The following is a 115343-nucleotide window of genomic DNA, read 5'->3' as shown; positions in this document are numbered from 1 at the left end:
AGTATATATAAGGGAGCTATCGCATTAAGAATAAATCATACAATATATCATACAATATATTGTGTTAACTTTAGACTTGTAAAACGATATAGTGTGCTTAAGTTCTTTAATGGGATAGTCCCTATGGAAGCAAACGTGTTCTATCTCTTGTAATTAGTGTTGCTTCTCTAACATTTTCTAATCCTAAAAGCCTTGATGTTATTCTTTCTAATCCAATGGCAAGACCACCATGTTTTGGCATGCCATATTTGAAAACAGATATATAACTCTCATAATCCTTAGGATTAAAACCTTTAAGTTTTATATTATTTATTAACATATTGTAGTCATGAATTCGTTGTCCGCCGGTTGTAATCTCTATACCTCTAAATAATAGATCAAAACTATGAGTATAGTTTTCACCTAGCGGCATAGTATACATTGGTCTTTTACTTCTTGGATAGTTAGTTAAAAATATAAAATCACTATTTAAATTTTCTTTTGCATACTTACAAATAAGTTTTTCTCCCTCAGGATCTAAATCAGAGTTTAGGTCAGTTTTATTATAATTTTTACTTAATATATTTAATGCCTCATCAAATGTAATTTTAGGTATTCCATTTTCTATTTTAGGTAATTCTGATCCCAATAGATTAAAATATTCTATACATTCATTATTAAGTTTTTCTAATATGAATTTTAATAACCTTTCTTCAAATTTCATAATATCTTTTTCATCGTCTATAAATCCAATTTCTAAGTCCATACTAATATATTCATTTAAATGTCTATTGGTGTTGTGCTCTTCAGCTCTATATGCATGGCCTATTTCAAAAACTCTTTCAAAACCAGCACCAATCATCATTTGCTTGTAAAATTGTGGACTTTGAGCTAGATAAGCAGTATTTTCGAAGTACTTTACTTTAAAAACCTCTGTACCACCTTCAGCTCCTTCTAATACAATTTTTGGAGTATGAATTTCTGTAAAGTCTTCTTTGTTTAGAAACTCTCTAAACCCATTTATTATTGAATTTTGTACTTTAAATATTGAATTTATATTAGGATGTCTTAGGCTTAAAATTCTATTATTAAGCATAGTATCTAAGTTAATATCTAGGCTTTCTTTATTTATTAATATGGGAAGTTCATCTAAAGCAGCATTTATAATTTCTATATTTTCTACCTGAATCTCAAAACTATTTAAATCATTAGTGTTTTCTTTGACTTCTCCTAATATGGAAACTATTGATTCTAATTTTAATTTTGATAAATCTAATTTATTATTAGCTATAATGCATTGAACTAATCCTGATCTATCTCTTATGATTACAAATGTTATATTTTTCAATTTTCTAACTTTATGAATCCAGCCTTGAATAGTTACCTTTTTGTTTATATAATATTTCAATTCACTGATTAATATTCGCTTCATTTTTATTACCTCCAAAATAAAATAAGCCCCTTGAGTGTTTACTCAAGGGGCAAAATAATTTGCGGTACCACCCTTTTTAACAATGTCTATACAAAATTAGAATAGGTATCATATATAGAATGAGCTCAAATTTCTATACAAAAAAGCTTCCGCTCCATGTAGGAGTGAAAGCATATATTCACGGTACCATCCTAATTTAACAATGTATTAATACTTGTTATCTCTAGTCCCTATAACGGGGGAAATCCGGCTTATCCTACTTAATGTGTTCAAATAAGCGTCTCCGGGATGTCTTTCAATATTATTTTTCTCATAGGCTTACACCAACCCTACTCGCTGTAGATACTTAATAAATATTTACTCTTCCCATCAAAGATTTTAATTTTTATATTATATTACTCTTTAATAAAAATTTTGTCAATAGAAATTTTTTATAGGCTTAATTAAATTAAGTAAATGAATTTGCTATAATTTAAATATGCATAAATGAACTATTAGCATAAAACTATTGTTTAGTGGTAAATAATCTGTTTATACAATTCTTCTATATTTATAAAGGAGACGAGAAGTTGTATTATTTGTGAAGTGATAGAATAATTTGAAATCAGGAGATGAATTTAGTGAAAGATTTATTTACAATTGGAGAAATAGCAAAATTGTTTAATCTTAATATAAGAACATTAAGATATTATGATGATATTGACTTATTTAATCCAATATTCATAGATAAGACTAATAATTACAGATATTATTCAACGGAGCAATTTGAACAATTAAACACAATAAAATATTTAAAATCCCTAGGAATGTCTTTAAAGACAATAGATTATCACTTAAAAAAGAGAAGTATTGATAACATTATTGATTTATTTGAAAAACAGAAAAAAATTACAGAGGATAAAATAAAGCAGTTAGAATTTACAAAACAAAAGATTGAAAATAGAATAAATCAAATCAAATATGCAAGGCAATATGATAATTTAAATGTAATACAAGAAAGGAATTTTAATGAGAGAAGAATTGTTTTACTAAAACAAAAAATAAAATCAGATAATGATTTAGAGTTATCCATTAGATATTTAGAAAATAAGGCTAATAAAAATGCTTCTATTTTTAATGGTAAAGTGGGAGTGTCTATTTCTATAGATAAATTAACAGATAGAATATTTCATGAATATGATTCTATTTTTTCCTTTGCAGAGGGAGAAAAATATAATGAAAATCTTATAAAAGTTTTACCAAAAGGAACTTATGTTACTATTAAATTTAATGGTACTCACAAAGATTCATCAGAATATTACAATGAAATTTTAAATTATATTAAAAGAAATGATTATGTAATAGTTGATGATTCAATAGAAATAACACTAATTGATTTTGAACTAACTACAAAGAAATCAGAATTTATAACTGAGATTCAAATATTAATAAATAAATATTGACACTCTAGTTACTGGAGACTTTATAATTTTAAAAATATAAAAATTAGCTTTATTTATTGTTCTTCTCTTCTTCTAAAGTAGTATTATTTGGTTTTGTAAATCTATGGTATTTCATTACAGTGAGGAGAGAGGTTCTTACATAACTTAACATAATTTAAAAAAAATTAAGGAGGATAAATATGAAATTTGTTGTATCAAAAGAAGTTTTTCAAAAACTAGAAAATGTATGCTTCGGTGTTGTGGTAGCCAAGGGAATTAATAATAAGGATAATATTGAAGCAAAAGAACTTTTAAAAAATAGCATAGAATTAACTGAAAAAAGGTTTGAAGGTAAAAATGTAAAAGAAGTAGAGGAAATAATGTACTATAGAGATTCATTTATTAAATTAGGTATTAACCCTAATAAATTTAAAAGTTCTATTGAAGCTATAACTACAAGAGTTTCTAAAAACAAGGGCTTGCCAAATATAAATCCAATTGTAGATATAGGAAATGCAGTTTCATTAAAATATTTACTTCCACTAGGTGCCCATGATATAGATGCTGCTAAAGAAGATATTTCTGTCAGATTTTCAAATGTAGGAGATAAGTTCATTCCATTTGGTGAGGATGAAGTAGAATCATTAGAAAATGGTGAGCTTATTTATTCTGTGGGCAATAAGGTAAAAACAAGAAGATGGATATGGAGACAAAGTGAAGAAGGAAAAATTACTGAAGAAAGCAAAAATATATTTTTCCCTATAGATGGATTTAAAGATAAAAATTATGATAATGTAATTAAAGCAAGAGATGAGTTGGCACAAGTTTTAAAACAGACTTTCCATTGTGAAATAAAAGTAGGATTTGTAGATATAGATAATAGAGAATTCGAATTATAGATATTAAAAATATATTTATAACTAATTTTAAAATATTATTAAACATAAAGTTATTATAATAACATAGTAATTTAATCTCTTGTGCTAGTTAAAGTAACTATAGGAATCATATTTTGGTAAGTTAAACTTTGAGCCAATCTTGCTGTCAGCTGATTTAGCGTTGATTTAACGTGCAAAATATGATTCTGTAAGCTCCATTTAACTAGCACAACAAGTTAATTTAAAAATAAGAGAATTTTGAACTAATGGCTTATTTCAATAATATTACAAATAAGTATTAAAAATGAATTAATTTAAATGATTACATAGAGCTAAATGGCTTTATATAAAATTTATAACATTAAAAGTTAAGTGTTATAATAAAACATGTAGTCACCAAGAGCTCCATTTTATAGATTATAAATATAATTAATAATTATTAATTATATTTATAATTTATAAAACTTAAAATAAGTTTTATTTAGTCTTACAATATATGAGTAATATAAATTAAAAAGCCTAGCTAAAATATAAGTTAAAGCAGCATTTTAAATAACTTATTACTTTTTATATTAGCTTATTTAAAAGATAAATAGCATATCTTGGAGTTCAACAAATAAATATTTTAAAACATTACAAATATATATTGATGTTTTAATTAATAATGGGTTTTCTATTTAGTATATAAAATATGAATTTTATATTCAATTTTCTACAAAAAATTTCTATGGAGATAAATATTGCTACCTCCAACTGTAAAAATTCCAATAAATATTATATTAATTTCTCGAGGGATTAAAGTATATGGATTATATTTTAAATATTGAGTAAGAGTATATTTAAATCTAAAAATAGAAAAGAAAATTTAGATGTTAAATGCAAAAAAGCAAAAGTTAATAAAATAACTTAATTTACTAATTTTTAAAGAAAAAATTAAAAACTGAAAAATTTAAAATTTAACAATGTGTATTAAAAACGTTTTCCCCCAATGATAATGTCGTATTTTGGCATATATTGGCTGGAGTTAAGAAAATAACTATTATAGAAATTGTCTAAAAACTGCAGTAAAATAAGAACAGAAAACAATTACAGGTCGTACCATATTACCTTGGGGGGAGATATATATGAATATGTATGTAGCATGTCTTATTGCATTAGTGCCTATAGTATGGCTGATGATTTCGCTAGGAGTTCTAAAAATGCCAGGTTATAAGACTTGTCCTGTAACGTTGGTAATAACAGTAGTTTTGGCAGTTATGGTCTGGAAAATGCCAATTTTAGATGCATTTTCTGCGGCGTTAGAAGGGACAGCATTAGCATTAGTACCTATAATACTTGTAATCGTTGCCGCAGTGTTTACTTATAATTTATCAATTTATACAAAGAGTATGGATACCATAAAAAAAATGATGACTTCAATAACAACAGACAAGAGAATATTAGTTTTAATACTTGCTTGGGGATTTGGTGGATTTTTAGAAGCTATAGCAGGGTTTGGTACTGCAGTAGCTATTCCAGCAGGTATAATGGCAGCACTTGGATTTGATCCGATTTTTGCAGCAATAATATGTCTTATAGCAAATACCACACCTACAGCTTTTGGAGCTATAGGAATTCCAGTAACTACTCTTGCTAAAGTAACTAACATAGATCCTATGCAACTTAGTTATGCAGTAGGATTGCAACTATTAATTTTAATAGTAATAATTCCAATAGTTCTAGTAATGTTAACAGGTAAAAGTGTAAAGGCTGTTAAAGGCGTTTGGGGAATATCCTTAGCATCAGGTCTTTCATTTGCAATACCTGAACTATTAGTAGCTAAGTATATGGGTGCAGAGCTACCAGCTATAATAGGATCAATAACATGTATGATAGTTACTATAGCTATGGCAAAGATATTTTATAGGGATACTGCATCTAAAGATGTAGAAAAAATATCTTTTAAAAGGGGAGTTTTAGCATGGTTACCATTTATATTAGTTTTTCTCTTTATAATTTTAACTAGCTCATTGTTCCCACCAATAAATAAAGCTTTAGCTCAAATACAAACTACTCTTTATATTTATACAGGGGCACATGCTAAACCATTTACATTTTTATGGATTGCAACCCCAGGAACGCTAATTATAATAGCTACTTTTATAGGAGGATTGGTACAAGGAGCTAAGTTTTCAGAAATAGTTTCTGTATTAGTAAAGACTATAAAGCAAATGACAAAATCTGCAATAACTATAATAGCCATAGTAGCTATGGCAAAAATTATGGGATACAGCGGAATGATAAAATCCATAGCAGCTGTATTGGTAGCAATTACAGGAAGTTATTATCCTCTAATAGCACCAATAATAGGAGCTTTAGGAACTTTTGTAACAGGTAGCGATACTTCAGCCAATGTATTGTTTGGAGGCCTTCAAGTTGAAGTGGCGAAGACTTTAGGTTTAAATCCATACTGGCTTGCAGCGGCCAATACAGGTGGCGCTACAGCTGGTAAGATGATATCACCACAAAGTATAGCGGTGGCTACAGCAGCTACTGGACTTGTAGGAACAGAAGGGAAGATATTAAATGCAACATTAAAGTTTTGTATAGTATATGTAATAGTTCTGGGAATTATGGCATATTTTATGGCTCCTCTATTTGGATTTTAATTAGTACAACAAATAAAAGGTGCTAAATTAAGTATGCAAAATTTATATAATGCAAAAATATGTACAATGTTAATTAAAATAATATAATTCGGTATTAGTAATAGATAGAAAAATCATTATAAATTAATAAAGTAATGACCTGTAAATTGAAAATAAAATAGAATTTTCTATGGGAAATATAAAAACACATAATATGGGAAGTTTAATAGTAAGTTAAAAATTTTATTTAAGTATAAATATATTTTGGAGGTAATTTATATGGATATTTTAGTATGTATAAAACAAGTACCAGGAACATCAAAAGTAGAGGTTGATCCAGTAACAGGTGTATTAAAAAGAGATGGTGTAGATTCAAAGATGAATCCATATGATTTATATGCCCTAGAAACAGCATTAAGACTTAAAGAACAATTTGGAGGAGTTGTAAAGGTAATAACTATGGGGCCTCCTCAAGCGCAAGAAGTTATAAAAGAAGCTTATATGATGGGTGCGGACGAAGGAGTTCTTTTATCAGATAGAAAATTTGCAGGAGCGGATGTTTTAGCTACAGCTTATACCATATCCCAAGGGGTAAAAAAAATGGGCAATTTTGATTTAATATTCTGCGGAAAACAAACTACAGATGGAGATACAGCTCAAGTTGGACCAGAGATGGCAGAATATTTAGATATAGCTCATATAGCAAATGTAATAAAAATAGAAGAAGTTAAAGAAAATTCTATAGTAGTGGAAATGGACATGCCAAACACAGTAGAAGTTGCAGAAATAAAATTCCCATGTCTTTTAACAGTAGAAAAAGATATATTTGAACCAAGACTTCCATCCTATAGAAGAAAATTGGAGACTAATGATAGAGAAATTAAAATGTTAAGTCTAAAAGATTTTGAGGATAAAGATGAAAATATGTATGGATTAAATGGATCACCAACACAGGTAGAGAGAATATTTCCACCAGCAGTAAATACAGATAAAGAAATTTGGACTGGCTTGGGAGAAGAATTAGGAGATAGATTAGCAGAAAAACTTAAAGAAATGAAATTTGTATAAAATAAAGTATATTAATGGGAGGATTTCAATATGGGAAAATTATTAGTAAATCAAGATAAATTAACACCTTCAAATATAGAGGAACTAGTTAAGATATGTCCTTTTGGAGCATTAGAGGAGAAAAATGGTAAAATAGAAATTTCAGCTGCATGTAAAATGTGCAGGCTATGCGTTAAAAAAGGTCCAGAAGGTGTTATGGAGTTTCATGAAGAAGAAAAAGCTCATATAGATAAAAGCCTTTGGACAGGAGTAGCTGTATATGTAGATCATGTGGAGGGAGATATTCATCCAGTAACTTATGAACTTATAGGCAAAGCAAAAGAATTAGCAGCTAAAATAAATCATCCAGTATATGCGGTATTCGTTGGACATAATATAAAGAAAAAAGCAGAAGAATTACTTCATTATGGAGTAGATGAAGTATTTGTATATGATGATGAAAAATTAAAAGATTTTAGAATAGAACCATACACTAAAGCTTTAGAAGATTTTATAAACAATAAAAAACCATGTACATTATTAGTAGGGGCAACAACAATAGGCAGATCTCTTGCACCAAGAGTAGCAGCTAGATTTAGAACAGGACTTACAGCCGATTGTACAATATTAGATATGAAAGAAAATACAGATTTAGTTCAAATAAGACCGGCTTTTGGTGGAAACATAATGGCACAAATAATAAATCCTAATAATAGACCTCAACTTGCAACAGTAAGATATAAAGTTATGGATGCACCACAAAGAAGTAAAGAAAAAAGTGGAAAGATAACTATTTGTAATATAGATAAAAGTCAGCTAAATTCACAAATAGAAGTTTTAAAAGTAACAAAAAAGAAAGTAGAAAAAAGTATATCAGATGCAGACGTAATAATAGCGGTGGGAAGAGGAATTAAAAAAGAACAAGATTTAGAAATGATAAATGAATTAGCAGAGTTAATGGGTGCTCAAGTAGCGGTAACGAGACCATTAATAGAAGCAGGCTGGGCAGATGCAAAACGTCAAATAGGCTTAAGCGGAAGAACAGTAAAACCTAAGCTTATAATAACTTGTGGTATATCAGGAGCTGTACAATTTTCAGCAGGAATGAACAATGCAGAATGTATTATATCTATAAATAAAGATCCTAAGGCACCTATATTCAATGTAGCTCATTATGGAATAGTAGGGGATATATATGATGTAATACCAACACTTATAGATAATATAAAAGAAAGTGGAGCTTTAAGTGCATAACATATAAAACTAGTGTATTTAACAACTAATTAACTAACTGATAATTAATTTTTGGAGGTAATTGCTATGGAATATAAAAAGTTAGATAGTAAAGATATAGAATTTTTAAAAAGTGTTGTAGATGAAGATAGAGTATATACTGATGAAGATATAAATGAAGACTATAGCCATGATGAACTTGGTGGAATAAGTAGAATGCCTGATGTTATGGTAGAAGTTTTAAGCACAGAAGAAGTATCACAAATAATGGCCTATGCTTATGAAAATAATATTCCAGTAGTTGCTAGAGGATCAGGAACTGGTCTTGTTGGGGCAGGTGTACCAATTCATGGTGGAATAATGATAAACATGACAAAGATGAATAGAATATTAGAAATAGATGAAGAAAACTTAACTCTTACTGTAGAACCAGGAGTTCTTCTTATGGAGATTGGAAAATTTGTAGAGGAGCATGATCTTTTTTACCCACCAGATCCAGGTGAAAAATCAGCAACTATAGGTGGAAATATAAGTACAAATGCCGGTGGAATGAGAGCGGTAAAATATGGAGTTACAAGAGATTATATAAGAGGACTTGAAGTAGTGCTTCCAAATGGTAAAGTACTTGAAGTTGGTGGTAAAGTAGTTAAAAACAGTTCAGGATATAGTATAAAAGATTTAGTTTGTGGTGCAGAAGGAACTTTAGCTATAGTTACAAAAGCTATATTAAAGTTATTACCACTACCAAAAAAAGCTGTAAGTTTACTTATACCATTTCCAAACTTAGAAATGGCAATAAATACAGTTCCTAAAATAATAAAATCAAAATCTATACCAACTGCTATAGAATTTATGCAAAGAGAAGTTATACTAGCTGCAGAAGAATTCTTAGGAAAAAAATTCCCGGACAATTCTTCAGATGCATATTTAGTATTAACATTTGACGGAAATTCTAAGGAAGATATAGAAAAAGATTATGAAAAGGTAGCAGCAATTTGTTTAGAAGAGGGAGCTCTAGACGTATATATATCAGATACAGATGAAAGAAAGGAAGCTGTTTGGTCAGCAAGAGGTGCTTTCCTTGAAGCTGTTAAGGCATCTACTACAGAAATGGACGAATGTGATGTTGTAGTGCCAAGAAATAATGTAGCAACATTTGTTAAATATACACATGAGCTTGAAAAGCAATTCGATATAAGAATAAGAAGTTTTGGGCATGCAGGAGATGGAAATTTACATGTATATGTATTAAGAGATGATTTAACTCAAGAACAATGGGATAAAAAATTAAAAGATGTATTTGAATGCATGTATAAAAAGTCTATAGAACTAAATGGATTGGTTTCTGGGGAACATGGTATAGGATTTGCTAAAAAACCATATTTATTTGATCAATATGGTGAAGAATATATGGAACTTATGAAGAATATTAAATTAGCATTCGATCCTAAAAATATATTGAACCCAGGTAAGGTTTGTCAATAAAAATAATATTAAATATAATTTAGACTTATAGATAAAACAAATCTATAAGTCTTTTTTACATTATAACCAATGGTGGTTAAGAGAATATATAAGTTGTTTTTATTTATTTTATATTTGTGCATTTATATATTTAAGAATATAATATAGCCAAATAGTATATTTACTTGGGGGTATTAACATGAGAAGAATTATTATTGATACTGACTGTGGCAGTGATGATGCAGTTGCAATTATTATGGCCTTAAAATCTAGTGACATTAATGTGGAAGCAATAACAACAGTGGCAGGAAATGTTCCAGTTCATCTTGCTACATTAAATGCATTAATGACAATAGAAGTGGCTAATGCACAGAAGCCACCATTATATGTGGGTGCAAGCAAACCATTAATGCGTGATCTAGTTACAGCAGAAAGTGTACATGGAAAAGATGGAATGGGAGACTGTGATCTTATTCATCCTTCATTACAGCCAGAAAAAGAACATGCTGTTGATGCAATATTAAGGATTGTAGATATGTACCCATATGAAATTGAAATTGTAACTATTGGGCCTACTACAAATATTGCTTTGGCCATTATGAAAGATCCTACCACCATGAAGAAAGTTAAACACATTTATTCCATGGGGACAGCTGGATTTAGACGTGGCAATGTAACACCGGTGGCAGAATTTAATGTATATGTTGATGCAGAAGCTTATAGTGTTATGCTAAATTCTAATATTCCTACAACAATAATTGGATTTGATGTGTGTCTTGGTGAAGCAGCTTTAAATAAAAAAGACATAGAATTGTTAACATCTAGTGGAAAAAAAGAAGCTGAGTTTATTAGTAAATGTACAAGATTATATCTTAATTACAATTTAAATAAATATAATGAGCATAGTGTTGAATTACCCGATGCTGCTGCTATGGCAGTGGCACTTTGGAAAGATATTGTTTTAGAAGGTCCTAAGTGTTATTGTTATGTGTGTACCAAAGAACCAGCTACATATGGACAAGTAATTATAGATGATGGAAGTTTTGATGATGCAACCAACATATTTATACATAATGAACCAAATGCGGTTGTGTGTAAAAGTCTAAATAAAAATATATTTAAAAGAAGAATGCTTGAGTTATTGATAAAATAATAATGGAAATGGTTTATGGTATTAATCATGCTATCATAGATAAAATATACGTGAAATATTAGAGTAGCTCCTAATTATGTTTAGGAGCTACTTTATATATATAATTTATTATTAATAAATTATTAAACTGTTAAGTAATAGATTGATCATTTATATAAAAATAAAATATTAATTAATTTTATTAACATAAATAGAATAATAATGGAATTATTATTGAAATTAATAAATTGTATATTGTGGAAATCTTGGAAAAGATAAAGTAGAATAAAAACTATAGCAATATAAAGGTCATACCACAATACCAAAATACCAATATATGAAAATACCAAAACAGGGGGGATTATGTGAATATCTACACAATTTGTTTCATTGCGTTGATACCTATAATATGGTTAATGGTTTCATTGGGAGTTTTTAAAATGCCAGGACATAAGACTTGTCCTGCAACATTGTTGTTAACTGCAATTTTAGCAGTGATAGTTTGGAAGATGCCAGTCTTAGATGTGGCTTCGGCTGCCATAGAAGGAGTAGCCTTAGCTATTTGGCCCATAATACTTGTAATTGTTGCAGCAGTATTTACTTATAATGTATCTCTTCATACTAAAAGTATGGATACTATAAAAAAGATGATGACTTCTATAACTACAGATAAGAGAATATTGGTTTTAATACTTGCTTGGGGATTTGGTGGATTTTTAGAGGCTATAGCAGGTTTTGGCACTGCAGTAGCTATTCCTGCAGGTATAATGGCTGCACTTGGATTTGATCCTATTTTTGCAGCTATAATATGTCTTATAGCCAATACTACACCTACAGCATTTGGAGCTATAGGAATTCCAGTAACTACTCTAGCTGAAATAACTAATATAGATGTAATGCAACTTAGTTATGCAGTAGGTTTGCAGTTATTAATTCTAATAGCAGTAATTCCAATAGTTTTAGTAATGTTAACAGGAAAAAGCATAAAATCTATTAAAGGAGTTTTTATAATAGCTTTGGCTTCAGGGCTTTCCTTTGCCATACCTCAAGTATTGGTAACTAAGTATATGGGACCAGAATTACCAGCTATAATAGGATCAATAACATGCATGATAGTTACTATAACTATGGCAAAAATATTTTATAAGGACACTGCCTCTAAAGATGTAGAAAAAATTTCTTTTAAAAATGGAGCTTTAGCATGGTTACCTTTCATATTAGTTTTCATTTTTATAATTTTAACTAGTTCATTATTTCCAACAATAAATACAGCATTATCTAATATAAAATCTACATTTTATATTTATACAGGTAAGAATGCTGATCCATTCACATTTTTCTGGATTGCAACCCCAGGAACATTAATTATAATAGCTACTTTTATAGGTGGATTAATACAAGGAGCTAAGTTTTCTGATTTAGTTTCTGTATTAGTTAAAACTATAAAACAAATGAGTAAATCTGCAATAACAATAGTAGCAATAGTAGCCATGGCAAAAATTATGGGATACAGTGGAATGATAAAATCTATAGCTACTGTATTAGTAGCAGTTACAGGTTCATATTATCCTCTAATATCCCCAATAATAGGAGCGTTAGGCACATTTGTAACAGGTAGTGATACCTCTGCAAACGTATTGTTTGGAGGACTTCAGGTCGAAGTGGCTAATACTCTAGGGTTAAATCCATATTGGCTTGCAGCGGCCAATACAGGAGGTGCTACTGCAGGTAAAATGATATCACCACAAAGTATAGCGGTGGCTACAGCAGCTACTGGACTTGCTGGTGCAGAGGGGAAAATATTAAATGCAACTTTAAAGTTTTGCATAGTATTTGTGATTGTTTTAGGTGCAATGGCTTATTTTATGGCCCCCATATTTGGATTTTAATTAGTTAATTTATAAAAGGAATTAACTTTAAATTATAATACTAGAAATAGATAAATTTCTTGATTATGCCTAATAGTGAATAATTAATTTTAAATAGAAATAGAATCTTAAAAAATATACATTCTATTTCTATTTTTGCATTATGAAACTGTACATAATCTTATAAATAAAACTATAAGAAAATTTATAACAGAAGACAAGATTGAAGCAATTAAGATAGATGTATTTACCTTTGTAGATATTAATCATATGAAGTATATAATACTCTAATAGATATGATAGATTGTAAAGATTCTGAGATGGAAAAATCAACTATGAAGAATTTCATTTAAAGAAATGAATGGATTAGGATTATATTGATAAAGATTTTCAATACCTATTGAAATCATTCGTCAATGATGATATAATAGCATTGCATCAAAGTTAATATTGCTAACTTATTTATTTTGTACTGGCATTAGCTTAAGTTAACATAGAAGAAAACTTGAAATTATAACACTTTAGATGATAATTTAATACATTAACTTTTAAAGAGATGATGTTTTATAAAATATACATACCAAAAAGATTAGTCATGAGTAACTATCTTAATAGGAGGTGATTGTTATGACATTAGCTATGGCAAGAGAAGGTGAAGTAAATAAAATAAAGAAAATAACGGGTCGAGATAACGTTCGGCAGTTTCTTGCAAAGCTGGGTTTTGTAGAAGGAGAAAGGGTTATTGTAGTATCAGAAATGTCAGGAAATATGATAATAAATGTAAAAGATTCAAGAATAGCTATTGGTAAAAGTATGGCTAATAGGATTATTGTTTAGAAGGGAGAAATTATTTATGATGACATTAAAAGACGTTGAGTGTGGTAAAAAAGCAACTGTAGTAAAGCTCCATGGAAAAGGAGTTGTAAAAAGAAGAATGATGGACATGGGAATAACTAAAGGGGTTGAAATTTTTGTTCGTAAATTAGCACCCTTAGGAGATCCAATAGAAGTAAATATTAGGGATTACGAATTAACACTTCGTAAAGCGGATGCGGAAATGATAGAAGTAAAATAAAAATATATACATTTCAGGAGGGATTAAATGGAAAATATAAGAATTGCTCTTGTAGGAAACCCCAATTGTGGTAAAACTACAATGTTTAACTATTTAACAGGTAGTTCACAGTATGTAGGTAACTGGCCTGGAGTAACTGTAGAAAAAAAAGAAGGAAAACTAAAACAGCACAAAGATGTGAGAGTAATAGATTTGCCAGGAATATATTCACTTTCACCATATACTTTAGAAGAAGTTATAACAAGAAATTATCTTATTACAGAAAAACCAGAGGTTATTATAAATATAGTAGATGGTACAAACATTGAAAGAAATCTATATTTATCAACTCAAGTAATGGAGCTTGGAATTCCTGTTATAATAGCTCTAAATATGATGGACATTGTTAGAAAAAATGGAGATATCATAGATAAGGACAAGTTAGGTAAATCTATGGGGTGTACTGTAGTTGAAACATCTGCTTTAAAAGGTGATGGATGTAAAGAATTAATTAATAAAGCAATAGAATTAGCTAAATCAAATAAAGAAAATGTAATTGAACATACTTTTTCAAATGATGTGGAAAAAGTATTATCTGATATTGAGAATGAAATTTATAATCAGGTTTCAAAAGAACATTTACGATGGTTTGCTATAAAATTATTTGAAAATGATGAAAAAGCAATTGAACAAGGAAATATTTCAAAATCTTCAAAAGATAAAATTGGAGCAATTGTAACTAGTTTTGAAGATAAATTAGACGATGATGGCGAAAGTATTATAACTAATGAACGTTATAATTACATAAGTAAAATAATTACTAAATGTGTAGTTAAGAAAAATAAATCTAAGTTAACCACTTCTGATAAAATAGATAAAATAGTTACTAATAGAATTTTAGGACTACCTATATTTGCAGCTGTTATGTTCCTTGTTTATTATTTATCTATTTCAACAATAGGTACAGGAGCTACAGATTGGGTAAATGATGTTTTATTTGGTGATGTTATACCTCCAGCAGTAGAAGGATTCCTTACATCTATAGGAACTGCTCATTGGTTAGTTTCTTTAATAAATGATGGTATTATTGCTGGTGTAGGAGCTGTACTTGGATTCTTACCTCAAATGATGGTATTATTTTTATGTCTTGCAATTTTAGAAGATTGTGGTTATATGTCTCGTATAGCTTTTATAATGGATAGAATATTCCGTAAATTTGGCCTTTCAGGTAAGTCATTTATTCCTATGCTTATAGGAACAGGTTGTGGAGTCCCAGGAATCATGGCATCAAGAACTATTGAAAATGAATCAGATAGAAAAATGACTATTATTACTACTACATTTATGCCTTGTTCTGCTAAATTGCCAATAATAGCTTTAATTGCAGGAGCATTATTCCCAGGGTCAGTTTGGGTAGCACCTTCAGCATATTTTATTGGAATTGCAGCTATTATATGTTCTGGAATAATATTAAAGAAAACAAAAGCTTTTTCAGGTGAACCTGCTCCCTTTGTTATGGAATTGCCAAAATATCATGTACCTGGTTTAAAAGGTGTACTTATTCATATGTGGGATAGAGCAAAATCTTTTGTTAAAAAAGCAGGTACTGTAATATTCCTTGCTTGTGGATTAATATGGTTCTTAAGTACGTTTAACTGGTCATTAGCAATGGTAGAAACTCCAGATTCAATGTTAGCATCAATTGGTAAAGTAATAGCTCCTATATTTAACCCATTAGGATGGGGAGATTGGAAAGCTGCAGTGGCAACTATTTCAGGATTAATTGCAAAAGAAAATGTAGTTGGTACATTTGGTATTTTATATGGAGCTGGAGAAGTAGCTGAAGATGGTGTAGAAATTTGGAAAACTCTACATGCATCATTTACACAACTATCCGCATATTCATTCTTAATATTTAACTTATTGTGTGCTCCATGTTTTGCTGCTATTGGTGCAATTAAGCGTGAAATGGGTAATGCTAAATGGACTTGGATAGCTGTTGGATATCAAACTGCATTAGCCTATGGAGTAGCACTTACATTTTACCAATTAGGATTACTTTTCACAGGAAAAGGATTTGGAATTGGAACATTAATTGCTTTAGTATTATTAGCATGGTTCTTATATATGTTATTTAGACCACAAAAAGATTTCTCTAATTCAACTAATATAAAAAGTGATAGGACAGAAAATATTAGCGCATAGCGCGTAAGGAGATAATAATTATGGCTACATTTATAATTGGTACATTAGTAATAGGAGCATTTGCCTTTGTTGGACACAAAGTTTATAAAGACAAGAAAAATGGAAATTGTTGTAGCGGAAATTGTTGTAATTGTCACAGTTCATGTAAACCTACTAAATCAAAATAAAAAATAAAAAAGAATTTATTTTCAAGTAGTCTCCTTTGATAAACACTTGAAAAATAGATTCTTTTTTATTTTCTCATTCTGTTAATTTAACTAATGGTGATTATATCATATTTAACTGTACATAATCTTACAAATAAATAATGAAGAATTAAATGTTGATTTTACTAGAGATGGAGAAAATCTGAATCCAATAAATAATAAGATAAATGTATCTACTGTGGTAGATATTAGTGATGTGGATATGGATGATTATAGTAGAATATCTAATACTCTAATAGCTATTATGAATTGTAAAGATTCCGAGTTAGAAAAATCAACAATGAATATGAAATATAATGACAAAGAAGAAAGGTTGAGAGTAATATTGTGGGGAAGTATAAATTTTATTAAAGATATGGTAGATTCAATTGAAATCATTGTGAAACAAAATGATTTATAGGGAGCTGAATAAAATGGATTATAAAGTAGTTAAAAACAATAACAAAAAAAATACAATGTATTTCTAATAATAAAGAACTTTGTTCAGAACAAAACATATCAGATATGATTTCTATTTGCTTCCAACATGATATAAATAAATTAATACTTCATTCTAAAATCTTGTCTGAAGATTTTTTAATCTTAAAACAGGACTAGCAGGTATAATGTTGCAGAAATTTATAAACTATCATATAAAAGTTGCGCTCATTTTAAATGATGAAATAATTTTAAATGAGAGATTCAAAGAAATGATTATGGAATCCAATAAAGGAAATAGTTTTAGAACATTCAATAATATTAAGGACGGAGAAAAATGGATTTTAAGCTTATAATATAACATAAAACTATAAAAGTTAATTTGGCCTTTATAGTTTTTTTGCTTATGAAAGATAAATTTAAAGAACAATTTCAAGAACATTTAATAGGCAATTCATTTATGTTATTGCAGTTTAAAATACATTAATATCATAGTATATCACAATATATTTTTAACCATAATAAAAAAGAAGGTGATCATGTTTTTAGCTATATTTCTATAAATTATTTTGAAAAGGCATAGGTATTTGTATAGGAATAAAGTGTAAAATCTATTGGTTCACTATAATATAAAAATAATAGTTTTATAAAGTTTAAAAATAGGTATAGCAAAGGAGATAGATATTATGAAAAATAAACCAGATGATAGAAGAGATAATGTAGATAGAATTCAATATAATATTGATAAAACTATTCAAAATTGTGAGCTTGCAGATGAAATGATAGCAGAAACAGATGATAAAAAAATGAAAAAGACTTTAATAGAAAAAAATAAAAGAAGAGAAGAAGCACTTCATGGCATGAGGGAAGAAATTAAAGATGAAGCTATAGATAAGAAAAATGGATATATGTAATTTATAAAAGATTATATAAATTTAATATTTTATAACTTTTAACTCTTAAAATATTACAATTTCAAATGGAATTTATTTAAGAGAGTCTGTCTCAAAATAATTTAAAAAAGTATTTTAAGACAGACTCTTATTTTATATTTACTTTTAGTTTTTTCAAATTGTTATATGTAAATATTTAAATTAATCTTTTGTACTAGTTAAAGTAGTTGTAGAAATCATATTTTGCCAAGTTAAACTTTGATTCAAGATTACTGTAGGTTGATCTAATGTGCACAATAGGATTCTATAAGATAAATTTAACTATGATTTACGTTTCATATTTTTAATAATAGTCTTTGTTTGTTTATCTATTTTTAAAGATTCAGTTATTTTTTGTAGTGATTTATTATAGGTGAAATGGTCTAAATTATTATTTTTTAAATAATTCATAGTTTTCGATGGAAATTTAACATAACATATAGAAATAGCCCAGGCAACTGCCATTTTTGCATAATATCCAGATTGATTTATATTGTCTAGTAATTTCAGCATCTTATCTATATATTCCTCTGTAATATAAAAATTTAATAGCATTACTACCCCAAAGCGAACTTCAAATTCTTTATTAGATGATAAAAAAGGTTGTATAAAAGCCCACACAGTTTTCATATTCTTTTTGGTAAATTTTAAACCGTTACAAAAGCTGTCACACAAGGACCAATTATCAATTTTAGGTATAAAGTCATTAATATATTTAAGGAGTTCTTCAATATTTGTTTTAACATAACCTAGTACCATTCCTTGGAGCATAACTTCCTCAAAGTATTCATTATCAGCATTACATATAAAATTACGCCAATCTTCTTTTGCAATTGATTTTGCTATTTTACGAAGATCTGGTAATCTAACACCTAAAATATTATCTGTATTAGGTAGAAGTGATGATGAAAATTTTTGATATTTTTTATCTGATAATTGAAAAAGCTGTTCTCTAATTGTTTTATTCAAAATTTTGCTCCTTTTTACATTTCAATTTGCCTTTTTTATTGTTTTGATATTATCACTTATATAAACTGAAATGCAGATTATTAACTGAATTATATATTATAACACTTTTGTAAGTTAAACAAACTTAGTAATTTGTAAATGATATATTTTTTATTGAACTATAAGGTTCTTATTTAATAATGTTAGCTTCTTTAAGAATTTCTGGCAGGCCTAATTTGACTTTCCCCAGTGGGTACTAGCTGAACATTCTATTAAACTTATTCAAATTTTAAAACATTAATGTAACCTTAAATAAATTTGGCTCAAAGTTTAAATTGGAAAAATATTATTCTTAGCGGTATTTCAACTAGAATTATAGATTAAATTATTACCTAGTTATTTATAGATGTTTAGTAATTTATAGCTAAGTTTAGATTAATACTTAATTATAAATTGCATGTATTTAAAAAAATTATTTATAAAATGAAAGTATAATTAAGCAATAAGTATATTTATAGACTTTTATTTTTTTATAATAAATCTTCATACTATCTTCAAATTAAATTGATATAATTTAATTTGAAATAATTGTATTAATAAATTATATGAAATTGTTATATAATAATCTTTTAATAGAGGTGGGATATATGAACAAAATTTTAATAATTGAAGATGAAAAGAGAGTTTCAGAAGTTATAAAGGCCTATTTGGAGAGAGAAGGGTATAAGGTATATTGTACTACAGAAGGATTAAAAGGTATAGAGAAATTCAAATCGGAAGATATACAATTAATAATATTAGATTTAATGCTTCCAGATATCAGTGGAGAAGAAGTATGTAAAATAATACGACAAATTTCAGATGTGCATATTTTTATGTTAACAGCAAAAGGAGCTTTAGATGATAGAATAGAGGGTTTAAATATTGGTGCAGATGAATATTTGATTAAGCCATTTAGTCCTAGAGAGCTTACAGCAAGAGTGAATGCTCTTTTTAGAAGATTAAGTACCAATAATAATGGTTCAGGGTTAATTTTTGATGATGGAATATTGAGCATTAATTATGATAAAAGGGTTGTAAAAGTTAATGAAAAGGAAGTTTCAATTACCCCAAATGAATTTGATATATTATACATGCTTGCTTTAAATAAGGGTAAAGTTTTGTCAAGAGAACAACTCATAGATAAAATATTTGGAATGGATTTTCAGGGATATGATAGAACTATTGATGTTCATATAAAGAATATTCGTAAGAAGATAGAAGAAGATACTAAAAATCCTAAATATATTGTTACAGTTATGAAAGCAGGTTATAAATTTGGTGGTGAGAGTTAAGTGCATACAATTAAAAGAAGATTAAGTATTTTATTTTTTATTTGTTCCATTACAGGAATATTACTAGTTACAATGCTTGTAAATGTAACTATAAATAAAAAATTTGATGAATATATATCACATATACAAGACAAAAGACATGAAAATATAGTATCTTATTTTGAAGATATATATAATAAACAGGGAAAATGGACCGCAAATTCTGGTGTTGATTTAATGCATGAAGCTTATATGGGTAATTATTGTATTACACTATTAGACTCTAATAAAAAGCATATATGGGGAATGAATCCCAATGATATAAGATTAAAAACAATGCCTGTAAAAGATAGAGGAGTTTATAATACTAAGACTTTTCAAATAAAATCAGAAAATAAAGTAGTTGGATATGTGGAAATTGGCCAATATTCATCTGTATTATTATCTGAAGAAGATATGAATTTTAAAACATCTATAAATAAGAGTATTATGATAAGTGGAATTTTAACTCTTATAATTATAGTTATAATAAGTCTTTACTTTTCCAGACAATTTTCCATTCCAATTAAGGAGGTAGCCAATTTGTCTGTAGATTTATCTAAAGGAAATTTTGATGCAAAATCAAGTTGTAAAAGCCATATTGAAGAGCTAGAAAATTTAAGAGAAAGTGTTAATATATTGGCTGAAAAATTAAAGCATCAAGATTCTCTAAGAAAAAGATTAGTTTCAGATATATCTCATGAGATTAGAGCGCCATTGAATGTACTACAAAATAATTTAGAGGCTATGATAGATGGGGTTTTTCCTGTTACCAAAGAAAGATTAAATTATTTAAATGAAGAAGTAATTAGATTTGGTAAATTGTTAAATAACTTAAATATATTAAAAGAGTTTGAATCTGAAAGTATTAAGATTAATTTTCAAACAGTATTTTTAGATGAGTTAATTAAAGATATATATAATGACTTTTATGTGGCAACAGAAAATAAAAATATTAATTTTAAATATAATATAGATAAAAATGATAATTATGGAATAACTGGAGATAGGGATAAATTAAAGCAAGTGTTTATAAACTTACTTTCTAATTCTATTAAATTTACTAAAGATGGTGGAAAAATACTAATTAAACTGTATACAAAGGATAAAAATATAGTTGTAGAAGTTTATGATAATGGTATAGGAATAAATAGAGAAGATCTTCCTTTTATTTTTGAAAGATTTTATAGAGGAGATAAAAGTAGGAATCAATTTAAAGGTAATGGTATAGGATTAACTATTGTAAAAAATATATTGAACCTTCACTATGCAAGTATAGATATAGAAAGTAAAGAAGGTAAAGGAACTATATGTAAAGTTTATTTTAATAAAAATAATAGTTGAAAAATACATTTGTAATTATATAAATAATAAATCCAAATTATTTGTTCTTAAGTTAACTTTCATAATACTTAGAATTTATAAAGATTATTTTATATAGCAGGCACCTAAAATTTTGTTAGAAGGAAGGAATAGTGTATGATTAAATTATTAAAAAACTTTTTAAAAAAATTAGAGCAGGAAAATAGCAAATCTTTAGGAAGTGGTAAACTGGACTGTTGTGATCTAAACAAATCAAATAATAATACTAAAAATGTTAATAAGAATAAGTGAATTATATATGTGTATAAAAAGATTGTATATAAACTTAAATAATAAATTATTTTTATGAATAATATATAGTATAAAAATATATAGATAATATGTGATTTATTTATATAAATATAAATAGATAGTAAGAAAGAGGAGATTGATATTAATTTTATCATAAACTCCTCTTTTATAATTTTAACAAAACTATGACATAAGCAGATATATCTGTGCAAAAACAAGTTTGTCTATATTCTCAGAGTATCTTTATTTATTGAATAAATTTTTGACGTATTTTCTTCAAATCAGCAGAATTTAAATTATCAACAACTTCAATACCGCCTAGAATGATATTATCTTTTAATATTTCATAACTACCAAGTTTTTTAGGGTTAAATTCTACTTCATTTATACCTTTTTTCCCAGTAAAAGAATAGACTACATTACGAGTTTCTGAATCTATTATTAAATATTTTCCTTCAGCATTATCAAAATCTTTTAAGTCAAAGGTTAACTTGGTTTTTGAGCTATTTCCTGTAACAACTATTAGAGGTTGTAATTCATAGCCAATACCTTTAAATTTCACACTGTTATATTCACCAGATGGAGTGGCTTTATTAATTATTTTTTGTGTTGGTACTGCATTTAGATTGTTGCCATAAATGCTAGGTTTTTTAGAATCACTAGATTCATCTACTGGGGTAGCACAACAACTAGGGCCTGTACTTGCAGGAGGTAGTGAGGAATCAGCTTTAGATGTATCTACAGTATCAAGTTTATCTACCACCTTAATTACACCTCTTATCATACCCATCCAGCAGCTGAAATTAATATCTTTATCTCCTGGGGTAAACTCTATTACATTCTCCCCTTTTTTTATTTTAAATTCTTTTTCCATTATAGATTGTGCTATAAGAGAATTATTACATGAATTAAGTTCTTCACCATTAATTATCCATTTAACAGGAATTCCTTTTTGTACATAAAAGGAATTAGGGGTATAACCATTATTATTAACAGTCATTTTTATTATTTGCACACCATTCTTTATAGTTGCCTTGGCCACATTGGCATTAGAAGGATTATCTGTATTTTTAGAATCTTTAGCGAAAGCAGTCATAGGGTTAAGGTTTATACCAACAATTGCCAACCCTCTATTTCCCATTATGAGTCCAAGAACTACAATAAGAATACCGCTAAATTTAAGCAATCTTTTAGTATAGCCTTTACTCAAAAGGCCTGACAGAACACCAAAAGTCAGCATAAGTGGTACTGTTCCTAAAGAAAATATAAACATAGATAATGCGCCTTTTACAGCACTTCCTGTACCTAGAGCAAAAAGCTGCATAGTCTGGAGAGGCCCACAGGGCATAAAGCCGTTTAAAAGTCCAATTATAAATGGTGAGCCAGATTTATTTTTTGCTTTGCAGGCAAAGTGAGGCAATTTTAGATTGAATTTTCTAAATATACTAAAGCCAGCCATATTAAGACCCATTATAATCATAAATAATCCAGCAAATATTTGTAATCCTGCTTTAGTAGTAATAGAAAGTGAAAATACTGACCCAAGTGCACCAATTATTCCACCAAGTAGGGTATAAGATACAACTCTACCCATATTGTACAAAATTGCTGGTTTCATTGCTTCAAATTTATTTTTACTTTCTTTAGATAAACTTTGTGAAAGCATAATTCCACCGCACATACCAACACAGTGAATTGATGTTAGTATACCTACTACAAAGAGAACTGCATAGGAAGCATTAGTAAGTTTTTGTTCCATATCAAAACCACTAGTTTTTAAGCCTAAGAATAGAATAGCTATAACAATTATAAGAATACCCATAAATTTATAGTCATTAGAAGGTTCAGTGCTATATCCAGCATTTTTTATTGCAGTTTTAATTTTGCTGTTATGGCACAAGGTATTATCATATGTAACTTTAACTAACTGGTGACTATAATCAGCCTTGACTTCTAATATTCCATCCAATTTTTTTATAGCCTTTTCAACTCGATTTTCACAAGAAGCACAGGTCATCTCATAAACTTTAATTTTTTCTGTTTTAATACTCATAAAATTCCTCCCAATATCTAATTAGATAAAGTTAAACTACACTTTATCTATAATAATTTAGGTGCTTTTAATTTTAAAAATTATCTTAATAAATTTTAATTTCTAACAGTGAAACTTTTATCATGGAAAAGTATATAAAAAAGATGTGTTGATCATATGAAGAAATCGCTAAAAAAAGTAAACAAGTTGTTAATACATAATAAAACTAAAGATTTATTCTTCTACATATGTTCTTCATATAAATCAGATATAATTACACTATGTTATAAATATTTTAAAATATATGGGAGGAAAATGTATGAATTGTCATGGAGATAATAAAGGAAAACAGGGATCTCATAATCATAGTTCATTAAAGCATATGCTTCACATGATTATTTGTTGTGGATTACCCATAGTTATTGTGGCTTTTTTGCCACTTATATCAAGACTTAATCCTAGTGCAGGGATTTGGATTGGCAAAATAGTACCATTTCTATGTCTAATAATGATGATTGGAATGTTACCTATGATGTTTAGGAAAAATGAGAAATCAAGTTGTTGTGATAGTAAGCATAATGAAACTAATGGGAAAGATGTGCCTAAACTAAATAAACCTGTAGAATAATAAAATCAGTTTAATATATTCAATGGATAAAGTAAAATTATATAAAATATTACATCTATAATTATAGGAGGATGATATAAAATGTTTGGATGTGGATTTGGCGGATCAGGAGCCGCATTTACAGGAGGATGGTCAGCTTGGATGATTATACCTATGATATTTAGATTAGCAGTAATTTCAGGTATAATATATGTGGCTTGGAAACTAGTTAGAGGAAATATGTTAAGTAGTAATAATGCTTTTAAAATATTAAATGAAAAGTATGCTATGGGAGAAATTAGTGAAGAAGAGTATTTAAAAAGAAAAAGTACAATGGGTAAATAAAAAGCATATACTTAAATAGCTAGGGAGTAATCTCTAGCTATTTAAGTATAATAAAGTTAGGAGCTAAACAACATTTTTTATATTTTAATACATTTCCATTGTAATCACAAATTATAAATTATAAACGTATTATAGTTTATAGCGGATAATTTTACATGAAATTTACAAGGTGTTAATTACAATAAAGGAGTGTATTTTATGGCATTTCCATTAGAATTAAGAAAAATTCCTCAAGCTGACGTGTATATTTCAAAGCTTTATCCTAATATTAATTTTAACGGTGGATCTTTACTAAGGTGCGGTAGATACTATACACAACAGAATATATTGACATAAGACCAATACTATTAGCCATATAAAATCACTTCCTCTATAAAAAATGAAGCTTTTAACAGCTTCAATACATAATATGCACTTTTTATAGCAAATGCTACAATAAAAAATAGAACTTAAACTATTAAATGAAGATTTAAAGTTTAAGTTCTATTTTTATAACTAAGAAAAATAATATAGTATACTTTCTTTAGGATTTTGTTCAGGTAATTTTAACTTTTTCAAATAGTATTTAAGTTTATAATTAGAAGGGAAATATTTAACAATAGTGTTTTTTTTATCAATTTATATTTGAAATTATATTTAGAATTAATAGTATATAGTAAATCTATTAATTTAATCTTTTTTAAGGATGTTAAATTAATAACTTCTTTTTTAGGAAAGATATGAATATTTTCAGCTGATTTTAACATGACTTTAGATATAAATTCAGCAGATAATAGATTTAAATAATTATTGGATCCATTGACTTTTAGTATATTATTATTTTTAATGCAGTCTTTAATTAAGGACATTAATCTATTATTTCTAATGGGTGGAGTAAAAATTAACACAAATGCTCAAGTAATAAATGAATCTGAAAAAGTAATAGATGGATTATATGCTGCTGGAGAAGTTATAGGGGGAGTTCACGGAGCAAATAGACTTGGTGGAAATGCTGTAGCTGATATTACAACATTTGGTAGAATCGCTGGCGAAAATGCAACAAGAACATTACAAAAATAAATATAAGATATCTATTAATTATATAGTAGAGTACATTTATAGCTAATATATGAGTATACTTTCTATTATAGCTAATATATGAGTATACTTTCTATAAATTAATTTTAAAGTAGTATTAAATATTAAAAAGATGATTTCTATATTAAGTAGAAGTCATCTTTTTCATGTTTAATAGTAAAGTCAATACAATCACTACTACAATTTCTTCATACTTTAAATAACGAAAGTAACTTTTAATAAACAGATTTTCCGGAGTTATATAACAGTTTTATACATGATTATAATGACGATTTATTGGAAATACTGTACTAACTGTTTTTATCTGAATCTATCATTATTGTTCTTTTGTTTTTAAGGAATTTAAAGTAATTTTACTGGGTATAATAAATTTAATAACAGATTTTAAGGAGGTGTTTTTATGAACATAACAAGTACAACCAATAAATTAATAAATGAAAAATCTCCATATCTATTACAGCATGCACATAATCCAGTGGATTGGTACCCTTGGGGAGAAGAAGCATTTAAAAAGGCTAAGAGAGAAGATAAACCTGTATTTTTAAGTATAGGATATTCTACCTGTCATTGGTGCCACGTTATGGAGAGAGAATCTTTTGAGGATAAAGAGGTAGCAGAAATATTAAATGATAATTTTATTTCTATAAAGGTAGATAGAGAAGAAAGACCAGATATAGATAATATATATATGAGTTTTTGTCAGGCATATACAGGTAGTGGTGGATGGCCTTTAACTATAATTATGACTCCAGATAAAAATCCTTTTTTTGCAGGAACATACTTCCCTAAATGGTCAAAATATAATATGCCTGGTATTATAGATGTTTTAAAATCTATAAGTAATCTTTGGAAGAAAGATAAAAATAAGATATTAGAATCTAGCAATATGATCTTAGAACAAATGGAGGGATTTAAAAATAATTATAGAGAAGATGATCTTGAAGAACATGTTATTGACAAGGCCAAAGATAGGCTTTTAGATAATTTTGAATATGAATATGGTGGGTTTGGCAATAGTCCTAAATTCCCAACAGCCCACTACATACTGTTCTTATTAAGATATTATCATATAAAAAAGGATGAAAAGGTACTAGATGTTATAAATAAAACTTTGATAAGTATGTATAAGGGTGGGATTTTTGATCATGTAGGTTTTGGATTTTCAAGGTATTCTACAGATATTAAATGGCTTGTGCCTCATTTTGAAAAGATGCTGTATGATAATGCTATCTTAGCTATGGCTTATACAGAAGCTTATGAACTTACAAAAAATACATTATATAAGAATATTACAGAAAACATATTAACATATATAGAAACAGTTATGACTTCTAAAGAAGGTGGCTTTTATTCTGCAGAGGATGCGGATTCTGAGGGAGTAGAAGGTAAGTTTTATTTGTGGGATAAAAAAGAGATAATAGATATCCTAGGAAAAGAAGATGGAGAAATGTATTGTAGCACATATGGTATAACTTCTAAAGGAAATTTTGAAAATAAAAATATAGCTAATCTTATAGAAACAAATTTAAAATGTGTTCATAGTAACAAAGATATATTAGAAAAAATGAGAGAAAAATTATTTGAATATAGAGAAAAAAGAATACATCCTTATAAAGATGATAAGATACTAACTTCATGGAATGCGTTGATGATAATAGCCTTTGCTAAGGCAGGTAGAAGTTTTAGAAATAACAATTATATTAATATTGCAAAGAAATCAGCAAAATATATAATTGATAATTTAATGGATAGAAATGGTACAATATATGCTAGAATAAGAGAAGGAGAAAGAGGTAATGAGGGTTTCATAGATGATTACGCTTTCTTCTTATGGGCACTTATAGAGTTGTATGAGACAAGTTTTGATGTATATTATTTAGAAAAATCTATAGAAGTTGCTGACAAGATGATAAATCTATTTTGGGATAAAGAAAATGGAGGATTCTATTTATATAGTAAAAATAGTGAGGAACTTATAGTAAGACCAAAGGAAATTTATGATGGAGCTATGCCATCAGGGAATGCTGTTGCCTCATTAGCTTTAAGTTTACTTTATTATATTACAGGAAATTATAAATATAAAGATTTAGTAGATAAGCAATTTAAGGTTTTTGGAGCGAATATAAAAAATGAGCCAATGTATCATTTGTTTTCTGTAATGGCTTATATGTATAACATTATCCCTGTAAAAGAAATAACAATAGCATATAAAGAGAAGGATGAAGAGTTTTATAAATTTGTAGATGAAATAAAGAATAAATATATGCCTTTTTCAACATTAACTTTAAATGGTAAAAGTGATAAAATAGAAAAGATAAATAAAAACATTAAGGAAAAAACTCCTATAGAAGATAAAATAACAGCATATGTATGTGAAAATTATGCATGTATAGAGCCCATAACAGATTTAGAAAAATTTAAATCAATATTATCTGATTAAATATTAAATGATTATTCTAAGCCTTCACTATATTTAAGAGTGAGGGCTTAGAAATTTTTATTGTATAGTATTAAAATTTTTGTTTTTAAATCTATATATTTGTAATATAATAGGATAAATGATATTTGTTATCAAACGAATAATAAGCAATTAAACAAAAGGAGAAAATATGAAATTTATAGGGTATAGAACATTAAAAACAGCAGTTGGTGCTACATTTGCTATGATCATTGCAGACGTTTTGGGACTAAAGTATTCAGTAGCTGCAGGAATAATAACTATTTTAAGTATTCAAAATACCAAAAGGAAATCATTTCAGATAGCTGTTCAAAGAGTTATAGCTTGTTTATTGGCCTTAGTTATATCTTCTATTTTATTTGCTATACTGGGACATAATGCAGTAGTTTTTGGAGTATTTTTACTAATATTTATACCATTAGCAGTTAAATTTAATTTGCAAGAAGGAATTGTGGTAAATTCTGTATTGGTAACACATATATTGGTAGAAAAATATGTAGGTGTAGATTTAATTTTAAATGAGATTTCATTAATAGTTGTAGGAGCAGGAGTGGCATTGTTATTTAATTTATATATGCCAAGCATAGAAAGAGAAATAGGAGAAGATCAAATTTATATAGAAGAAAAAATGAAAGAAATACTTATCCATATGTCAATAGCATTAAGGGAACTGTCTGTTTCACTTAAAGAAGACAAATTATTTAATAGTTTAGGAGATAGGCTTTTAAAGGCAAAAAAGAGAGCATATATTAATTTGAATAACTATTTTCTTTTAGATGTAAGCTATTATGTAGCTTATATGGAAATGAGAATACAACAGTTTGAAACTTTAAAAAGAATGAGGGAACACTTTAATAAATTTTTTATGACTTATGAACAGACAGAAATGATATCTGACTTCACAAGAAAAGTAGGAGAATCATTACATGAAAAAAATACTGGATACGAGTTACTTTTAGATTTAGAGGTTCTAAAAGAAAACTTTAGAAAGATGGATTTACCACGAACAAGAGAAGAGTTTGAAAATAGAGCATTACTCTTTCAATTCCTAAATGATATAGAACAATTTATAACTATTAAAAATGATTTTAAAAGGGAACTAGATAAATAGAACCTTAATAGTGTTTTATCACTATTTTACTTTCTACTCATATAATAGCTATAAAGAGATTAATATATAAGAGGGAGCTATGGATAAACAAGAGTATTATATAGATCTGAGTGATAAAGCAGAGAAATTGATTAGGAAAGGTCAATTTCTAGGACGGGGGCATAATGGCATAGTATATTTATTGCCAGATAAAAAAGCAATAAAAATCTTTAAAGAAAAAAAGGTATGTAAAAAAGAAAGAGAAATATTAGAAAAAACTAATAGTAGCAAGTATTTTCCAAGAATATATGATTACGGGGATTACTTCATATTAAGGGAGTACATAAGGGGAGAAAGATTGGATCACTATATAAAACGTAATGGTCTTAATAAAAAATTAACTCATAATATAGTTAAACTTATAAAAGAATTTGAAAGATTAAAGTTTAAGAAATTGGATATAAGGTGTAAAGATATATATGTGGATAAAAAATGTAAGTTAAGAATAATAGATCCTAAGAATAATTATTCTAAAACCGTTGTATACCCAAGACATCTGATGAAAGGTTTAAATAAGATAAAAGTATTAGATGAGTTTTTACATCAGGTTAAAAAAGAAGATTCTAAATATTATAATTTATGGATTACTAGAATGAGAACATATTTAGAAGAAGGCATAAAATAAGAAAATTGCGACATAAACTAAGATTACAACCATTATATTAAAAAAGGGATATGTGGCTTAAAAGGCAGGTCAATTCACTAAGAAGTTCTAATTTAAATTTTTAAGATATATGCTACAAAATACAAACTCGCTAAGGCTCAAACATATATTTTGGACACATATCCTTTAAAAAAATAAATAAGAAATTCTAAAGCTTTTTCCAATGCCTTTTGCACCACATATCCCAATTTTTTAACCTAAAGGAAGATATTAAACTATTTAAACGTAATTTTCTATGTAAGAGGAAGTACTAAAAGATGATTTTTACGTAAAATCTGTAATCATTTTTTCATTAAAAGAAAGGGCTTTAAAAAAATTTTAGTTAGAAAATTCATGCGTAGCATGGGGAGTAAGTATATCATTCATAAAATTTACATATGTTAATTTCTATACTAAATATTTATGCGTTAGCAATAAAAATTCGTATGATCAATTTCCTGACTACGCCAATTGTTTTATATTTAAATTTAAAATATTTATATAACAGTCTTTAAATGGATTAAAACAAGGAATACTTTTAGGAAAAATAGATATCTAGAAAAATAATTATAATACTTTATTTGTAAACTAAGATTTAAGAGTAAAGTAAACAGGACGTTTACTTAGGACTAGTTGCCACAGGACGTGGCATTAGGCCGTTAGCTTAAATCTTAAGATACAAATATTAGTATTCTTTATTTTTATAGCCATCTATTGACTAAAAGTATTCCCTGTTTTAATTTTTATGCTTTAAAAGGTGTTAAGTCGTAATTTCCTTATAGTTTTTATCAAAATATTTAAAGTAAATTAACTACTTAATAGTTTTAATAAACATACATTACCAATTTAGTTCTAAGCCTACTCCAACTTCCTTTACAGGTAAAGTTTTGTGCATTTCTGCTCTGACGGAGAATGAAGTGCAATGACAAGGATATAGTTCTTTTATGCTATTTTTATTAAAATAATCTATAGTTTTAATAACTTGGTTGTTTACATTAAACAAATGAAATCCTCCTATAACTCCTAATACTCTATTGTCATTGCATACTTTTTTGGAATATTCTATTATATTGCATATTCCTCTATGAGAACATCCAGTAATAACATAAATACCATTATCATTTTTATATGCAAGTGCTGTATCATCTTTTATATGATCATCTACCAGAATTTCATCAATTATCTGCTTTCCCATAGGTTTTATGTCTTCAAAATTATTTGATGTTGGTATTTCTCCTAAAAAAGTTATATTTTCACTAACTTTTATTGGATCTTTAGAAAGAATTAGGTTGCTTTTTTCTTTTAACTCATGTTTTAAAATAGGAGAGCAAATTTTTAAATTTCCGATGATCTTTTCATTAAATGCATCTGGATGAGCAATAATATAAATATCATTTCCCCAATTCTTTTCAAAATAATATTTTAATCCTCTTGTATGATCATCATGTCCGTGAGAAATAACAATGGTACCTATAGTTTCTATATCAATACCCAGTGCAGCAGAATTCTTAATAAATAGATCAGAATATCCTACATCAAATAATAATTTAGTATCACCATCTTCTATATAGTATGAAACAGCTGGTTCGCCTAAGTAGTATTGGTCAATATAAGTATTGTTATCTACTAAAACTTTTAGTTTCATATTCTTTCCCTCTTTTCATAATAAATATATAATTATAGATAATATGACATTAAGGTTCTAGTGTGTACATTATAAATATGAATTTTAATAAAATAGGTGCAATTATTGAAGCAAATGTACTATATTGAAATTCATATTGTAAAGTACGTAATTTTCTTATATTATTTTTTATTTTTCTCTATTTCCTGTGCTAGATTTTCTAGGTATTCTTGTCTTTCCATTTTAAATAATAGGTCTTCCTCAACTTTATCTTTCGCTTTTAATAGATCTTCAAGTTTCATGAAGTCAGAGGCATTTGCTTCCACTTCTTCTTCCAATTTAGATAATTTTTCTTCTAGTTTTCCTATATCTTTGTCTATATTTTCATATTCCAATTTTTCTTTATAAGAGAACTTTAATTTTGGGGATTTTTCCTTTTGGTTGTTATTTTCCTTTGAAATTCTGTTTGATTTTGCTTCTTTTAAACATATATTTTCCATTTCTTTTTTATTATCTATAAAATCAGAGTAGTTTCCAATATATTTAGAAATTTGTCCATTGCCTTGAAAGTGAAATATTTTATTACAAGTTCTATCTAAAAAATATCTATCGTGAGATACTGATATTACAGGACCATTGAATTCATCGATATAGTTTTCTAGAACTTTTAATGTGTCTATATCTAAATCATTAGTTGGTTCATCTAGTATAAGTACATTTGGTGCTGTCATTAAAATCTTTAAAAGGTAAAGTCTTCTTTTCTCACCACCAGATAATTTTGAAATATAGCACCATTGCATATCATCTGTAAAAAGGAATCTTTCCATCATTTGAGAGGCACTTATTTTACTACCATCTGCTGTGGTTATAAACTCTGCTGTTTCTCTTATATATTCTATAGCTCTTAAATTTGGGTTCATATCTTCTGAATGTTGTGAGAAATATGCAATATTTACTGTAGATCCTATATCAATGGAGCCCACATCTTGGTTTATCTTATTTGTGATAATATTCAAAAGGGTGGATTTGCCAATACCATTATCACCTACTATACCAATACGATCATTTCTAAGTAGAATATAACTAAAATCTTTTATTAAAACTTTATTTTCAAATTTCTTACTTAGATTTTCTATATTAATTATTTTTTTCCCTAATCTTGAATGAGCTACAGATATATCTATATCATCACTATTATGGTTATAGCTAGTTTCACTAAGTTCCTCAAATCTTTTTATTCTTGCTTTTTGTTTTGTACTTCTTGCTTGGACTCCAGCTCTAATCCATTCCAATTCTTTTTTATAAAGGCTTTGTCTTTTTTCCTCTAAAGAATTTTCTAATGCTATTCTTTCAGTTTTTTTCTCCACAAATTCTGAATAATTACAATTGTAAGTATACATAGTTCCGTAATCAAGTTCTAAAGTTTTATTTACAACTCTATCTAGAAAATATCTATCATGAGTTACCATTAAAAGAGCACCTTTTCTAGTTTGCAGATAATTTTCCAGCCAATCTATGGTTTCATTATCCATATGGTTTGTTGGTTCGTCTAATACAAGTAGATCGCAAGGAGATATTAACGCAGTGCATAAAGCAACTCGTTTTTTTTGGCCACCAGAAAGTTCGTTTATTTTTTTATCAAAGTCTTTTATGTGAAGTTTAGTAAGAACGGTTTTAATTTTGCTTTCAAGATCCCAAGCATCTAAAGAATCCATTTCACTAGTTAATGTTAATAAGTGATTTTGGAGAATTTTATCATCTGGATCCTTAGAAATTAAATCTAAAGTTTTTTCATATTCACCTATTACAGTCATTATATTAGAGTTACCTTTAAATACTTGTTCCATTATGGTAGCGTTATTATCTAAATCAGGATTTTGATCTAGATATTCAATAGTAGCTCCCTTTGGAATAGTAATATTTCCATTATCAGGGCTATCTTCACCTACCACAATTTTTAAAAGTGAAGATTTACCTGTACCATTAACTCCTATTAATCCTATTTTATCTTCATGGCTTATGGTAAAAGAAACATCTTTAAATAAAATTTTTTCACCATAGCCTTTACATATATTTTCAATAGTTACTATAATCATTAAAATCATCCTTTTGCTAATTTAATTTAATACTCCATGATGTATATTTTATTATAAAAAGTGTATATAGTAAAATATAAGTATTAAAAATAAAATGTGAATAATTATAAAGTTAGATTAGTTTAAGAATTTTAACTTGCAAAATTATTTAAGCTTAATTCATTTTTTATTTAAGTAATTTAATAAACTATGTTAAGGTGTAAATGTAATTGTATAACAAATAACAATATAATAATAACATAGATACATAAATATATATTTTTAAATGTAAAAATCAGATTGAAAAATGTATAAATCAAGAGTAAAAGGGCTATTTTTCAACAAAAGTAAAAATAATTATTTATACAAACAATTTGTAAAATTATGAATTCTATGCTAGAATATAAATGTAAAAAATACATAATAGGTTAAATTTTTGACGTTTACCTTACTAATTAATACATAATTAGTAAGGTATGTATGTTCTAAATTTTCTGAAAAATGCAATTGTTCTAACAAACATAAGATTAACTAGAAATTATGTTAAACTATTTTATCTAAAAAATAAATAAGGTAGTAAAAATTTAGACTTTGTATAAAATCTAGGAGGGACGATTTTATGTCAGATTTAAACACGATAACAGAACAACAAGTTCAAGTGAAGGAGGTAGAAAGAAAAAATCTTAGACCCGTAATAGGAAAAGAAGGAATTATATGTTTAGTTTTGTTTTTAGGATTCTTCATTATACTAGGTACCAAAATGGGAACAGCTAATATGTTTAAGACTTTAATGGAGACAGGATATGATCTTCTTATAAAAACAGTTTTCTATATTATGGCCATCGCTGTTATAGCAGGGGCAATATCAGGATTATTATCTGAATTTGGAGTTATTTCATTAATAAACAAGGCTTTATCTCCATTAATGAAACCTTTATATAATTTACCAGGAGCTGCTGCCTTAGGTGTTGTTACAACTTATTTATCAGACAACCCTGCAATAATAAGCTTGGCTAAGGATAAAGGATTTTTAAAATATTTTAAAAAGTTTCAAGTACCAGCATTAACTAATTTAGGAACTTCATTTGGAATGGGATTAATTTTAACTACATTTATGATTGGACAAAAATCTCCTGTAGGGGAAAATTTTATGACAGCCGCTATAATAGGAGATATAGGAGCTGTTATTGGTAGTATTGTAAGTGTTAGATTAATGATTAGACATACTAAAAAAGAGTATGGAGAACATGCAAATGATATGGTATATCAAAGTGAAAATGAAGATTATGATTCCTTAAAATATAGACAAGTTAGAGAAGGAAGTATAGGTGGAAGATTACTTGAATCTTTATTAGAAGGTGGTAAATCAGGTGTAGAACTTGGATTAGCTATAATTCCAGGTGTAATTATAATTTGTACTTTAGTATTAATGTTAACTAATGGACCATCACCAAAGGGATATACAGGTGCTGCAGGTGAAGGAATAGCATTTTTCCCTTGGGTAGGAGAAAAATTAAGCTTTATTTTAAATCCGTTATTTGGATTTAAGCATCCAGAAGCTATAGCGTTCCCAATAACTTCTTTAGGAGCTGTTGGTGCAGCAATGAGTTTGGTACCTGGATTCTTATCAAAAAATTTAATTGGTGGCAACGAAATAGCTGTATTTACTGCTATGGGTATGTGTTGGAGTGGATACTTAAGCACTCATATAGCTATGATGGACAGTTTGAACTGCAGAAAATTAACAGGCAAAGCTATAATAAGTCATACTTTTGGAGGGTTGGTAGCAGGTATATCGGCTCATCTGATTTATACATTAGTAAATCTGTTTTAACAATATACTGTAAATGTAGGATGTTTCAAAATATAGATGTTTTGAAACATCCTATTTTCATATGCTACTTATAGTACTATAAGGGTAGAATTTATACTAGTTTTTCTTTTTACAGATTTGAAAAATAAAGCTTTTACGGTTAAAATAGTATTTGATAATTTTAATAGGGTTTATTAATACATAAGAATAAAAAAGATTTTATATTAGAACAACGTATTTAATTAATGTGAAAGATTTATATATATAAAAATAAAAAATTTATATTTATGCCTGGGAAATATTTTAAGGAGAGAATTTTAAAATGAATATTCAGATATTTGGAACAAAAAAGTGTTTTGATACAAAGAAAGCGGAAAGATATTTTAAGGAAAGAAAAATAAAATATCAGCTTATAGATATAAATATAAAGGGATTGAGTAAGGGAGAACTGGAAAGTGTTAAGTATTCTGTAGGGCTTAATAATCTAATAAATAAAGATAGTAAGGAATATAAGAAAAGTAATATAGGTAATATTAGAACTGATAGCGTAAAAGAAGATTTACTTTTAAATAATCCTAAGTTATATAATACACCTATTGTACGTAATGGGAAAAAAGCAACTGTAGGATACCAACCGGAAATATGGAAACAGTGGGAATAGTTTTTAATATTTTATAACATCAATTATAAGTGGCTATGGAAAATTGAAACCTATGACTAAGTTTTTATAATAAATATTTTTATAAAGTATAAATGGTATTAAAATATTTAATTTATAAGTACAATAAATTAGTCTTAGTTTTTATAGAAAATAGAAATGGTACAAATTATAGTAACATGATAAAGTACATAGGATTGGAGCATGAGTTAGTGAAAAGATTTAAAAAATTTTATATTGAGATTACAAATGTATGTAATCTTGCTTGTGAGTTTTGTCCTCAAACAAATAGAAAACCACAATTTATGGACATAGAGACCTTTACTAAAATATTAGATCAAATAAAGCCTTATACAGATTATATATATTTTCATGTGAAGGGAGAACCTTTGCTTCACCCTAAAATAGATAAATTTTTGGATATAAGTTATAAAAAGGGTTTTAATGTTAATATAACTACAAATGGAACTTTAATAAATGAAGTTAAAGATAAAATTATTAAAAAGCCAGCTTTAAGACAGGTTAATTTCTCTTTGCATAGTTTCGATGGCAATGAGGATTCTAAAAATAAGGATGGATATATAAATAATATTATTTCATTTGTAAAAGATACACTTGAAAATAATGATATTTTTATATCTTTGAGATTATGGAATTTAGATGAAGATAATGCAACTAATCTTAAAAAGAAAAGAAATGCTGAATTATTACAAATAATTGAAAAGGAATTTCAATTACCTTATAAAATTCAAGAGAAATTTACTCCAGGTAGGGGAATTAAAGTTTGTAACAAAATATATCTAAATCAAGATTGTGAATTCCAATGGCCAGATCTAAAAGCAAACGAAGATGATGGAAAAGGTTTTTGTTACGGTCTTAGAAATCAGATAGCAATATTGGTAGATGGAACAGTAGTACCTTGCTGTTTAGACGGGGAGGGTGTAATAAATCTTGGAAATATAAATGAAACTGATTTTTCTAAAATAATAGATAGTAAAAGAGCAAATAATATTTTGGATGGATTTTCCAGAAGAGAAGCTGTGGAAGAGTTATGTAGAAAATGTGGATATAGAAAAAAATTTAGCATTTAAATATTGTAAATATTATAAATATTAAAAGTAAAAATAAGTGTATTTATATATTTTCTTACTTCCAATATATTTAATTTTAAAATAAAAAGGTTTATGAATAAGTAGTAAGTTTTTACATATATATTTAGTAACATAAGGATAAAATTTTGAATACAATATATTACATTAATAAGTCTTCATGGTGGATTAAAATTAATTTAATTAATAACTTGAAAAATTTTTAATAATATGGTATTATGTAATCGTAATTTAATTATAAAATTTAATTATTTGAGGCAGAGATGTTGAGAGCCTTAATTTAAAGTGAGTTATTGTACCCACTTTAAATTAAGGCTCTTTTTATTTATAAGGAGGAGTAATTAATATGTTTGATGTTACCATTATAGGTTCAGGGGTTACAGGAGCAGCTGTGGCTAGAGAATTATCTAAATATAATTTAAAAACTTGTGTAGTAGAAAAAGAAGTAGATGTAGCTAGTGGGACAAGTAAGGCTAATAGTGGTATTGTCCATGCAGGAGAAGATCCAATTCCAGGAACTTTTAAGGCTAGGATGAATGTTAGAGGAAATGAAATGTTTGATAAATTACAAGAAGAAATAGATTTTCCATTTAAAAGAAATGAGTCTTTAGTTTTATGTTTTGACCAAAAGGATATACCTCAGTTAGAACAGTTAAGACAAAGAGGATTAAAAAATGGATTGCCAGATACAATGGAAATACTAAACAGAGAAGAAGCCTTAAAGTTAGAGCCTAATTTGTCAGAATATGTGGCGGCTGCACTTAGACTTCCAACTGGAGGAATAGTATCTCCTTACGAATTTAACATAGCTCTTGCAGAGTCAGCAGCTATGAATGGTGTAGAATTTAAATTTGAAACACAAATAATTGATATAGAGAAAACAGAAGGAAAATATATATTAAAAACAAGTAAAGGTAATATAGAAACTAAAGTTGTAGTAAATGCAGCTGGAGTTTTTGGAGATAAAATAAACAATATGGTAAGTGATAACAAATATCATATAACTGCAAGAAAAGGTGAATATTTATTATTTGATAAGGTTGTAGGAGATATGGTTAAAAGAACAATATTTCAACTACCAACCAAAATGGGAAAAGGAGTGTTGGTTACTCCAACAGCAGATGGGAATCTACTTTTAGGACCAACTTCTGTAGATGTAGAAGAAAAAGATAATTTTGAAACTACAAGAGAAGGATTGGATACTGTAGTAGAAAAAGCTAAATTTAGTATAAAAGAGATACCAATGAGACAAGTTATAACATCATTTGCAGGACTTAGAGCCCATGAAGAAAATAGTGATTTTATAATAGGAGAACCAAAAGATGCTAAAAACTTTATAAATGCTATAGGAATAGAATCACCTGGATTAACTAGTGCACCAGCTATAGGAGAATATATAAGAGAAATAATAGTAGAAAAATTCAATCCAGAAGAAAATAAAGATTTTGATCCAATTAGAAAGGACATACCTAAATTCAGAGAAATGACAAATGAGGAAAGAAGAGAAATAATAAAGAAAAATCCTCATTATGGAAAAATAGTTTGTAGATGTGAAGTAGTAACTGAAGGTGAGATAAGAGATGCCATAAGAAGACCTTTAGGAGCTAGAACTTTGGATGGAATAAAGAGAAGAACAAGAGCGGGAATGGGAAGATGTCAATCAGGTTTTTGTTCAAATAAAATAGTTGAAATATTAGCAGAAGAGTTAAATATAAAGAGAAATGAAGTTACCAAATTTGGTGGTAATTCAAAAATATTATACTAAAAAGTTAACTGAAATTAATGAAGTAATCTTAAGTAAATGCATTGGAGGGCGTAGTATGCAACAATATGATGTAGTTATAATTGGTGGAGGGCCAGCAGGCCTTGCCGCTGCTATAAAAGCTAAAGAAGAAGGAATAAAAAGTGAAAATATATTGATATTAGAAAGAGACAAAAGATTAGGTGGAATATTAAATCAATGTATTCATAATGGATTTGGACTTCATACTTTTAAGGAAGAGCTTACAGGACCGGAATATGCACAAAGGTTTGTAGATAAAGTAGAGGATATGAAAATACCATATAAATTAGATACTATGGTAATTGATATGAATAAAGATAAGATAATAACAGCTGTTAATGAAATAGACGGATTAATAGAAATAAAAGCAAAATCTATAGTATTATCTATGGGATGTAGAGAAAGATCAAGAGGTGCTATAAATATTCCAGGAACAAGATGTTCTGGTATATATTCAGCAGGAACAGCACAAAAATTTGTAAATATAGAAGGAGAAATGCCAGGCAGGGAAGTAGTTATTTTAGGATCAGGGGATATAGGACTTATAATGGCTAGAAGAATGACTTTGGAAGGAGCTAAAGTAAAGGCTGTAGTGGAACTTATGCCTTATTCAGGAGGATTAAAAAGAAATATAGTACAATGTTTAGATGATTATGGTATTCCTTTAAAATTAGCTCATACTATAACTAAAATTGAAGGAAAAGAAAGATTGGAAGCTGTTGCTATAGCAAAGGTAGATGAAAAATTAAAACCTATAAAAGGAACAGAAGAATATATAAAATGTGATACATTACTTTTATCTGTAGGATTACTGCCAGAAAATGACCTATCAAGGAAAGCGGATGTTAAGTTAGGTGTAACTGGTGGTCCAGAGGTAGATGAGACAATGCAAACTAATATAGAGGGTGTATTTGCTTGTGGAAATGTGCTTCATGTACATGATTTAGTGGATTTTGTTACAGAAGAAAGTTATAATGCAGGTAAAAATGCTGCAGATTATGTAAAAGGGAAAAAAGTACAAGGTGAAAAGATAGAATTAGTAGCAGAAAATGGTGTTGGATATACTGTGCCAAAATCAATACACAAAGATAATGTGGGAAATACTGTAGATGTTAGATTTAGAGTAAGAAATGTATTTAAAAATAGTTTTATATCTGTATATTTTGATAATGAAAGAGTGTTACACAGAAAGAAAAAAGTTATAGCTCCAGGGGAGATGGAAACAGTAAAATTAACTAAAGATATATTTGAAAATCACTTAGATTGCAAAAAAATTACTGTTAAAGTGGAAGGTGAGTAATTATGGCTATAAGAGAATTAATATGCATAGGATGTCCATTAGGATGTAATTTAGAAGTAGAACTTGAAGATAAAGAAGTAAAATCAGTTAAAGGAAATACCTGTCCTAGAGGTAAAATATATGCAGAAAAAGAATGTACAAACCCTACAAGAATATTAACTATATCTGTTCATGTAGAAAATGGAGAAGAAGATGTGGTTTGTGTTAAAACAGAAAAGGATATACCTAAAGGAAAGATAATGGAGTGTGTAAAAATATTAAAAGGTATAACCGTACAAGCACCTGTAAAAATAGGTGATATAATAGTAAAAAACATAGCAGATACAGGGGTAGATGTAATAGCTACAAAATGCTTAAGTGCTAAATAATCTTTGAAATGAAACAAAATGGTAGTTATGATCAGTAACTACCATTTTTAAATATATATATATATTTATTTATTTAAAATGCTAAATTTTAGCATGTATTTTTATGTTGATTAAAATATTTTAATAGTATACGGAGTTTTGAATTTATATCTAAAAGTGTTTTTTTAGATAAGCATATAGTAATAAAAATAGCATAAGGTTATTATTTTTCTAAAAAGAAGAATTCCCTAACCTGAAATAAAGCACTCCGTTCCTTATTTAACTGGGTTCTGTTTTTAGAAACATTCACTTTCAATTTTGTATTATCTACTCCACTATGTAGTATATTATAAATTCTCATGTTTATTTTAGTGATAAATGATAAAATATCATGGCTACATTTACTTTTGGGTTGAAAGGAAGTATTAGTTGGAATACTATAAAAATTGTTATTAGCAGCAGAAACAGTACTTGAACTGGAATACTTAGAAGTATTGCTGTAACTTGTAAGTGGGTAAGCTAGACAAATTAACATAATTAATAATATAATTAAACTTTTTTTCATAATAAAAACTCCTTAATAATGTATCAGGTTTGGTAACCTTATATACTTATTATTGCATAGCTATATTTCAAAGTTAATTAAAAGTTGTAAAAAAGTTGTTTCAAAATTAAAAAATAATACATAAAATTTTTATCTTGTATCAAAAACACCATTTTATTTAATAAAATAATCATTAAAGTGGTGAAATATAATGTAAATATAGTTTTATATATAGAATATATTTTTAAAACTTGACAAAAATAATAAATAATGCATATAATAGATTATAATTTTGAAAGTAGAATATTTATATTCAGTGAAGAGAAGAGTACTTTTTATGAGGTTTAAAGCGAGCAGGGTAGTTGTAAGCCTGTAACTTAATTAAAGAGGAAGAGAGTCTCAGAGAAGCTTACCAAGAAAGGAATATACACATATAATAGATACTATATTCCAAAAGTAAGTCGTTAACTGCGTTAAAGTTTTAAGAGGACTTAATGGTGTTAATATACCATATTTAATATAAAGTAAATTTTACTTTATATTAAATATTAGATATGATTGAGTATCTATTGAGTCAACTAGAGTGGTACCGCGGATAATCCGTCTCTGTTTTGTCAGAGAGGGATTTTTTTATTTTATTATCAGTAATTATAAATTAAACAATTATATATGTTAAAAGTATAAATAAGTATTAAATATAAAAATATTATAATAAAATTTAATTATGAAATTTCGGAGGTAGATTAAATAATGGATTACAAAAGTATAGTAGCTGAAAGAATAAAAGAAAATACAGAATTAGAACTTGATTTAATAGAAAAACTTATAGAGATTCCACCAAAATCAGAAATGGGAGATTATGCTTTTCCATGCTTCCAATTGGCTAAAACTTTTAGAAAAGCTCCAAATCTAATTGCAGAGGAACTAAAACAAAAAATAAATAAAGAAGATTTTGAAAAAGTAATAAATATAGGACCTTACTTAAATTTCTTTGTAGATAAAGGTTTATTAATAAAGGATGTATTAGAAAAAGTTTTACAACAAAAAGATCAATATGGTTCTTCTAAAGTAGGAGAGGGAAAGAATGTAATAGTTGAGTATTCATCACCTAATATTGCAAAGCCATTCCACATAGGACATTTATTTACTACAGCTATAGGGCATGCATTATATAATATATTAAAATTTGAAGGTTATAATTCTATAGGAATTAACCATTTAGGAGATTGGGGAACACAATTTGGTAAGCTTATCTCTGCATACAGAAGATGGGTAGATGAAGAAGCGCTAGAAAAAGATGCTATAGGAGAACTTTTAAGAATATATGTTAAGTTTCATGAAGAAGCACAAAATGATCCTGAACTTGAAAAAGAAGCTAGATTAAACTTCAAAAGATTAGAAGAAGGTTCTGAGGAAGAAACTGAGTTATGGAACAGATTTAAAGACCTAAGCTTAAAAGAATTTAACAAGGTTTATGATATGCTAGGAATAAAATTTGATTCTCTTGCAGGTGAAAGTTTCTATAGTGATAAAATGGATGCAGTGATTCAAGAGATAGATCATAAAGGTTTATTAGTAGATAGTAATGGTGCAAAGGTAGTTATGCTTGATGATTATAATATGCCACCTTGTATGATTAAAAAATCTGATGGGGCAACTATTTATGCTACTCGTGATTTAGCAGCAGCTATATACAGAAAGAAAACATATGATTTTCATAAATCTATATATGTAGTTGGAACTCCACAAGCATTGCACTTTAAACAAATATTTACTACTTTAAAGCTTATGGGTCATAAATGGGCAGATGATTGTAAACATGTAGGTTTTGGACTTGTTAAATTAGCTAACAAAAAGCTTTCTACAAGAAATGGGGATGTAGTATTCTTAGAAGATTTATTAAACCAATCTGTAGAAGAAACATTAAAAATAATAAATGAAAAGAATCCTAATTTAAAAGATAAGGAAAATACAGCTAAAAAACTTGGAATAGGGGCAGTTGTATTTGCATATTTAAAAAATAATAGAGAAAAAGATATTGTATTTGATTGGAAAGAAATTTTATCATTTGATGGAGAGACAGGACCTTATGTTGAATATAGTTATGCAAGAGGAAAGAGTATATTAAGAAAAGCAGGGGATTTAGCTGGAGAGGCAGATTATTGTAAATTAAGTTCTAAAGAAGAGTTTGAATTAGCAAAACTTCTTGGAGGATTTAATGAAGCTATAATGAATGCTATAGAAAAATTAGAACCATCTATTTTAACTAGATATATAATTGAAGTTGCAAAACACTTTAATAAATTCTACAATGCTCATGGTATATTAAATGCAGAAGATAATGATGTAAAATTAGCAAGAGTGAAGCTTGTAGAGGCTTCTTGTCAAGTAATAAAAAATGGTCTTAACTTATTAGGTATAGATGTAGTTGAAGAAATGTAAGAAACAAAGTAAATAACTTAATTTATATTATTTTCAAAAACAAAATGGTTATATAATAATTTAAAATAACACAATATTTATGTAAAGAGATGCATATAAAGGTATAATCATATTTATAAATATATAATGTATTTTCACATATACCCCTAGTGAACATATAACTTTAGTTCATTAGGTGTATTTTTGTGTTAATATTAAGATAATTTTAGTGGCACTATAAAATTTGGATATAAGCAATTCCTTTAGTTTTTACAATATAATATTGAATATATATAATATGGTAAATATATGTTATGATTATAATATAATAGTAAAATGCTTATAAAACTATTTTCATATATAAATATATGATTTATGGAGGGGGATTAATATGGTTTCTGACATTGTGAATACACATGTTATTATTCTTAATCCTAAGGATAGTATAAAAAAAGCGTTAGATCTTATGAATGAAAATAATATAAATGGAGCGCCTGTAACTAATGAGGAGGGCAATCTTATAGGGGTAATAGTAAAGGCAGATATTTATAGATTTCTAATGGAAGAAGGGCATTATGATACCTGTCCTGTTGAGTGGGTTATGACTAAAGAAGTTTTTACTGCTTTAGAGAATGAAGATGTTATGTCTATAGCAAAAAAAATATTAGATAAAGATATAGTAGCCATGCCTATAGTAGACTCTTCTATGAAGCTTATAGGAATAGTGTCCATTGATGATATATTAAGAGCTTTAATAAATAAATTAGAAAAGCAAGAGCTACTATAAAAGAGTGAACTATTTTCAATTAAATAGATATTTTTGCTTAATTAAAAAGCTATAAGTTTGGATATAATATCTAAACTTATAGCTTTTATCTGTATTTTATAAATTTAATACATGGGGATTTTGTTGTTATTTAATATATTTTAAACTTTATCTTTATTTTCTCCCTCTTTATTGCAACAGGAACAACCTGTTGGACATGAAGAACAATCACATTGACCAGAGGTCTTTTTCTTTAAGCTTTTAGCTAGTATATAAACAGCCAAGCATATTATAACTATAGCTATAATTATTTCCATAGTATTTAATCACCTCTTTTTTATTATATGATTAAAGCACCTATATTATATACTAAAAAAGATACAATCCATGCTAATATGATTTGATATGTTATTGAGAATAAAGCCATTTTAGAGCCATATTCTTTTTTCATAGTAGCTACTACAGATACACAAGGAGTATATAATAAAACAAATACTAAGAAAGAATAAGCAGATAGTGAAGTAAAATGATTTAAAAGGGTAACTTTTAAATCTCCACCATATATTACTCCCATAGTTCCAACAATAACTTCTTTAGCCATAAGACCTGTTAGCAATGATACAGAAGTTTGCCATCCAGTAAAGCCTAATGGTTTAAAAATAGGAGATAACACTTTACCAAGTGAAGCTAAAAAGCTTTCGTTTATATCTACCATTCCAGAAAAATTGAAATTGGATAGTAACCAAACAATAACTGAAATTGAGAATATTATAGTACCAGCCTTTTTTAAGAATCCTTTACCTTTATCCCAAGTATGTAACATTAAATTTTTCAATTCGGGCATTTTATATTGGGGTAGTTCTATTATAAAAGGTTCTTCATCTTTTTTAAATAAAGTATTTTTAAACAAAAGTCCTATTATGAATGCTAATAGTATACCCAAAATATATAAAGAAAAAACTATAGAAGTTTCACGTCCAGGGAAAAATACAGAAGCAAATAAAGCATAAACAGGTAACCTAGCATTACAGGACATTAAAGGTACTAATAATGCTGTGAGTTTTCTATCTCTTTCGCTTTCTAAAGTCCTAGCGGACATTATTCCTGGAACAGAACATCCAAAACCAACTACCATAGGTATAAAGGCTTTACCGGAAAGTCCCATTTTTCTCATAAGTTTGTCCATTATAAATGCAGCTCTTGCCATATATCCGCTATCTTCTAAAAAGGATATACCTAAAAATAAAGTTAGTATTACAGGTAAGAATACTATTACAGCTCCAACACCGGCTACTATACCATCTAATAGTAAAGATTTAAACCAAGGAGCAGTTCCACTTAATAAATTACCTAGATAAGGTATAAAACTATCATTTAATAGTCCGTCTATATAATCCGCTAAAGGTGTACCTACCCAGTTAAATGTAAATTTAAATATAATATATAATATTCCTAAAAATAAAGGATAGGCAAGTATTGGATTAAGTATTATTTTATCAATTTTATCAGTATTAGAAATGGATTTCTTTTTTTGAAATTTAACTGATTTTGAAATAACGTTACTAATAAATTCATATGCATCTTTTTCATGTAAAAAATTGTAATCATTATTGTCTACATAATTTAAAAAAGTTTTGTTTTGTAAAGTTTCTATAAGTTTATCCATTCCAGTACCTTTTGAGGCAACCATTGGAATAACTTTAACATTAAGCTCTTTGGATAAAATGTCACAATTTATTTTCATACCTTTATTTTCAGCCACATCAATCATGTTAAGTATTAAAATAATAGGTTTGTTAAATTGTTTTAATTGTGTAGTTAAGTATAAATTTCTATCCAAATTAGAAGCATCTACAATATCAATTATTACGTCTACATTTCCATTTGTTAGAAAGTTCTTAGATACTTTTTCTTCGTTAGAGAAAGTATCCATAGCGTATATTCCAGGTAAATCCACTATTTTAATAGAATTATTAATAAAACCTTCCTTTTTTTCTACTGTTACACCAGCCCAATTTCCAACATACTGATTGGAGCCAGTTAGTTTATTAAAAAGAGAGGTTTTACCTACATTAGGATTACCAAGTAATGCAGTTGTTATCATATTTGTCCTCCAGTCTATTTAGCTACAGATATAGATTTAGCATCTTTTTTTCTTATAGCCAAATCAAATCCTCTTAAATTTATTAGTATGGGGTCTCCTAAAGGAGCCTTATTTTTTACGGATATTTCCGTACCTTCTATACAGCCTAATGCCAGTAATCTTTTTACTAGTTTCTCATTGCCAGAAATACTAGAGATTTTAGCTGTTTGACCTGGTAATAATTCACAGATACTCATAATATTCACTCCCTGTTGAAAATAGTTATCAATATTTATAATAATATTTTAGCATCAATAATAATGAAAGTCAATTTGATTTATATCAATAATAATACATGAAAAATAAATACTATATGTACATAAGTAAGTTTATAATTTAAGTGAAAAAACAAATTAATAGTTCATTTAAAAAAACTGAAAATTAGAATGATATCATTGAATTTTTAAAATTATACAATATATTTGATGAAATTTTAATTTTATAATGCATATATTAAAAGTTAAGGGGCTAAATAATATGAGGTGTATAAGTTGGAAAAAACAAAAATATATATTATTAATTGCTTTTCCTTTTAGTATATAAAGTATATAATAGATAAAAACCAAAATTTATTTAAAAGTATTTAAACTAAACTTTTATTTAATATTATGGATTTAAGGAGGTTTATTATGAATATTGCAGCATTTTTTGATATTGATGGAACTTTGTATAGAGAAGGGCTTATAACAGAGGTTTTTAAAAAGTTAGTTAAGCATGAAGTGATTGACCCGGAAAGATGGTATAACGAAGTAAGACCAGAATATGTTAAATGGGATAAAAGACAAGGTAATTATGATAATTATCTTTTAAAAATGGCAGAAATATATATAGAAGCTATTAGAGGATTGCATAAATCCCAAGTGGAATTTATTGCTAAGAAGGTAGTAGAACAAAAAGGTGATAGGGTATATACGTTTACTAGAGATAGTATTAAATGGCATAAAGAACAGGGGCACAAAATAATAACTATATCTGGAAGCCCCTATGAACTAGTAAAAGAAATGGCATCTAAGTATGGATTTGATGATTTTAGAGGAGCTGAATATTTACTTAATAAAGAGAATATTTATACAGGGGATGTTATTCCTATGTGGGATAGTGAAAGTAAGCAAAATGCTATAAATGAACTGGTAGAAAAATACCATATAGACTTAAATAAAAGTTATGCTTATGGTGATACTTCAGGAGATTTTTCTATGTTTAAGATAGTGGAAAATCCAGTTTGTGTAAACCCTACAAAGGAATTAATAGGGAAGGTAATAGAGGATGAAAAAGTAAAAGAAAAGACAAGAATAATAGTAGAAAGAAAAGATATGATATATAGATTAACACCTGATTCAATTGAATTGTGGTAATAAAAGAAACATAGTAGAAGAATAAATCATTAAAAAATTCATGGAATACACCTTGGGAATTTATAGAATAAAATATAATGTTTTTAAGTTTCTATTGACAAGTTAGTAAATTTGGTTTAATATACTAAACAAGCTAATAAAATTAAATATACGTTCTTATCAAGAGCGGTGGAGGGACTGGCCCTATGAAACCCGGCAACCAGTATATTTTTATACATGGTGCTAAATCCTGCAGATTTAACTGGAAGATGAGAGAATTTCGCTTATTAAAGCTAGAGATTTTTCTCTAGCTTATTTTTTATCTAGTAGTTAATATGAATAATAAGTTTATTGTATATAAGATAACATGAAATATTGATCTAGATAATTTATTTTAATATTGAGATATAGGGATTATATACTATTTGTAAGTAAAACCATATCTGATTATGATAATTACTTTATTCTGTTTGGCCAAATGGATTCAGAAGTAGTATGCAATTTTAGTGGAGGTATGAGAATTGATAGAGATTTCTAATTTAAAGAAAATAATAAGAGATAAAGTAATATTAGAAAATATAAATTTATTCATAAAAGAAGGGGAAGTTTTTGGAATAGTAGGACATAGTGGTGCTGGAAAATCCACATTGTTAAGATGTCTAAATGGATTAGAATCCTATGAAGATGGAAGTGTAAAAATAGATAATAAAGAAATAGATAAATTAAGCAAAAAAGAATTGAGAATCTTTAGAAAAGATTTAGGAATGATATTTCAAAGCTTTAATTTATTGAAAAGAAAAAACGTTTTTCAAAATATAGCATTACCATTGGAAATATGGGGATTAGATAAGAGTGAAATAAATAATAGAGTTACAAACCTTTTAAAACTGATAGATCTTGAGGACAAGGCCTATGTAAAGCCTGATAATTTAAGTGGAGGACAAAAGCAAAGGGTAGCTATAGCTAGAGCATTGGCTCTGGAACCTAGGATACTTTTATGTGATGAAGCTACTTCTGCATTAGATCCTAAAACCACTAAAGATATTCTTAAATTATTAAAAGATATAAATGAAAAACTAGGAATAACAATAGTTATAGTAACTCACCAGATGGAAGTTATAAAAGAAATATGTGAAAGAGTAGCAATTATGGATAAAGGACAAATAAAAAGTTTAGGATTTTCAGAAAAATTGTTTTTAAGTCCAGATAAACATCTTAAAAAATTATTAGGAGAAAATCAAGTTTTACCTAAAGAAGGTATAAATATAAAAATATTTTTCACAAAAGAAATAAGTAATAATAGTGTTATTACCACTATGGCAAGGGAGTTAGATATAGATATATCTATAGTTTGGGGTAGATTAGAAAAGTTTAAAGAAAATGTTCTTGGAAACTTAGTTATTAATGTATCAAAGGAAAATAAAGAAAAAATTTGTGAGTATCTATCTTCGAAGTCAATAGTTTGGGAGGTGCAATAGGATGTTACAAGAAATGCTTTTTAAGGCTTTAAAGGAAACTATATATATGGTTTCTATATCTACTATTTTATCAATATTATTAGCATTTATACCAGCTATAATTCTTATAGTTACAGATGATAGAGGGCTTAAGCCAAATAAAATAGTATATAAATCTCTAGATTTTGTTGTTAATTTATTAAGGTCTTTTCCATTTATAATTCTTATGGTAGCTATACTACCATTTACAAAATCTATAATAGGAAAAACTATTGGAACTACAGCTGCTATAGTACCCCTAACCATAGCTGCCATACCTTTCGCAACTAGGGTATTAGAATCTGCTATGAAAGAAGTAGATGAAGGTGTAATAGAAGCAGCTAAATCATTAGGAGCTAGTGATATTCAAATAATATTTAAAGTAATAATAAAAGAATCTATGCCATCTATGATTATGGCTATAACATTAACTGTAATTTCAGTGGTAGGATGTTCAGCCATGGCAGGAGCTGTAGGTGGCGGTGGCCTAGGAGATGTAGCTATTAAGTATGGATATTATAGATTTCAGACAGATATTATGATATATACAGTAATCATATTAATAATTTTAGTTCAGGTAATACAAAGCTTAGGAAATATATTATATAAGAAATTAAATAAGCAATCATGAAAATTTGTAGTATAAATATTATTTAACTTATGGGAGGAATTAATTATGAATAAAAAAAGAGTATTAGGATTAGTATTAGCAGGGTTATTAACATTAGGTGTAGTAGGATGTTCTTCAAAAGATAAGAAAGAAACAAGTAATGATAAAAAGATTATAGTAGTTGGTGTAACGCCTGTACCAGCAGGTGAAGTTTTAAAAGCAGCAAAACCTTTGCTAGAAAAAAAAGGTTATAAACTAGAAATAAAAGAATTCACAGATTATGTTACTCCAAATACTGCTTTAAATGATGGCGATTTAGATGCAAATCTTTTTCAACACATACCTTACTTACAGAAGTTTAATGAAGAAAAGAAAACCGATTTAAAGCCAGTGGCAAAGATTTTTATAACACCTATAGCAGCATATTCTAAAAAAGTTAAAAATATAAATGAACTAAAAAATGGAGCTACTATTGCGCTGCCAAATGATCCCACTAATGAAACAAGAGCATTAAGATTATTAGAAAAGTCAGGAATTATAAAACTTAAAAAAGGAGATTCATTAACTAAAGGGGATATAACTGAAAATAAGAAAAATATAAAAATAGAAGAGATAGATGCACCACAGATACCAAGAGTATTAAATGATGTGGATGCAGCAGTAATAAATACAAACTATGCTATAGAAGCAAAATTAAACCCTATAAAAGATTCTATATTAATTGAAGATAAAAATTCTCCTTATGTAAATGTAGTGGCTGTTAAAAAAGAAGATACAGATAAAGCTTATATAAAAGCACTTTCAGAGGTTCTAACATCTAAAGAAATAAAAGATTTTATAAATAAAAAATATAAAGGGGTTGTAATACCAACATTTTAATGAGTTTTATTGATAGTAATCATAAATATATTTGAATATAATTATAGAATATATAATCTGAATTTTTAAGTTAAAAGTTCTACTTTTCTCTATAATATATAGAAAAGTAGAACTTTCTTATTTTAAAGTATGCATGATTTATATCTTATAAAAATTTAAATATATTAGAACTAAAAAATTTTAAGATAAAAAATACACTTTAAAAATATGATAAAATATAAGATAAATTAATGAGAAAATGATATAATTAAACAAGAATAATATATTAAGTAAAATTTTATGATTAATATATTTATCTTAAAGCAAGTGTATAAATTATCAATACTTTATAAATAACAAATAGAGTTTATGTAAATAATATATACTAATTTATGCTTAACAGAAAGAGTGATAAGGTGATAGTAAGACAAAATGAAGTAGATTTAAAAAATCTTTCGGATGAACATGAATTAATGTTTGATCACAGTAAGAAAGTGTACAAAAAAGCTATATTCTTTGATTTAGAGCATTATGTATATAGAAAACCTGTATGTGTGGGGGTTTTTGGATGTTGCTATTATGATAGTGAAAAAAATACCATAGAGGTTACTCAATATATGATAGAAGGAAAAAAAGATGTGAAAAAAATATTAGAATTGGCAAAAGAATATTTTGAAAGGGCATCTAAAATTAAAGATAAAAAATATATAATAACTTTTTCTGGAAATAATGATTTTACAGTTATAAATTATCTTTTTGAAAAGTATAATATAGATTTTGATATAAAAGATAAATTTCAATCTATAGATTTACAAAGAGAATATGAAAAAGAAAAGAAATCCTCAATAGGACTGAAAAATTTAGAAAAAGAATTTAATATAGTAAGAGAAGATAGAGAATTAATAAGTGGCCAAAATTTAGCTAAAACTTTTAGTAAAATAATAAAAGATGATGATTATATAAATAGAATGCCAGAATACAAAAAGAAAAAAATATTATTATATAATGAACAAGATGTTGTAAGTTTATTTCACATATACACAACATGGAATAAATATATAGAATCCCAAGGGAATTTATAGACTAAAGAAAGTACTAAGCACTTTCTTTAGTCTATAAATTTGTAATATAATATAGATTTAAAAAGAAAATATAGACACTTATGAAATTAAATACTATAATTTTTATTATATTTTTAATTTCATTTTTCATATGTAGTAAATAATATGGTATACTAAAATTATAATATTTAACTATATAATTTATATAAAGAAAGGGATTATATAATGTTTATTCCAATAAAAAATGCTAAGGTATATGAGCAAGTAATAGAACAAATAAAAAGTATGATTATATCTGGTAACTTAAAAAAAGGAGACAAGTTACCTTCTGAAAGAGAGCTTGTAGATCAGTTAAAAGTTAGCAGAACATCTATAAGAGAAGCATTAAGAGCTTTAGAAATAGTTGGACTAATAAAATGCAAACAAGGAGAAGGAAACTTTATTAGAGATAATTTTGATAATAGTTTATTTGAGCCGTTATCTTTAGTAGTTATGCTAGAAAAAAGCAATAAAAATAATATAACTGAAGTAAGAAGAATAATAGAAGTTGAAGCTACTGCTTTGGCAGCTAATAGAATTACTATAGAACAGTTAAAAAAGTTAGAAAAAATAATAGATGAAATAAAAAATAGTAAAGATGAAAAACTTATTGTAAATTTAGATAAAAAGTTTCACTATGAAATAGCACAGGCATCTAATAATTTTATACTCTTAAATATAATTAATTCCTGTTCTAGTCTTATAGATTCTTTGATGAATGATGCTAGATATAGAATTGTAAAGAATCTTAAAGATAAAGAAGAATTAGTATATCAACATGAAAAAATATTTTTAGCTTTAAAAGAAAAAAATCCTGAATTAGCTGCTAATTTAATGAAAGAGCATTTAGAATTCAGTTGTAGATTTTTAAATATATAAAAATAATTTTATAATTAGTATATTAGTTAAAATTATAAAAAATAAATTATGATTTATAGTAACAGAAAATTAATAATAAATAATTTTCTGTTTTCATTATTTTACTAATAAATTTATTAGTAAGTATAATTATATCCATTATTAATACACATATATTGATTAAAAGTTAATAGTTAATGGATAGTACAATTTTTAACTGGCTTTCACCTAGTTACATAATATAATATGCTTTAAAAGAGCCATAATAACATTAAGAGGTGATATTATGAGCTCCATAAAATATATAAATTCATTAATGCTAACTATTATGTTATTAATGCCATTTACAAGCAATTGTTTAAATCAGAATAAAATAATTAAAAATCACAGTGTTAACTTAACTATAGCAGAAGAAAATAAAGAAAAAAATATAGAAGAAAAACAAAATAATCTAGACAAACCTAAAAAACGAGTTAAATTAAGACCTGAAAAAGAAGTTACAAATATATATAAAATAAATATTTAAAAACTTTTAATAAATATAAAAAATAACATCTTTGATACTATATAGTATATCAAATTTAAATTTAAATATTTATAAAAAATGAAAAATATTTTAAATAATAAAATCTCAGCTATAAATAGCTGAGATTTTTATAAAATAAAAATTTATTGAATACAAAGATTAAGTTATTGTACGAATTTAAGTTTATCTATTCCTATTTTAATTCTTTTGATAGTTTCTTCTTTACCTAATATGTCAGCTATTTCGAAAGCTCCACCAGGTGTGAATTGTTTTCCTGAAACTGCTGTTCTTATAGGCCACAACACTACACCATTTTTAACTCCAAGTTCTTTAACTAAATTCATACAAGCTTCTTTAATATTTTCAAAAGTCCAAGATTCTAGAGCTTCTAATTTAGGAAGGACTTTTTCTAGGCTATTTAATGAATTTTCATAAGTTGTTTTCATTTTTTTATGAATATACATTTCTTCTGAATATTCAAGAAGATTATTAAAAAAATCTAATTGATCTGGAATTTCATCTAAAACTTCTACTCTAGTATGTAAAAGCTCACTTATCTTTTTAGTATCTAGATCTCTAGTTAAGGCTTCTTTATAATAAGGAACAGCCATTTCATGGAATCTGTCTAAAGATAGATTTCTTATATATTCTCCATTCATCCATTTTAATTTTTTTGTATCAAAAACGGCAGGAGCTTTATTAATATTTTTGTAATTAAATGCTTTAATTAATTCTTCCATAGAGAATATTTCTTGTTCTCCACCTGGATTCCAACCAAGTAAAGCTATATAGTTTATTATAGCTTCTTTTAAATATCCTTTTTCCATTAAGTCTTCGAAGGAAGCATCACCATTTCTTTTACTTAATTTATGATGTTCATCTTTCATTATTGGTGGACAGTGAACATATATTGGAACATCCCAACCAAAGGCTTCATATAATCTGTTATATTTAGGAGATGATGATAAGTATTCACTTCCACGTACTACATGAGTTATTCCCATAAGATGATCATCTACTACATTGGCAAAATTATATGTTGGAAGTCCATCAGATTTTATTAAAATCATATCATCTAATTCTGAATTATCCACAGAAATATCTCCATATATTTCATCATGGAAAGAAGTTGAACCAGCAGTTGGATTTTTTTGCCTTATAACATAAGGAACACCTTCAGTTATTTTTTTGCCAATTTCTTCTTTAGATAGATTTATACAGTGTTTATCATATCTAAAAGGTCTTTTTAAGGCGTCTGAGTTAGCTCTTAACATATCTAATCTTTCTTTTGAGCAAAAACAGTAATATGCTTCGCTTTTTTCTATTAATTCTTTAGCATATTTTATGTATATATCTCTTCTTTCACTTTGAATATATGGACCAACAGGACCGCCAATATCTGGACCTTCATTATGTTTAAGACCAGTAATTTTTAGAGTATTATATATAACGTCTAAGGCGCCTTCTACTAATCTCCCTTGATCTGTATCCTCAATTCTTAATATAAAATCACCATCATCATGCTTTGCTATTAAATAAGCATATAAAGCAGTTCTTAAGTTACCAACGTGCATATAGCCTGTTGGACTTGGTGCGAATCTTGTTCTGACTTTGTTTGTCATTTCTTTCACTCCCATTTAAAAAATATTTATAAATAAAACCTTTCATCACTAGGACGAAAGGTAAAAACTCATTTTATAAGTAAATTTTATAACAAGGCCTATTTAATGTCAAGAATTATGTACATTATATACACCTGATATATGATAGCAAAATCATATAACTATAGTATTTACGAAAATTCTTGAAAATATATATTTATAAAAAATAAAGGAAAATAAAGAAAAAAAGAGATATTATAAAAACATTAAGGATATATTGTATATGTTTTCATTTTGATATATTGACATATATATTTAAAATTGTTATAAATAATATAGCACATATGACTAAATAATACATATAAATAATATATAAACATGAAATTATACAACATATATATTTAATTAATAAATTGCAAATAAAACATTTGAATAATATATTTTAGGGGGAGAAATGATGGGTATAAAAGTTGGACTTAATGGTTTTGGAAGGATAGGAAGATCAGTATTAAGAATAGCACAGGATAAATTTTCAGAAGATGTAGAAATAGTAGCTTTAAATGCAAGAGCAACTACTGAAACATTGGTGCATTTATTTAAATATGATTCTTGCTACGGAAGATTTAATGGAGAAGTAGAAACAATCTCTAATGATAAGATAAAAGTAAATGGGAAAGAAATAAAAATATTTAGAGAAAATGATCCTAAAAATTTACCATGGAAAGAACTTGGAGTAGATATAGTTATAGAATCTACAGGAATATTTAAAGATAGAGAAAAAGCTGTGAAACACATAGAGGCTGGAGCTAAGAAAGTAATAATAACAGCACCAGGTAAAGATGAAGATATAACTATAGTTTTAGGTGTAAATGAAAATGAGTACAATCCAGAAAAGCATAATATAATTTCAAATGCATCATGTACTACAAATTGTCTAGCTCCTTTTGCAAAAGTTTTAGATGACAATTTTGGATTAATTAGGGGGCTGATGACAACAGTACACTCTTATACAAATGATCAGAGAATATTAGATAAAACTCATAAGGATTTGAGAAGAGCTAGAGCTGCGTCAGAGTCAATAATACCAACAACTACAGGGGCCGCAAAGGCAGTTGCTAAAGTTCTACCTAATCTTAAAGGAAAATTAAATGGATTTGCCTTAAGGGTTCCCACACCCACAGTATCTTTAACAGATTTAGTTTGTGAGTTAAAAACTAAGGTAACTTCTGAAGAAGTTAATGCAGCTTTTAAAAAAGCAGCACAAGGCTCAATGAAAGGAATATTAGGATATTCAGAGGAACCATTAGTTTCAGTAGATTATAAGGGAGATCCAAGATCTTCTATAGTAGATGGATTATCTACTATGGTTTTAGAAGATAATATGGTTAAAGTTGTGTCTTGGTATGATAACGAGTGGGGATATTCATGCAGAACCGCAGATTTAGTAAATTATGTTGCTAAATTTATGAAATAAAAATAATTAATTAGGTTATATGAATTAATTCATATATATTATCTAAATACCTCTTTTATAAACGTAATTATTTATATTTATGATAACAGTATGTTATTTAACTTTTTATTATTATATTTTAAGAATGGAAAATTCCATTCTTTATTTTTTTACAATATTAATTAATTGATTAAATTGAAAATTTGTGTTATCATGGTTTTTATTTCCATATAGAATTTTCTCTATGATAATTATTAATATATAGTTTGACAATTGTAAGAATATTTTAATATTGTTTTATGCAAAAATATATATGTATTTAAAAATATTTATAATATCTAACAATAATTTAAAACTAATATAAATAATTATTCATATTAGTTCACTTTATAGCATATATATATTCGGTTGAAAAAATTGTTAAATATTTATCTTTATACAGTTGTAAAAACATTAAAACCCATATATAAAATTAAGCAATTAATACTTTGTTTATGATTAATTTATCTCTCTAATTTATTTTTTAACTATTGTGGAAGTATTGATAATGGTATTAGTAGGATAAAATATATTTTTACAGACAGTAAGATATATAGATTTTAAGGGAGTGATTAATTTGTTTCAATTTATAAAATGTAAATTACGAAAAGCTTTAGATGAAAGATTTGTTTTAAGCGCATATGCATTAACTATAGTGTTTCTATTTATAGTTAGTTTAGTTTATAATTTGGGGAAAAAAATAGGAGCGCTTATAATGATACTGTAAACGACATCAATATATGTAATATAAAATATATTGGGCAAAATATTTTATATAGTTTAATTAATATGATATAAGGTGAAAATTTATAAAAAAATCTAAAGAAAAAATATATAGGAGGAAATTATGGATACTAGAGATGAATTTAATAAAGATATGGAAAGAATATTTAAAGATATAGATGAGCATATTTTAAAGGATAATAAACCTTCATGTTATATAAATAATTTGTATGAAGAAGGAATTTTAGGACAATATCCATTCAATATGCTTGGAGATTTAAATAAAATAGATCAATCACCTAAATATCATCCAGAGGGAAGCGTTTGGAATCATATAATGATGGTTTTGGATAATGGGGCAAAAGAAAGAGATAACAGTGAAAATAAAAGAGTATTTATGTGGGCGTGTCTTTTGCATGACATGGGTAAGAAAACTACCACAAAAATAAGAAGGGATAGAATAACTTCCTATGATCATGATAAAGAAGGAGAAAAGTTAAGCATAGAGTTTTTAAAATATTTTACACAGGATAAGGAATTTATAAATGATGTTTCTAAATTAGTAAGATGGCATATGCAGCCTCTTTTTGTAAATAAGAACCTACCCTTTAGTGATATAGAAAATATGATTAAAGAAGTTTCTTTTAAAGAAGTAGCTTTACTTTCTTTATGTGACAGACTAGGAAGAGGAGGATTATCAGAAGATAAGAAAAAGGAAGAGATTAAGTCTATAGAGTTATTTAAGAGAAAATGCTCCCAATATATGTGATAATATTTCTATTTGCATTATAATAGTATATAATGTAAAGAAAGGAAATAGATATGGAAAGTATAAGAGATATTTTACAAAAACAGAATAGTTTTTTTGAAAAAGGTTATACAAAAAATATAAATCTTAGAATAGATGCTTTAAGAAAATTAAAAAATAGTATAAAGATTAATGAAGAGAATATTTGTAAAGCTTTAAAGAAAGATTTAAACAAATCAAAATTTGAAGCATTTATAACAGAAATAGGAATTGTATATGATGAGATAAATGTGGCAATTAAAAATATAAAAAAATGGTCAAGGACTAAGAGGGTAAAGACACCAATTACTAATTTTTTAGCCAGCAGTTATATTTATAGTGAACCTTATGGAGTAGTCTTAATAATGTCACCATGGAACTATCCATTTCAGCTTATTATGGCTCCTTTAGTAGGAGCTATAAGTGCTGGCAATTGTGTTTTATTAAAACCTTCTGAATTAGCAGTAGAAACAGAAAAAATAATTGTAAAAATAATAAAAGATACATTTGATTCTGAATATATAGGAGTGACTACTGGTGGAGTAGAGGAAAGCAAAGCTATACTTAAAGAAAAATTTGATTATATATTTTATACTGGTGGAATAAGTGTAGGTAAAATAGTTATGAAAGCTGCGGCAGAGCACATAACTCCTATAACTTTGGAGTTAGGAGGCAAGAGCCCCTGCATAGTAGATAGAGATGCTAATATAGAATTAGCAGCTAGAAGAATAGCTTGGGGGAAATTTTTAAACGCTGGACAAACGTGTGTAGCGCCGGACTATTTAGTTGTGCATAAAGAAATAAAGAATAAATTGATAAATTCAATAAAAAAATATATAAAAGATTATTTTGGAAATAATCCAATGGAAAGTGAAGATTATCCTAGAATAATAAATGATAATCATTTTAAAAGGCTGCAAGGTTATTTAAATGAAGGGAAAATAGTATTAGGAGGAAAGACGGACACAGATAATTTGTATGTAGAACCAACCATTATAGATGAAGTAGATTTAAAAAATAAAATAATGCAAGAAGAAATATTTGGTCCTATTTTACCCATTATAGAGTTTGAACATATACATGAAGTGGTACACATAGTAAAAAATAATCCCAAGCCATTAGCTCTATACTATTTTTCTGAAGATAAAAATAAACAGGAATTTGTTATTAAAAATATATCTTTTGGTGGAGGATGTATAAATGATACTATAATGCATATATCTACTTCTACATTACCATTTGGCGGGGTAGGAAGTAGTGGAATGGGAAGCTATCATGGTAGAGCTAGTTTTGAAACTTTTTCTCATAAAAAAAGTATACTTAAAAAGAGTAATTTAATAGATATAAAAGTAAGATATGCTCCTTTCAAAGGAAAACTAAATTTAGCAAAGAAATTATTTAAATAATTTTATTGTATTAAGAATTTAAACATAAAAAATGGTAAAGTAAAAAGTCAGGAAGATCCTGACTTTTTACTTTACCATATATTATAGATCAGCAGAGTTTTCAATACTTTTGTTATTTATTTTCTTACCTGCTGGTGGGTAATATTTTGGATTTGAGAAAAACTTTTCTTTTAATTCTTTTACTTCATTTCTCATGGCTATTATACCAATCATATTTGGTATAACAACTAGAGCTAGCAGAAAATCAAGTAATGAGAACAAAAATTCTAATTGACCAACAGCTCCGTATATTATGGCTGCTAGACAAACTACTCTTATTATCTTTGAAAATGTAAGTCCAAATAAAGCTTCAGCTTGTTTTTCACAATAGTAAACTATAACTATAATAGTAGATAAAACAAATAGCAATAAGCTTATTGAAACTATGGCACCACCAAAAACTTTCCCAAATACATATTGAAAGGCCATTGAAGGCATAGAAGCAGCTTCAGAGCCTGGAACAGTATTCCACATTCCTGTAGTTATAACTACAAGAGCTGTCAAAGTACAAATTATTATTGTATCTACCATTATCTCAAATATACCCCAGAATGCTTGACGAACGGGATGATCTGTAACTGCAGCAGAATGGGCTATAGGAGCACTTCCCATACCAGCTTCATTTGAATAAGTACCTCTAGCAGTACCCCATCTTAGAGCTTGAGCAAGTGTAGCACCACCAAAACCACCTACAGCAGCTTGAGGTGTAAAGGCACCTTTAAATATTAATAAAAAAGCATGTGGTAATTTTGTAATATTAAATAATAATATTATTATTGAACAAATAATAAATATTAAAGCCATTATAGGAACCATTTTTTCAGTTACTTGGCCTATTCTTTGAATACCACCGTAAACAACTAGGGCTACTAAAACGGTTACAATTATAGCAGTAACTATTTTAGGTAATCCTATAGTTTCAGCAGTTTGACAAACTGATAGTGATTGTGTAGAGATAGATGGTATTATTTCCAGCATAAAGCAGAAAGAACACATTGTAGCAAGTACTTTAGCAATAGTAGGTGATTTCAATCCTTTTTTTAAGTAGTATACAGGTCCTCCTACATAGTTTCCTTCTTCATTTTTCTCTCTATATTTTATACCAAGAATTATTTCAGAAAATTTAGTTGCCTGTCCTAAAATTGCAACTATCCACATCCAGAAAACAGCACCAGGGCCTCCAAAGGCTATAGCAACAGGAACTCCTATAATATTAGCAGCCCCTACAGTGGATGCTAATGCTGAGCAGGCAGCTTGAAAGGGAGTAATAGTACCTTCACCTTCAGCAGGTTTACTGAACATTTTACCAAAAGTTTCTTTCATTATATAAGGAAAATATATTATTTGAAAAAAATTTAATTTAAAGGTTAAAATAATTCCTCCACCTACTAATAATATTAGCATAGGTGGTCCCCATATCCAGTTGGAAATTGAATTAATAAGATTCATAAATGCTTCCATTATATCCCTCCTAAGATATTAATAAAAATAGAATTTATGTTAAAATTGTATCATTTATTGTCAAAGCTTTCAATATCTAAAAAATAATGCAGCATTTTATTTAAATGACAATAAATATATAATGTGAAATTTAAATACTAAAGTTTTTGTTTAAGGCGTAATGAATAAAATATAGGCGTATTTTATCATCCCTATTGTGTAAATAATAATAGAATATAAAAATAAAGGCCAAAATGAGCTATTTTAAGTTATAAATAATATCTCTTATTATATAATTAATAGTAATTTATAGTATAAAAATATAAGTTTAAAGATATTTAATATAATTTTAAATAATGAAAAATAGGTTGGAAAGATAGTTGCAAATACAACTATTTTGTGATATATTAAGTTGTATTTGCAACTATTATAAATTTCATGGAGGAATATAAAATTGAGGGAAAACACACAATGTGTAGGTAAATATATATCTATGCTGTATAGAGCAGGTAACTGTTATATAAATAAGGAACTTTGTAAATATGATATAGGTAGCGGTCAATACATTTTTTTATTGTATTTATTTAATAATAACGGATGTAATCAAGAGGAAATAAGCACTGCTTTAAATATAGACAAGGGGACTACAGCTAGAGCGTTGCAGAAATTGGAGAGTAAAGGATATGTAATTAAGGAAATCGATAAGAATGATAGAAGAATTAATCATATATTAGTTACTGAGAAGGGAATAAAAATAAAGAGTAATATAATGAAAGTTTTAAGAAAATGGGAAAGCATGTTGTATGCTGATTTTACAGAAGAAGAAAAAAATGAGCTTTTAAAGTTAGTAGAAAAAGCTTCTTTAAATTGCCATAATTATAAAATTAAATAATGAATGGGAGGAATATAATGGATAGACAAAAACAATTAGGGGAAGAAAATATAAAAAAATTATTATTAAAATTTTCTGTGCCAGCTATTATGGGGATGTTAGTTAATGCTTTATACAATATTGTAGATAGAATGTACATAGGTCACATAAAAAATGTAGGTTCTCTTGCTATAACAGGTGTTGGATTAACATTACCTATAATGACTGTATTAATGGCATTTAGTATGTTAATAGGTATAGGGTCAGCTTCTATTATATCTATAAGATTAGGACAACAAAGAAAAAAAGACGCAGAAAAAATACTAGGAAATGCTTTCACTTTACTTTGCATTATTATGATTACTATAACAATAATAGGATTAATATTTGTAAGTCCTCTTTTAAATATTTTTGGTGCTAGTAAACAAACTTTCTATTATGCTAAAGAATATATAGTCATTATTTTAATAGGATCTATAACTAATGCTTTAGGATTTGGTTTAAATAATTCAATTAGAGCTGAAGGAAATCCTAAAATGGCTATGGTAACTATGCTTTTAGGAGCTGTATTAAATATAATTTTAGACCCTATATTTATATTCGTTTTTAATATGGGAATAAAAGGAGCAGCTATAGCTACAGTTATATCACAAACAGCTAATACTTTATGGGTTCTTAGATACTTTACTGGTAGAACTAGTACTTTAAAACTGAAAAAAGAAAACTTTAAAGTAGAAAAAAAGATATTCTTAGAAATAGTATCTATAGGAATGGCACCTTTTGCACTGCAACTTGCAGCTAGTGTGGTAACTATTATTTCAAACAATGCATTGAAAACTACAGGTGGAGATCTAGCTATAGGAGCAATGACAGTTATAAATAGTATATCCTTAATATTTTTAATGCCTATATTTGGTATAAATCAAGGAGCTCAACCTATAATAGGATACAATTATGGTGCTTCAAAATATAAAAGAGTTAAAGAAACTTTAAAAATAGCAATAATATGTGCAACTATTATTGTTTTAATAGGATCTTTAGTTGTACAAGTATTTCCACAATATATTATAAAGATATTTAATAGCGATCCTAAACTTATGGAAATAGGAATAAGTGGATTAAGAGTAGTATTATTTATGATGCCTATAATTGGATTCCAAATTGTTAGTTCAAATTATTTCCAAGCTATAGGTAAAGCTAAAATATCCGTAGTATTAAGTTTATTAAGACAAGTAATAATTTTAATCCCGCTACTTTTAATATTACCAAGGCATTTTGGACTTAAAGGAGTATGGCTTTGTACACCTATAGCAGATGGAATTGCATCAATAGTTACAGCTATATTTATTTTGAGAGAAATGAAAAAGTTGGGTAGAGAAGACCTTAAAGAACCAAAAGTAGCTTGTAAATAAAGTTAATTTTATTATTAATTTTAAAATAGAATAAATTTTTATAATATAAAAAGCCTTAGGGATAACTTTAATTAAGTATTTCTAAGGTTTTTTATATTATACATGATATACAAAATAAAACTATGATTAATTGTAAAATAAAATTTTAAATAATATGTGTAATAATTAATAATATAGAAATAATTTTATAAGATATATGTTAATTTTATATATTTATGTATATAAAAACTAATTATAACAAATTTAGTTAAAAATGTAGTATAATCATAATGTGTATATTTTGTAAATAAATTATGATATGGAGGTTAACAATGAACTTTGACAAAAAAAAGCTAGGTATAGTATTTTGGATTTCCATTATAGTGTTCACAGTTGCAACCTTTATTAGTTATAGTTATGGCAAAAAGGTTATTATACAGAATCTTATTAAATCAGGGCATGTATATATAAATAAAAAAGAGTACGATAAAGCTATAGCAATATATGAGGAAGTAGTAAAATATGATAAAGATTCTAATGATAAGAATATGCTTAATCTAGCTATAGCTAAAGATAATTCTTGGAAATTTTATCACGATGGTATGGTATGTTACAAAAAGGGTGAATATTTAAAAGCATTAAAACTCTTTGAAGGAGTTATGGAAAGCGACAATGAAACTTTTAATAAAGCACAAGAAAAAATTGAACAATGTAAAGAAAAATATATAAAAAGCAATTTGAATAATGCAGAGCAATGTATGCATAATTCAAATTATAATGAGGCCAATAAATATTTAGATAAAGTTTTTAGTTTAGATAAAAATAATAAAGATGCTAAAAGATTGGAGAAGATATTAAATAAAAAGTATTTTTGATAATATAAATAAAATATTTTCTAAAGGATAAGAATAATAAGTAAAGGATATGATTTTTATAAATTTGCATTAAATGAGGTACTAATATTATGAATAAGCCTGTTATAGATACATATATAAATAAATTTAAAAACAAAGAAAATATATTTAGATATGAATTAGATTTATATCAATGTAAAAATATAAATAAATTATATTATTATACTAGCATAAGTACTTTAGAAAATATAATAAGCAAAGAAAATATTTGGCTATCTAACAGTAAATATCTTAATGACAGTACAGAAATAGATTATACTAATAATTTAATTTATGAAATATGCAATGGATGTTTAAATGGGGAAAAGGAATTTGATGAATTATTCAAACAAAATATGGATATTTTATTAAATACTATAGATATAGAATTGAGAGATACCTATATACTATCTCTTACAGAAAATACAGATTCTTTAGCTCTTTGGTCTAATTATTCTAATTATGACGGGTATAATTTAGGATTCAATTATGATTATTTTCAAAATATATTTAAAGAAAAAAAATATAGATTTATAGATAAAAACGAAAAATCTATTTTTTTAAATGAAGGAGAAGATTTTGTATGGTATTTTGGAGAAGTTATATATAATAAGAAACATCAGCAAAACATAATAAAAGAAAGAGTTGAATTCTTATATAAGTTATATGAAAGTTTTTATGATCATAAAGCAGATAAGGACTTTAAATCATTAATAATATATATGATAAACAATATAGCTTATATAGCTACTTTCTTTAAAGATGAGAGTTTTAAAGAAGAGAAGGAACATAGATTAGTATTTAGAATTATAAATAAAGATATAAAAAAACAGATAGTAAAGCATAGAATTTCAAATAGAGTTTTTATTCCATATATAGAGTTAAGGCTTAACTCTAATGCTGAAGGAGGAAATTTACCTATAGAAAAAGTAACTATAGGTCCTAAAAATAATTTAGATATTGCAGAGATGGGATTAAGATCTTTTTTAGAAAGCGAAGGATATTTTAAAATAATTATAAACAAATCTAAAATACCTCTAAGATACTAAGAATTCATAAAAGTAAATAGCTGATTTAAATTATATTAATTTAAATCAGCTATTAAGTAGATTCTAAAACAAATAAATCTTCATCTAATTGCATTATTTGAACTTTTCTACCTGCCTTTCTTTTATAATTAATCATTAAATTTAGAGAGAATGTTTAGTAAAGAATATTCTGTAACCAAATTTAAAATAATTTTGATTCAGAATCTATCCTTACTAAAAAATTTATATAATAAATTTTACTAAAGTCCCAATAACTAGTTAGTTATTAAGGTACCTTGTATATGGGTTAGAAGATTCACCATTAATTTATATATCCAGTTTAGAATCTACTTTAGTGATAAAGAAACTGTTAATTAAATATATGGTGGTATCACCTCACCTTGTATTATATAATTTATTATGATTAAATTATATAATATTCAGACAATTTTGTCAAAAGTAAATTATTACATGTTCTTTATTGTAAAAAAATAATTAACCATAGTGTGATACGTAGGTTATCTTAAAGCCTAATCATAAAAGAATATATATATTTATAAAATATAGAGTAATTTGTAGATAATTATTATATAAAAGATTATAAAGATTTTTTAAAAGGAAATGCTTAAAAATAATTTAATAATACAAATATAAAATACAGTTAAAAGATATTTTATTTAAAAAATTATAAGGTTTATTTCACTAAATTTATTTTTAGGTAGTTTATTTAAATAGTCGAAAATATGGGAATATAGGGTTAAATATGCTATAATGTGTGTTGGTATAAAATTTTCGTATTAAGGAGGATAAAAATGAAAAAAATTATGAGTTTTTTAGTTACTTTTGCAATGGTTTTCTCTTTAGTAGGTTGTGGTAATAAACAAAAAAGTGAAAATAGTACAGAATCCAATACTAAAGATTGGAATTCTATAGTAGAGAAAAGTAAAGGAACTACTGTAACATTTTATGGATGGGGTGGTAGTGAACTTACGAACAAATGGATAGATAATTATTTAGCTAAAGACTTAAAACAAAAGTATAATATAACATTAAAAAGAGTACCTATGGAGATTGATGACATATTGAATAAAATGCTTGGAGAAAAACAAGCGGCAAAAGATAAAGGGAATATTGATGTAGTTTGGATAAATGGTGAAAACTTTTATACAGCAAAGAAAAATAATCTTTTATATGGACCATTTGTAGATAATATTCCTAATTATAAAAAATACATAGATAAGGATTCAAATGATGTAAAATATGATTTCGGAAAACCAGTAGAAGCATTTGAAGCTCCTTATGGGAAAGCACAATTTGTTATGGTATATGATGAAGAAAAAGTAACAAAAGTTCCCAAAGATCATAAGGAACTTTTAGAATTTGTAAAGGCTAATCCAGGAAAATTCACATATGCTGCACCACCGGATTTTACAGGAAGTGCATTTGTTAGAAATATAATATATGATATAGTGGGCTATGAAAAGCTTATGAAAATAAAACCAGAAAAGGCTCTTGTAGAAAAAGAAATAAAACCAGCTATAGATTACTTAAAACAAATAAAGCCTTATCTTTGGAATAAAGGAAAAACTTATCCAGCTAACATAGCTATGCTAGATAATATGTATGCAGATAAACAGATTATAAATACTATGAGCTATAATCCAAATTCAGTAACAGAGAAAATAGATAATGGAACTTTCCCTAAAAAAACACAAGTTTCAGTATTTAAAAATGGTACTATAGGAAATACACATTTTGTAGCAATACCATTTAATGCTCCTAATAAAGAAGGGGCAATGGTTACTATCAATGATATATTAAGTTTCGAAATGCAAAAATCTAAGTATGATCCTAAAGTATGGGGAGATTTACCTGTATTTGATAATAAAAAATTAAGTGAAGGTGAAAAGAAAGAAATAGAAAAAATAAAAGTTGGTTCTGGATCACTTCCACAAAGTCAGTTATTGCCACATAGATTGCCAGAATTACCAGCTGAATTAGTACCTATTATAGAAAAAATATGGCAAGAAAATATACCAGGAGATAAATAAAGTGAAACAAAAAATAAAACCTTATATATTATTGTTGCCAGTTACCATAATAATAGTTTCTATATTAGGAGTGGGGATAATAAGTTGCCTAAGCCAAAGCTTAGGCTATTTTCCTACAGTAGGATTAAATGAAATTACACTTAAATATTATAAAGAAGTATTATTATCTAGAGAATTTATAGAATCTCTAAAATTTAGTTTATCTACTTGTACTATATCTTGTTTAATAGCTGAATTTATAGGAGTCATTTTGGCATATATTATGTTTATGCATAAAGGAAAAAATAAAATTTTAGATATTATATATAAGATACCTATAATAATACCTCACACTGTGGCGGTGTTACTTATAATAAATATGTTATCTCAAAATGGAATATTAGCTAGGATATTATACAATGCTGGATTAATAAGTTCTAGAAATATTTTTCCTAATCTTATAATGGATAAATGGGGAATAGGGATAATAATAACTTATATATGGAAAGAAATACCGTTTGTTATATTGGTTATTTACGCTGTGTTAACTAATATAGATGAAAAAATATGGGTACTTTCAAGGACTTTGGGAGCTAATAGGAGACAAACTTTTGTTCATGTTATATTTCCTATGATTATTCCAACTGTTTTATCATCCTTTATAACAATTTTTGCATTCTCTTTTGGAGCCTTTGAAGTGCCTTATTTATTAGGTCCAACTACTCCAAAATCACTTCCAGTTAAGGCTTATATAGAATATTCTAATCCGGATTTAACCAATAGACCTTATGCTATGGTTATAAATAGTATACTTATAATTATATCTACATTTTTAATAGTATTATATAGAAAATCATTTCATATTTTCAAAAATAAAACTTTAGATAACAAATAGGAAAGGAAAATATTATAAATGAACAATAAAAAAAGAATCTATAATATTATAATGTATACCTTTGGATTTCTCTTTCTATTTCCCATAGTAATATTATGTCTATGGAGCTTAGCAAAGAGTTGGAGCTGGCCACTAGTTATACCAAATGAATTTGGATTAAGAGGATTAAAATATGCTTTAGATCCTAAATCAGAAAATTTGAATATTTTATTTAGAAGCATAGGTATATGCACAATAGTAACTTTTATAACTATAGTAATAAGTATTCCCGCAGCTAAGGCTCTGGGATTATATAAATTTAGAGGAAAAAACTTTATAAAGATATTAATATTTTCTCCTTTAATAGTACCAAGTGTTTCAGTTGCCTTAGGAATACATGTATCTTTTTTAAAATTAGGACTGGCTAATACTATATTAGGTGTAGTAATAATACACTTAATACCTTGTATTCCTTATGCAGTGCTTATACTTACAGATGTATTTGAGATAATAGGAGATAAGATGGAAAATCAAGCAAAAGTTTTAGGAGCCAATAAATATCAATGTTTTTTTTATGTAACATTGCCTATGATTTCATCAGGTATAGTATCAGCTATATTTATGACATTTATAATATCTTTTAGTCAATATTTTTTAACTTTTCTCATAGGGGGAGGACAGGTAATTACATATCCTATAGTTATGTTCCCTTTTATACAAAGTGGAGATAGAACTATAGCCTCTAGTTTTAGTATTATATTTATTATTTCATCATTAATATATTTATTAATTATAAATAAATGCATTAAATCTTATTATAAAATGGAAAATTTCTTAAATGTATAGAGGTATATATAAATGAAAGAAATAGAAGTAAAAGGAATAAAGAAAATATTTAATAACAAAACCGTATTGGATGATATAAATTTTTCTGTAGAAAAGGGAGAACTAATGTGTCTTTTAGGACCATCAGGTTGTGGCAAAAGTACTACATTAAATATAATAGCAGGATTATTACAAGAAGATGGTGGAGAAATTTTAATAAGTGGTAAAAATATAAAAAATACACCAGTGGAAAAAAGAGAAATTGTAATATTATTTCAAGAATATATGTTATTTCCTCATATAAATGTATATAAAAATATAGCTTTTGGACTTAATATGAGAAAAGAAAATAAGAACACAATAAAAGAAAAAGTAAATAATATATTAAAAATGTAAAGTTTAGAGGGATTAGAAAATAAATATCCCAAAGAGCTATCAGGGGGACAAAAACAAAGAGTAGCTATAGGAAGAGCACTTGCAATAGAACCTAAAGTTTTACTTTTAGATGAACCTTTTACCAGTTTAGATATTAATATCAAAAACTCCATAAGAGATTTGGTATTAAAAATACAAAAGCAATTAGAAATAACCACCATATTAGTTACTCATGATAAAGAAGAAGCTTTAATGATGGCTCACAATATAGCTTTAATGCTAGATGGGAAAATAATTCAGTATGGCACTCCAAAGGAAATATATGAAAGACCTAATTGTAAAAAAGCAGCTAATTTTTTTGGAGAAAGAAATTATTTTAAAGGTAGAGTTGTTAAAAATAGATTTTATTGTGATCTGGGAGAAATAGAAGTGAAAACTGAAAAACAAGGTGACCTAGAATTAATGATAAATCCAGAAAATATAAAAATACATGCAGATTCAATACCTAAAAGTCATATGGGAGAAATAATATCTTCCCAATATGCTGGAGATAGAATCTATTATACTATAAAATATAAAGATAAAAATGTAAAAGTAACAGATTATAATAACAATTTATTAAGTATAGGACAAAAGATATATTTTACAGTGGATTTTTCTAAAAGTATTTTAATTTATAATTCCAATTAAAAGGATTTGACTTAGTGAACAAGGTTTAATATAATTAAAAAACACCACTTGTTTTTTAATTTATATATTATGGAAAGCAAAAAGATTTTTTGAACTAACTTTTAACTTTTTATATATAATAAATAATGGAGTATAAATTACTATAGATAAGGTTGCAAAAAAATAGTAATGAAAGTATAATATAGATAACTCTTCTTATTGAATAATAAATATTGGAAGGGTTATTTTTTAATATTAAAGTAGAGTAAGTTACTAGGAAATAAATATTTTATTAAAAGAGGGGATATTGTGTTAAATTTTAAGAGATTGACTATTAAGGATAAGGAACTGTTTGAGAGTTATATAAAACCATATAATTTTTTAAACTGCGAGTATTCTTTCACAACTTTATATATTTGGAGAAAAGCTTTGGATATAAAATACACCATATATAAAGGAGCTCTTATTATTAAAAAAAAGGATTTTAAAGATGAATATCATTTTATGCAGCCTTTAGGTTATAATAAAGAAAATCTAAAAGATATAATAGAAACTTTATTAGATTATAAAAAAGAAAAGTGTATGAAAAATTTATTTGAAGATTTAAGACAGGATTTTGTTGAAGAATTGAAAAAATTATATAAAGATGAATCCATATATAGCAATATAGTTATAGAAGAGGATCGAGATAATTTTGATTATTTATATGAAAGTAAAAAACTTATAAGCTTATCGGGGAAAAAGCTTCATGGTAAAAAAAATCATTATAACTATTTTATTAAGAATTATGATTATTGCATAAAGGACTTTAAAGAAGAAGGAGTTATAGAAGATAGTTTAAGAATTGCAGAGCTATGGTATGAAAAGAATGATACAAAAGATAAACATTTATTGTATGAACTTCAAAGTATAAGAGATATGTGTTATAACATGGATGCTTTAGGATTAAAGGGAATGGCCATATATATAGATGGAGAAATAGCAGGATTTAGTATAGGAGAAAGATTTAGTGATGAAATGGCTATTATACACATAGAAAAGGCTAATAAGGATGTTAGAGGAGCGTATACCTTTGTAAATAAAGCATTTGTAGAAAACTACTTTAGTGATGTGCCTATAATAAATAGAGAACAAGATCTGGGATTGGAAGGTTTAAGAAAAGCTAAACTATCTTATTATCCTTTAGATTTTGAAAAAAAATATACAATGAATTTACCTTGTAAATGTAATGAGAGACAAAAAGATCAAAGAAATATTATATAAAAATTCAAAAAGGAATGGTGCTTATGATTATAGAGCCTCTTTTAAATGGAAAGGAACTAAAGCTTACAGCTATTGAAAAAGAAGATATAGAAACCATAGCTTCTTGGTATAGAGATGTGAATTTTTTAAGATATTATGATATGGTATCTGCTTTTCCTAAAAATAAAGAGCAAGTAGAGAATATTATAAAAGATGCCTATAAAACACAGTGCGGTTATATATTTGCTATAAGAAATATAAAAGATGATAAAATAATAGGTGTAACAGGACTTGAAGACATATTGTGGAATAACGGAACTGCTATTTTTTATATAGGATTTGGAGCAGAAGAAGCTAGAGGTAAAGGATATGGAAGTCAGGTTATGGAATTAATTTTAGATTTTGCTTTTAAAGAGCTAAATCTTCATAGAATACATTTAACTGTTTTGGAGTATAATCACAGAGCTATAAGGCTCTATGAAAAAATGGGTTTTAAAAGAGAAGGTGTATATAGAGAATTTATCCATAGAGATGGTAAAAGATATGATCTTTATATGTACGGAATTTTAAGAAGAGAATGGGAAAGCTTGAGGTAGTATATTACTATGGAAAATATAAATAATATGAGTTATGTACAGAATATAATAAGAGAAAACTCTATGGTATTAATATATTTCTCATCAAATGATAAATGTAGTGTTTGTACTATACTTAAAGATAAGATAATCACTATTGCAAAAAAATATAATATAAAAGCTTTTCATATAAATATAGATACTCTTCAAGATGTATCTGGGGAATATAATGTATTCACTGTTCCAACTACTTTATTTTATATAGATGGAAAAGAAGTGTTAAGGGAAGGCAGATATATAAGTCTTGTAGAATTTGAACAAAGAATAAAAAGATATTATAATTTATATAATTAGTAGCCTAAATAGGTTACTAATTTTTTAGGGGGAGATTTTATGTGGGCTATATTATTATTTTTATTTATAGGAATTATAATAGGATATTTCAAACAATTTTCAGAAAAATCTAAAAATATAAATAGTATTTTACAACAAATAGGTGTACTTGTTAAAATCATCATTGACAATAGTATCATTTATTAATAGATTAATATTATCTACACTGATTAGCGATATAAGTTATGATTAAATTTAAAAGAGCTACTAGTAGCATTACCGATAGCTCTTTTAAATTTAATTATTATTTTTTGTTACCACTTTTAATTAATTTCTGTATTAAATTTCCTATTGTATCAGATATAACACCTCTACCACCTAGCAATTTTAAATTTTTTATAGATTGATTTTGTAAGAAGTTTTTGCTTGATTGAGAAATAGGATCATTAATCAGTACTACTGGAGAACTTGATTTTGCTGCAAATGAAGAGCCAGATAAAGCATCGGCAAAACAATTTCCAGATGCTACAAATAAAGTATCTTCATCTAACTCAGATTTAAATTCATTTAATATCTTAATATTTGTTTCATATCTATCTTTTCCCCCTAATCTTTTAGCATTAGGAAGAATGGAAGCAACTTTATTACTTACAACACCAGTATCTCCAATAACATAAGACCTAGATATGCTTTTCTTTTTTAATATTGATTGTGTTTCGTTAGGTAAAGAATTTTTAGTGGTCAATAAAATTGGCATTTTATTTTTAGCTGCTATGGAAGCTATAGATAAGGCATCAGCAAAACCTTCCCCAGAAGCTAATACAACACCGTTTTCAATTCCTATAATATTAGCAATTTTTGATGATGTTTCATATCTATTTTGGCCTCCTATACGGTTAACTTTTATTCCAAGATCAGTTAATTGTTTTTGTATATTAGCGGAAACAACACCAGTACCACCAATAATAGTTACATCAGATACTTTTAGGTCTTTTAATATTTGTATGGAATCATGTCTTAAACTATTCTTTTCTGTTAATAAAATTGGAGCATTCTTACTTCTTGCTAGAGGTGTAGCAGATAAAGCATCAGCGAAATCTTCTCCAGAAGCTATAACAGCAGAACTAGCTTTTTGCCAACCGTTTTTAACTACAGATGATGAAGTTTCGTATCTATCATATCCACCAAGTCTTTCTAAATTAACACTAGAATTTTTCACGGGAACTGTTTGATTAATATCAATATTTTTTCCCTCAAATATTAAAACTTCAAATGGTTTTAAGGTTATAGTTTGAGAAGAACCGTGAGGTATTACTAATTGCTTATACTGGTTATCTCTTTCATTAAACACATAAGTCTTAGCTTGTTGAGAAGGTAGATTAAATACTTTCTCTGGATTAATAGTGAAGGTCTTTTGTGTTGCAGAAGGATTTCTTAAAGATAAAATAGCTTTATCTTTTGACCAGGAAGCAAAACCATAAACTTCTCCTTTATCAGGTTCTCCACCAACCCATTGATTATCAGATAAAAGGCTAAAGTTAGATTGGGCCCATTTTATGTTTTTAGCTAAGTTGTCCCAAATGAAGTTTTTCTAATCATTATTTAATCCATCCATTTGATCTTTTTGAATATGAAGTTCTTCTAAAGACCCACCTAAAGCAAATAACATTTTCATATCATTTAATATAGAGTTTTTTACGTCAGCATTAGTTAAATCATTATTAAATACATAGTTAGAATATGTTGAATAAGTAAAACCATGGGTCATTAGTTCGTTGATAGTCATAAATGGATTTTCAATGGCATTATGTTTGCGAATAGCAGAGTCTCTATAGGTAATCCATCTTTCCCTGTCATCAAAACCTTTACTATCTTTATTGCCTGGATATTTACTTTCTCCAGATAGTCCTTGATCTTCTTCATCTCTCCATACACTATCACAGTACCATAACCAATAAGGAGATGCCCATGTACCTACAGTGCAGTATATATACACATCAGGACTTACTGTTCTAAGTTCTGAAAGTAAGTTTAACAAGCTTTCATACTCTTTTAAGTATGAATTAGGAGCGCCGTTTTGTCTAAGACCAACTCCAACACCATCAAATTTAAATGCATTAACTCCCTGATTTTTTATCATATTTATAGTTTGATCGCGGAATCTATTAAAATATCTTTCATCTCCAAGGGTAAAGCCAGAAGATGTTATTTGATAATTTTGTATATTTGCATTTATTCTTCTCTCTTGACCACTGTATCCTCCGAATGGGGACATCCATACTCCTAAGTTTCCACTGTATTCATTGGCAGTGTTTTTTAATTCTTTAAATTCATTAGGTAAAGATTTGTGATTAAAACTCCAAACAGGGTTTCCATCTACATTATCCCAGCCATCATCTATTTGGTAAAAGTTAACCTTTACACCTCTGTCTTTTAAATTTTTACCATACATATTTATGTTAGCGTTAAGCTGAGCTTCAGTTGGTGGATTAGCATAATCATTTGAACGGAAAGTCCACCAAAGTATTATACATAAGTTGAGGTCTTCTATAATGCATTCTTTCACGCTCTAAGTAGTATCTAAATGCTCTTTTAATTTGTCCAGAAGGGGAAACACCAATGCCTGTAGTAAATGATCTAGATTCATTAGTTTTTATAGGTATTGCAGTAGGAATACTTATTTCTGCATTATTTCCAGAAACATTAATTTTTGAAAGTGGATTTTCTAAACCTACAAAAATATCTTTAGCTGTTACCGGTGACCCATCATCAGTACCATCTTTTACTGGAGTAGCACCAGAAGTGTTTATTGTATAATCTACTAATTTGATAGAATTAGCATCTAATGTTCCAGAGGTACATTTTATTATGAATTCTTGTTTTATATTATTTGAATTATTTCTTAATATTACATTCCATTCTAAATCAAAGGATATTCCATTTTTTGAGTAGGTAAATGTAGTAGAAACCTTTTTACCAGAATCTCTATCGGAAAGTCTTATAGAATCAGGTTGCTCTTTTAAATTTATTAATTTAGATTTGTTTTTAATAGTCATGTCACCTTGTGAAATTGTTGTGCTAGCATTAAGAGCTATTGAAAATAATTTATTAATTTTTATATTGTAGTTTTCATTAGTCAATTTATTTTTGAAATAGTCCATTCCATATAATCCATTAGCATCTTTAGAAAAGTTTATTTTTAAGCCTCTGTTTTCTAAAGCAAATCGATTTTCATTGACTGATGCTAAAGCTTCTCCAGGAGAAATCGTACCAGGAAATTTTATTGAAGAAGGGCTAGTATTGCTTTGAGGGCCATTTCCCGTTGATATAGTTGTTGTAAGTGGAGAATCAAAGGCTTTAACAGTATTTATAAAACCTGAGAAAGAAGATTGTAGCATTACAGAAAGAACTACAGTACATATAGCCTTTTTGTATGCAGAAGACCTTTTAAACATAATGAATACCTCCTAAGATAATTAGTTTTAATTTGAGTACAGTATAATGACGTCATAAGGTAATTATCAATTGTTATAAAGTAATATATACGGATATTTATAAAAACACTATTTTAAATTTAGAGAGAGTAAAATTAATTTAATTTTGTTAAAGTTAACATAAATATTTCTATATATAATAACATTATAACGTAATTACCAGTGTGGGGATAAATTGGATTTAAATTTATTACAAGGTTTACATTCACAAAAAGTCAATAAAAAATTTTAGAAAATTTAATAAAAACAAAATATTTATAATATTCTTTTTATATTATGTGATATAAAAAGATTTATTTGATATACTTTCTTTCAGTTATAAATTTATGAGTTAATGTTGGAACTTACCTAGGGTAATGATTTATAATTATATTAAAATATTTGATTTTGAGGTGGCTATATGATAAAACTTGAATATATGGAAAAGGAAGATTTAAGTAAAATTGTAGAGTGGAATAAAAATAAGTCTGCTGATTATTTGCTGCAGTGGGCAGGAAGTAGTTATGAATATCCTTTGACACTTAAGCAAATTGAGAATTATTATTTTAATTATGTAAAAAAAGAAAACTCCAATATTTTTCTTTATAAAATATTAATGAGTGATACAAATAAAATAATTGGTACTATTGAGTTAAGAGAAATAGATAAATATAATAAGATAGGCAAAGTGTGCAGATTTTTGATTGGAGAAGAAGAATGTAGAGGTAAAGGTATTGGCACAGAAGTCCTAAGACAAATATTGAAAAATGGATTTGAAGACTTTAAATTTGAAAAAATAATGCTTGGGGTATTTGATTTTAATCATAGAGCTATTGGATGCTATGAAAAAGTGGGGTTTATAAAAGAAAAACTTTTAAAAAATTTGTGTAAATCTTTCGTAGATTATTGGAATTTATATGAAATGTCTATTTCAAAAGCTCATTGGAAAAATAAAAAAATATAGATATGTGGTATGAAAAGCACTCAAATAAACTGAGTTACTTTTCATACTTTCATATGTATCAGTAAGGTATACAAGACTTTACTTGTTTTTAGGAGTGTTATTTACTTATATGTATCCATCTATTCCTCGTACAGATATTTCTCCGGAAATTAATGGTTTTATTTTCCCGTCTTCAAATTGAACTAAAAGTTCACCATTAGAGTTTAAGCCTACAGCTTTTCCAAATCGTTCTTTGTTTCTAGTTATTATTCTAATTTCTTTTCCTATTAGTATAGAGTTGTCCTTACATATTTGTATAGATGTAGCTATATTATTATGTTCTATAAGTTCTGTATATAGTTCTTCAAAGTTATTTATTATATCTGCAACTAGAACATTTCTTTTAAGTTCTCTGCCTGTTTCTATTTTTAAAGATGAGGCTTTGAAAAGTAAGTCTTTTGGTAAATCTTCTTTATCAGAATTTACATTTACCCCCATACCGATTACTACATAGTTTATCTTACTTATTTCTCCACTCATTTCAGTTAAGATACCACAGATTTTTTTATCTTTTACTATGATATCATTAGGCCATTTTATATAAGATTTGATATTATTATTGTTTAGTGCCGTTACTACTGCAGCAGCAGCTACTTGAGTTATTTTAGGAACATCTAGTGTATTTATGTCAGGTTTTAATATGATAGACATATATATACCTTTAAATTTAGAAGATGACCAAGTTCTTCCTAATCGTCCTTTACCTAGAGTTTGCTCCTCGGATATTATTACAGTTCCATCCTTTTCAGAGGATGCTATTTTTTTTGCTTTATCATTAGTAGAATTAATAGAATCAAAATGCATAATATTATGGCCTATAAATTTAGTTTTTAATAACCCTGTAATTTCTTCAAAGGTTAAAATATCGGGAGAAGAAATTAATCTATAGCCTTTTTTTGATGCGGATTCTATATTATAACCTTCTTTTTTTAGTGCATTTATATATTTCCAGATTGCTGTTCTTGAAACACCTAATTTATCACTAATATATTGTCCGGATATAAACGTATGAGAACTGTTTTTTAATATGTTTATTATGGCTTCTTTCAAAAGACTTGCCTCCTTAGTTTATATATAAGAATTTCTTTATTATATTATACTACATAAAATATGTATAATATAATATTTTACATTTAAATTGTTTTATTATAAATGTTTTAGAAAATTAAGAAAAAAATTTATTGATTTATTAAATTTTAATGAATATAGTATTATTATATAGGATTTTTTTATTATATATCGAAATCTTATAAAGATACTTTTATAATACTTTAAAGGGGGGAATATATTTCTTATATAAAAATCCAATTATAGGAAGGAATATATAATGAATATAGCGTTTTTTCTTACACCTAAATTAGATGTAATTTATGAAAATGAAAATAGTACAATGAGAAAAGCTCTAGAAAGAATGGAATATCATAGATATACAGCTATTCCACTGATAGATGATCAGGGTAAATATGTAGGAACTTTAACTGAAGGGGATTTGTTATGGAAGATTAAAAATACTCCAAGTTTAAAGTTTAATGATACCAATAAAATAAATTTAAAGGATGTTCCTAGATATACATACAATAAACCTGCTCATATTGATGCTGAAATAGAGGATTTAATATCTTTATCAATAAATCAGAATTTTGTACCTGTAGTAGATGATAATTACATATTCATAGGAATAATAAAAAGAAGTCAAATTATAAATTATTGTTATGATTTTATTAAGGGCAAGAAATATAATAATAAATAAATATTATAATAGAAGAAGGCAAGAGTTAAAAGCTCTTGTCTTTAATTTTTTAGATAATTAATAAATTAGAAACAAAATGTTAATTAATTTTAAATTTTAAAGGATATAAAAGGAAAATTATAGAAAAAGTTGAATTATATATATATAGTATTAAGGTTATGGATATATTAAAAGGAGAGTGGAGAAATGGAAAGTATAAATACTGGTATTATTAGAGGAGAGCAGGAATTTATTACACGATTTTTATCCATAAAGTGCATATTAATAACCGTAGTAATTATTTGTATTTATTTATATTGTTTTAAGAGAGATTTGAAATCTTTATGTATTCTTAACGTTGGAATGATAGAGGGTATAGCGCTTAATAATATTTTATGGGGAATATCCAGTAAAAATATGAAAAAATACAAATGTAAACTTAATAATGAATATAACAATAGAACCAAAATATATAAAAGTCTTATTAATAATATAATTTCACCTATAATATTATTAAAGGATGAAAAAATCTACTTTATGAATGATGAGGCTAAAAAATTTATAAAAATTAAAGATGATATAAATTTTAATAATATAAATATATATGATTATTTAGAAGAAAAATTTTATAAAGATGGACTATTAAAATTAGATAATGTTAAAAAATATAACCAAAATTCTAATGGAGTTAGCTATAGAAATGAAAAGATTATGCTGAAAAATGGCAAAACATTACAAATAGATGTGAAATGCTTTCCTTTAAGATTAAATGATGAAGATTTTATATGTATATCTGTAAAAAATAATTCCTTATTAGAAGAAAATAAAAGACTATATGAAGAATTAGAAAAAAATAAAATGGAACATAGAGAAAGAGCTGAATTTTATGCTAATATATCTCATGATTTAAAAACACCTATAAATATTATATATTCAGCTATTCAAGTTATGAATATGGCTTTAAATAATAAAAGAATAGAGACTATTGAAAAATACATTGGAGTAATAAAACAAAATTGTTACAGGCTCTTAAGACTTGTAAATAATATAGTTAATACTAATAAGATTGAATCAGGTTGTTGTAAGATAAAATTAAGCAATAATAATATAGTAAATTTAGTTGAAGATATAGTTACATCTGTTTCTTCATATGTAGAAAATAATGATATGGATATAATATTTGATACAGATGTGGAAGAAAAAATTATAGCTTGTGATAAAGATATGATAGAAAGGGTTGTGCTAAATCTTATATCTAACGCAGTTAAGTATAAAAAGGATGGAAGAGGAAATATTCAAGTTAATGTACAAGATAAGCAAGACAAGGTTCTTGTTTCTGTTAAAGATAATGGTATAGGAATACCAGAAAATATACAAGAGAATGTATTTAATAGATTTGTGCAATCAAATAAAAAAGAATATGATTTAACCACTTGTAGTAGTGGCATAGGTCTTGCACTGGTTAAGTCAATAATTGATATGCATGAAGGGAATATTGATATGTATAGCAAAGAAAATAAGGGAACAGAAATAATATTTGAGCTTCCATCTAAAAAGGTAAAAGAAAATGAGAATTCTAAGGAAATATATGCTAAAAATATAGGGCAAAATGTAAAGATTGAATTTCCAGAAATATATGATAGTGCCATGTAGACAAAAGGGATAACGTTTATAATAAACAGTATAAACATTATTTGATTCTAATAATGCTTATACTGCTTTTATTATGTTTTAACTAAAGTATAATTTAATTTGATATTAAGATATAATTATATATTTACCTATTTTTATTTTTTTCTTTAGTTATTTTATTTTTTCCCTCTTCAGAAATTATAGGTGTTTGATAATTACATTTTTCCATTCTAGCTTTTTTGTTATCAGGCTGACTATCTTTAGGCATATAAATCTCTCCTTTTGTAATTTATTAAGTTCTTTTGCAACTTACATATAGTTTACCAATAAATATTTAATATATTTCAGTATAAAAAGAACTTGTATGTGTAATATACTTATTTTTTACATAAATAATATTTTATATTACTTAAAATATTAAGATTTCTTACGAAAAGTATATAAACAAATATAATGAAGCATTTACAGTGCAATAATAAGATTTAATTTATATTTATTGATTTTTTATAGGAGGATAGAAATGATAAAAAAAAATAATAGATTTAACATTATATTTTTAAATATGAGTTTAATTATAGTAGTATTAACTATGTTAAAAGTATATATGAATATAAAATAATTTATAACTTAAAAAAATTACTCATAATTTTAATTTATACAGTGGCTTGTGTTAAAACATGAAAAAATAAAACACTTTTAAATGGAAATTAAAAAAAATTATAAATAATTAAGCAAAATGATGTTATTTTTATAACAAAATTCATTTGTATATTATGATTTTTATGGTAATATATATTTATAGATTATTTATTTAAAGGTTTACAACAGCTAAGAGTATAAATTTAGAGGTGAGTTATATGAGTAAGAATTTAGCAATAGCTTTTATAGGAAATAATATTTTTTATCACTTAGGTGTGATTAAAGCTATAGACCAATATAGTATGTATAATAAATTCAATGCTGTATCAGGAATAGGATTAGGATCATTAAGTGCTATAATGTTTGCAAAAGAAAACTATAAGTTATTTAAAGAGTTAAGTACATTAATTAATAATACAAAAAGGACATACATTGAAGAAAATGAAATTTATAACATATTGAATATGCATATTTTAGATAAAAGTTTAAATGAAAAAATTTATATATGGAGCAAAAAGATTTCTAAAGAAGGTATGATAAATTGGAGCGATATGCTTAAAATTATAAATCACAAATATATAAGTATAGATAATAGTCATTTTAGGATGAATTGTTATTTAGTTTGTTATGAGTTACCTTTTATGAAAAAATCAGTATTTAAATTGAATGAGTGTGATAATGATTATATACACAAAGTTATATTAAATTCTGTAGCAGAACCCATAATATTTAATAACAAAGTTAAGAGCAAGTCATTTATAACAGGAGATATAAATACTAAACTATCAATAGAAGCATTAAAAGATAATAATTATAAAAGTATATTGATAGTTGATTCTGATAATATGAAGATAGAATATAAAAGTGAACACTTAAAAGATCTTTATGTGGGTAATTTTAATAATAAAATTATATGTGATACATCAGAAAAGTATATAGAAAGAGCATATGAAGATGGGATAAACATTATAAAAAATACTTTGAGAAATACAGCTTAAATAAAAATTTTATTATTTTGAAAAGGCTGCTAAGTAATGACTTAGTAGCTTTTTTATATTAAATAATATTAACCAAAACATAAATATTACATAATAATGAACTAAGAGAGTTTTATTATACCTAAAATAAAAAATATTCTTAAATTAGGGAATAAAAGATTTTTATGATATAATGTATAAGTTAAACAAATAAGGTTTAGGCACAAAAATAATTAATTAAGAAAGGTTGGTGGTAATTGTGGAATCTGGACCTTATGAACCAACATCGGAACATAATACAATAAATAGCAAGTACCATAGTTACGAAGCCTTTCTATTTAGTTTAGGCCTAAATTTCATGAGAAAACTAATAAAGTCATAATGAGTATTATATTTTTGAAATAGTTATTTTAATTATATAGTGGTTATTAATGCGGACTGTGTTTCAGGACTAATATTAATTTAATATAGAAGGTTTTGTTTGTGGTACCTAAAGGAGGAACCACGATGGAAACAATATTAGAACTTATAAATGAAAGAAAATACTCAGAAGCTAGAAATGAGCTTTTAAAACTGAATAATGTAGATATAGCTAATTTATTAGAAGAACTAGACAATAAAAATATGCTAGTTTTGTTTAGGTTATTACCTAAAGATATAGAAACAGATGTATTTTCTTATATGTCTAATGATATGCAACAATATATAATACAATCTATAACTCATGAAGAAATGACTAGTATATTAGATCAATTATATTTTGATGATGTTATTGATTTATTAGAAGAAATGCCTGCTAATATAGTTAAAAAAATTTTATTAAATACAGACGAGAAAAAAAGAAAACTTATAAATCAGTTTTTAAAATATAAAGAAGATTCAGCTGGAAGTATAATGACCATAGAGTTTGTAGATTTAAAGAAAGAAATGACTGTAGAAGAATCTATAGAACGTATAAGAAAAACTGGTGTGGATAAGCAAACTATAAATACTTGTTATGTTATTGATAAAGATAGAAAATTAGATGGTATTATATCTATAAGAAGGCTCATATTAAGTAATAAAGATGTATTAATAAAGGATATTATGAAAGAAAATTATGTTTCCATAAATACCTTTGATGATCAAGAATATGTGGCAGCACAATTTAAAAAATATGACTTAGTTTCTATGCCTGTAGTTGATAAGGAACATAGATTAGTTGGGATAATAACTATAGACGATATAGTAGATATAATAGACCAAGAAAACACAGAGGATTTTCATAAGATGGCAGCTATGGAGCCTTCAGAAGATGAATATTTAAAAACAGGGGTTTTTGAATTAGCAAAACATAGAATACTTTGGTTATTAGTACTTATGATATCAGCTACATTTACAGGAAGCATTATTAGAAAATCTGAAGATGTACTTCAATCTGTAGTTATACTGGCATCCTTTATACCAATGCTTATGGATACTGGTGGAAATTCAGGTTCACAATCTTCCACTTTAGTTATAAGAGGATTAGCTTTAGGAGAAATAAAGCTTAAAGATATATTTAAAGTTATGTGGAAAGAATTTCAGGTAAGCGTAATTGTAGGTATAGTTTTATCAGTAGTTAATTTTTTAAGAGTATATTTTATAGAAAAAGTAAATTTTATGGTATCTTTAACTGTATGTATAAGTTTATTTTTTACAGTAGTATTGGCAAAAGTTGTAGGCGGTATATTACCTATAGTTGCTAAGAAGTTAAAACTAGATCCGGCAATAATGGCTAGTCCGTTGATAACAACCATAGTAGATGCAGTAGCACTTTTGATTTACTTTGGCATAGCTAAATTGTTACTTGGAATATAATAAAAAAACTAATAATAATTTTCATCTGAAGATTATTATATATGAATAAAAATAAGCATGTGCATGTTTAATCCTTAAACATACATATGCTTATTTGATTTTTGTTTATCTATAGGAAGTTATTTTATAATAAAATCCAAAAAAATGTTATAATATTTTAAAATTTATAAACAATCATATTGATTTAAAGTAATAAGTGCTGATTAAGGTAGATTAGCACGTTAGAGAAGATATCAAGTCATTATTTAATTGTAATATTATATAAATATATTATATAAAATTACAGTATATTATTTATTTATAAAATTCTATAAAAAATTATAAAATCTTGTCGTTGACAGTTAATAATAATATATTTATAATAGAGGAAAATGAAAGTTTATTACAACTAAAATTTCATATTAGCCTGTGATGAGAATAGTAACTTAAATATAGGTTAAAGAGAGTCAGTGGTTGGTGAGAACTGATGCCAGATATTTTTGTGAATCCACCTCGGAGGTAATTGTGAAGAGCAATACGGTTAAAACCGTTATATTTTTGAGAGAATCATATAATTAATTATGTGATTAATAAGGGTGGCAACGCGAGTCAATCGTCCCTACTAGTGGGATGGTTGACTCTTTTTATATTGTATTCATATAAAACTTATATCATTGATATGGGAGAAATGCCATTATATATTATAAAATAAACCATAAAAAATACTTAATAGCTATGAAGTAGATTAATATATTTCTATTTAATTTATTAATATTATAAAAAATCATCGATTAAACTTTATTTAGAAATAAAATAAAAAAAGTAAAAGTTAATAAAGCAATATAACTTTTGTATAGATTTATAACAATTTCACTTTAACAATGTATTGTTATAAAGTTATATAAGTGAAAAATAAATGAAATTGTGTTAAAGAAAATACTACAAATATTTTGTATTTGAAATACGTATAAAAACAAATTCATAGTTCAGAATATTGAGAAAAATATTCACGGCTAAATTATATTGAGGAGGATATTTATTATGCATAAAAGATTATTTATTCCAGGTCCAGTAGAAGTGGAGAGAGATGTATTAGAAAAAATGAGTACAGAAATGATAGGACATAGAACAAAGGAAACATCAGTGCTTCAGAAAGACATTAGTGATAAATTAAGAAAAGTTTTTAATACAAAAGAGGAGATTTTATTGTCTACATCTTCTGGAAGTGGACTTATGGAAGGAGCTATAAGATGTACTACCGCTAAAAGAGCTGCAGTATTTGCTATAGGAGCTTTTGGTAAAAGATGGCATGATATGGCTACAAACAATAATGTGCCAGCAGATTTATATGAAGTACCTTGGGGAGAAGCTGTAAAACCAGAATTTGTAGATGAAGCACTTAGCACAGGTAAATATGATTCCATTTTTATAACTCATAATGAAACATCTACAGGTATCATGAATCCGGTAGAAGAAATAAGTAAAGTTATAAAAAAATATCCAGAAGTAATATGGTCATTGGACTGTGTTAGTTCTATGGCCGGTACAAAAATAGAGGTAGATAAACTAGGGGTAGATGTGTGTATAACCTCAACTCAAAAAGCACTAGCACTACCACCAGGAATGGCTATATGTTCATTTTCTAAAAGAGCTGTAGAAAGGGCAGAAAAAGTTACTAATAGAGGATATTATTTAGATTTACTTTCTCTTTATAAATATATACAAAAGAAAAATTACCAATATCCATCAACTCCTTCACTATCTCATATGTTTGCTATGGATTACAGATTAGATAAAATTCTAGATGAGGGACTTGAAAATAGATATGAAAGACATATAGAAATGGCACAGTATGTTAGAGCTTGGGCTAAAAAATATTTTAAAATCTATGGAGACGAAAGACATTTATCAAATACTTTAACTAATATAGAAAACACAAGAAATATAGATATTAAAAAATTAAATGATGAATTAGGGAAAAAAGATTTTCAAATATCTAATGGATATGGAAAATTAAAAGATAAAGGATTTAGAATAGCTCATATGGGACAGTGTACACTAGAGGATATAAAAGAGCTATTAAAAAATATAAATGAAATTTTAGATTTAAAATAAAGAAAAAACTTACTATGTATTAAAAGTGGATATTATGAAGGGTGGTGAATTTTAGTGAAAGTTTGGTATTTATAATACACTCTCTCACTAAATATAAATTATGATAAAAATATTAATTTCTGATGGTATGGAACAAAATGCATTAAATAAATTAAGGGAACTTGGGTTTGTTATAGTAGACAAACATTTTGAAAAACAGGAGCTTAAAGATAAAATAAAAGATTTTGATGCTATTATAATAAGATCAGCTACTAAAGTAGATAAAGAAATAATAGATGAAGGAACAAAAGGAAATTTAAAATTAGTTATAAGAGCAGGAGTAGGCCTTGATAATATAGATTTAGAATATGCAAAAGGAAAAGGTGTTAAGGTCTTTAACACTCCTAAAGCTAGTAGTGTATCTGTAGCAGAACTAACTATAGGTCACATGATTTGTATAAGTAGATTTATAAATACCGCAAATGTTACTATGCTTCAAGGAAAGTGGGAGAAAAAACAATATAAAGGTATAGAAATATATGGAAAAACTTTAGGTTTAATAGGATTTGGAAGAATATCTAAAGAAGTAGCTAAAAGAGCAAAGGCATTAGGTATGACTGTGATTTATTATGATATAGCAGGTAAATGTGAAGGTTATGAAGAATTTAAGTGCTGTAGTTTAGAATGTTTACTAAATAATTCAGATTTTATATCTGTGCACATACCTTTAAATAAAGATAAAAAACCTTTATTAAAAGAAGAAGAATTTAATAGAATGAAGGACGGGGTTTATATAATAAATTGTGCTAGAGGTGGAGTAATAGAGGAAGAAGCTCTTTTGAAGTTTCTTAACAATGGAAAAGTAGCGGCTGCAGCCCTAGATGTGTTTGAAAATGAACCAAAACCTAAAAAAGAACTTATAAATCATGAAAGAGTAAGCGTAACACCGCACATAGGAGCTGCTACTAAAGAAGCGCAACTTAAAATAGCAGGTGAAATAGTAGAAATATTACAGGATTTTCTCAGTATAGGGGGAAAAGAATATGACAATACTAAGGCCATTTAGAGCAATAAGACCTAATATTGGATTTGAAGATAGGATACCAGCATTACCTTATGATGTAGTAAATAGAGAAGAGGCTAAGAAAATAGGGGATAAAAACACTTATTCATTCTTGCATATAGATAGAGCAGAAATAGATTTAAACCAAGATGTTAATGCTTATGATGAAAAAGTTTATGAAAAGGCAAAAGAAAACTTGCACACTATGATAAATGAGAAACTATTTATAAAAGAAGAAAAACCAATGATATATATATATAGGCTAAATATGAATGGGAATACACAAACAGGTATAGTAGGCTGTTTATCTATTGATGATTACATGAATAATACAATAAAAAAGCATGAGTATACTAGAGAGGAAAAAGAATTAGATAGAATAAAACATGTGGATACTTGTAGTGCTCATACAGGGCCTATATTTTTAACTTATAAATATGAGGAACAATTAAATGTTATAATAGAAAACTGTACTAAAAATAAGGCTTTATATGATTTTGCAGCAGAGGATGGAATTAGACATACAGTATGGCCAATAGATGATGAAAATAAAATAGAAGAAATATGCCATATATTTAAAACTATACCTTCTGTTTATATAGCAGATGGACATCATAGGGCAGCTTCAGCAGTAAAAGTAGGGTTAAAAAGAAGGAAAGAAAATGAAAACCACACAGGAGAAGAAGAATTTAATTATTTTTTAGGTGTGCTTTTTCCACATAAGGAATTAAAAATAATGGATTATAATAGAGTGGTAAAGGATACATTAAATTATACAGAAGAGGAATTTATAAATAAAATACAAGAAAAATTTATAGTAAGAGAATACAATGGTAGATTAGAAAACAAAAAAACTATAATAAATTGTGAAGTAGAGCATAAGTTGCAAAGTGAATACCTAGAAAAAATATGTTCAGAAGAGTTACAATATAGACCTAAAGAAAAACATAATTTTGGTATGTATTATAAAAATAAATGGTATGTATTAACCGCAAGGGAAAATACATTTAATGAAAAAGATGAGGTAGAATCTTTAGATGCTGCTATATTACAAAATAATTTATTAGAACCAATACTTAAGATAAAAGATCCTAGAAGGGATAATAGAATAGATTTTGTAGGTGGTATAAGAGGACTAGAAATATTAGAAGAATTAGTGGATAAAACAGAAAATGGGGTAGCATTTTCTATGTATCCTACAGCTATAGAAGAAATAATAAAAATAGCGGATAATAATAAAGTTATGCCACCCAAATCTACTTGGTTTGAACCAAAACTAAGAAGTGGATTCTTTGTACATGAAATATAATTAAGTTTTAATGAGAATTACATGTGAAATATACCATGCCTAATGATAAAAAATTAATAAATTTTGCTATTGTAAATTTATTTTATATCTGACATACTCTCTTAAAATATAAAAATGAATTCGAAGACAAAGAGGAGTAGGACCTGAACATAGTTATTATAATGAAACTAAAAGAGCTAAATATGAATCTGTAACTGATAAGGAAGCTTTAGATGATTTTTTATTGTAATATCAACCTCATAAATAAGATTTTGAATAATATGGGTAGGTTTTTTATAGAAAATAAGGATATACTAACTATATTGTTCTTAAGGATATTTGTAAAATTTTTAGGATAATATATAAAAAATAATAAAGTTAGAACAAGTTATGTTTTAATATATAAAACTTAAAAATAATATATTATTTAAAAATGTATAATTAGGGAGGAAGATAATTGTGGCATTTAAAATTAATCATATGGTTACTTGGGTGGGGAAGATAGATTGGGAATTAAGAAGTTTCCATGGAAAAGAATACTCTACAAATAGAGGAACATCTTATAATTCATATTTAATTAAAGATGAAAAAAATGTACTTATAGATACTGTTTGGCAACCATTTACAAAGCAATTTATTTCTAATTTAAAAAAAGAAATAGATTTAGATAAAATAGACTATATTGTTATAAATCATTCAGAAATTGATCATAGTGGGGCATTACCAGAACTTATGAAAGAAATTCCAGACACTCCTATATACTGTACTAAAAATGGAGCTAAATTACTAAAGGGCCATTATCATAAAGATTGGAATTTTGTTGAGGTAAAAACAGGAGATATTTTAGAAATAGGAAAAAACAAGTTAATATTTGTTGAAGCAAGAATGCTTCATTGGCCAGATAGTATGTTTACTTATTTAAGTGGTAAAAATATATTGTTTAGTAATGATGCTTTTGGACAGCATTATGCTTCAGAACTTATGTATAATGATAAAGTTGATAGTTCAGAGTTGTTACAGGAGGCAATAAAATATTATGCAAATATTTTGACACCGTTTAGTCCACTTGTAATAAAGAAAATAGAGGAAATATTAAGTTTTAATTTACCTGTTAATATGATTTGCCCTAGTCATGGTATTATCTGGAGACAAAATCCTCTTCAAATTGTAGATAAATATATGGATTGGGCTAAAAATTATAAGGAAAATCAAGTTACTATAATTTATGATACTATGTGGAATAGTACAAGAAGAATGGCTGAGACTATAGCAGAAGGTATAAAGAAGGCTAATAAGGATGTGGCTATAAAAATTTTTAATTCCGCTAAGAATGATAAAAATGATATTATGACAGAAATATTTAAATCAAAAGTAGTATTGGTTGGATCGTCAACAATAAACAAAGGCATGCTATCATCCACAGCAGCAATATTAGAAATGATGAAAGGGCTTGGATTTAAAGAAAAGAAGGCTGCAGCATTTGGAAGTTACGGTTGGGGTGGAGAAGCTATTAAGCTAATTAAAGAAGAGCTAAATAAAGCAGGATTTGAAATAATAAATGATGGTATAAGAGAGATATGGAATCCTGATGAAGAGGCACTAGATAGATGCAGAAATTTTGGAGAGCATATAGGAGAAAGTATTCAATAATAAAATATAAATATTTAGTTATATATTCATAAAAAATATTAAGATTGGCTATAACTTGGATTAGTAGTGTATAATATAAAATAAGAATTAAAATATTTACAGGATTGTTAGGGGTGATTTTATGTCAGGAAATTTCACATTGAACTCTACTGAAGCTATTGAAAACTTATATAAGAAAGGAGCTTTTTTAACTACTAGTGTAGACGGAAAAGTAAATACCATGACTATAGGTTGGGGAAATATAGGATTTGAATGGAGAAAGCCTATATTTATAGCTTTAGTTAGAGATAGTAGATATACTAAAGAATTTATAGACAAAAGTAATGAATTTACAGTAACAATTCCATTTGACGATACTATGAAAAAAAGTATAGGTTTTTGTGGATCAAAATCAGGAAGAGATTATGATAAGATAAAAGAATGTAATTTAAAATTAAGAGATGGTGAAAAGTTAAGCACACCAGTTATAGAAAGTAACGGAATGCATTATGAATGTAAAGTAATTTATAAGCAACCATTAGATTTAAAAGCTATGGATAAAGAATTAGTAGATACATTTTATAGTAATGGAGATAACCATACTTTATATTATGGAGAAATTTTAAATTGTTATAAATTATAAAATATAAAAAGTAATAATATTAGGCTATTGATAGAAAGGATTTATCAATAGCCTTTCATTTTTATAGGAAGTTAAAAATATTTTGAAGTAATGTAGCAAAATGTATGTAAATGTTAAATTTTTGCGTTATTTATCTAAAACACATTTAAATATGTATAATAATAATATATAATTATTATTAATTAAAATATATTATTTTAATATATTGGTGCAAAATACAAACCATCTTAAATAAATATCACTATAATGTAATAATATTTATGGATTCAGGAAAAAATATTATAAACTTGTTAAAATCATCTAAAAGCTCAATAGTTATTAATTTTTAAGGTTAGTATAATAAATTTTTTAATAGCTAGTAGCACAGTGTGAATATGTTAAATATTTTAATATAGACAGGGTTTAATTTTTGACAAGAATAATTATTAAAATATTGATGAAAATTTGTTGGTAGAGATTTTATAGCTAATACTAAAAATATATATTAGCTAGCTACAATTTTATTTAATTTAAACAAATATAATATGATCTGATTAATACAAGTAAAATAACAATATAGGAAGAAGATGAATTGAAAATGTATACCAATATAATATCACCAAAAGAAGCTAAGAAAATGTTAAGTGAGAGAAATGATATAATAATTATAGATGTAAGAGGAGAAAGCGAGTATAGGCAAGGTCATATAAAAAATAGCAAATTAATACCACTAGAGTATTTAAAAGCCAATATAATAAATCAAGTTCCAAATAAAAGTTCTACAATTTTTATATATTGCAAGACTGGTAAAAAAAGCAAAATTGGATATGAGTATTTAAAGGAATTAGGATATAGCAATGTATATAATATGGGTGGAATAATGGATTGGCCTTATGAAATGGAAAGATAGGTTCTTATTATTTGTATAAGTAATGGATGATTAAAATGTAGGCTAAAGTTTAGGGGGGATAACTTAATGTCATACACAATAATAGATATAATAGATAATTTAATATATATTGAGAAAAAAGGTCTTAGTATATATGAAGAAATAAGCAAAAATTGTAAAGATACTAAAGTTTCTATAGTGGCTAAGACTATAGCTAAACAAGAAGAGAAGCATACTGAATATTATAGAAATCTAAAAAAAGATATAGAAGTTTTACAAAAAGAAGATATAGATTTTTCTATATATGATAAAATATCATCTAGAATGCAGCAATTTAAATTGTCTATGACTATACCTGTAATGAATAATATAAAAGATTTAGTGAATTTTTCTATGAATTTTGAAAAAGAAAATTTAGCATTGCTAGTAGATATACAAGGACAGTTAATAAGAAAAGAAACAGATACTAACATGTTAGCGTATAATGTTATAGGAAAAATAATAAAAGAAGAAGAAGGGCATATAAAAATATTAAAGCCATATTACAAGTAGAGTTATACGTTCCCTAAATTTATTATTTATATATTATTTTATTAAGAATATATAAATAGAAAACGAGCTCCTAAAAGTAGGAATCTTATTTTATCCTATAATTAGGAGTTTGTTTTTTATAATATATAAATTAATATGTAAATATTATTTTAAAATATAGGGAAATGTTTAATATTAATAAAAGAAGCCATAATTATTAATAAAATAGTTTTTTAATATTTAAGGAGGATCATGCTTATGATTATTGATAAAGAGCAAATAAAAAATATGAATCCATATATTCTGCTAAGTTTAGTAAATACTAAATTAAGAGATGAATTTGATAATTTAGATGATCTTTGTAGCACCTATGATTTAAAAAAAGAAGATATTATAAATAAAATGGAAACTATAGAATATAGATATGACAGTGAAATAAATCAATTTACAAGTATTTAAAATACACTTTATATAGTAGTTTAAAGTTTGAAAAATATGAATTTTAATCTTCTAAGATTTCATAGGATTTATAAAAATATATAGTATGTAATAATCTTGGCATTTACTTTGATTTTATATATTCTATATTATAAAATATAACTAAATGAATGCTTTAGAAGGAGTCAAAATATGCAGTTATATAAAATAAATAATTACAAAATAATAGCTAAAAATTTTTATAGAGAAAGAAACATAGACAAGACGTTGGAATTTTATAATAAAGCCTATAATACTCCAAACGGGTCAAAGGATATAGAATTATTATTAGATATGGCATTTGTATATGATGAGCTAGAGGAATATGAAAGAGCCAAGGAAAAATATGAAGAAATATTAAATGTTGATTCAAAGGATTCTAGAGCCTATTATGGATTAGCTATAATATATGATAATAAAGAAGAATATGAAAAAGCTATAGAATTATATGAGAAGGCTATAGAATATGATAAAAATTATAATAGGGCTTATTTCTTTTTAGCAGGAGCTTATGATAATGTGGGAGAAAAAGAAAAGGCAATAAAGTGTTATAAAAAGGTAATATCTTTAGATGAAAAGGATTTTTGGAGTTACGTAAATTTAAGTTCTATATATGAAGAGATAGAGTGTTTCTATAAAGCTTTATGTATGGCAGATAAAGCTTTAGAATTATATCCAAATCACTATATGCCTTTATTTAACAAGGGTGTTGTTTATAAAAAACTGAATAAATTAGAACAAGCTATATTAAATTATGAATTATCTATAAAAGATAATAAAAACTATTCATATAGTTATTTAAATTTAGCTGTTATATATAAAGAATTAAAAGAATATGAAAAAGCTATAGAGGTTATAAGTGAAGGTATATTAAACAATGAAGAAGAAGGATTTTTATATTATAATAGAGCTTGTTATTATACCTATTTAAAAGAATATAAAAAGGCTATAATAGATTTATATAAGGCAGTAGAATTATATCCTGAATTTGTTAAGTACATAAAAGAAGATGAAGAATTATACATATTAAACTCCCAAAAAGATTTCAGAGATTTAATTAAATAGTTACAATAAATATAATTCTTAATATGTTAAGAAAATAATAAATATGTCTTAATATTATTTAACATAGTAATTATTAGTGATAAAATAAATATGTATATAGTATAATAAGATAAAGATTTAGAGTTATTATATATGTATATATTTACAATATAAATAAAAATTATTATAAAAGCTAATCTATATAAAAGTTGAAATTTAAACGTAATATAATTTATATATTCTAGAAAGGGAGAAAAAAATGAGTGAAATTATAAATTTTAGTGATTTAAAAAACAAAGCAACAGATAAAGATCTAGATAAATTTGAACAGTATATGTATAGCCTTTATAGTTCAGTAGCTCAAGGAACTTTAACAATGTCTGAGTTTATGGAAAAAATACAAGACTATATGGGAAAAAACAATATATCTCAAGAAAAGTTCGTGAATATACAAAAAAAATTAATGGAAAAATATGCTGAATCTTATGGGGTGAATTTTAATGATATAGAAAAACAAATGAAAGATTTGGGAGTAGACGTGAAAGCGTTGGGTCTAAATATAGATAATTTTAACTATGAAGATGTTAAAAAAACTATGAGTTTTCATGAAAAATACAATGCAAAGCCACTTATGAAACAAGTTACGGAGTATACTATTACAAATGATAAAAATGATATTAAAGTTGAACTAATAGGAGAAAGTGTATTTCTTAAAAGCAGTAAAAAAATAGATTTAAATGATAGTGAGTTAAATGAATTTTTATGTTCATACAAAAAACTTTTTAATGATAAACAGCTAAATATAACTGTTTGTCAAAACACTACTAATTATAGTTATTAGTATATAATTAAATAAAATATTATCACACAAAATATACTTATAAAATTAATCAGTATAAAATTATATATAGTAAATGTAAATTTATTGCTTTATATTATAACATTAGTTTAATATTATAGTATTTAATCAACGCTATGAAGATTATTGATTAAAATAGACTTCATAGTGTTTTTATTTAAAAGTATAGAAGCTATAAGTTTTAATTATAGATTATGTGCTCAACTATAATTATTTTTTATTGTAAAAAAATAATCGAATATTGTAAAATTATAAATGGTAAATAAAAATTAATTATTGGAATGGGGTGTAGAAATGAACAAAAATCTTAAAGGAATAATATTGTTAATATTTGGTGTTATGATGTTTTCATTAATTGGATGTACAAATAACCAAAAAACAGAGGATAAAAAACATGAATCTTCTCTACCGAAGGAAATAAAAACAGAAGAATTATCTAAAAATATATCTTCAAAGGAATGGGTAGTGGTAGATACTAGATCCAATGATGCATTTAATGGATGGAAATTAGATGGAGTAAAAAGAGGTGGACATATAAAAGGAGCTACTGATTTTTCAGCAAATTGGTTAAAAGCAGAAGATCCAGAAAAAAATAAAGAAAAAAGATTAGAAGAAGTTCTAAAAAATAAAGGTATTACAAAGGATAAAAATGTAGTTTTATATGATGCTAATGGAAAAGATGCAGAGGAAGTAGCAAAGTATTTAAGTAAAAAAGGAATAACTAAATTATATAAATATGACGTTAAAAAATGGATAGAAGATGATAAGTTTGCAATGGAAAGCTATCCAAATTACAAAATGATAGTACCGGCAAGTTGGGTAAATGATGTAATAAATGGTAAGAAACCAGAAACATATGAAGGTAATAAATATAAGGTTTTTGAAGTAAGCTGGGGAGATGAATCTAAAGCAAAAGATTATCAAAAAGGACATATTAAAGGAGCTGTACATATAAATACAGATGAAGTAGAAGAAGGTCCATTATGGAATCGCTTGCCAGATGCTAGGCTAGAAAAATTTGCTAAAAATAACGGCATTACAGCAGATACAACAGTTATATTATATGGAGCAGATTCTATGCCTTCATTTAGAGTAGCTGCTATATTAAAATATATGGGTGTTAAAGATGTAAGAGTGTTAAATGGTGGAACAGCTGCTTGGACTAATGCAGGGTATAAATTAGAAACAACAGTAAATAAAAAGACTCCTGTAAGTTCTTTTGGAGTAAAAGTACCAGCTAATAAAGGATACATAATAGATTTAGCTGGAGCTAAAGAAATATTGAAAGATAAAGAAGGCAGTAAGCTTGTAGATATAAGAAGTTGGGATGAATTTATAGGAAAAATTTCAGGTTATGACTATATAACAGCTAAGGGTCGTCCAGCAGGAGCTGTATGGGGTCATGCAGGATCAGATAGTTCACATTTAGAAGATTTTAGAAATGCGGATAATACAATGAAAAACGGATCAGAAATATTAGCTATGTGGGGTAAAGAAGGTATAAAACCAGATCAAAGATTGTCATTTTATTGCGGAACTGGTTGGAGAGCTGCGGAAGTTCTAATATATGCAGATGTTATGGGATTAAAGAATATATCTCTATATGATGGTGGATGGAATGAATGGAGTGGAAATAAAAACAATCCAATACAAGTTGGAGATCCTTCTAAAAAATAATAAAATCCTATTTAAAATAGTTTTAATTAATAAAGAAAGTGTGTCTCAAAATAAATCTTGTTTTGAGGCACCTTGTTTTATTATATCTATAATATACAAAGTGGGTGATATGAGAAATGAAGAAAGTATATAATATTATTAAGATGATTTTAAGTATAATTCAGATTGTGTTTATTTTGCCAGCTCTAATTTTAGAAAATTTATCCCAAAAGAAAATGGGAGTTATAAGATATCTTATGTTTAAAAAAGAACAATTTTCTAAAGGGATTTTTAATGAGAATAATTTAATACTATATACATATGTATTACTGCTTTTTACTATAATTGCAATTATAATTCTTATATTAAATATGAAAAAGAAGATAAAATATAAAATTAATATATTTATTATATTGTTACTCAATATTGCTTTATATTTATTTATAAACTATGAAGGGGCACCTCAGCTAGAAGCATACTATTTCTTTTTAATAGAAATATTTATAATAATGATTATAGAATATGTTAAATTCATAATAAATATATTTATGTACAAATAACTCTGTACTTTTTTTATAACTAAGCCAATATAATAATCTATATAATGGCTTAGTTATTATTATTCTTAAATATGTTTCTACAGTAAATAATTATAGTTGCAGACGCTAATGTATTATATTATACTAATAGTTACCTATAATAGGAACATTAACAAAAAATTTATAAACATAAGTATGAAATCATGATAAAATTTAGTATATTGTATTGAAAAAAATAATTAATTTGGAGGCAAAACAATTGATCAAAGATAAAAAGACTAAGTATTTAGATCTAATAATACCTATAGTTTGTTCTTTAGTATTATCTTTCGTATTAATTCAGATATTGAAAAATTATAATAATATCTTTTTAGGTATAGGAAAAGTTTTTAAAATATTATCACCTTTTGTTATAGCATTTATAATAGCATATATATTAAATCCACTAGTTAAGTTTTTTGAAAAAAAGTTTAAAATAAAAAGAGGATTAAGTATACTTATATGCTATGTTATAACCTTAGGAATTATAGCTTTAGTTTTAAGTATGATAGTACCTAGAGTATTTCAAAACATAATGGATATATTTCAAAGTATACCTTATTTTACAAATAAAGGACATGAAGTGGTAAATAATTTATTAAATAATGAGGAAATTTCTAATATAATAAATTCCTCTAATGTTTTTAAGGGTAATTATAAAGATTTAATAGATAAGATTGCTGGAATTACTACAATAGGATTAAATACAATATTGAATCAAACTATATCTTTTACTACTTTTATGGTTAATTTAGTATTTGGTCTAATTATAGCTATATATATTATAAGTGATAGAGAAAAGTTTATACATAATGGTAAGAGAATTGCTTTCTTAATATTTAGAGATAAGTATGGTGGGAAAATAATAGAATTTTTAAAAACAGTAGATTCAATGGTAAAACTATATATAGGCATAAAAGCTTTAGACTCTTTAATAATAGGTCTTATAGCTTTAATAGGATTAATAATATTAAAATCTCCTTATGCTCTTTTAATAGCATTAATAGTTTGTGTAACCAATATGATACCTTATTTCGGACCGTTTTTAGGTATGATTCCTGCGGTAGTAATAAATTTATTCTATGTACCAATTAGGGGATTATGGGTATTGATATTTCTATTTTTATTACAACAATTTGATGCATGGTATCTAGAACCTAAATTAGTTGGAGATAAGGTAGGATTGAGTCCATTTTTAATAATTTTAGGCATAACTGTAGGTGGAAGTTTATTTGGTGTATGGGGAATGCTATTAGCATCACCAGCTATGGCAGTAATTAAAATATATGTTACAAAATTAGCAGAAAGATATAATATATAGTATGTTATTTTACTAATAGATTATTATATAAACATATATTGTAATATTAGGTTTTTATTTTTAGCCAATGTGTATTATTTATTATATAATACAGTTAGTTACTTGTAAGAAGTTTTAAAATATATAGGATTTTAAAATATATAAAAGTTAGATATAAAAGATATATCTCATAATGATGATGATATATCTTTTATTATGTAAGCATTGTAATAAGAGCATAAATTATGGAGGGGATCATATGGATTTTAAGGATTATGAAAAAGAGATGCAAAGAACTGCAGGAGAACTTATAAAATTAGATAAAGATGGGTTAGCTTTAGGAGCTATGGGAATATCAGGTGAAGCAGGAGAAGTAACAGATTATATAAAAAAAGTTCTATTTCATGGACATGAATTATGTGAGGATAAATTAATAGAAGAATTAGGAGATGTGCTTTGGTATATTACTTATCTATCAAAGACTATAGATTCAGATTTAGAAACCATAGCAAGTAGAAATATTCAAAAATTAAAAAAAAGATATCCTGAAGGATGGGATCCAGAAAGAAGTATACATAGAGAAGAATAATTAAAAATTTTATAAATTCTTTTGTAAAATGAATAACAATTGCTATATAAATTTCAAAAATATATGATATAATAGTACTTAGTTATTAAAAATGCAAGAAAACTTAAAATTGTGTTGCATATCTGGAGGGAATAGAATGAAAAAAGAATTTTCGTTAAGTACAGGAAAAGCTATGATAAATTTTACAGGAAAATATTGCGATACTGCAGAAACTGTATTTAATAGCTATGGTTTCAAAAAAGTTTTACAAGTTTATATTAAAAAAATAAAAAAGAGAGAAACTAATGTATATAAATATATAGAAATGACTATGAATATATATGAGGAAGATATATTTTTAGAAGACATCACTAATATATTTAAATTACTTATGGTTTTAAAAGCAGAGGAAATAAGAAAGCTAGAAGATAAGTATGAAAAAGTTTTAGAAAATAAAGATAAATTTATTTTACTTGTAGAGGATTTATATAATTTCTGGAGAAAGCTTGAAAGATATACTATAGTTCAAAATAGTAAGGTTGGAGATGGACTTCAAAATGTTAGCTTTATAGATGCTAATAATAACTTTTCTAATTTAATATTAAGAACTTATAGAAAAATAGAAGAAAATGTTTTAGGAGAGAAACCTAGAATATATAGACAATTACCAGCAGGAGGTAATGCTGGTTTAATATTAAATAACTCTAGTTGGGACATGCCAAGTAATTATGAAATCTTAAAGCATATACCATTTATAGAATCCATATTATTAGATCCACCTTTTATAACTTATCCTAAAAAGAATAAAAGGGATGGTATGTTTGAAGAAATTTTTAAAAATCCATTAAAAGATTGCAGAATAAATTCTGAACATTGGTTCTGCTACCCTGCCAAGGTAGGAACACTTTTAGCATATATATATTTTCATAGAGACTTCATGGCTCATGGAGTAACTTTATGTAACTTATTTGAAATAGCTACAGAAGAAGAATACAGAGGTAAAAAACCAGATATAGTATATGTTCTTGGTGCTAGAGACGATAATAAAGACATACAAACAGTTTTTTATGATGATAAAGACAATGATATTATGTTAGGATATGTAAATTACAATGAAGATATAGATTATTTTGGATACATGAAAAAAATGACACTAACTCTTCACAATTTAATAATGATAAAAAGAGGATATTTACCAATACATGGTGCTATGGTTAATATAGTAACTAAAAACAATAAAACTGCTAATGTAATAATAATGGGAGACAGTGGAGCAGGAAAATCTGAGAGTTTAGAAGCTTTTAGAGAGTTAAGTGAAGATTATATAAGTGATATGACTATAATATTTGATGATATGGGTGTAGTTAAATTAAATAAAGACGAAAAACCAGTGGGATCAGGAACAGAAATAGGAGCTTTTGTAAGGTTAGATGATTTAGATACGGGATATGCATTTAAACAAATAGATAGAAGTATATTTATGAATCCGGATAAAGTAAATGCTAGACTAGTTATACCTGTGGCAAGCTACAAAGAAATAACTACAGAATATCCAATAGACTTATTCTTATATGCTAATAACTATGAATCACAAGGAGAAGATCTAGAATTCTTTAAAGATATAAATGAGGCTTTAGATACCTTTAGAGATGGAGCAAGAATGGCTAAAGGAACTACCACTGAAAAAGGTTTGGTAAAAACTTATTTTGCAAATCCATTTGGGCCAGCACAAAAAATGAAAGATACAGAAAAATTATTAGTTAAATATTTTGATCAATTTTTCAAATCAGGAGTCAAAGTAGGCCAACTAAAAACTAGATTAGGTATAAGCGGAATGGAAAAGGATGGTCCTAAAAAGGCAGCTACAAGTTTACTAGAACAAATAAGAAATATATAATTAGTTATTTGAGAAAAAGTTATAATTATATTAATAAAGAATAGAAAGTGTAATATTTGCCTAAAATTGCTATTTGAATTACTAAAATTTAAATAGCAATTTTTTTTATATTAATATAATCGCTATAAATAATACATATTTTAAATAAGTTAAAATTAGTATAATTCTTATAATATTTTAAAAACTTAAATTATAAAATTTTAAAATGGAAATTTAAATAATTATACTATTCATAATAGTTATATAGTCCTAATTATAAAAATATTAGAAAGGCACGATTTGCCTAGCTTTAAGTATCATATTTAAGAAATTTAATATTGTAAATCTATCCTAAAATAAAAATAAAAGTATACTTTATAATAGCAGTATATAAAAATCTAAAAATCAAAAACTATATATGTAAAAGAAAAGGAGGAGAAACTAATGGAAGATAAATCATCATCAAAATCAAGAGCTAAAGAGTTACTTTTAGAAGGAAAAAGTAAAGAATATATAATGGATGAAACAAGATTAAGATTAAAAGATATTAAAAGAATAGAAAGAGAAATAGCAGAAAAATTTTAGGATAAAAGAAACTAGAAAATATTATATTAAAACTGGTAAGCTAACATATTTAAAAGAGCTAACACACAATAGATGTTGCATCTAAATAAATTTTTATATAGTAAACTTTTAATATAAATTCTGGTTAATGATTAAAATATAATAGAAATCGCCATATAAACAATATAATATATATGGCGATTTTTTATTTATATAAATTCTAAATCAATATTAAACTATAGTTGATATATGTTATATAACAAGTTAAAATTAACTTTAAATAAGTTAGATATATACTTTATGATTGGAGAAGTAAAAATATTCTTTCTATGCTTATAACGGGAACAATAAAAGTGTATTAATGTTATACGACTTCAGATTTATTTTTAAATTTATAGTATATAAAAAATTAAATATTAAGATAGCATATATAAATTAATAGGGAGGTGGGTCCAAATTGGATTCTATTAATAATAAGGAAATTTATAATGTTACATTGATATCTACATATGATAATATGACAAAAGTTTTAAAAACAATTCATAATTGGGATAGATTAAATATAAATATTGAAGCTTTAGTTAATTCAGAAGAGGTTAAAAGATTGGTTAAAAAAGTAGAAAATAAAACTGATATTTTTTTGAGTAGAGGTGCTACAGTTGAACTTATAAGAGAACTTACAGATATTCCAGTAGTAAATATAAGTATTACAAATTTTGATTTAATAAAATGTATTCATAAGGCTTTAAAAATTAGTAATAGAATAGGTATTTTACATTACTATAAAGATAATTACGAATTAAAAGAAATAGAAAATATATTTGATATAAAATTAATATATTATACATACAAAACTATGGAAGAAATCGAAGGAATAATTGATAAATTAATAAATGAAGGTGTTGAAATTATAATTGGTGGTGGATTAACTCCTTTATATGCTAAAAAAAGAAATATAAAAAGCATACTTTTAGAATCAAGTAAAGAGTCCATAGAAAATGCTTTAGTACAATGCTTTAATGTGGCAGATACTAGGCATAAAGAACTGAAAAAAAATGTAAGATTAACAGCCATATTAGATTCAATAAACGAAGGTATAATAGTTACTAATGAAAAAAATATTGTGAAGTTATACAATAGATCTGCAGAAAAAATATTAAATATAAAGAGAAGTGATGTATTAGATAATGAAATTACAAAAATAATTCCTAATACTCGTATGCACAAGGTAAATAAGCATGAAGAAATTGAAATTGGCCAACTTCAAGAAATAAATGGCATAACAATTGTAACTAATAGAATACCAATAAAGATAAACAACAAGTTCTTCGGGGTTGTAAGTTCTTTTGATATAAGTTCAAATATAGAAAAGGCAGAGAAAAGATTAAGAAAAAAGGCCCATAATAAAGGACTGTTTGCTAAATATAATTTTGATAATATAATTACCAAGGATGAAAGAATGATTTCTCTAAAAGAAAAAGCTAAACTTTATTCAATGACAGATGGAACTATATTAATTGAAGGAGAATCAGGAACAGGAAAAGAACTTTTTGCGCAAAGTATTCACAATAATAGTTTAAGAAAAGATTATCCTTTTGTTGCGGTGAATTGTGGAGCAATTCCAGAACAATTACTTGAAAGTGAATTGTTTGGATATGAAGGAGGAGCATTTACGGGAGCAAATAAAGAAGGTAAGGTGGGGCTTTTTGAGTTAGCCCATAAAGGAACCATTTTTTTAGATGAAATAGGTGAAATGCCAAAACTTCTTCAATCTAGATTGCTTAGAGTTATTCAAGAAAAAGAAATTATGAGAGTTGGAGGTATAAGTATAATTCCAATTGATATAAGGATTATATGTGCAACTAATAAAAATCTTAGACAAAGTGTAGCAGATGGGGCTTTTAGGGAAGACTTATATTATAGACTTAATGTTTTTAATATTTCAATTCCTTCACTTAGGGAAAGGAAACAAGATAGCATATTAATAGCTAAGAATCTTTTGTATACATATTCAACTAATAAAAGTGAAAATAAAGATGCAATTAAATTGATAGAAAGAATATGTAAAGATTATGAGTGGCCAGGTAATATAAGAGAATTAGATAATATTGTTAGAAGAATCGCACTTTTACAAAGTGTAGAAGAACTGGATTTTAAGGATATTGATATGAATTCTATAATAAGTTTAGAAGATAGCGAAGAGCATGAAGTATTAGATATGAAAATTAAAATAGATAGTTCTTTAAAGGATATAATAGATAGAATTGAATACAATATTATTAATTATATGATATCTAAGAATGATACCATGGAAGAAATAATGAAAAAGCTTAATATAAGTAGAGCCACTTTTATGAGAAAGAAAAGTCTCAAAAAAGAAATAACTAAGTATCAAAGTTGATACTTAGTTATTTCTTTAATTGCTCCAAATAATGAAATTTTCTAAAAATAGAATGAGTTAGAATTATGTTTTTAATAATAAATAAGACATAACAAGGCTTAGAAGAATGTTATAAACAAAATTTTTAAGGATATATTTATTTGGCACAAATGTTGCTTAATATAATTTATGAAAGCAAAAGAAAAAAATATTAGGAGGTATACAAAATGTACAAAGAAGTGCTACCAATAAGCTGCTCTATAATTCGTGGTGGAACTAGTAAAGGAATATATTTAATGGAAAATGATTTGCCACAAGATAAAAAAATGAGAGATAAGATAATATTATCAATATTTGGAAGTCCAGATGTTAGACAGATAGATGGATTAGGAGGAGCAGATACTCTTACAAGTAAAGTTGCTATTATAGGACCATCTACTAGGGCAGATGCAGATATAGACTATACTTTTGGACAAGTTAGTATGACTGCTGAATTTGTTGATTATAAAGGAAATTGTGGAAATATATCTGCAGGAGTAGGAGCTTTTGCTATTAACAAAGGATTAATAAAAGTTGAAGAACCTATTACAAAAGTAAGAATTCATTTAACTAATACAGATAATATTGTTATTGCAGAAATTCCTGCGAAAAATGGGAAAGCATCAGTGGAAGGAGATTTTGAAATAGATGGAGTTCCTGGAACTGGAGCAAAAGTAGTATTAGATTGGGCAGATACGCAAGGAGCTATAACTGGTAAACTTCTACCCACAGGAAATGTAAAAGATAAAATTAGTGCAAATGGAAGAGAATATACTGTATCTATTGTAGATATAGCTAATCCTCTTGTATTTATAAGAGCAGAAGAATTAGGAATCAAAGGAACGGAAACACCAGAAGAGATAGATGAAAATAAAGATTTACTTAAGCTTATAGAAGAAATTCGTGGAAAGTCTGCTGAAAAGATAAATATGATTTCTGATTATAAGGAATCCAAAGAGAAATCTCCATATATACCATTTTTCGCTATAGTCAGTGAACCATATTCTCATGAAACTTTTAATGGGAAAAATATAAAGAAAGAAGATATAGATATAGTATCAAGATTATTGTTTATGCAAAAGATGCATAAAGCATATCCAGGAACAGGAACTATATGCACTGGAGTTGCTTGTAGAATTAATGGAACAATTGTAAACGATATAGCAAACAATAGTATAGAAAATAAGGACATAATTAGAATAGGGCATCCTTCAGGAATTATAGATACTGAAGCTGAAATAGAATGTAATAAAAACAAAATTAATGTAAAGAGTGCAAAAGTTTATAGAACTGCCAGATTAATAATGGAAGGAAATGTTTATATTAGACAATCATTATTAAATAAATTAGATGAATAGGAGGCAATCTGAATATTATGGGAAAAACAATATCAGAAAAGATAATAAGTAATTCTTGTGGTAAAAATGTTAAAGCTGGAGATATAGTTTGGGTAAATGTTGATAAAGCAATGATGGACGATATTTTAGGTCCTAGAGTAGAGATTGCAGACAAAATGAATAAATTAAAGAAAGATAAAGTGTGGGATGAAAATAAAGTTGTAATAATATCAGATCACTATACTCCACCCGCTTCAATAAAACAAGCGGAAATAGTTAAGTTTACCAGAGATTGGGCAAAAGAGAAATCTATAGACAATTACTATGAATTTGTAGGGCCTTGTCATCAAATCATGGCGGAAAATGGACACGTTTTACCTGGAACTATAGTTCTGGGAACAGATTCACATACTTGTATGGGTGGAGCATTAGGAGCATTTGCAACTGGAGTTGGTTCTACGGAAATGCTTGGAATTTTATGTACAGGTAAAACATGGCTGAAAGTACCAGAAACAATAAAGGTTTCTTGGAATGGACAAATTCAAAAAGGGGTTATGGCAAAAGATATATCATTAAAAACAATAGGAGAAATAGGACATGCTGGTGCAACGTACAATGCTGTAGAGTATGTTGGGGGAACTATTGAGAATTTATCTATGGATGAAAGAATGGCTATTACTAATATGGCAGTAGAAATGGGTGCTAAAGTAGGAATAATACCTCCAGATGAAGTTACAAAAAATTATTTAAAAGAAATTGGAGTAAAAGATAAATATAATTTCTTTAATAGTGATAAAGATGCAAACTATTGTAGCTGTTTAGATTTTAAGGCAGAGGATTTAGAACCATTAGTAGCATGCCCTAATGCTGTAGATAATGTAAAACCTATTAGTAAAGTTGGTGATATAGAAATAAATCAAGTATTTTTAGGTTCATGCACTGGAGGAAGATATAATGATTTAAAAATGGCTGCAGAATTAGTTAAAGGACATAAGGTGAAAAAAGGAATAAGATTTTTAGTTTCTCCTGCATCACATAATATTTATAAGAAGGCTTTAAAAGATGGAATACTTAACATATTATCAGAAGCTGGAGCAATAATAATGTCTCCAAGTTGTGGTCTATGTGTTGGTGTACATTCAGGATTATTGGCGGAAGGTGAGGTTTGTATTTCTTCAAGTAATCGTAATTTTGTAGGAAGAATGGGGAGTAATAAATCTCAAATATATTTAGCATCACCAATATCAGTAGCAGCTAGCGCCTTAACTGGAAAGATAACAGATCCTAGAATATTTTTATAAGGAGTGATAATAATGAACAATAAAATCTATGGAAAGGTTTTAAAATTTGGAGATAACATAAATACAGATATTATTTCTCCTCCACAGTATATGGAGTTAAGTATAGAAGAAGCATCTAAATATTCTATGTCAGCTATTGATCCAAAATTTTCTGAAAGAATAAAAAAAGGAGACATAATAGTAGCAGGTAAAAATTTTGGATCTGGATCAAGTAGAGAAACATCTCCTTTGACATTGAAATATTTAGGCGTAGGAGCTATTGTTGTAGAATTCTTTGCAAGAATATTTTATAGAAATTGTATAAATATAGGGATACCAGTTATAGAATGCAAAGAAGCATCAAAGATAGATGAATCAGATATTATTGAAATCTATATAGAAGAAGGAGAAATATACAATATATCAAAAAATGAAAGATATAAATGTACAAAATTACCTAAGCATATTCTTGAATTGATAGAATGTGGAGGATTATTTGAATACTTAAAGAAGAGCAAAAAATAAGGAGGAAGCATTATGAGAAACGGAGCTTTACAAGGAATTACGGTATTGGATTTAACAAGAGTATTAGCAGGTCCATTTGCAACAATGATGATGGCAGATATGGGAGCTGATGTAATAAAAATAGAAAGACCTAAAGTAGGTGACGATAGTAGACAATTCGCACCATTTCAAGAAGGCGAAAGTGCTTATTATATGAACTTAAATAGAAACAAAAAAGGCGTTACTTTAAATCTTAAGGATGAAAAAGGTAAAGAAATGTTTAAGGAAATGGTAAAGAAGGCTGATATAGTAATAGAAAACTATAGACCAGGAGTTATGGATAAATTGGGCTTATCTTACGACGTATTAAAAGAAATAAACCCAGGAATAATATATGCTTCAGTATCTGGATTTGGTCAATATGGTCCTTATAAAAATCGACCAGGATACGATATTATTGGGCAAGCAATGAGTGGGCTTATGAGTACAACAGGTACAACTGATAGTGGTCCAATTCGTACTGGTACAGCTATGTCAGATGTGTTAGGAGGACTATCCGTAGCAATAGGTATTTTATCAGCATTATTTAATAGAGGAGTAACAGGAAAAGGACAAGCTGTAGATGTATCTTTAGTTGATTCCACAGTTGCAAGTCTTGAGATTATAAATCAAATTTATTTAGTTGAAGGCCGTATACCGCAACGTATTGGTAATAGATATGAATCAACTTATCCATACGATTCATTTAAAACAGCCGATGGAGATGTTGTAATTGGAGCTGCTAATAATAAGCTTTGGTTACAATTATGTGAAGTAATGAATAATGAAGATTTAGCTAAGGATGAAAGATATGATTCTGTATATAAGAGAGTAGAGAAACATGCTGAAGTTAAGAAAATAGTAGAAGAATGGACAAAATCTTTAACAATGGATCAAGTTGTTAAATCATTATTAGATAAAGGAGTACCAGTAGCACCAATAAATACTATTGATAGAGTAGTTAATGATGAACATATAGGAAAAGCTAGAGAAATGTTTGTTGATGTTAAACATCCAAAAGCAGGAAAAATGAAATTAACAGGGTGTCATATAAAATTATCAGATACAAAACCAGCTATAAGAAAACCAGCTCCACTGCTTGGACAAGATAATATTAACGTTTATAAAGAAATGCTTGGATTGACTGAAGAGCAAATAGAAGATTTAAAAATAAATTCTGTAATCTAATGGATAATTGTAGAGGTGTATTATATGGATAATTTCGTTAAAATAGTTGAAGTTGGACCAAGGGATGGCTTTCAAAATGTAAAGGAATTTATACCAACAGAATTTAAGAAAGAAATAATTGATGATTTAATTGAATCTAATATTAAGAAAATACAAATAACATCTTTTGTTAGTCCAAAAGCAATTCCACAATTAAAAGATAGTAAAGAAATAACTAAATATGTTCTTAATAAGTATAAAAATAGTGACGTTGAATTTTTTGCACTAGTTCCTAATTTAAGAGGAGCTAAAGATGCTTATGAAACTGGATTAAAAGAGGTATCTTATGTAATTTCAGTCAGCGAATTACATAATAAAGCTAATGTAAATAAAACAACAGATGAATCATTCAAAGAATTAGAAGAGATAGTAGAAAAATATCCTGATTTAAAAGTTAATCTAGATTTAGCTACAGCATTTGGATGTCCTTTTGAGGGAGAAATAGATGAAAATAAGGCTATAGAATTCATCAAAAGAGCTATTAATATAGGAATTAAAGATTTTAATTTATGTGATACAATAGGCATTTCAAATCCAATTCAAATTGATAGTATTTCAAAAAGGTTATTAGAATTTCAAGATCTAAATTTACATTTTGAACTCCATATACATGATACAAGAAATATGGGTATATTAAATACCATTAAAGCAATAGGCAATGGAATAGTAACAGTACAAACTTCTATTGGAGGACTTGGTGGATGCCCATTTGCACCAGGAGCTTCTGGAAATACATCTACTGAGGATCTAGTATATGTATTAAATGAATTGGGTTATGATACGGGAATAAATTTTGATAAATTATTAGTTTGTGCCAAGAAGATAAAAGAAAAAGTAAAAGGAAATTTTAGTGGACATCAAATGAATATAAAATCAGAAAAATGTATTGTTTAAAATTATAGGTAAGGGGTTTTGATATGAAAAAAAGTATAAATCTTATTATAATTGCCGCATTTTTGTTTAGCACAATGGAAATTGCTATTAAAAATACACATGGTGCTTTTAATCCTATACAGTTAAATTTTTTAAGATTTTTAATTGGAGGATTAGTACTACTTCCACTTGCTATTAAAAGTTTAAAGAAGAATGATAGAAAACTTAATAAATCTGATTTTATTTGGTTTTTATGGACAGGGTTTATTTGTATAATTGTAAGTATGACATTTTTTACATGGGCTATAATTACAAAAGGATCTTCTCCAGCAGTAGTTGCTATTATATTTAGTTGCAATCCATTTTTTACAATGGCTTTGGCAAGCTTGATATTTAAAGAAAGAATTACTAAAGGAATTGCTTTGGGATTAGCTATATGCTTTATAGGAATAGTCTTTATAATTAATCCATCTAAAATAAATCCAACAGCTTTACCAAGTATGATGCTAAGTCTTATAGCAGCTTTTACATTTGCTTTATACAGTATTAGCAGTAAATTTATGATCGTTAGAAAAAAATTAAGTGGATTAACTGTAACATCTTTTACATTTTTAGTAGGAAGTATTGAATTACTTATTTTTATAGGAATATCACATATTAACTTTGTTTCTAATTGGCTAGTTGCTAATGAACTTTCTATTTTTCATTCAATACCAATAATAAAGGGTATTGCTTTAAATAATATTTTATTACTTCTTTATATTTCTATAATTGTATCAGGCATTAGCTTCGGATTACTATTTATAGTTATGGAGAAAACAAATGCTACAATGGCTTCGTTAATGTTCTTTGTAAAGCCAATATTAGCACCAATATTAGCATTTATTATTATAGGTGATACAGCATTGTTTAAGATTAACAATCTGAGTGGCATAATACTTATGCTTATAGGAGCATTCTTAATATTCTCCATTCAAATGAAAGCAAGTAATAAAGTAAAAATAACGGAAAGAAATAAAGTGAAAGTTAGTTTAAATGAATAAATTATTATTTTCTAAAGTATCAACTATGTTGATGCTTTAGAAAATTTATATATAATTACAGCAATTTCAAGACAAAAATATATGGAAAAATGTTCTATTAAGATATAACAGCATTTTTATGTAATAAGATTATACAAATTTCATAATAAAAAAGGGTTTATTGCTAAGATATATTGTTATATTTAGCAGTAAATCCTTTTTGGGTTAATTATAAAATAGTATCTTTTGCAGAATAATATTTGTATTTTGAATATCATAGGTTGTATTTGTGATCCTAAAAACTTATACTAATGATTAAAAAAATAATTCATATTATTTGTTAGACTTTTTATGTACTCAAATATGGTCAAAAGGTATATTGATTTATCAAAAATCATCAAATAACTTATCAATTACTATAAATTCCAATATTGGTATTTGTATAAAAGAAAAGTGTATGGTTAGGTTTAGATAGTCATATTAAATATAACAAAAATAAAATTATATGAAATGTAAAAATATACTATAACTTACCAAGTTAATCGCTAAATATACTTATTATTCAAATATAAAAGTAATATATATGAAGTTTTTCAATTTGATATATTAAAAGTAAAAGTATAGAATAAACTAGAAGTATATTAATAGAATCTTTAATATATTCAAAAAATTATATACATAATTGAATATGAGGGGGAATAATAGTGGATTTAAAAGAGGTGTACAAGGTTCATAGGATTAATGAAGCCTTAGAAATTCTTGAAAATTACAAAGAGAAATCTAAAGTTTTAGCTGGAGGCACAGATTTAGTTATAGAAATAAAGGAAAGAAAATTAAATAGAAGTGTTCTTATAGATATATCTAGTATACATGAGATGAAATTTATAAGACAGCAGGGAGAATTTATAGAGATAGGAGCATGTACTACATTTACAGAAATATCAAACGATGAAATTATAAAACTTAAAGCTAAAGGACTTAGTGATGCTGCAAGATCGGTAGGTTCTCCTCAAATAAGAAATAGAGGGACTATAGGTGGAAACATTTGTAATGGGTCTCCAGCAGCTGATACAGTACCACCACTCTTAGCACTAGATGCTATTTGTTTAATTAGAACTAAAGATAATTATAGAGAAATTAAACTTAAGGATATTTATTTAGATAAGGGAAAAGTAGATTTAAAGGATAATGAAATGCTTTATTCTGTAAAGTTTAAAACTCCTTCAAATAATCAGCACCTTGGTTTCAGTAAATTAGGACTTAGAAAGGCTTTAGCTATATCTAGAATATCTTGTTCTATTTTTATAGAAGCTGATGAAAAGGATTACTGCAGATGCATAAGAATTGGAAGTGGAGCGATATCTAAAGCACCTAGTAGAGAATATGAATTAGAAAGGGTTTTAAATGGGCAAAAAATAGATAATAAATTTATAGAAAAAGGATGCTTTTTATTTGAAAATGTTGTTGAGGAAAGATTAAAAGGAAGAAGCTCTATGGAATTTAAAAGAGAAGCTATAAAGGGAGTCTTTAAAGATGCTTTAATAAAAGCAGTACATATTTCAAAGTAATTAAAGGTGGTTAAGAATATGAAAAGTATAAATTTAATAGTTAATAAAAGACCTTATAATGTTGATATAGAAGAGGATTTGAGACTTTTGGATCTTTTAAGAGATAAATTAAAATTAACGGGAACTAAAGAAGGATGCAGCGAAGGAGAATGCGGTGCATGTACTGTTATAATGGATGGAATTTTAGTAGATTCATGCCTCATCATGGCATTTCAGGCAGATGGAAAAGAAATTGTTACTATAGAAGGAGTAGCAAATGGGGATGAGATAAATCCTATACAAAAGGCTTTTTTAGATGTAGGAGCAATTCAATGTGGATTTTGTACTCCTGGAATGATATTAGCAGCAAAGTCTATACTAGATAGAGAACCCAATCCCAGTAGGGAAACTATAAGGGAAGGAATTTCAGGTAATCTATGTAGGTGTACAGGCTACAGTAAAATAGTTGATGCTGTAGAAATTGCAGCTAAATACTTAAATAATGATTTAGATGGAGCAAAGAACATTGCTTCCCAATATGAACATAAGGAGGATAAATAATATGGCCTATGATGTAATCGGTAAAAGTATATTAAGGGTTGATGGTCTAGCAAAGGTTACAGGAAAAGCAGTATATCCTCAAGATATATATATGGAAGATATGGTTTATGGTAAAACTTTTAGATCTACTAAAGCTCATGCTAATATAAAAGTAGATATATCTAAGGCAGAAAAATTAGATGGAGTTTTAAAAGTATTTACAGCTAAAGATGTTAAAGGTGAAAATCATCATGGGGTTTTATTTAAAGATCACCAAGTTTTTTGTGCTAAAAAGGTTAGAAGAATAGGGGATCCTATAGCTTTTGTTGTTGCAGAAAGTGAGAAAAGAGCACAAGATGCCTTAGATTTAATACAAGTACAGTATGAAGAATTAGAAGCTGTATTCGACCCAGAAGAAGCTATGAAGGAAGATTCACCAAAGATTCATGACAATGAAAGTAATATTATCTACCATTATAAGATAAGAAAGGGCAAAGATATAGATGAAGCTTTTAAAGAGTGTGATGTAGTTGTAGAAAATACATATAAGACATCGATGACAGATCATGCTTTTATACAACCGGAAGCTGGAGTTTCTTACGTAGATGAGGGTGGAACAGTAGTTGTATGTGTTGCTACCCAATATCCTCATTTTGACCAAATTGAGGTAGCTGAGGCATTAGGAGTTGATAAAGAAAAGGTTAGAATTATAAATCCTGCTGTTGGAGGAGCTTTTGGAGGTAGAGAAGATATAACTCTTCAAATACATATAGCTATAGCTGCTTCATATCTTAAGAAACCTATAAAAACTATATATTCAAGAGAAGAATCTTTTATAGCTCATTCTAAAAGACATCCTGTAACTATGCATGTTAAAACGGGAGCTAAAAAAGACGGTACACTTCATGCAATGGAAGCCAGAATTATTGGAGACTCAGGTGCATACGCTTCATGGGCCATAAATGTTTTAAGGAAAACAGGAGTACATATATCAGGGCCATATGTTATAAAAAATGTAAAAGTTGATAGCATTGCTGTGTACACAAATAATCCTTTTACAGGAGCTATGAGAGGTTTTGGAGCTGCTCAAGCACCAATAGCTTATGAAAGTCAGATGGATTCATTAGCAGAGAAACTTAATATGAGCCCTTTAGAAATAAGACTTAAAAATGCTTTTAGACATGGATGTGAAACCGCAACAGGACAGATTCTTACAGAAAGTATTCCTATAGTTAAATGCTTAGAGGCTGTTTCAAAAGCTATGAATCTTAAAGAGGATGGTGATCGATAATGAAAAAAAGGGGAGTAGGCATAGGAAGTACATTTTATGGAACAGGATATGGTAACGGGTTTCCTGATGTATCTAAAGCTATAGCTGAACTTGAAGAAGATGGGAAAGTAAATATATACGTAGGCGCAACAGAAGTTGGGCAAGGTGCTAAAACTATAATGAGCCAAATACCAGCAGAAGTTCTAGGACTCAAAGTTTCTGATATAGTTTTTATAAATGAAGATACTAAAATAACTCCAGATTCTGGTACAGCAGCTGCAAGTAGACAAACGTATAATACTGGTAATGCTATAAAACTTGCAGCAGAAGAACTTAGGAAGGAATTAACAAAGATAGCAGCAAAAAATCTTAACTTAAATAATAACATAGCATTAGAATTTAAAGACGGGGAAATATGTTTAAAGACTTTTCCATCTAAGAAAATAAGTATTAAAGATATTGCAAAGATTCATGGGAAAATAAGAAAGGAAGGTGAATTTGTTGCACAAACTGTACAGATGGATACAGAAACAGGACAAGGAGCTCCTTATTGGCCTTATACATTTAGTGCATGTGAAGTGGAAGTAGAAGTTGATACTGACACAGGAAGAGTTGATGTTATCAGAGCGGCTCATGGACAAGATGTAGGTAGGGCACTAAATCCATTACTCATAGAAGGGCAAATGGATGGAGGATTCGCCATGGGAATGGGTTATGCAATATTCGAAGATATAGGACTAAAAAATGGGAAAATGAAAAATAATAGATTTACAAATTATATATTACCTACAGCCATGGATGTTCCAGATGTTCAAAATATAATAATAGAGGATCCAGAGTCTACAGCACCTTTTGGAGCAAAGGGAATAGGAGAACCTACTATGGTTTCAGTGGCTCCAGCTATATTAAATGCAATATACAATGCTGTAGGGGTAAGAGTTACAGAAATACCGGTGACTCCGGAAAAGCTTTTAAAGGCTATGAAGAAATTAGACCTCTAATTTCTAACTATAGAAGATTGCTAAAAAAACATGGTTTATCTATATTTAAAGCATACTACAAAATTATAATATCTTAATTATGTGTATAGTCCCTTATTTAGGGGCTATATTTTTTCCTTTAAATAGCTTTTTAATAGTATATATATTGATATTATATAAAATATAAAAAATATGAATTACACGGAAAATTTGTTATAATAATTATAAATATATTAAATATTTCATTAAAGGTATAAACGTTAATATGTAGAAATTATATTTAAGAAGGTGATAAAATTATGCTTAATATCTTAGTAGTAGAAGACAGCGAAACTCAAAGGAAAAGTCTAGTAAAAGTGCTTAAAAACATGAAAAAAGAGTTTAATATATTAGAAGCTTCAACAGTTGAAGAGGGGTTGAAAATATCAAAAATAAGTAATATAAGTCTCTTCTATATAGATATTGGTTTGGGAAAAAATTCAGGAATAGATCTGGCTATTCAAATTAGAGAAATGCATCAGTATAAGTTAACTTGGATTATTTTTCTTACCACTCATATAAGTTATATACTAGAAGCCTTTACTAAGACACACTGTTATGACTATATTATAAAGCGTTATGATGCAGAAAAAATTAAAGAAATAACATTATTACTTACAGAAAATGAAAAATTGAATATGGTAAATAATACTATAGAAATAAAATATGCCATGTTTAATATAGGAGGGATATGGTTAAAAGTAGCATTAGATGAAATTATTTTTATAGAGGTTTTTGGCCGAACAAGCTATTTACATACAGTCAAACAGGTTTATAAATTAAACTATACTCCTCTTAAAAAGATAATAGAGATTTTAAAAGAAGGAAATTTTATGCAATGCCATAGATCCTATGTTATAAATTTAGATAAAGTAAAAAGTTTTGATAAAATTAGTGATTCATTGATGATCTATTTTCAGAACTATAAAGATGGAGTTAGTGTAGGAAAAATGTATAAAAAAAAGATAGAAGAATTTTTCAAAAGTAACATGAAAGGCTTATTTTAAGAACTTTAAGAATACTTATATTTTTATCCAATATAGGAGGTAAAATGTGGAGTGTTAAAAATTATATAACCATAGCCATGGAGACTAGTGGTTTTGCAGTATTATTTTGGTTAATAAATAAAGATGATAGGAAAAGATTAATAAGTAAAGCTTTAATTATTTTAATTATAGCTGGGATATTTACTTTAACAGGTTGTATGAATGAATATAGTAGATTATTTATAAATTACTGTATAGGAATTATAGGTGGAAAAGTAATATTTAAAAAATCTTTTAGAGAAACTTTAATCAATGTATTTATAGCTATGTCAATAGGACTATCTCTTCAATTAGAAATTATGCTTACTACAAAATTTTTAAATACAGATATTTTTACTAGTGAGAGCTTTATAGAGAATATTAGTTTTAACTTTATATTTATATTATTATGTGTGTTGGTATATGTATTTAATCCAATTAAGTCTTACTATAAATATAAAGAAGAATTAAGTAAAAAGTTGTTCTTTCCAATTATTTTGATTATATATAGTATTAGCTTGGAAATTTATTGGAATAAAACAGGGAATATATCACGTGCTAGTATTTATATTTTTGTTCTAATAATAGGATTAATATTATTTTTAAATATAAAATTTATGATATACAATATAAAATTAAAAGACAAAGAAAAGATTATTGAAATGCATAGCATGTATAGCCCTATTATTTTAAATTTAATAGATGAAGTAAGACAAAGACAGCATGATTTTAAAAATCATATAACTACAATTTATGGACTTTCTCAAACATTAGAAGAAAATATTCTTAAACGTGAAGTTATGGAGTATATTGAAAAATTAAATTTTTCATTTAATAGCGTAGAGAATTTTA

The 115343-nt window shown here is 26.7% G+C and carries 105 protein-coding genes, 3 pseudogenes, 1 riboswitch and 2 other annotated features (1 of these 111 running past the window's edge); of the genes and pseudogenes, 92 read left to right on the top strand and 16 right to left on the bottom strand.

Translation table 11 applies throughout. The features are described 5' to 3' along the window. Positions 1 to 121: 121 nt before the first annotated feature. The gene (gene aspS / locus NGI68_RS03080; protein WP_251860016.1) at positions 122 to 1411 is read right to left on the bottom strand and encodes an aspartate--tRNA(Asn) ligase; all 1290 of its coding nucleotides are present in this window, start codon (positions 1409 to 1411) and stop codon (positions 122 to 124) included. Positions 1412 to 1568: 157 nt separating this feature from the next. Then, positions 1569 to 1793 (bottom strand) — a binding site (T-box leader). Between the two features lie 238 nt (positions 1794 to 2031). On the opposite strand from aspS, the gene NGI68_RS03075 reads away from it, so the two are divergent. From NGI68_RS03075 to tlp, 16 genes and pseudogenes are all read left to right on the top strand, one after another. Further along, positions 2032 to 2853, top strand: coding sequence for a MerR family transcriptional regulator (locus NGI68_RS03075; RefSeq protein WP_251860015.1), 822 nt, complete (start codon positions 2032 to 2034; stop codon positions 2851 to 2853). Between the two features lie 179 nt (positions 2854 to 3032). Beyond that, positions 3033 to 3731, top strand: a complete 699-nt coding sequence (locus tag NGI68_RS03070; RefSeq protein ID WP_251860014.1) for a B3/B4 domain-containing protein — start codon at positions 3033 to 3035, stop codon at positions 3729 to 3731. Positions 3732 to 4834: 1103 nt separating this feature from the next. Then, on the top strand, positions 4835 to 6358 hold the full coding sequence (locus NGI68_RS03065) for an L-lactate permease (protein ID WP_251860013.1): 1524 nt from the start codon (positions 4835 to 4837) through the stop codon (positions 6356 to 6358). A gap of 258 nt (positions 6359 to 6616) precedes the next feature. After that, positions 6617 to 7405: an electron transfer flavoprotein subunit beta/FixA family protein gene (locus NGI68_RS03060; protein WP_251860012.1), complete on the top strand. Its 789-nt coding sequence runs from the start codon at positions 6617 to 6619 to the stop codon at positions 7403 to 7405. A gap of 30 nt (positions 7406 to 7435) precedes the next feature. Next, complete coding sequence (locus tag NGI68_RS03055) at positions 7436 to 8638, top strand: electron transfer flavoprotein subunit alpha (protein ID WP_251860011.1); 1203 nt, start codon at positions 7436 to 7438, stop codon at positions 8636 to 8638. A 66-nt stretch (positions 8639 to 8704) separates the two neighbouring features. Beyond that, positions 8705 to 10102 (top strand): FAD-binding oxidoreductase, encoded by a 1398-nt coding sequence (locus NGI68_RS03050; RefSeq protein WP_251860010.1) that lies wholly within the window; start codon positions 8705 to 8707, stop codon positions 10100 to 10102. A gap of 178 nt (positions 10103 to 10280) precedes the next feature. Beyond that, positions 10281 to 11234 (top strand): nucleoside hydrolase, encoded by a 954-nt coding sequence (locus NGI68_RS03045; protein WP_251860009.1) that lies wholly within the window; start codon positions 10281 to 10283, stop codon positions 11232 to 11234. Between the two features lie 344 nt (positions 11235 to 11578). Then, positions 11579 to 13102, top strand: a complete 1524-nt coding sequence (locus tag NGI68_RS03040) for an L-lactate permease (RefSeq protein ID WP_251860008.1) — start codon at positions 11579 to 11581, stop codon at positions 13100 to 13102. 135 nt (positions 13103 to 13237) lie between these two features. Continuing rightward, positions 13238 to 13372, top strand: a complete 135-nt coding sequence (locus tag NGI68_RS16915) for a hypothetical protein (RefSeq protein WP_286010069.1) — start codon at positions 13238 to 13240, stop codon at positions 13370 to 13372. A gap of 336 nt (positions 13373 to 13708) precedes the next feature. Next, positions 13709 to 13918, top strand: a complete 210-nt coding sequence (locus NGI68_RS03035; RefSeq protein WP_251860007.1) for a FeoA family protein — start codon at positions 13709 to 13711, stop codon at positions 13916 to 13918. A gap of 16 nt (positions 13919 to 13934) precedes the next feature. After that, positions 13935 to 14156, top strand: coding sequence for a FeoA family protein (locus tag NGI68_RS03030; protein WP_251860006.1), 222 nt, complete (start codon positions 13935 to 13937; stop codon positions 14154 to 14156). Between the two features lie 27 nt (positions 14157 to 14183). Continuing rightward, positions 14184 to 16340 carry a ferrous iron transport protein B gene (gene feoB / locus NGI68_RS03025; protein WP_251860005.1) on the top strand — a complete coding sequence of 719 codons (2157 nt, stop codon included), beginning with the start codon at positions 14184 to 14186 and terminating at the stop codon, positions 16338 to 16340. 20 nt (positions 16341 to 16360) lie between these two features. Beyond that, entirely contained in the window at positions 16361 to 16507 is a 147-nt protein-coding gene (locus NGI68_RS03020; RefSeq protein ID WP_251860004.1) for a FeoB-associated Cys-rich membrane protein, read from the top strand. Positions 16508 to 16748: 241 nt separating this feature from the next. Continuing rightward, a complete protein-coding gene (locus tag NGI68_RS03015; RefSeq protein WP_251860003.1) occupies positions 16749 to 16946 on the top strand; it encodes a hypothetical protein in 198 nt (65 codons plus the stop codon). Between the two features lie 104 nt (positions 16947 to 17050). Then, a pseudogene (locus tag NGI68_RS03005) lies at positions 17051 to 17319 on the top strand (DUF4180 domain-containing protein). 330 nt (positions 17320 to 17649) lie between these two features. After that, positions 17650 to 17877, top strand: coding sequence for a small acid-soluble spore protein Tlp (gene tlp / locus NGI68_RS03000; RefSeq protein WP_251860000.1), 228 nt, complete (start codon positions 17650 to 17652; stop codon positions 17875 to 17877). A gap of 300 nt (positions 17878 to 18177) precedes the next feature. Here the strand turns inward: tlp and NGI68_RS02995 are convergent, their stop codons facing one another. After that, a complete protein-coding gene (locus tag NGI68_RS02995) occupies positions 18178 to 18864 on the bottom strand; it encodes a DNA alkylation repair protein (protein WP_251859999.1) in 687 nt (228 codons plus the stop codon). A 626-nt stretch (positions 18865 to 19490) separates the two neighbouring features. Between NGI68_RS02995 and NGI68_RS02990 the strand changes: the two genes are divergently transcribed. From NGI68_RS02990 to NGI68_RS02980, 3 genes are all read left to right on the top strand, one after another. Then, the gene (locus tag NGI68_RS02990; protein ID WP_251859998.1) at positions 19491 to 20177 is read left to right on the top strand and encodes a response regulator transcription factor; all 687 of its coding nucleotides are present in this window, start codon (positions 19491 to 19493) and stop codon (positions 20175 to 20177) included. Then, positions 20178 to 21539 (top strand): sensor histidine kinase, encoded by a 1362-nt coding sequence (locus tag NGI68_RS02985; protein WP_251859997.1) that lies wholly within the window; start codon positions 20178 to 20180, stop codon positions 21537 to 21539. Between the two features lie 135 nt (positions 21540 to 21674). After that, positions 21675 to 21809 (top strand): LDCC motif putative metal-binding protein, encoded by a 135-nt coding sequence (locus NGI68_RS02980; RefSeq protein WP_251859996.1) that lies wholly within the window; start codon positions 21675 to 21677, stop codon positions 21807 to 21809. A gap of 247 nt (positions 21810 to 22056) precedes the next feature. Here NGI68_RS02980 and NGI68_RS02975 read toward each other — a convergent pair whose 3' ends face one another. Further along, complete coding sequence (locus NGI68_RS02975) at positions 22057 to 23862, bottom strand: urease accessory protein UreH domain-containing protein (protein WP_251859995.1); 1806 nt, start codon at positions 23860 to 23862, stop codon at positions 22057 to 22059. Between the two features lie 298 nt (positions 23863 to 24160). Here NGI68_RS02975 and NGI68_RS02970 point away from each other — a divergent pair, with 298 nt between their 5' ends. The 7 genes and pseudogenes from NGI68_RS02970 to NGI68_RS02940 all read left to right on the top strand — a co-directional run bounded on the left by NGI68_RS02970 (position 24161) and on the right by NGI68_RS02940 (position 30103). Further along, complete coding sequence (locus NGI68_RS02970; RefSeq protein ID WP_251859994.1) at positions 24161 to 24469, top strand: hypothetical protein; 309 nt, start codon at positions 24161 to 24163, stop codon at positions 24467 to 24469. A gap of 81 nt (positions 24470 to 24550) precedes the next feature. Further along, on the top strand, positions 24551 to 24793 hold the full coding sequence (locus tag NGI68_RS02965) for an SHOCT domain-containing protein (protein ID WP_251859993.1): 243 nt from the start codon (positions 24551 to 24553) through the stop codon (positions 24791 to 24793). 198 nt (positions 24794 to 24991) lie between these two features. After that, positions 24992 to 25129, top strand: coding sequence for a hypothetical protein (locus NGI68_RS02960; protein ID WP_251859992.1), 138 nt, complete (start codon positions 24992 to 24994; stop codon positions 25127 to 25129). Positions 25130 to 25657: 528 nt separating this feature from the next. After that, positions 25658 to 25852: pseudogene (locus tag NGI68_RS02955) on the top strand (FAD-binding protein); the annotation flags it as partial. 418 nt (positions 25853 to 26270) lie between these two features. Next, positions 26271 to 28310 carry a thioredoxin domain-containing protein gene (locus tag NGI68_RS02950; RefSeq protein WP_251859991.1) on the top strand — a complete coding sequence of 680 codons (2040 nt, stop codon included), beginning with the start codon at positions 26271 to 26273 and terminating at the stop codon, positions 28308 to 28310. 169 nt (positions 28311 to 28479) lie between these two features. After that, a complete protein-coding gene (locus tag NGI68_RS02945) occupies positions 28480 to 29439 on the top strand; it encodes an aromatic acid exporter family protein (protein WP_251859990.1) in 960 nt (319 codons plus the stop codon). 79 nt (positions 29440 to 29518) lie between these two features. Continuing rightward, the gene (locus NGI68_RS02940) at positions 29519 to 30103 is read left to right on the top strand and encodes a protein kinase (RefSeq protein ID WP_251859989.1); all 585 of its coding nucleotides are present in this window, start codon (positions 29519 to 29521) and stop codon (positions 30101 to 30103) included. A gap of 856 nt (positions 30104 to 30959) precedes the next feature. Here the strand turns inward: NGI68_RS02940 and NGI68_RS02935 are convergent. Together NGI68_RS02935 and NGI68_RS02930 are read right to left on the bottom strand one after the other, a co-directional pair. Beyond that, positions 30960 to 31766: an MBL fold metallo-hydrolase gene (locus NGI68_RS02935; RefSeq protein ID WP_251859988.1), complete on the bottom strand. Its 807-nt coding sequence runs from the start codon at positions 31764 to 31766 to the stop codon at positions 30960 to 30962. Positions 31767 to 31927: 161 nt separating this feature from the next. Further along, entirely contained in the window at positions 31928 to 33841 is a 1914-nt protein-coding gene (locus NGI68_RS02930; RefSeq protein ID WP_251859987.1) for an ABC-F family ATP-binding cassette domain-containing protein, read from the bottom strand. Between the two features lie 598 nt (positions 33842 to 34439). Here NGI68_RS02930 and NGI68_RS02925 point away from each other — a divergent pair. The 6 genes from NGI68_RS02925 (at position 34440) to NGI68_RS02900 (ending at position 40851) form a co-directional block, all read left to right on the top strand. Next, positions 34440 to 35654 carry a CD0519/CD1768 family membrane protein gene (locus NGI68_RS02925; protein ID WP_251859986.1) on the top strand — a complete coding sequence of 405 codons (1215 nt, stop codon included), beginning with the start codon at positions 34440 to 34442 and terminating at the stop codon, positions 35652 to 35654. 301 nt (positions 35655 to 35955) lie between these two features. Next, positions 35956 to 36294 carry an arsenate reductase family protein gene (locus tag NGI68_RS02920; protein WP_251859985.1) on the top strand — a complete coding sequence of 113 codons (339 nt, stop codon included), beginning with the start codon at positions 35956 to 35958 and terminating at the stop codon, positions 36292 to 36294. A gap of 194 nt (positions 36295 to 36488) precedes the next feature. Then, complete coding sequence (locus tag NGI68_RS02915) at positions 36489 to 37382, top strand: radical SAM/SPASM domain-containing protein (RefSeq protein ID WP_251860189.1); 894 nt, start codon at positions 36489 to 36491, stop codon at positions 37380 to 37382. A gap of 364 nt (positions 37383 to 37746) precedes the next feature. Beyond that, positions 37747 to 39165: an NAD(P)/FAD-dependent oxidoreductase gene (locus NGI68_RS02910; protein ID WP_251859984.1), complete on the top strand. Its 1419-nt coding sequence runs from the start codon at positions 37747 to 37749 to the stop codon at positions 39163 to 39165. A gap of 55 nt (positions 39166 to 39220) precedes the next feature. Next, positions 39221 to 40483, top strand: coding sequence for an NAD(P)/FAD-dependent oxidoreductase (locus NGI68_RS02905; protein WP_251859983.1), 1263 nt, complete (start codon positions 39221 to 39223; stop codon positions 40481 to 40483). A gap of 2 nt (positions 40484 to 40485) precedes the next feature. Next, entirely contained in the window at positions 40486 to 40851 is a 366-nt protein-coding gene (locus NGI68_RS02900) for a DUF1667 domain-containing protein (protein ID WP_251859982.1), read from the top strand. Positions 40852 to 41053: 202 nt separating this feature from the next. Here the strand turns inward: NGI68_RS02900 and NGI68_RS02895 are convergent, their stop codons facing one another. Continuing rightward, entirely contained in the window at positions 41054 to 41395 is a 342-nt protein-coding gene (locus NGI68_RS02895) for a hypothetical protein (RefSeq protein ID WP_251859981.1), read from the bottom strand. 729 nt (positions 41396 to 42124) lie between these two features. Here NGI68_RS02895 and argS point away from each other — a divergent pair. Beyond that, entirely contained in the window at positions 42125 to 43816 is a 1692-nt protein-coding gene (gene argS, locus NGI68_RS02890) for an arginine--tRNA ligase (RefSeq protein WP_251859980.1), read from the top strand. Between the two features lie 370 nt (positions 43817 to 44186). Then, positions 44187 to 44582, top strand: a complete 396-nt coding sequence (locus tag NGI68_RS02885; RefSeq protein ID WP_251859979.1) for a CBS domain-containing protein — start codon at positions 44187 to 44189, stop codon at positions 44580 to 44582. Between the two features lie 140 nt (positions 44583 to 44722). Here NGI68_RS02885 and NGI68_RS02880 read toward each other — a convergent pair whose 3' ends face one another. From NGI68_RS02880 to NGI68_RS02870, 3 genes are read right to left on the bottom strand one after another with little or no spacing between them, the layout of a single operon-like run. After that, the gene (locus NGI68_RS02880) at positions 44723 to 44878 is read right to left on the bottom strand and encodes a FeoB-associated Cys-rich membrane protein (RefSeq protein ID WP_251859978.1); all 156 of its coding nucleotides are present in this window, start codon (positions 44876 to 44878) and stop codon (positions 44723 to 44725) included. Between the two features lie 23 nt (positions 44879 to 44901). Then, positions 44902 to 46665 carry a ferrous iron transport protein B gene (gene feoB / locus NGI68_RS02875; RefSeq protein WP_251859977.1) on the bottom strand — a complete coding sequence of 588 codons (1764 nt, stop codon included), beginning with the start codon at positions 46663 to 46665 and terminating at the stop codon, positions 44902 to 44904. A gap of 14 nt (positions 46666 to 46679) precedes the next feature. Continuing rightward, complete coding sequence (locus tag NGI68_RS02870; protein WP_251859976.1) at positions 46680 to 46901, bottom strand: FeoA family protein; 222 nt, start codon at positions 46899 to 46901, stop codon at positions 46680 to 46682. A 432-nt stretch (positions 46902 to 47333) separates the two neighbouring features. On the opposite strand from NGI68_RS02870, the gene NGI68_RS02865 reads away from it, so the two are divergent. The 7 genes from NGI68_RS02865 (at position 47334) to NGI68_RS02835 (ending at position 53486) form a co-directional block, all read left to right on the top strand. Then, positions 47334 to 48059 carry an HAD-IB family hydrolase gene (locus NGI68_RS02865; protein WP_251859975.1) on the top strand — a complete coding sequence of 242 codons (726 nt, stop codon included), beginning with the start codon at positions 47334 to 47336 and terminating at the stop codon, positions 48057 to 48059. Positions 48060 to 48212: 153 nt separating this feature from the next. Further along, positions 48213 to 48314: riboswitch (SAM riboswitch) on the top strand. 245 nt (positions 48315 to 48559) lie between these two features. After that, positions 48560 to 49516 carry a methionine ABC transporter ATP-binding protein gene (locus NGI68_RS02860; protein WP_251859974.1) on the top strand — a complete coding sequence of 319 codons (957 nt, stop codon included), beginning with the start codon at positions 48560 to 48562 and terminating at the stop codon, positions 49514 to 49516. A gap of 1 nt (position 49517) precedes the next feature. Beyond that, entirely contained in the window at positions 49518 to 50165 is a 648-nt protein-coding gene (locus NGI68_RS02855; protein ID WP_251859973.1) for a methionine ABC transporter permease, read from the top strand. Positions 50166 to 50210: 45 nt separating this feature from the next. Then, positions 50211 to 51023, top strand: coding sequence for a MetQ/NlpA family ABC transporter substrate-binding protein (locus NGI68_RS02850; RefSeq protein ID WP_251859972.1), 813 nt, complete (start codon positions 50211 to 50213; stop codon positions 51021 to 51023). Between the two features lie 371 nt (positions 51024 to 51394). Next, entirely contained in the window at positions 51395 to 52084 is a 690-nt protein-coding gene (locus NGI68_RS02845; RefSeq protein ID WP_251859971.1) for a ribonuclease H-like domain-containing protein, read from the top strand. A 204-nt stretch (positions 52085 to 52288) separates the two neighbouring features. Then, positions 52289 to 52981 (top strand): FadR/GntR family transcriptional regulator, encoded by a 693-nt coding sequence (locus NGI68_RS02840; protein ID WP_251859970.1) that lies wholly within the window; start codon positions 52289 to 52291, stop codon positions 52979 to 52981. 265 nt (positions 52982 to 53246) lie between these two features. Further along, positions 53247 to 53486, top strand: coding sequence for a hypothetical protein (locus tag NGI68_RS02835; RefSeq protein ID WP_251859969.1), 240 nt, complete (start codon positions 53247 to 53249; stop codon positions 53484 to 53486). Between the two features lie 164 nt (positions 53487 to 53650). On the opposite strand, the gene gltX is transcribed toward NGI68_RS02835, so the two are convergent. Next, entirely contained in the window at positions 53651 to 55108 is a 1458-nt protein-coding gene (gene gltX, locus NGI68_RS02830) for a glutamate--tRNA ligase (RefSeq protein ID WP_251859968.1), read from the bottom strand. 436 nt (positions 55109 to 55544) lie between these two features. On the opposite strand from gltX, the gene gap reads away from it, so the two are divergent. From gap to NGI68_RS02810, 4 genes are all read left to right on the top strand, one after another. Beyond that, a complete protein-coding gene (gene gap / locus NGI68_RS02825) occupies positions 55545 to 56561 on the top strand; it encodes a type I glyceraldehyde-3-phosphate dehydrogenase (protein ID WP_251859967.1) in 1017 nt (338 codons plus the stop codon). A 595-nt stretch (positions 56562 to 57156) separates the two neighbouring features. Further along, positions 57157 to 57306, top strand: coding sequence for a hypothetical protein (locus NGI68_RS02820; RefSeq protein ID WP_251859966.1), 150 nt, complete (start codon positions 57157 to 57159; stop codon positions 57304 to 57306). 120 nt (positions 57307 to 57426) lie between these two features. Next, positions 57427 to 58071, top strand: coding sequence for an HD domain-containing protein (locus tag NGI68_RS02815; RefSeq protein ID WP_251859965.1), 645 nt, complete (start codon positions 57427 to 57429; stop codon positions 58069 to 58071). A 53-nt stretch (positions 58072 to 58124) separates the two neighbouring features. Further along, positions 58125 to 59495, top strand: a complete 1371-nt coding sequence (locus NGI68_RS02810) for an aldehyde dehydrogenase (protein ID WP_251859964.1) — start codon at positions 58125 to 58127, stop codon at positions 59493 to 59495. An 81-nt stretch (positions 59496 to 59576) separates the two neighbouring features. Here NGI68_RS02810 and NGI68_RS02805 read toward each other — a convergent pair whose 3' ends face one another. Then, entirely contained in the window at positions 59577 to 60995 is a 1419-nt protein-coding gene (locus NGI68_RS02805) for an alanine/glycine:cation symporter family protein (RefSeq protein ID WP_251859963.1), read from the bottom strand. A 433-nt stretch (positions 60996 to 61428) separates the two neighbouring features. Between NGI68_RS02805 and NGI68_RS02800 the strand changes: the two genes are divergently transcribed. The 13 genes and pseudogenes from NGI68_RS02800 (at position 61429) to NGI68_RS02740 (ending at position 72287) form a co-directional block, all read left to right on the top strand. Continuing rightward, the gene (locus tag NGI68_RS02800; protein ID WP_251859962.1) at positions 61429 to 61866 is read left to right on the top strand and encodes a MarR family winged helix-turn-helix transcriptional regulator; all 438 of its coding nucleotides are present in this window, start codon (positions 61429 to 61431) and stop codon (positions 61864 to 61866) included. A 17-nt stretch (positions 61867 to 61883) separates the two neighbouring features. Then, complete coding sequence (locus NGI68_RS02795; RefSeq protein WP_251859961.1) at positions 61884 to 63257, top strand: MATE family efflux transporter; 1374 nt, start codon at positions 61884 to 61886, stop codon at positions 63255 to 63257. 311 nt (positions 63258 to 63568) lie between these two features. Further along, positions 63569 to 64111, top strand: a complete 543-nt coding sequence (locus NGI68_RS02790; RefSeq protein WP_251859960.1) for a tetratricopeptide repeat protein — start codon at positions 63569 to 63571, stop codon at positions 64109 to 64111. Positions 64112 to 64200: 89 nt separating this feature from the next. After that, positions 64201 to 65178 carry a DUF2971 domain-containing protein gene (locus NGI68_RS02785; protein WP_251859959.1) on the top strand — a complete coding sequence of 326 codons (978 nt, stop codon included), beginning with the start codon at positions 64201 to 64203 and terminating at the stop codon, positions 65176 to 65178. A 791-nt stretch (positions 65179 to 65969) separates the two neighbouring features. Beyond that, positions 65970 to 67208 carry an ABC transporter substrate-binding protein gene (locus NGI68_RS02780; protein ID WP_251859958.1) on the top strand — a complete coding sequence of 413 codons (1239 nt, stop codon included), beginning with the start codon at positions 65970 to 65972 and terminating at the stop codon, positions 67206 to 67208. A gap of 1 nt (position 67209) precedes the next feature. Then, positions 67210 to 68082, top strand: coding sequence for an ABC transporter permease (locus tag NGI68_RS02775; protein ID WP_251859957.1), 873 nt, complete (start codon positions 67210 to 67212; stop codon positions 68080 to 68082). 18 nt (positions 68083 to 68100) lie between these two features. Then, positions 68101 to 68907: an ABC transporter permease gene (locus tag NGI68_RS02770; protein WP_251859956.1), complete on the top strand. Its 807-nt coding sequence runs from the start codon at positions 68101 to 68103 to the stop codon at positions 68905 to 68907. Between the two features lie 12 nt (positions 68908 to 68919). Next, a pseudogene (locus NGI68_RS02765) lies at positions 68920 to 69390 on the top strand (ABC transporter ATP-binding protein); the annotation flags it as partial. A gap of 51 nt (positions 69391 to 69441) precedes the next feature. Further along, positions 69442 to 69951, top strand: coding sequence for an ATP-binding cassette domain-containing protein (locus tag NGI68_RS02760; protein WP_251860203.1), 510 nt, complete (start codon positions 69442 to 69444; stop codon positions 69949 to 69951). Positions 69952 to 70239: 288 nt separating this feature from the next. Further along, complete coding sequence (locus NGI68_RS02755) at positions 70240 to 71193, top strand: DUF2156 domain-containing protein (RefSeq protein ID WP_251859955.1); 954 nt, start codon at positions 70240 to 70242, stop codon at positions 71191 to 71193. 23 nt (positions 71194 to 71216) lie between these two features. Next, positions 71217 to 71768: a GNAT family N-acetyltransferase gene (locus NGI68_RS02750; protein ID WP_251859954.1), complete on the top strand. Its 552-nt coding sequence runs from the start codon at positions 71217 to 71219 to the stop codon at positions 71766 to 71768. Positions 71769 to 71777: 9 nt separating this feature from the next. Next, on the top strand, positions 71778 to 72101 hold the full coding sequence (locus NGI68_RS02745) for a thioredoxin family protein (protein WP_251859953.1): 324 nt from the start codon (positions 71778 to 71780) through the stop codon (positions 72099 to 72101). A 39-nt stretch (positions 72102 to 72140) separates the two neighbouring features. Continuing rightward, positions 72141 to 72287 carry a hypothetical protein gene (locus NGI68_RS02740; RefSeq protein ID WP_251859952.1) on the top strand — a complete coding sequence of 49 codons (147 nt, stop codon included), beginning with the start codon at positions 72141 to 72143 and terminating at the stop codon, positions 72285 to 72287. A gap of 97 nt (positions 72288 to 72384) precedes the next feature. Here the strand turns inward: NGI68_RS02740 and NGI68_RS02735 are convergent, their stop codons facing one another. The 3 genes from NGI68_RS02735 to NGI68_RS02725 all read right to left on the bottom strand — a co-directional run bounded on the left by NGI68_RS02735 (position 72385) and on the right by NGI68_RS02725 (position 75535). Then, the gene (locus tag NGI68_RS02735; RefSeq protein WP_251859951.1) at positions 72385 to 73431 is read right to left on the bottom strand and encodes a cell wall-binding repeat-containing protein; all 1047 of its coding nucleotides are present in this window, start codon (positions 73429 to 73431) and stop codon (positions 72385 to 72387) included. 240 nt (positions 73432 to 73671) lie between these two features. Further along, positions 73672 to 74646 (bottom strand): hypothetical protein, encoded by a 975-nt coding sequence (locus NGI68_RS02730; RefSeq protein WP_251859950.1) that lies wholly within the window; start codon positions 74644 to 74646, stop codon positions 73672 to 73674. Continuing rightward, positions 74579 to 75535: a hypothetical protein gene (locus tag NGI68_RS02725; protein WP_251859949.1), complete on the bottom strand. Its 957-nt coding sequence runs from the start codon at positions 75533 to 75535 to the stop codon at positions 74579 to 74581. The genes NGI68_RS02730 and NGI68_RS02725 overlap by 68 nt, the downstream gene beginning before the upstream one ends. Before the next feature lie 439 nt (positions 75536 to 75974). Here NGI68_RS02725 and NGI68_RS02720 point away from each other — a divergent pair, with 439 nt between their 5' ends. Then, positions 75975 to 76517 (top strand): GNAT family N-acetyltransferase, encoded by a 543-nt coding sequence (locus NGI68_RS02720; protein ID WP_251859948.1) that lies wholly within the window; start codon positions 75975 to 75977, stop codon positions 76515 to 76517. A 105-nt stretch (positions 76518 to 76622) separates the two neighbouring features. Here the strand turns inward: NGI68_RS02720 and NGI68_RS02715 are convergent, their stop codons facing one another. Next, positions 76623 to 77606 carry a biotin--[acetyl-CoA-carboxylase] ligase gene (locus NGI68_RS02715; protein WP_251859947.1) on the bottom strand — a complete coding sequence of 328 codons (984 nt, stop codon included), beginning with the start codon at positions 77604 to 77606 and terminating at the stop codon, positions 76623 to 76625. A 277-nt stretch (positions 77607 to 77883) separates the two neighbouring features. On the opposite strand from NGI68_RS02715, the gene NGI68_RS02710 reads away from it, so the two are divergent. Together NGI68_RS02710 and NGI68_RS02705 are read left to right on the top strand one after the other, a co-directional pair. Continuing rightward, a complete protein-coding gene (locus tag NGI68_RS02710; protein ID WP_251859946.1) occupies positions 77884 to 78306 on the top strand; it encodes a CBS domain-containing protein in 423 nt (140 codons plus the stop codon). 186 nt (positions 78307 to 78492) lie between these two features. Beyond that, positions 78493 to 79938, top strand: a complete 1446-nt coding sequence (locus tag NGI68_RS02705; protein WP_251859945.1) for a sensor histidine kinase — start codon at positions 78493 to 78495, stop codon at positions 79936 to 79938. Positions 79939 to 80062: 124 nt separating this feature from the next. Here the strand turns inward: NGI68_RS02705 and NGI68_RS16910 are convergent, their stop codons facing one another. Continuing rightward, positions 80063 to 80185, bottom strand: coding sequence for a hypothetical protein (locus NGI68_RS16910; RefSeq protein ID WP_286010068.1), 123 nt, complete (start codon positions 80183 to 80185; stop codon positions 80063 to 80065). Positions 80186 to 80774: 589 nt separating this feature from the next. Between NGI68_RS16910 and NGI68_RS02700 the strand changes: the two genes are divergently transcribed. The 31 genes from NGI68_RS02700 to NGI68_RS02550 form a co-directional block, all read left to right on the top strand. Further along, positions 80775 to 81554 (top strand): patatin-like phospholipase domain-containing protein, encoded by a 780-nt coding sequence (locus NGI68_RS02700; protein WP_251859944.1) that lies wholly within the window; start codon positions 80775 to 80777, stop codon positions 81552 to 81554. 486 nt (positions 81555 to 82040) lie between these two features. Then, positions 82041 to 83372 carry a magnesium transporter gene (gene mgtE, locus NGI68_RS02695; RefSeq protein ID WP_251859943.1) on the top strand — a complete coding sequence of 444 codons (1332 nt, stop codon included), beginning with the start codon at positions 82041 to 82043 and terminating at the stop codon, positions 83370 to 83372. A gap of 399 nt (positions 83373 to 83771) precedes the next feature. Beyond that, positions 83772 to 83975: a binding site (T-box leader), on the top strand. Between the two features lie 417 nt (positions 83976 to 84392). Continuing rightward, a complete protein-coding gene (locus tag NGI68_RS02690) occupies positions 84393 to 85466 on the top strand; it encodes a pyridoxal-phosphate-dependent aminotransferase family protein (protein WP_251859942.1) in 1074 nt (357 codons plus the stop codon). A 100-nt stretch (positions 85467 to 85566) separates the two neighbouring features. Continuing rightward, the gene (locus NGI68_RS02685) at positions 85567 to 86511 is read left to right on the top strand and encodes a D-2-hydroxyacid dehydrogenase (protein ID WP_251859941.1); all 945 of its coding nucleotides are present in this window, start codon (positions 85567 to 85569) and stop codon (positions 86509 to 86511) included. After that, positions 86489 to 87817 (top strand): DUF1015 domain-containing protein, encoded by a 1329-nt coding sequence (locus NGI68_RS02680; protein WP_251859940.1) that lies wholly within the window; start codon positions 86489 to 86491, stop codon positions 87815 to 87817. The genes NGI68_RS02685 and NGI68_RS02680 overlap by 23 nt, the downstream gene beginning before the upstream one ends. A gap of 438 nt (positions 87818 to 88255) precedes the next feature. Continuing rightward, on the top strand, positions 88256 to 89446 hold the full coding sequence (locus NGI68_RS02675; RefSeq protein WP_251859939.1) for an anaerobic nitric oxide reductase flavorubredoxin: 1191 nt from the start codon (positions 88256 to 88258) through the stop codon (positions 89444 to 89446). A 121-nt stretch (positions 89447 to 89567) separates the two neighbouring features. Next, positions 89568 to 90068, top strand: a complete 501-nt coding sequence (locus NGI68_RS02670; protein ID WP_251859938.1) for a flavin reductase — start codon at positions 89568 to 89570, stop codon at positions 90066 to 90068. Positions 90069 to 90645: 577 nt separating this feature from the next. Next, positions 90646 to 90957 carry a rhodanese-like domain-containing protein gene (locus NGI68_RS02665; RefSeq protein WP_251860188.1) on the top strand — a complete coding sequence of 104 codons (312 nt, stop codon included), beginning with the start codon at positions 90646 to 90648 and terminating at the stop codon, positions 90955 to 90957. 66 nt (positions 90958 to 91023) lie between these two features. Beyond that, entirely contained in the window at positions 91024 to 91488 is a 465-nt protein-coding gene (locus NGI68_RS02660; RefSeq protein ID WP_251859937.1) for a ferritin family protein, read from the top strand. A gap of 237 nt (positions 91489 to 91725) precedes the next feature. Further along, entirely contained in the window at positions 91726 to 91926 is a 201-nt protein-coding gene (locus NGI68_RS02655) for a DUF4250 domain-containing protein (protein WP_251859936.1), read from the top strand. Positions 91927 to 92097: 171 nt separating this feature from the next. Next, a complete protein-coding gene (locus NGI68_RS02650; RefSeq protein ID WP_251859935.1) occupies positions 92098 to 93009 on the top strand; it encodes a tetratricopeptide repeat protein in 912 nt (303 codons plus the stop codon). Positions 93010 to 93247: 238 nt separating this feature from the next. Further along, positions 93248 to 93829 (top strand): DUF3867 domain-containing protein, encoded by a 582-nt coding sequence (locus NGI68_RS02645; RefSeq protein ID WP_251859934.1) that lies wholly within the window; start codon positions 93248 to 93250, stop codon positions 93827 to 93829. Positions 93830 to 94141: 312 nt separating this feature from the next. Continuing rightward, positions 94142 to 95524, top strand: a complete 1383-nt coding sequence (locus tag NGI68_RS02640) for a sulfurtransferase (protein ID WP_251859933.1) — start codon at positions 94142 to 94144, stop codon at positions 95522 to 95524. A 116-nt stretch (positions 95525 to 95640) separates the two neighbouring features. Further along, positions 95641 to 96063 (top strand): hypothetical protein, encoded by a 423-nt coding sequence (locus tag NGI68_RS02635; protein WP_251859932.1) that lies wholly within the window; start codon positions 95641 to 95643, stop codon positions 96061 to 96063. Between the two features lie 238 nt (positions 96064 to 96301). After that, positions 96302 to 97402, top strand: coding sequence for an AI-2E family transporter (locus NGI68_RS02630; RefSeq protein WP_251859931.1), 1101 nt, complete (start codon positions 96302 to 96304; stop codon positions 97400 to 97402). A gap of 238 nt (positions 97403 to 97640) precedes the next feature. Then, entirely contained in the window at positions 97641 to 97970 is a 330-nt protein-coding gene (locus NGI68_RS02625) for a nucleoside triphosphate pyrophosphohydrolase family protein (RefSeq protein ID WP_251859930.1), read from the top strand. A 136-nt stretch (positions 97971 to 98106) separates the two neighbouring features. Beyond that, positions 98107 to 99846 carry a phosphoenolpyruvate carboxykinase (ATP) gene (locus NGI68_RS02620; protein ID WP_251859929.1) on the top strand — a complete coding sequence of 580 codons (1740 nt, stop codon included), beginning with the start codon at positions 98107 to 98109 and terminating at the stop codon, positions 99844 to 99846. Positions 99847 to 100269: 423 nt separating this feature from the next. Then, positions 100270 to 100410 carry a hypothetical protein gene (locus NGI68_RS02615; RefSeq protein WP_251859928.1) on the top strand — a complete coding sequence of 47 codons (141 nt, stop codon included), beginning with the start codon at positions 100270 to 100272 and terminating at the stop codon, positions 100408 to 100410. A 436-nt stretch (positions 100411 to 100846) separates the two neighbouring features. Then, the gene (locus NGI68_RS02610; protein ID WP_251859927.1) at positions 100847 to 102790 is read left to right on the top strand and encodes a sigma-54-dependent Fis family transcriptional regulator; all 1944 of its coding nucleotides are present in this window, start codon (positions 100847 to 100849) and stop codon (positions 102788 to 102790) included. A gap of 206 nt (positions 102791 to 102996) precedes the next feature. After that, entirely contained in the window at positions 102997 to 104166 is a 1170-nt protein-coding gene (locus NGI68_RS02605; protein WP_251859926.1) for a 2-methylaconitate cis-trans isomerase PrpF family protein, read from the top strand. 17 nt (positions 104167 to 104183) lie between these two features. Next, positions 104184 to 105446, top strand: coding sequence for a 3-isopropylmalate dehydratase large subunit (locus tag NGI68_RS02600; RefSeq protein WP_251859925.1), 1263 nt, complete (start codon positions 104184 to 104186; stop codon positions 105444 to 105446). A 12-nt stretch (positions 105447 to 105458) separates the two neighbouring features. Then, the gene (locus NGI68_RS02595; RefSeq protein ID WP_251859924.1) at positions 105459 to 105950 is read left to right on the top strand and encodes a LeuD/DmdB family oxidoreductase small subunit; all 492 of its coding nucleotides are present in this window, start codon (positions 105459 to 105461) and stop codon (positions 105948 to 105950) included. A gap of 12 nt (positions 105951 to 105962) precedes the next feature. Beyond that, positions 105963 to 107156, top strand: coding sequence for a CaiB/BaiF CoA transferase family protein (locus NGI68_RS02590; protein WP_251859923.1), 1194 nt, complete (start codon positions 105963 to 105965; stop codon positions 107154 to 107156). A 24-nt stretch (positions 107157 to 107180) separates the two neighbouring features. Then, positions 107181 to 108089: a hydroxymethylglutaryl-CoA lyase gene (locus NGI68_RS02585; RefSeq protein ID WP_251859922.1), complete on the top strand. Its 909-nt coding sequence runs from the start codon at positions 107181 to 107183 to the stop codon at positions 108087 to 108089. A 23-nt stretch (positions 108090 to 108112) separates the two neighbouring features. Further along, a complete protein-coding gene (locus tag NGI68_RS02580; protein WP_251859921.1) occupies positions 108113 to 109111 on the top strand; it encodes a DMT family transporter in 999 nt (332 codons plus the stop codon). Between the two features lie 683 nt (positions 109112 to 109794). After that, a complete protein-coding gene (locus NGI68_RS02575; protein WP_251859920.1) occupies positions 109795 to 110658 on the top strand; it encodes an FAD binding domain-containing protein in 864 nt (287 codons plus the stop codon). Between the two features lie 18 nt (positions 110659 to 110676). Continuing rightward, positions 110677 to 111198, top strand: a complete 522-nt coding sequence (locus NGI68_RS02570; RefSeq protein WP_251859919.1) for a (2Fe-2S)-binding protein — start codon at positions 110677 to 110679, stop codon at positions 111196 to 111198. 1 nt (position 111199) lies between these two features. Next, positions 111200 to 112468, top strand: a complete 1269-nt coding sequence (locus NGI68_RS02565; RefSeq protein WP_251859918.1) for a xanthine dehydrogenase family protein molybdopterin-binding subunit — start codon at positions 111200 to 111202, stop codon at positions 112466 to 112468. Beyond that, on the top strand, positions 112468 to 113448 hold the full coding sequence (locus NGI68_RS02560) for a xanthine dehydrogenase family protein molybdopterin-binding subunit (RefSeq protein WP_251859917.1): 981 nt from the start codon (positions 112468 to 112470) through the stop codon (positions 113446 to 113448). The genes NGI68_RS02565 and NGI68_RS02560 overlap by 1 nt, the downstream gene beginning before the upstream one ends. Before the next feature lie 278 nt (positions 113449 to 113726). Continuing rightward, the gene (locus tag NGI68_RS02555) at positions 113727 to 114473 is read left to right on the top strand and encodes a LytR/AlgR family response regulator transcription factor (RefSeq protein WP_251859916.1); all 747 of its coding nucleotides are present in this window, start codon (positions 113727 to 113729) and stop codon (positions 114471 to 114473) included. Positions 114474 to 114517: 44 nt separating this feature from the next. After that, positions 114518 to 115343, top strand: partial view of a sensor histidine kinase gene (locus tag NGI68_RS02550; RefSeq protein ID WP_251859915.1) — the 5' portion only. Its footprint extends 434 nt past the window's final position; only the first 826 of its 1260 coding nucleotides appear in the window; the start codon lies at positions 114518 to 114520; its stop codon lies beyond the right edge, outside the window.

Source organism: Clostridium sp. Marseille-Q2269, from assembly GCF_943736985.1.
Classification (GTDB): domain Bacteria; phylum Bacillota; class Clostridia; order Clostridiales; family Clostridiaceae; genus Clostridium_F.
The sequence above is the reverse complement of the archived record's forward strand: the minus strand, read 5'-3'. Positions and strand labels throughout refer to the sequence as shown.

Excerpts from the sequence above, each read along its gene's own strand:
- NGI68_RS02905 (WP_251859983.1), top strand. The coding sequence starts at position 39,221 with ATGCAACAATATGATGTAGTTATAATTGGTGGAGGGCCAGCAGGCCTT.
- NGI68_RS03045 (WP_251860009.1), top strand. The coding sequence starts at position 10,281 with ATGAGAAGAATTATTATTGATACTGACTGTGGCAGTGATGATGCAGTT.
- NGI68_RS02750 (WP_251859954.1), top strand. The coding sequence starts at position 71,217 with ATGATTATAGAGCCTCTTTTAAATGGAAAGGAACTAAAGCTTACAGCT.
- NGI68_RS02565 (WP_251859918.1), top strand. The coding sequence starts at position 111,200 with ATGGCCTATGATGTAATCGGTAAAAGTATATTAAGGGTTGATGGTCTA.
- NGI68_RS02785 (WP_251859959.1), top strand. The coding sequence starts at position 64,201 with ATGAATAAGCCTGTTATAGATACATATATAAATAAATTTAAAAACAAA.
- NGI68_RS02965 (WP_251859993.1), top strand. The coding sequence starts at position 24,551 with ATGTTTGGATGTGGATTTGGCGGATCAGGAGCCGCATTTACAGGAGGA.
- feoB (WP_251859977.1), bottom strand. The coding sequence starts at position 46,665 with ATGATAACAACTGCATTACTTGGTAATCCTAATGTAGGTAAAACCTCT.
- NGI68_RS02950 (WP_251859991.1), top strand. The coding sequence starts at position 26,271 with ATGAACATAACAAGTACAACCAATAAATTAATAAATGAAAAATCTCCA.
- NGI68_RS02665 (WP_251860188.1), top strand. The coding sequence starts at position 90,646 with ATGTATACCAATATAATATCACCAAAAGAAGCTAAGAAAATGTTAAGT.
- NGI68_RS02960 (WP_251859992.1), top strand. The coding sequence starts at position 24,992 with ATGGCATTTCCATTAGAATTAAGAAAAATTCCTCAAGCTGACGTGTAT.
- NGI68_RS02970 (WP_251859994.1), top strand. The coding sequence starts at position 24,161 with ATGAATTGTCATGGAGATAATAAAGGAAAACAGGGATCTCATAATCAT.
- NGI68_RS02705 (WP_251859945.1), top strand. The coding sequence starts at position 78,493 with ATGGAAAGTATAAATACTGGTATTATTAGAGGAGAGCAGGAATTTATT.
- NGI68_RS02925 (WP_251859986.1), top strand. The coding sequence starts at position 34,440 with ATGTCAGATTTAAACACGATAACAGAACAACAAGTTCAAGTGAAGGAG.
- NGI68_RS03020 (WP_251860004.1), top strand. The coding sequence starts at position 16,361 with ATGGCTACATTTATAATTGGTACATTAGTAATAGGAGCATTTGCCTTT.
- NGI68_RS02700 (WP_251859944.1), top strand. The coding sequence starts at position 80,775 with ATGAGTAAGAATTTAGCAATAGCTTTTATAGGAAATAATATTTTTTAT.
- NGI68_RS02625 (WP_251859930.1), top strand. The coding sequence starts at position 97,641 with ATGGATTTTAAGGATTATGAAAAAGAGATGCAAAGAACTGCAGGAGAA.
- NGI68_RS03065 (WP_251860013.1), top strand. The coding sequence starts at position 4,835 with ATGAATATGTATGTAGCATGTCTTATTGCATTAGTGCCTATAGTATGG.
- NGI68_RS02615 (WP_251859928.1), top strand. The coding sequence starts at position 100,270 with ATGGAAGATAAATCATCATCAAAATCAAGAGCTAAAGAGTTACTTTTA.
- NGI68_RS02600 (WP_251859925.1), top strand. The coding sequence starts at position 104,184 with ATGGGAAAAACAATATCAGAAAAGATAATAAGTAATTCTTGTGGTAAA.
- NGI68_RS02560 (WP_251859917.1), top strand. The coding sequence starts at position 112,468 with ATGAAAAAAAGGGGAGTAGGCATAGGAAGTACATTTTATGGAACAGGA.
- NGI68_RS02740 (WP_251859952.1), top strand. The coding sequence starts at position 72,141 with ATGTGGGCTATATTATTATTTTTATTTATAGGAATTATAATAGGATAT.
- tlp (WP_251860000.1), top strand. The coding sequence starts at position 17,650 with ATGAAAAATAAACCAGATGATAGAAGAGATAATGTAGATAGAATTCAA.
- NGI68_RS02570 (WP_251859919.1), top strand. The coding sequence starts at position 110,677 with ATGAAAAGTATAAATTTAATAGTTAATAAAAGACCTTATAATGTTGAT.
- NGI68_RS02555 (WP_251859916.1), top strand. The coding sequence starts at position 113,727 with ATGCTTAATATCTTAGTAGTAGAAGACAGCGAAACTCAAAGGAAAAGT.
- NGI68_RS02685 (WP_251859941.1), top strand. The coding sequence starts at position 85,567 with ATGATAAAAATATTAATTTCTGATGGTATGGAACAAAATGCATTAAAT.
- NGI68_RS02780 (WP_251859958.1), top strand. The coding sequence starts at position 65,970 with ATGAAAAAAATTATGAGTTTTTTAGTTACTTTTGCAATGGTTTTCTCT.
- NGI68_RS02935 (WP_251859988.1), bottom strand. The coding sequence starts at position 31,766 with ATGAAACTAAAAGTTTTAGTAGATAACAATACTTATATTGACCAATAC.
- NGI68_RS02680 (WP_251859940.1), top strand. The coding sequence starts at position 86,489 with ATGACAATACTAAGGCCATTTAGAGCAATAAGACCTAATATTGGATTT.
- feoB (WP_251860005.1), top strand. The coding sequence starts at position 14,184 with ATGGAAAATATAAGAATTGCTCTTGTAGGAAACCCCAATTGTGGTAAA.
- NGI68_RS02805 (WP_251859963.1), bottom strand. The coding sequence starts at position 60,995 with ATGGAAGCATTTATGAATCTTATTAATTCAATTTCCAACTGGATATGG.
- NGI68_RS03030 (WP_251860006.1), top strand. The coding sequence starts at position 13,935 with ATGATGACATTAAAAGACGTTGAGTGTGGTAAAAAAGCAACTGTAGTA.
- NGI68_RS02790 (WP_251859960.1), top strand. The coding sequence starts at position 63,569 with ATGAACTTTGACAAAAAAAAGCTAGGTATAGTATTTTGGATTTCCATT.
- NGI68_RS03050 (WP_251860010.1), top strand. The coding sequence starts at position 8,705 with ATGGAATATAAAAAGTTAGATAGTAAAGATATAGAATTTTTAAAAAGT.
- NGI68_RS02635 (WP_251859932.1), top strand. The coding sequence starts at position 95,641 with ATGAAGAAAGTATATAATATTATTAAGATGATTTTAAGTATAATTCAG.
- mgtE (WP_251859943.1), top strand. The coding sequence starts at position 82,041 with ATGGAAACAATATTAGAACTTATAAATGAAAGAAAATACTCAGAAGCT.
- NGI68_RS02900 (WP_251859982.1), top strand. The coding sequence starts at position 40,486 with ATGGCTATAAGAGAATTAATATGCATAGGATGTCCATTAGGATGTAAT.
- NGI68_RS02650 (WP_251859935.1), top strand. The coding sequence starts at position 92,098 with ATGCAGTTATATAAAATAAATAATTACAAAATAATAGCTAAAAATTTT.
- NGI68_RS02945 (WP_251859990.1), top strand. The coding sequence starts at position 28,480 with ATGAAATTTATAGGGTATAGAACATTAAAAACAGCAGTTGGTGCTACA.
- NGI68_RS02865 (WP_251859975.1), top strand. The coding sequence starts at position 47,334 with ATGAATATTGCAGCATTTTTTGATATTGATGGAACTTTGTATAGAGAA.
- NGI68_RS02620 (WP_251859929.1), top strand. The coding sequence starts at position 98,107 with ATGAAAAAAGAATTTTCGTTAAGTACAGGAAAAGCTATGATAAATTTT.
- NGI68_RS02835 (WP_251859969.1), top strand. The coding sequence starts at position 53,247 with ATGAGCTCCATAAAATATATAAATTCATTAATGCTAACTATTATGTTA.
- NGI68_RS02920 (WP_251859985.1), top strand. The coding sequence starts at position 35,956 with ATGAATATTCAGATATTTGGAACAAAAAAGTGTTTTGATACAAAGAAA.
- NGI68_RS02595 (WP_251859924.1), top strand. The coding sequence starts at position 105,459 with ATGAACAATAAAATCTATGGAAAGGTTTTAAAATTTGGAGATAACATA.
- NGI68_RS02720 (WP_251859948.1), top strand. The coding sequence starts at position 75,975 with ATGATAAAACTTGAATATATGGAAAAGGAAGATTTAAGTAAAATTGTA.
- NGI68_RS02975 (WP_251859995.1), bottom strand. The coding sequence starts at position 23,862 with ATGAGTATTAAAACAGAAAAAATTAAAGTTTATGAGATGACCTGTGCT.
- NGI68_RS02940 (WP_251859989.1), top strand. The coding sequence starts at position 29,519 with ATGGATAAACAAGAGTATTATATAGATCTGAGTGATAAAGCAGAGAAA.
- NGI68_RS02840 (WP_251859970.1), top strand. The coding sequence starts at position 52,289 with ATGTTTATTCCAATAAAAAATGCTAAGGTATATGAGCAAGTAATAGAA.
- NGI68_RS02980 (WP_251859996.1), top strand. The coding sequence starts at position 21,675 with ATGATTAAATTATTAAAAAACTTTTTAAAAAAATTAGAGCAGGAAAAT.
- gap (WP_251859967.1), top strand. The coding sequence starts at position 55,545 with ATGGGTATAAAAGTTGGACTTAATGGTTTTGGAAGGATAGGAAGATCA.
- NGI68_RS03070 (WP_251860014.1), top strand. The coding sequence starts at position 3,033 with ATGAAATTTGTTGTATCAAAAGAAGTTTTTCAAAAACTAGAAAATGTA.
- NGI68_RS02745 (WP_251859953.1), top strand. The coding sequence starts at position 71,778 with ATGGAAAATATAAATAATATGAGTTATGTACAGAATATAATAAGAGAA.
- NGI68_RS02605 (WP_251859926.1), top strand. The coding sequence starts at position 102,997 with ATGTACAAAGAAGTGCTACCAATAAGCTGCTCTATAATTCGTGGTGGA.
- NGI68_RS02725 (WP_251859949.1), bottom strand. The coding sequence starts at position 75,535 with ATGTTTAAAAGGTCTTCTGCATACAAAAAGGCTATATGTACTGTAGTT.
- NGI68_RS02770 (WP_251859956.1), top strand. The coding sequence starts at position 68,101 with ATGAACAATAAAAAAAGAATCTATAATATTATAATGTATACCTTTGGA.
- NGI68_RS02810 (WP_251859964.1), top strand. The coding sequence starts at position 58,125 with ATGGAAAGTATAAGAGATATTTTACAAAAACAGAATAGTTTTTTTGAA.
- NGI68_RS02910 (WP_251859984.1), top strand. The coding sequence starts at position 37,747 with ATGTTTGATGTTACCATTATAGGTTCAGGGGTTACAGGAGCAGCTGTG.
- NGI68_RS03015 (WP_251860003.1), top strand. The coding sequence starts at position 16,749 with ATGGATGATTATAGTAGAATATCTAATACTCTAATAGCTATTATGAAT.
- NGI68_RS02795 (WP_251859961.1), top strand. The coding sequence starts at position 61,884 with ATGGATAGACAAAAACAATTAGGGGAAGAAAATATAAAAAAATTATTA.
- aspS (WP_251860016.1), bottom strand. The coding sequence starts at position 1,411 with ATGAAGCGAATATTAATCAGTGAATTGAAATATTATATAAACAAAAAG.
- NGI68_RS02885 (WP_251859979.1), top strand. The coding sequence starts at position 44,187 with ATGGTTTCTGACATTGTGAATACACATGTTATTATTCTTAATCCTAAG.
- NGI68_RS02850 (WP_251859972.1), top strand. The coding sequence starts at position 50,211 with ATGAATAAAAAAAGAGTATTAGGATTAGTATTAGCAGGGTTATTAACA.
- NGI68_RS02670 (WP_251859938.1), top strand. The coding sequence starts at position 89,568 with ATGTCAGGAAATTTCACATTGAACTCTACTGAAGCTATTGAAAACTTA.
- NGI68_RS16910 (WP_286010068.1), bottom strand. The coding sequence starts at position 80,185 with ATGCCTAAAGATAGTCAGCCTGATAACAAAAAAGCTAGAATGGAAAAA.
- NGI68_RS02930 (WP_251859987.1), bottom strand. The coding sequence starts at position 33,841 with ATGATTATAGTAACTATTGAAAATATATGTAAAGGCTATGGTGAAAAA.
- NGI68_RS02855 (WP_251859973.1), top strand. The coding sequence starts at position 49,518 with ATGTTACAAGAAATGCTTTTTAAGGCTTTAAAGGAAACTATATATATG.
- argS (WP_251859980.1), top strand. The coding sequence starts at position 42,125 with ATGGATTACAAAAGTATAGTAGCTGAAAGAATAAAAGAAAATACAGAA.
- NGI68_RS02660 (WP_251859937.1), top strand. The coding sequence starts at position 91,024 with ATGTCATACACAATAATAGATATAATAGATAATTTAATATATATTGAG.
- NGI68_RS02990 (WP_251859998.1), top strand. The coding sequence starts at position 19,491 with ATGAACAAAATTTTAATAATTGAAGATGAAAAGAGAGTTTCAGAAGTT.
- NGI68_RS03055 (WP_251860011.1), top strand. The coding sequence starts at position 7,436 with ATGGGAAAATTATTAGTAAATCAAGATAAATTAACACCTTCAAATATA.
- NGI68_RS02645 (WP_251859934.1), top strand. The coding sequence starts at position 93,248 with ATGAGTGAAATTATAAATTTTAGTGATTTAAAAAACAAAGCAACAGAT.
- gltX (WP_251859968.1), bottom strand. The coding sequence starts at position 55,108 with ATGACAAACAAAGTCAGAACAAGATTCGCACCAAGTCCAACAGGCTAT.
- NGI68_RS02870 (WP_251859976.1), bottom strand. The coding sequence starts at position 46,901 with ATGAGTATCTGTGAATTATTACCAGGTCAAACAGCTAAAATCTCTAGT.
- NGI68_RS03060 (WP_251860012.1), top strand. The coding sequence starts at position 6,617 with ATGGATATTTTAGTATGTATAAAACAAGTACCAGGAACATCAAAAGTA.
- NGI68_RS02580 (WP_251859921.1), top strand. The coding sequence starts at position 108,113 with ATGAAAAAAAGTATAAATCTTATTATAATTGCCGCATTTTTGTTTAGC.
- NGI68_RS02815 (WP_251859965.1), top strand. The coding sequence starts at position 57,427 with ATGGATACTAGAGATGAATTTAATAAAGATATGGAAAGAATATTTAAA.
- NGI68_RS02880 (WP_251859978.1), bottom strand. The coding sequence starts at position 44,878 with ATGGAAATAATTATAGCTATAGTTATAATATGCTTGGCTGTTTATATA.
- NGI68_RS02710 (WP_251859946.1), top strand. The coding sequence starts at position 77,884 with ATGAATATAGCGTTTTTTCTTACACCTAAATTAGATGTAATTTATGAA.
- NGI68_RS02640 (WP_251859933.1), top strand. The coding sequence starts at position 94,142 with ATGAACAAAAATCTTAAAGGAATAATATTGTTAATATTTGGTGTTATG.
- NGI68_RS02895 (WP_251859981.1), bottom strand. The coding sequence starts at position 41,395 with ATGAAAAAAAGTTTAATTATATTATTAATTATGTTAATTTGTCTAGCT.
- NGI68_RS02690 (WP_251859942.1), top strand. The coding sequence starts at position 84,393 with ATGCATAAAAGATTATTTATTCCAGGTCCAGTAGAAGTGGAGAGAGAT.
- NGI68_RS02845 (WP_251859971.1), top strand. The coding sequence starts at position 51,395 with ATGCTTAACAGAAAGAGTGATAAGGTGATAGTAAGACAAAATGAAGTA.
- NGI68_RS02655 (WP_251859936.1), top strand. The coding sequence starts at position 91,726 with ATGATTATTGATAAAGAGCAAATAAAAAATATGAATCCATATATTCTG.
- NGI68_RS03035 (WP_251860007.1), top strand. The coding sequence starts at position 13,709 with ATGACATTAGCTATGGCAAGAGAAGGTGAAGTAAATAAAATAAAGAAA.
- NGI68_RS02585 (WP_251859922.1), top strand. The coding sequence starts at position 107,181 with ATGGATAATTTCGTTAAAATAGTTGAAGTTGGACCAAGGGATGGCTTT.
- NGI68_RS02590 (WP_251859923.1), top strand. The coding sequence starts at position 105,963 with ATGAGAAACGGAGCTTTACAAGGAATTACGGTATTGGATTTAACAAGA.